Consider the following 95,172-nt stretch of genomic DNA (forward strand, 5'->3'; position numbering starts at 1 on the left):
TTTCGCCTCGATTCAGAAGCCGAAATTTTGCCTCTCGAATACATCTCGCCGACTCGATCAGACTTTTTAGACGCCCTTTTAGAGCAGACTTTCGAGCTCCTCCAAGTCACCTGAACGCACGAGGAAGTAAATCATGTCACCGTCAGACCAGGCAAGGACGACCATTTGTTCGAGGGTCACCGTCTGAGGCTGTGGTTTCGATGAAAAGTCGGGAAACAATCCTGAGCGGACGATGTAGACATCCACTTGCTCGTGATTCTGCATCCGCACGACAGAGACGATTTGCCCTCCCCATTGCATGATGGTGCAGCCGACTTCGGGGAGTGGGTCGATGTTTTCGGGCAGGTTGTGGCAAGTGGGCGCACCCTTTTGGCTCAAATACTCGTTGATGGCGCTGAGGTCGGTGGATTCCAAGCTCAGCGGTTGATTTGAGGCGTGATGCTGGCTGATGTCCTGGTAAAATTGGTCAAGGTCCTCAGCTTGTAACTCGGGGCTGTCAAACATCATGATGCCTACCACGAGCATGAGGACGACGGCCGCCGCGGCTGAGATGAAGCTCGGGTTTTGCCACCAGCGACGCTTCGTGGCGTCTGGGTTAAATGGGCAAGGGGCGCCTCCTTCGTTGGTGGGAATTTCCTGGGCAGCAGCTTCTTCGGTCGTCTCAGGTTTAAATTCGGTGATTTTTTCGTCGTCTGGCGTTTCTTCGAGCTTGGGTTCTTGGGCCACTGGCACATTGATGGGCAGGGCAGGGGCGTCTTCAGCCTGCTCACCGGTCGAGGTGGGCACTGGCGCTGTGTCGGTCGCAGACTGCGCTTGCTTCATGGCTTCCAGAATGCGCTCGTCGAGGCCTGCGGGCGGGGTAATTTCCTGGAGTTTAGCGGCAAAATTTTGATCAAATACCTGCTCTTGGGCAAACCACTCAGCGAGCTCGAGGTCTTCCTCCACGAGCATAAGCAGCTCTCCGATCTCGGGGTCTTCCGGATCGAGGTCCTCTGGGCGGAGGGCGGCCAGGCGTTCTTTGATCTTGTTGATGTCCATGTTGTCTGAGTTGAGAGCGATTTTTTAGGAGCTGAGTAGTGCCTTCTTCAATTGTACCTTACCACGTGAAAGCCGCGACATGACGGTTCCGATTGGGATGTCGAGCATCTTGGCGATTTCCTTGTAGCTGAGGTCCTTGAGGTAGAAGAGGATGAGCGGCTCGCGGTAGGCTTCATCCACTTTTTCAAGAGCCGCCACAGCGCTTCGTCCGTCGAGCTTACTGGTAATGCCCGGGTCCACCTGGGGGGCCTCAGCTTCGATGATTTCGGGTTCCTGGTAGGTGACGTTGGCTCCGCGACGGCGGATCCGCAAGAATTCCCGGTAAAGCGTGGTGAAGAGCCATGACTTGACCTTGCTGGCGTCCCGGAGGGAATCGCCTTTCTCGGCATAGACCACAAAGGTCTGCTGGGTGAGGTCGCATGCTTCATCTTCATTTTTCGACAGGCTATAGGCGAACCGATACAGCGGCTGATAATAGTCGGCCACTAGTTGGCGGAAGTCTATATCCGGGTTTTCAGACATGCGAGTCGGCTCAGTTTAAGTTTATTCCCTTTAAATCACTTCCTTGACGAAAAAGCCATGAATTAAGTAATGCTGATTGGCGATCGATGGGGCGTGCGTCACGCCCTGGGTCGGTCCCTCAAAGTAAAAGCATTGCGTCTCCATAGCTGTAAAAACGATATCGCAGGGAGATAGCCTCCAGATACAACTCCTTCAACCATTTAATTCCGTCAAGTTTCCCCGGGGTCAAAAATCCACTCACCAAACACAGCAACGTGGACCGCGGTAAATGGAAGTTCGTGATCAGCGAATCGACCAGTTGAAACTGAGCTGGCGGGTAGATGAAAATATCAGCCTCGGCGGCAAATGGGCCGGCAGCGTCGGGCATTTTGCGCGCGTAGTCTTCTACCGCACGCAGGGATGTGGTGCCGACGCAGAGGCGTGGGCCGCCCGTTTGAGCAGCAAGGGCCTGGCGGGTGGAATCGGCGATTTCGTAAAACTCACGGTGAATCTCGTGGTCCTCAATGCGATCCACGGCAATCGGGCGAAACGTGTCGAGGCCAACGTGCAGGGTTACGTCATGAAAGCTGGTGCCTGCTGCGATAAGCTGCGCAATGAGCTCTGGCGTGAAATGCAGGCCAGCGGTCGGGGCGGCGGCTGCGACTTTGCGTTCGGGGTCAGCGTAAACCGTCTGATAACGCTCGCGGTCGAATTCGGACCAATCCTTGGCGGCGTCGGCTTCGCGGCGGGCTTGCTCGATGTAAGGAGGCAGGGGGAGATTGCCCGCCATCTCGGCAATCGCGGTGACACTGTCCTGGCCGGCAAGCGGAGTGAAGCGCACGCGGTTTTCACCATCGGGACGTTTCTCAATGACTTCCGCCGAAAAAATGCCATCCACGCCAAACGTCGCTCCTTGCTGTAGACGGCGTCCTGGCTTGAGCAGACACCAGAATTCCCAGGGCTTCTCGGCCGGGTGGAGCAGCAGGCACTCCACAGCGCCGCCGGTTGGGCGCTTTGCGGGGAGCCGGGCGCGAAAGACACAGGCGTTGTTGCGGAAGATACGGCACGCGGGCAGGAAGTCGGGTAGGTCGTGGAAGTGGGCATGCTCGACGTTGCCCGTGGCGCGGTCGACAACCATGAGGCGCGAGTTGTCCCGCCGATCCGCAGGCGCTTGGGCTATGAGATCTTCTGGTAATGGGTAATCAAATTCGTCGGTTTGCATGATGTCGGGCGGTGTCTGAAGTCGCAGCCATTAGTGGTGTAAAAAAAATGTTTACTTCAGTTTTTTAGGTAGGTGGAAGAATCTAGCTGATAAATGGAATAGCCTAAATTGAGTTCATTGATCTGCCTTTAGGGGATCATGAAAGCTTCTTAGGTGAATTTTCTTACTTATTGAAACTGAAACTTCAAAAAGACACCCCTAAAGTATTGATCTTGGCGAAACAAAGCGCCAATTTCTCCTTCTCGTCAGCTTTGTTTTCTCAGACATTTTTCCATGCCAAACGACAGTAATACGCTTCTCATCGCCATCGTAGTTGGTGTAATCATCGCTGTTCTCGCGGTTGCGCTCTTTATTTTGATGCGCAAGCCTAAGCATCAAGGGCAGGCCCAACCCCTGGTCAACCGTAACCCGAATTATGGCCCTCGTTCTGAGGCTGATAAGACCAGTGCCGCCGCCACTGCTAAGCCAGTTGAGAAAAAGGCCGAACCAGCTCCGGCTAGTCCACTTAAACCCAAGCCTGTCGAGGAAAAGCCCGCTGCTAAGGTTGAGCCTGTTGAGGAAAAGCCTGTTGAAAAGGCCAAGCCTGCTGAGCCCGCCAAGCCGGTCGAAGCCGCTAAGGCGCCGGTGCCTGCACCTGCGGTGGAGGAAGACGAGTGGGGGGATGACGACGCTTGGGACATCGAAACCACCGCCGAAGCTGACATCGATTCTATTGGTGTAACCAGCGAGGAAGAAGAGTTTTCCGCGGGAGTTAAAGCCCAACAGGAAGAAAGCGCCGCCAAGCCCAAGAAAATCGTCGATCGGCGTTCTACTGAGGAAGACGACGACGACTGGGGTAATGAAGGCGATCAGGATGTAGAATTTGCTGATAACTGGACTGGTCCGGTCCTCCAGCGTGTGTCGTCTGAGATTAAAAAGGCCTTCAAAGATGGTAGCCTAAATCAGGAGTTTCACGTTTCCAAGCGCAAGGAAGCCGACGAACTCATCGTTAAGTGTGTTCAGGCATACCTGAAGGACAATGATAACGCAGAAGTGAAAGCTGCGAATGAGCGTATCTTTGCCCTTCACTGTAAAATACAGCTTTCTGACCTTCCCGAAATCGTTGAGTCCTTCGTGGATTCTGGCGATGATGGCAACCAGAAGCACTTCGCTGATTTCGAAGACATGTGCAATACGCATGAAGACTCCGTGCTCGTGCTCTTTGAACGCTTCAACACCACGTTGCCGATTAACCTGCGCAGTCGTCGCATTGCCGAAATCTCCAAGCCTCTGGCCGCTGTCGTCTACCTAGCACCTGAGTGGGAAGACGATGACTTTGATCGTCCAGACTTTGACGAACGCGATGAGGACATCGACGAGAATGTCGACTACCTCGAGGACTTCTACGATCAACTCGAAGACGACGAAGAAGAAGGTTCCGAAACCGACAAGAAGCAAGCCTAGGCCAGCCCTCCGGCTGGACTCGTAGGTTTGTTCCTGAGAAAAGCAAGGTAGCCAACTTTAAGGCCGACGCGAGAGCGTCGGCTTTTTCTGTTTTGTAGAGCGTTAAGTTCGCCAGTCTACCGCCGCTGACACAATCAGTTCTAATAACTAGAAAGATTTCTAATCTCACTATTGCCTGCCTGCGTGAAACCAGTTTACTGACAAGGCATTCTTCGCTGCAACCCTGCGTATGGAAACCTATAATCCCCCCCTTTATCTTGCTATCTAAACTATGAGTACTCCATCCCTCGATGTCCGTAAATTTGAACCCACGCCGGAATTTGTCGCGCAAGCGAACCTAAGCGGCGTCCAAGCCTACCAGGCCGTGCACGCGCGCAGCATTGAAGACCCCGAGGGTTTCTGGGGCGAAATCGCCTCCGAGCTCACTTGGATGAAGCCTTGGGATAAGGTGCTCGATGAGTCCAAGGCGCCGGTTTATGAGTGGTTTGTTGGTGGTAAGACCAATATCACCGTCAACTGCCTTGACCGCCATGTCGCTAATGGCCTTGCCGACAAGCCTGCTATTCTCTGGGAAGGTGAGCCAGCCGACGAGACGCGCGTGCTGACCTACGGCCAGCTTCTCGCGGAGGTTGAAAAGTTTGCCAATGTGCTCAAGGCGCTGGGTATCAAGAAAGGCGATGGCGTTTCTATTTACTTGCCGATGATTCCCGAGCTCGCGATCTCAGTGCTGGCCTGCGCTCGCATTGGCGCGGTTCACAGCGTGATCTTTGCCGGCTTCTCCGCTGAGTCGATTAAGGATCGTGTCCAGGACCAGAAGAGCAAGCTCGTCATCACTGCCGATGGCGGTTGGCGTCGCGGTAAGGCCCTTCTCTTGAAGGATATTGTCGACGAAGGCGTCGCCGATTGCCCATCGATCGAAAAGGTGCTCGTCGTGCAGCGCCATTTAGGGCAGGAGCCATTTTCTCACACCTGGAATGAGCGCGACGTGTGGTATCACGACATCGCGCCGACCGTGCCTGATTCTTGCCCGGCTGAGGAGATGGATGCCGAAGACATGCTCTTCCTGCTCTACACCAGTGGCTCCACCGGTAAGCCAAAGGGCATTATGCACACTACTGGCGGCTACATGGTCTATACTTACCTGACCAGCAAGCTGACCTTCGACCTCAAGCCAGACGACGTTTACTGGTGCACCGCCGACGTCGGCTGGATCACCGGCCACAGCTACATTGTCTATGGTATCCTGCAAAATGGAGTGTCCCAAGTCATGTATGAAGGTGCGCCGAATAGCCCTGACGAGTCACGCTTCTGGCAAATTGTTGAGAAGTATAAGGTGTCCATTTTCTACACCGCGCCGACCGCGATTCGTGCATTCATGAAGTGGGGCGACCAATTTGTCACGCCCTACGACCTTTCAAGCCTCCGAGTGCTGGGCACCGTCGGTGAGCCAATCAACCCGGAAGCCTGGATGTGGTATCACCGCATGATTGGCGCCGAGAAGTGCCCGATTATGGACACCTGGTGGCAGACGGAAACCGGGGGCCACATGCTCACGCCACTGCCGGGCGTCACCGCGACCAAGCCGGGGTCGGCCACGACGCCATTCCTTGGTATCGACGCCGCCGTCCTCGACGAAGATGGCAACGAATGCGAGCGCGGTATCTTGGCGATCCGTAAGCCTTGGCCATCCATGTTGCGTGGTGTTTGGGGCGACGAAGAACGCTTTAAGAACACCTACTGGTGTAAGTGGAATGGTCAGTATTACTTCCCCGGTGACGGTGCCATCAAGGATGAGGACGGCTATTTCTGGATCACGGGTCGCGTTGACGACGTGGTCAACGTATCCGGCCACCGCATCGGCACTGCCGAGCTTGAAAGCGTCTTCGTCGAGCACTCAGCAGTGGCGGAAAGCGCTGTGATCGGCGTGCCACACGAGATTAAAGGGCAGGGGCTTGTGGCCTTCGTTATTATCCGTACTGGAGCCGAGGGAGATGAAGAAACCTGGCGCAAGGAACTGACTGTGATGATCGACAAGAAGATCGGCAAATTTGCCCGTCCGGAAAAAATTGTCTTCTCTGGCGATCTGCCCAAGACCCGCTCAGGCAAGATAATGCGCCGCCTCCTGCGTGACATCGCCGAAGACCGCCCATTGGGCAATGTTACTACCTTGGCCGATCCGAGCGTGGTTGATTCGCTTAAGGAGAAGTTCCAAGCTTAGGCGGGCCAACTTTAATCTCAATAAAAGCAAGGCTTCGCGCCTTGCTTTTTTGATGTCTGTATCAGTCGTCCTCGTCTTCGTCGTAGGGGCGGTGCCCCAGCATTGAACCTTTCATGAAGCGCGCGTTCTTGAATTCCTTGTTTACGCGGCGGTTGGCCCAGACGTTATACATGAGCGCCACACCAGCAATAAAAAGGGCGACTCCGAGTATTCCTACGATTCCGAAGTCGCCCATTATTTAAATCTGTTTGCTGTTTAGTCGCACTCGCGTCCCAAATTTGCCTCTCAGCCTTTGCGCATTGCGGCAAACTCTCCGGTGCAGCGGGACGCTGCCTAGACGAGCATGAGGGCGGGCTTTTCGAGCGTTTCCTTGAGTGCCATGAGGAACTCTGCGCCGACAGCGCCATCGATGATGCGGTGGTCGCCGGCCATGCCGATGCTCATGCGCTGACCCACAACAATCTCGCCCTTGTCGTTGACGACGGGCTTCTTGATCGTGGCGCCCACGGAGAGAATCGCGGCGTTCGGCATGTTGATGATGCCGTAGAAGCCGGTCACGCCATACATGCCGAGGTTCGTCACGGTAAAGGTGGAGCCGGACATCTCGTCGGCACCGAGCTTCTTGCTGCGTGCCTTCTTGATGAGTGCCTTGGCTTCCGCAGAAATCGTGCGCAGGCTCTTGGACTCTGCATTGCGAATGACGGGCGTTACCAAGCCGTCTTCCAGCGCCACGCCGAAGGCGAGGTTCACGGAGCCGGACTGCTGGATTACATCACCCTGCCAGGATGCATTGACCTGCGGCACGCGACGGAGAGCCTCGGCGCTGGCCTTGAGGATGAAGTCATTCACGGTAAACTTGATGCCGCCTTGTTCGGCGGGCAGATCGGCCAAAGTGCCATTGAGCTCGGCGCGCATCTTGATGAGTGCTGCGGCGTCGACTTCGGTTTCCAGGTAGAAGTGGGGAACCTCGGTCTTCGACTGGAGCAAGCGCTTGGCAATGACCTTGCGCATCTGCGAAACCTTGATCGTCTTTTCTTCCAGACCGGGGGCCGGAGCGAGCAGGGCGGGGGCTGCGACAGCGGCAGGCGCTTCAGCCGCCGGAGCAGTGACGCCCTTTTCGGCGGCTTCTTCCACGTCCTTCTTGACGATGCGGCCACCGGGGCCACTGCCCTTGATCGTGCTCAGCGGAATGCCCTTGGACTCAGCCAGTTTGCGGGCGAGCGGGGAAATTTTGATGCGCTTGCCGTCGTTGCCAGTTTCCGGCTGTGCGGGGGCTTGCAGGGTTTCCTGCTTGCGGCCTTCTGCGTTGCCGGTGTCGGTGCTGACTTCCTTGTCTTCCTTCGGCTCCTTAACTTCGGTGTCGAAAGGCTTTTCGGCGGCGGCCGGCGCAGACGGTGCGTCGGGGGCTGCTTCGCCCTTTTCGCCAATGGCGCAGATCGGCGCGCCGACGGGAGTTTCGGTGCCAGGGCCGGCGTAGATTTTCAGGATCACGCCATCCGCCACGAGGTTTTCCAGGTCCATGGTTGCTTTGTCCGTTTCGACATCGCAGAGGATATCGCCGACGGAGACTTCGTCGCCTTCTTGCTTGCGCCAGGAGGAGATGGTGCCGACTTCCATGGTGTCGGACAGCTTGGGCATATTGATGATTTCAGCCATACTTCAGGTTTCTAAATAGTGTAAGCGGAATGGTGCAAAAACTTAGTTAACTTGGCGTCTCGCGCGGGCCTGTCAATGGCGCACTGGTCACTTTTGGTTCTGGGTCTCGCCTGAAGCCGCATTTTCCGACAAAAATTTCTGTACAAAGGCAACGCCACCAGCCTCGTCGTTGAAATCCCCGTCAAGCTGCGCCTCGAAGGCCGCCGCCAGGATTTCCTTAAACTGCACACCGGGCTTGAGTCCCAGCTCGATTAGATGGCGGCCCAAAATGAGCGGCTTGGGCGCACTGTCGCGGATCGCCAGCTCCTCGGCTTTCGTGCGAAGCCAATCGCCGGCGGGGAAATCTGCGGGCAGGGGGGGGCGTCCGCCCATATCGGCGGCGGAGACGCGAAGCAGGCGGTCGATACGCCCGACTTTCCCCGCGAGGCGGCGCACGGCGGCGTTGGACGCCTTGTTTCGGTAGAAGTCAGACGGACGCATGTGAGTTTCGATCAGCGGCAGCACCTGCTCGATCAGCTCGCGATGGTTGGTGAGGCGGCGGAGAAAGGTCTCCGCGATGGGCAGGCCTTCCACGTCGTGCGCGGGAGAGCGGATGCGGCCATTGTCGTCGGTGTAGGTGGTGACCGGCTTGCCAATGTCGTGCAGCAGCACGGCGAACCCGACAACCAAGTCTTCCCACGGATCGCCGATCTTCTCGCGGGCAAATGCGTCCAGGCAATGCAGCGTGTGGACCCATGCGTTGCCCTCTGGGTGCCACTTTGGATCCTGCGGGCAAGTCGTTAGCGCCACCAGCTCCGGGTAATAACGCAGCCAGCCGCACTCCTGCAAAAAATACAGCCCGAGCGACGGCTTCTCACCCTTGCGAATCAGCTTGGCCCACTCTTCGAACAGGCGCTCCTTGGGCAAATCTTCCGCTTCGATGGAGCGGCAAAGTTCCAGCGTTTCTGGCGCGATGGTCAGCTCAAATCGCGCGAGAAACTGCATCGCGCGCAGCACGCGCAGTGGGTCTTCGGCGAACTGATGTGACACGTGGCGGAGCACGCCGTTGGCGAGGTCCTGCTGGCCATTGGCGGGGTCGATCAGCTCATTCGTCAGCGGGTCCCACGAGATCGCATTGAGCGTGAAATCGCGCCGTGCGGCCGCCTCGGCAAAGGTCATATCGGGGTCGCCTTCGATGGCAAATGCCTTGTGTCCGACGCCGTCCTTCCGTTCGCGACGGGGGAGGGCCACGTCGATATCCAGCCCCTTGATGATGAACACCCCAAATGAGCGCCCAACCTGATCGATTCGAAACTTGGCCGATAGCAGTTGCTCCAGCTGACCGGCTGCCAAGCCGAAGACTTCCACGTCGAGATCCTTCGGGTTCGCGCCGAGTAAGGCATCGCGCACGGCACCGCCGACGACCACTGCGCGTCCACCTGCCGCCGTGACATCCTCCGCTATTTCGCGGATTGCTTGGCCGGCGTGGCTCTTCAAGTCGATCAAGTTTGGTCGTTGCGTGTTTTCCGCCATAAAATTGTGACTCCGTATTTGACTTTTTCGAGATCCTTATCTTTAGTATGTGACCTAATTTAGTAAGGAATAGATTGTGGAGAACAAGACCAGCATGTTAGCAGAACTCGAAGACTTGCAAGCGATTAACCAGCGCCTGGAAGGTGAGACCGCACACGCCCGGATCAAGTGGGCGTTCGAGACGCTTGGCGAGCAACTGGTGATGAGCACGAGCTTTGGTGTGCAGTCTGCCGCCCTGCTGCATCTGGCGAACTCTGTGGCACCAGGCATTCCTGTGATCTTCTGCGACACTGGCTACCTTTTTCCAGAAACCTATCGTTTTGCGGCTGAGCTGAGTGAGCGCCTCAAACTCAACCTCAAGGTCTATAATCCGCAGCGGACCGCCGCCTGGCAGGAGGCCATTCACGGCGAGCGTTGGGGCAAGGATCTGAAATCGCTGGAGGACTACAACTTTGAGAATAAAGTCGAGCCGATGAACCGCGCACTCACCGAGCACAACGCACTCGGTTGGATGAGTGGCCTCCGCCGCCAGCAGTCATCCACGCGCCAGCACCTGCGCCCGGTTGAGCGCCAGAACAAGATGTTCAAGATCCACCCGATCATTGATTGGTCCGACCGTGATATCTACATGTATCTGACGCAAAACAACCTCCCATATCATCCGTTGTGGGACGAGGGTTATGTGTCAGTGGGCGATGTCCACAGCACGAGCAAACTCGGCGAAGGCATGACGGCCGAGGAAACCCGCTTCAACGGCATGAAGCGCGAATGCGGCCTCCACGAAGTCAGCAATCGCGTCGACTTCCAAATCTAGGCAGCGTCCCGTTGGCAGCGTCCCGCTGCACCGTCGGATGCGTTGCATCCGGATTTGCCCATTGGGCAAATGGCTCGTCGGACTTGATGGTAGCGCGGATCGTCTCGATCCGCAGTTTCATCCTGTTGGCAAGGTAGGGCGCAGTCTCCAGACAAGCCGACTGCACTAGAGTGGTTTTAATCAATCACTTAAAGGCACATTGCCTAAAGCGGAATAAACCGCCGTTACGGCCTTGGCCATGCGGTCGTAGTCGAGGGTGTCGGGCGTGTCAGTTAGCTCATGGTAATGCGGGTTTCGATAGAATGCGGTGTCGGTGACCATGACTGCTGGTATGCCGAGGGGCCAGTAGTTGCGGTGGTCGGAGAAATCGATGCCTGGTATGGTGGGCGGCGCGGCGATGGACTCAATCGGCAGATCGGTCGCGCCTTTCATGCCAGTCTTCACTTGCTGGACGAAGTCGCGTTGTTCCCAGTTGCCGATGACGGCCAGGAAATTGCCGGTGTTAGGGTAGATTGCCGTAAGCATGGGCGAGGGATAATCCTGGCTGCCGAAATCGTCACGGTAGTAGCCAATCATTTCGAGCGCGATCATGCCGCGGACCGGGTGTTTGGCTTGGTCGAGACTCTCGGCGTGGCGCGCGCTGCCCATGTTGCTCGTGCTAAAAAACGGTGGCTCCTCCAGCGGCCAGGTGACGAGCTCTACGGCGTAGGAGGGCGGGTTAGAGCCGAGCATGCGGGCGAGCTCGAGCAGACCGGCCACGCCGCTGGCGTTGTCATCGGCGCCAGGGGTGTCTTCGCAACTGTCGTAATGCGCGCCGACAATCCAGCGGGCACCGGTCTTCGGGCCGAAAAACGCGCTGACATTGCGGTAGATGCGGCCGTTGACGTCTAAGGTCTGTTCGGTCACGCGGCCGCCGGCGTCTTTGAAGTGCTGAGCAATGTAATCGGCGCAGCGGTTCAGGTTGTCCATCTGCTCGTAGTTGCGCGGATGGAACTCCACAGCGAGTTTTTCGACATGAGCCCGAAGCTTGGCCGCGTCGGCGGTGACTGTCGCAGGCGACTGGCTGGCGAACGTGGGCTGCGACAGGATGAACCACACCGCGAGGATGAACAGGGCGACGGCCGAGCCGACTCGCACCACGAATTTCAGGCACTTGCGCCACCAGGATTGTTTCATGATTGATATTATCACTTCAGGCCTTAAATGGCTGGGTTTGTTGGTGAATATATGTAGGCATTAGCGAGCGCTCGTTTGCGGACTTCATTCTTGGATTCCGGTCTTTAACTTTTAATTTGTTCACTTTAATCTCCCCTGCCAATGATCACCCGCACCCAATTTAAATGGCAACTGCCACCCGCGATCGAAGCCCGTTTGGGTGACTCAACTTATGGTCGGCAGCGTACCATCTTCGAGGACGGTCACCTGCTGATTATATTGCACGAGCCGCCGGGTCCTGACGACGTCAACCGCGCGCACAAGGTCTTTTGGCGGAAGCCCATTGGGGAGATTCAGTGCAATGGGCACGACAATGGGGACCGCCAACTGCGGGCGTTCTTTGATCATTATGACACGAAGCTTAAGGCATTGGAAGTGATCTACGATGAGGCCAAAAACGCCGAGGATTACTTTAAGCTGATAGAGGAGCTGCTGCCGCTCCAGCGCGCCACGACTAATACCTATAGTACGCTCCAGCAGGCGCGTGAGCTCGTGCGCGAGGACCGTTTTCTGCTCGAAATGCGCGACCGAGCCTACACCATCAGTCGGAACTTCGAGCTGCTGCTCGGCGACGCTAAAATGGCGATGGACTTCCGTATTGCCCGGAAGGCTGAGGAGCAGGTGGCGCAGGCAAACATGGCGGTGGAGGCGCAACACCGCTTGAATATTTTGGCGGCGGTCTTCTTTCCGTTGACGGCCATAGCGACCATCTTTGGTATGAATTTGGCCCACGGCTTCGAGGGCGAATCACCGCTAGTGTTTTGGATCGTCTTCGTGGTTGGATTAGTCACTGGGTTGGCGCTTAAGGGCTGGGTGGTTAGCGGTCGAAAGTAGGTCAAAGCAACGACTCGCAGTCGTCTTTTAAAATTTTCTATTGACGCTCGACCCTACACGTGTTGGATATGTCGGTTTTCTTTGAGTGAATTCATCGTTCGCTCTTGTAAACGTCTCGTTTTAGTCCCCAAAACACACACGATCGTTGTCGAAAAATACCTCCAGCTCAGTAGGCACCACCGCGGCTTTGGCGCGGCACTTGGGGCTGTCCCGATGGACGGTTTCTCGCGTGCTGAATGGCCATCCGGGAGTGCTGCCTGAAACGGTCGAACGCGTGCATCAGGCAATGGCCGAAGTTGGCTTTCAGCCGAACACCTTGGCCCGTGGTTTACGTGGTGGGAGGACGGGCATTGTGGGCGTTTGCTTTCAGGAATTGGACTCGCCGATCCTGGCGCGCAAGGTTGCGCTCTTGCAGCAGTCGCTGCGGGAATTGGGCTACCACGCGCTGATCGAGTTGACCAATGTGGACCGCGATCTTGAGCGCGCTGCGCTGCGAAATTTTATGTCGATGCAGGCCGAGGGCATCGTGTTGATTGGCTCCCAGCTTTCGCCGGATGACGAAACGCTCACCGCTTGCCAGCGGCAGGGTAAGCCACTTATTTGGGTGGACCCGGAAAGCAAGGTCAATGGCGAGGAATTATCCATCGACCGCCCGTATTCGATGCGACTGGTGCTCGACCACCTTCATGGTTTGGGGCATCGCAACTTTGCGGTGATGGGGATCGATCCGGGCAACCCTTACGGGGCCTTTCGCTGGCCAGCATTTGAGAAGCATTGCCGCCGCCTGGAAATCAGCATTGGCGATTCTTCTCGCCAGTATTTTGTGCCGGGCCGCGAACGCCATGACTACGAATATGGCCGCGATTTGGCTGAGATGATGTTGGCCGATGCCAAGCCGATGCCAACGGCGATCATTGCACTGAATGACCGCGTGGCTATCGGCGCCATGAACCGCCTACGTGAAGCCGGCATCGAGACGCCGCGCGACGTTTCGGTTGTCGGCTATGACAACCTGGAAGTGGGGGGGCACATTCAACCGGCATTGACGACGATCGACCAATGCGCCGAAAAATTAATGACGCAAGCGGCCAAAAAAATGGTCGAACTGTTGGACGCTGGCACCACCGACGCCAAACAATCCCGCAGGCTCATTAAACCCAAATTGATCGTACGCGAATCGACTGCGACTCCGCCGAAATCCTGAATTTTGAATCCCGCGAATCCGACCCAAAGCCTTTTTATTTGACAAAACCCTACACGTGTTAGTTGATGCGTGTAGTTACCTTACTAACGACATGACCCGAATCCTCCTCACGACTACATCTTACCAGGATACGCCTGGTCCGCACCACGACCTCTTGGCCAGCACCGGCGCTGAAATCGTCCGCGAACGCGGCCCGCTTAGCGAAGCGCGCATGCTGGAATTGGCTGGCGATTTTGACGCCTTTCTTTGCGGTGACGACGCTATCACGCGCGCCGTTTTGGAGAAGGCCACACCGCGCCTGAAGATCATTGGCAAGTATGGCATTGGCGTGGACAAGATCGACGTCAAGGCCTGCACCGAAATGGGCATCCCCCTCGGCTTCACGCCTGGAGTCAACCACACCACTGTGGCCGAGCACACGTTCGCGTTGCTGCTGGCGCTGTTCCGCAGCCTTGTTGAGGAGGTGAACTACGTCTCCTCCGGCAACTGGAAGCGCCTGACCGGCCACGAGATCATGGGCAAGACGATCGGCATCGTGGGTCTCGGCCGCATCGGCCGCGAAGTCGCGATCCGCGCCAAGGCATTTGGCCTGAAGGTGATCGGCTACGACCTTTACTGGCCGGAAGAATTTGCGAAGGAGCACGGCATCGAGCGCGCCGGTGGTTTGACTCAGCTTTTCCACGAGTCGGACATCCTTAGCCTCCACTCGAATCTCACCGATGAGACCCGCGACATGATCAGCGCGAAGTCCATCCCGAACCTCAAAGACGGCGTGGTTATCATCAACTGCGCACGCGGCGAACTCGTTAACACCCAGGACATGGCCGCAGCGCTTGAGAGCGGTAAGGTCGCTGGCTACGGTGCCGACGTGCTCGACGAAGAACCACCCTCGCCGGACCACGTTCTCTTGAAGGCCAAGAACTGCATCATCACGCCACACATCGGCAGCCGTACTTACGAAAGCGTCGTCCGCCAAGCCACGATGGCCACGCAAAACATCGTCAACATGCTCAAGGGCGAAAAGCCGCTTGCGCAAGTCAATGACGCACCGATCCCCGCAGCAGTAATCAAGTAATTCAGTCTGCTCGATGAACCCCCAACACGACATTCCCGCCGTCTGTGCGATGCTGTTATTCAGCATGGGGTGTTGTGTTGGCGAGACATCACAGGAGTCCATCCAGCGCCGCGAACAGCTCAAGCAGTTGCCAGATAATCATCAGGGCGATGAGCCGCTGGTGTTGGATTTCGCTGACTTGGATGAGCCGCCGGCACTGTTGGATAAGTCGCCATTTCCGTTTCCACGGTGGCGTAACAACCCAAAGGACTCCGGCAAGTATTGGATCTATATCGAGCTGAACGAAGACGGCTGCGCCACGGTGGTTTGCGTCTTTGATGGCCCAAGCCAGCGTTTTCGAGATCTTATCGAAAAAGAACTTTGGGACCGTCAGTTTACGGCCCCAACACTCAACGGGCAGCCTGTGCGCGCCTATGCATTTTTACCCATACCCATTAAGATACAATGAGCGAAACTTTTTATGTTGTTCCCGAAAGCCAGCACAACGTGCTGGTGAAGCAAGCTTACCTGAGCCGTGGCTTTGATGACGCCGAAGGCGATGCCGCCGCGAAGTTCTCCGCTTATGCGAGCACGCATGGCATCCGCACGCACAACGCGCTGAAGGCGCTGCACCTCGACCACTTGTTTGGATCGGGCGCTGGCGGCTGCAAGCCGAGTGCCGTGATCGAAAAGAAGGAAGGCCGCTTTGCCGCGTCGCAGGTGTGGAACGCCAACCGCAAGCTCGGCCAAGCCACGGCTTACGAAGCGATCGAAACTGCCATCGAGCTCGCCGACAAATACGGCATTGGTCAAGTGTCCGTCGACAACGCCTTCCACTACCTGTGGGGCGGGGGTTACGTGATGGACGCCGCGCGCCGCGGTTACATCGCTTACACCAATTGCACCGCCGCGCTGGCGGAAGTCGTTCCCTTCAAGGGCAAGACGCCGACCCTCGGCACCAACCCGCATTCGTGGGGCTTCCCGACCGTTGACGCCGTCGGTTTCCCGATCGTGATCGACTGGGCAACGAGCGTCATCGCTATGGGCCGCGTGCAGCAGTTCCTCCGTGAAGGCCAGCCGCTGCCGGAAGGCGCCGCGGTCGATGCCAATGGCCAGCCGACCACCGACGCGAAGGCTGTTGCCGCGCTGACCACCTTTGGCGCGCACAAGGGCTATGGCCTCTCGTTGATCAACGAAATCATGGGTGCCTTCATCGGTGGCAGCTTGCCGACTTTGCGTTCGCGCTGGGATCAACAACCCGAAGAAAAGCACACGCCCGCATTCTATTTCCAAGTGATCCACCCGGACGCCGTTGCCGGCGATTTCGCACTGGGCCGCTCGTCCAAGGAAAATATCAAGGCCGTGCTCGACGATATCCTCGGCCACGGCAACGAGAGCTGCATCCTGCCTGGCCAGATCGAAGCCGGCGCCGCAGCCCGCACCGCCAAGAACGGTGGCCTGCTGTTCTCCGAAGCGGAAATTAATGGCTTTAATGAACTCGCCGACGAATGCGGCGCGGAACAATGGAAGGTTGCGGATTTCAAGGTAGCTGAATAAGCTAAGTCATGAACCGTTTCGCATCCATATTGTTTGTTGCCGTAGCCCTGCTGTCCGCAGGTTGCTCGAATATGTATTATGGCGCGCTCGAGCAGGTGGGCATCCACAAGCGCGAGCTGTTGGTTGACCGCGTGGAAGCCGCGCAGGAAAGCCAGGAGGAAGCCAAGGAAGAGTTTGAAGACGCGCTTGAGGCATTCCGCGCCACCGTGAAGGTGGATGGCGGTGAGCTGGAAAAGCGTTATGACAAACTCAAGGGGCAGTATGAGGATTGCGAAGACCGCGCCGAAGCAGTCCGTGATCGCATTGCCGCCGTGGAAGACGTGGCCGAATCGTTGTTCAAGGAATGGGAGAGCGAGCTCGACGACTATTCACGCGACGACCTCCGCCGTGCCAGCGAAACGCAGCTCCGCCAAACCCGCCGCGAATATTCGCGCCTGATCAACGCCATGACGCGTGCCGAGGCCAAGATGGATCCCGTGCTCACTGCCTTTGGCGATCAGGTGCTTTTCCTGAAGCATAATTTAAACGCCCGCGCCATCGCGTCACTCAAGAACGAGGTGACCACGGTCGAGCGTGACGTCGCAGCCCTCATCGACGAAATGAATACCGCGATTGAGGAAGCCGAGACGTTCATATCCCAAATGAAAAATTAACCCTCCAATATACCCACACACTAACTACCATGGCCATAGAACTACGTCCCGCCTCAGAATGCGTTTACGATGAAATTTCACTCGGCGAAGTGATGCTTCGCCTCGACCCGGGCGAAGGTCGCATCCACACCGCCCGCCAATTTACCGCTTGGGAAGGCGGCGGCGAATACAACGTGGCCCGCGGCCTGCGCCGTTGCTTTGGCTTGAAGACGGCCGTTGTGACGGCGTTTGCAGATAATCCCGTCGGTCGCCTGATCGAAGACTTCATTCTGCAGGGCGGCGTCGACACCGACTTCATCCAGTGGAAGGAATACGACGGCATTGGCCGCGAAGTGCGCAACGGCCTCAACTTCACCGAGCGCGGCTTCGGTATTCGTGGCGCGGTCGGTTGCCCGGACCGTGGCCTCACCGCCGCCAGTCAGATGAAGCCCGGCGACGTTGACTGGGATCACATTTTCGGCAAGCTCGGCGCACGCTGGTTCCACACCGGCGGCATCTATGCGGCCCTCAGCGACACCTGCCCGGAGACCGTGATCGAAGCCGTGAAGGCCGCGAAGAAATACGGCACCATCGTTTCTTACGACCTTAACTACCGTCCGTCCCTGTGGAAGGCGATCGGCGGCCACGCGCGTTGCCAGGAAGTGAACCGCGAAATCGCCAAGTATGTCGACGTGATGATCGGAAACGAAGAAGACTTCACGGCTTGCCTCGGTTTTGAAGTTGAAGGCGTGGACGAAAATATTTCTCACATCGAAATCGATGCGTTCAAGAACATGATCAAGACCGCGGTTAAGGAGTTCCCGAACTTCAAGGCCACGGCCACGACGCTGCGCGCAGTGAAGACCGCCACTATCAACGACTGGGGCGCGATTGCCTGGCACGACGGCGAGTTCTACGAATCGAAGCCCTACCCGGCGCTTGAAATCATGGACCGCGTAGGCGGCGGCGACAGCTTTGCCAGTGGCCTGATCTACGGCTTCCTCGACAGCGGATGCCCGCAGCAAGCCGTCGACTACGGCGCCGCGCATGGCGCGCTGGCGATGACCACTCCCGGCGACACCACTATGGCGAGCAAGAAGGAAGTGGCTAAGATCGTGGGCGGTGGCGGCGCACGCGTTGATCGCTAGTGAACCACGTTTGAAAGTGTGTAGGTGCGTATGTGCGAAAGTTTTTCGTGACGACCTACACACTTACTAACTTACACACTTACACACTTTATTATGTCAGAATACCTGAACGAACTATTCACTTTGCAGGGCAAAGTAGCTGTCGTCATTGGCGGCACGGGTGAACTCTGCGGCGCGATGGCCGAGGGCCTTGCCGGCGCTGGCGCAACCGTGGTGCTGGTTGGCCGCAACGAAGAAAAGGCGCAAGCTCGCCTCGACAAGATTCACGCTTTCCACGGTGTGAGCTACTTTGAAAAGTGCGACGTCGGTTCGAAGGACGCGCTCGAAGATTTGCTGGAGCGCGTGCTCAAGAAGAGCGGCCAAGTGGACATCGTCGTCAATGGCGCAGGTGTCAACAGCCCTACGCCGTTCCTTGAAATCCAAGAGGAAGAATACGACCGCATCATGGACGTGAATACGAAGGCAGTGTTCTTCGCCTGCCAGGTGTTTGGCCGTTACTTCGTGGAGCGCGGGCAGGGCGGCAGCATGATCAACGTCGGCTCGATGTCGGGCGTTAAGCCGCTTTCGCGCGTGTTCACTTACTCGGCTTCCAAGGCCGCCGTGCACAACCTTTCGCAGAACCTCGCCCGTGAATGGGCCCCGCAAAACATCCGTGTCAACACGCTGGTGCCGGGCTTCTTCCCTGCCGAGCAAAACAAGAAGGTGCTCACGGAAGAGCGCGTTGCGCAGATCATGGGCCACACGCCGATGAAGCGCTTCGGCGAAGCCAAGGAGTTGATTGGTGCCACGCTGCTACTCGCTTCAGACGCCGGTTCGTTTATCACCGGGCACGAGCTGCTCGTCGATGGTGGTTACGCAGCGATGACGATCTAACATTGGTTCGAATGTGTGTAGGTGCGTAAGCCGTAACTAACCTATACACTTACATACTTATTCACCTTCACACTTCTCATCATGAGCTTTATCCACGACGACTTTATCCTGCAAACCGATACCGCTAAGCGCTTGTATCACGAGGTCGCGAAAGACAACCCGATCATCGACTATCACTGCCACCTGCCGCCGGAAGACGTCGCGCAGGATCGCCGCTTCCGCAACATTGCGGACATTTGGCTCGGCGGTGACCACTACAAGTGGCGCGCACTCCGCACGAATGGCGTCGACGAAAAGCTGATCACCGGCGATGCCGATGACTACGACAAGTTCATGGCTTGGTGTAAGACGGTGCCCGCCACGCTGCGCAATCCGCTTTACCACTGGAGCCACCTGGAGCTCGTGCGTTACTTCGGCATCGATGACCTCATCAGCGAAAAGACCGCGCCTGCGATTTGGGAAAAAGCCAATACCTTACTCGCGCAGGATGATTTCTCCGCCAACGGCATCTTGAAGAAGTTCGACGTGAAGGTGGTCTGCACGACGGACGACCCGACCGACACGCTGGAGCACCACGTGGCCGCTGCGAAGGACCCGAACGTCACCACCGGCATGTATCCGACCTTCCGCCCCGACAAGGCGCTGAAGATCGCCGACACCGCAAACTTCAATACCTGGTGCGACAAGCTGGCGGAAGTTTCCGGCATCGATACCGGCAGCTTCTCGGGCCTCAAGGATGCGCTCAAGCAGCGTCATGATTTCTTCCACTCGCTGGGCGGCCGTTTGTCCGACCACGGTTTGGAAAAGTGCTTCTGCGACTTCGTGGATGATGCGACTGCCGCCTCGATCTTTGATGCCGCACGCAGTGGCAAGTCTGTGACCAGCGAGCAGGCGGATCAGTTTGCAAGCACGCTGATGGTTTACTTCGGCCAACTCGACTCCGAGAAGGGCTGGACCAAGCAGCTCCACGTGGGTGCGATGCGCAACAACAACACGCGCCTGTTTAATCAGATTGGGCCGGACACCGGTTTCGACTCCATCGGCGACTACCCGCAGGGCGTCGCGCTGAGCCGTTACCTCGATCGCCTCGACATGGACGACACGTTGCCCAAGGTGGTCATCTACAATCTGAACCCGTCGGACAATTACCTGATGGGCACGATGATCGGCAACTTCCAGGACGGCTCCATCGCGGGCAAGATTCAGTTCGGCAGCGGCTGGTGGTTCCTCGACCAGAAGGAAGCCATGGAGCTGCAGATGAACACGCTGTCCAACCTCGGCCTGCTGAGCAAATTCGTCGGCATGCTCACGGACTCGCGCAGCTTCCTCAGCTACCCGCGCCACGAGTATTTCCGCCGCATTCTGTGCAACCTCATCGGCAACGATGTGGAGCAGGGCCTGATCCCGAACGATTGGGACCTCTACGCACCAATGGTGAAAGACATCTGCTATAACAACGCAGCCAACTTCTTCGGCTTTGAAATTCCCTCATAACCTTACAGCGAAACCTAAGACCCTCAGTTAGTCATGAAAGAAGTCAAGATAGGCATTATCGGCCTTGGTAACATGGGCTCGGCCCATGCTAAAAACATCATCGAAGGCAAAGTCCCCGGCGCTAAGTTGGCCGCGGTTTGCGACAACGACGACAAGCGTCTTGAATCCTACAAGGATCAAAAGCATTTCTCGTGCGGCGAAGAGATGATTAAGAGCGGCGAAATAGATGCCGTGATCATTGCGACGCCTCACTACTCGCACACCACGCTGGGCATCATTGCGCTGGAAGCTGGTGTTCATACCTTGGTGGAAAAACCGATCTCCGTGCATAAGGCCGACTGCGAGCGCCTGATCGCCGCGCACACGAACAAAGACGTTGTCTTCGCAGCGATGTTCAACCAACGCACCGACCCGCGTTACATCAAGCTGCGCGAGCTGATCACTTCCGGTCAACTGGGTAAGATCAACCGCGTCAACTGGATCATCACTGATTGGTTCCGCACTGCGCAATACTATGCTTCCGGCGGCTGGCGTGCTACCTGGGGTGGTGAAGGCGGCGGTGTGCTGCTCAACCAGTGCCCGCACCAGCTGGACCTCTTGCAGTGGCTCTTTGGCATGCCCGTTGAAGTACGTTCCTACTGCCAGATTGGCCGCTTCCACGACATCGAAGTGGAAGACGATGTGACGACTTATCTGAAGTATGAAAATGGCGCCACCGGCGTCTTCATTACCACCACTGGTGAAGCTCCTGGCACTAACCGCCTGGAAGTTGCCGCCGAGCAAGGCAAGGTGATCATCGAAGGCGAAGGTATTAAGTGGACTCGCAACGAAAAGCAGAGCACCGAATTCTCGAATGAAACAGACCAAGGTTTCGCCAAGCCGTCGACATGGGAAATTTCCATTCCGACTCAGGGGTTTGGCGAGCAGCACATCGGCATCATGAAGAACTTCGTCGACGCGATCCTCAATGGTGCCGAGCTGATTGCTCCGGCCGCTGAAGGCATCAACTCCGTTGAGCTCGCCAACAGCATGCTCTACTCGAGCTTCACCGATACGACGCTCAAGCTGCCGCTCGATGGCGAAGCTTACGAAGCGCACTTGAAGAAGCTCATCGCTGAGTCGACTCACGTGAAAGAGGTGAAAGAGACTGGTCCGGCCAATCTCGCTGGCACCTACGGCAACTAACTTTGTATCGCAAAGCATCATGTCTAAAGACGGAATGAATTACGCGCCCACGGCGGCCAAGCCCAAGCCGGTCGTCGAAAAGGGCGAGTATGTCATCGCTGCGACGCACCTCGACCACGGTCACATCATGGGCGAGGTCAATGGCCTCACCGAGGCGGGCGCGGTGTTGAAATACATCTACGAACCAAATCCAGCAGTCAATCAGGACAAGATCGATGTCTTTCTCAAGGACCACCCGGAAGCCAAGGTCGTCGACTCGCTCGACGCGATTCTGGAAGATGACTCGGTCCATATGGTCGCCGCCGCTGCAATTCCGAACTTGCGTGGTCCGTTGGGCTGCAAGGTCATGGAAGCTGGCAAGGACTACCTGACGGACAAGTGCCCCTTCACCACGCTTGAGCAGCTCGCTACGGCTCGCGAAGTCGCCGCGCGCACCGGCCAGAAGTACATGGTTTACTACTCCGAGCGCGTGCACGTGGAGTCGGCTTGGTATGTTGACCAATTGATCCAAGACGGTGCCATCGGCGACATCGTCCACATGGAAATCTTCGGTCCGCACAGCCTCAACAAGCCGAGCCGTCCTGAGTGGTTCTTCGACAAGGAGCAATACGGCGGCATCCTGACGGACATCGCTTCGCACCAGTTCGACCAGTTCCTACACTACACACGCCAGAAGAGCGGCGAAGTCGTGCATGCCCGCGTGGATAACCTGCACAACCAGGACACACCGGGCTTGGAAGACATCGGTGAAGCCGTGCTCAAGCTCGACAACGGCGTTTCCTGCTTCTCACGCGTCAATTGGTTCTCGCCGAAGGGCGCGCGTGGTTGGGGCGACGGTCGCAGCTTCATCACCGGCACGAAGGGCACCATCGAAATTCGGAAGTATTTCGACAACGGTCGTTCGAACGAAGGCAACATCATCATCCTGTGTGACCAGGAAGGTGATCAGGAACTGCGCGTCACCGGTGAGGTTGGTTTCCCATTCTTCGGCCAGTTGATTCTCGATAGCCTGAACCGCACGGAAAACGCCATGACGCAGGAGCACGCGTTCCTTGCATCAGAGCTTTCTATGCGAGCGCAGAAGATTGCCGAAGCGAATCGCTAGGCTGCATCACAAAGTTTTTTCGAAGGGCGGCTCGTGTTGAGTCGCCCTTTTTATGCTTGTAGATCGGAGGCTGTCTTGCCGCTTTCGCGCAGGGCTTGTAGGCTAAGGCTCTCGCTGCGCTTGGCGAGGCGTTGGCCGCTCTCATCGCGCACGAGTGGGCAGTGGTAAAACGCTGGAGGCTTGGCACTCAGTGCGCGGTAGATGAGTAGTTGCCGGGCAGTCGAGCGGAGCAGGTCCGCGCCGCGCACGACCTCGGTGATGCCCATTGCGATGTCGTCCACGACGACGGCGAGCTCATAGGCGGGAACGCCGTCCCGGCGCCATACGAGGAAGTCGCCGAAGTCTTCGCCGGCCGTGAAGCTTTGCGTTGCAAAGTATCCGTCTTCGAAGGTGATGACCTCGCCGTCGGGCACGCGGAAACGCCAGTTGAAATCGCCGGGCTCAGTCGCGTCTTGGCCAATGCCTTTTTCCGGCCGCCAAGACTCAGGGAAAATTGCTTCACTGTCTTGCTCGTCTTCGTTGATGGGGGACTGCCGGGCGAAGCCGGACTCGGTCGCTTCTCGCAGTTGCTTGCGTGAATGCGTGCTTGGGTAAATCCAGCCTCCGTTTTTCAAGCGGTGCCACGCATCGAGGTAGCGCTCGGTACGCTGGCTTTGTTGGTAGGGCGCATTTGGTCCGCCGATGTCGGGTCCGGCATCCCAATTAAGACCCAGCCAGCGCAGGTCTTTCATTGCGCCCTGAGAGAACTCAGCTTTGCATCGCAAAGTATCGATGTCTTCGTCGCGGTAGATGAGGACGCCGTTGGCTTCACGGGCACGCTTCCAAGCAGTATGAAACGTGCGTGCGTGGCCCAGGTGTAAACGCCCGGTAGGGGTGGGTGCTAGGCGTCCGATGTAGTCGCCTACCATTAGCCAACTCCGTAAAGCGCGCCGTAGCGTTCTTGCAGATAGGCGATGAGTGGGGCGGGTGAGATTTCCTCGCCAATGGACTGGCGGATGAGTTCGCGTGTGCCAAAACGTTTGCCGTGGCGGTGGACCTTGTCGCGGAGCCAGTTTAGCAGCGCGCTGAAGTCGCCGGTGGCGAATTCGGTTTGCAGGTTGGGCAAGTCGGCATTGGCGGCGTTCCAAAGCTGCGCGGCGAGCACGTTGCCCAATGCATAGCTCGGGAAGTAGCCAAAGAAGCCTTCGGACCAGTGGACGTCTTGCAGGCAGCCTTGAGCGAAGGTTTCCGGCGTGAAGCCCAGCAGGTCTTGGCTGAGCTCGTTCCACGCGGCCGGGACGCCAGCTACATCGAGGTCGCCCGCAAAGAGCGCGCGCTCGATTTCGAAGCGCAGGATGACGTGCAAGTTATAAGTCACCTCATCGGCATCGACACGGATCGGCTGGCGCTGTACGGCGTTGATCGCCAGGCGGAGGTCTTCCGAGGAGACGTCCTTCAACTGCGCGGCAAAGACTTCGCGGTAGCGCGGCTCGTAGAAGGTCCAGAAGGCTTCGCTGCGCGCGACCTGGTTTTCCCACATGCGGCTTTGCGATTCGTGGACGCCCATGCCGATGGCTTCGCTGAGCGGCAGGCCGAAGCAGCCCGGGTTGCCGATGCGGAGCCCTTGCTCATACATTCCGTGGCCGGCTTCGTGGATGGCGCTGAACAGCGAGTCGAGCGGGTTGTCCGGGAAGAAGCGCGTGGTTAGGCGGGTGTCCCAGCTGCTGCCACCGCAGAACGGGTGGATGGCTGTATCGAGGCGGCCGTGGTTGAAGTCGAAGCCGATGCGCTCAAGGACTTCGCGCAGGAAGGTTTCCTGTTGATCGACGGGGAAGCCTTTGAAAATCGAAACGTCGGCCTGGCGCGGGGCGGCGAGGACGGCCTCGGCTAAGTCGCGCAGCGGCGTGCGCATCTCATTGAAAAGATCGGTGAACACCGCCGAGGTCATACCGGGGTCGAAACGGTCGATCCAGTAGTCGTAGGCATTGTCAGCGCAGCCCAGGTAACCAGCCTCCTCGCGGGCGAGGTCCAGCTGTTTTTGGAGCATGGGAGCGAACTGGGAGAAATCGCTGTTTTTGCGAGCCTCGGTCCAGGCGTGGTAGCCAGCGCTGGCGGCTTCAGTTTTGCGGCGGACAAAGTCGGCGGGGAGCTTGGCGGCGCGGTCGTACTCGCGGCGGGTTTCGCGGACTACGCAGGCGGCGTCGGGATCGAGCTCCGCGCCTTCCAGTTCGGTGAGCCATTGGGCGATTTCCGGGCGGGTAAACTCGCGGTGGATGACCTCAGCTAGCGCGGCGTTTTGCTGTGCGCGGAGCTCGGCGGCGCCGGGCGGGAGATTGACCTGCTCATCCCAGCCGAGAATGCCAGATGTGGCGTCGAGCAGGGCGGTGTTTTTTAGGGCGGCGGTGAGCTTGGCGTAGGTTTCCATGGTGATCAATTAATCCAGGTAGTCCTCGATTTCGTAAACAGTCTCGTCTTTGCGGGGGCCTTTCAAGCGCTGGAGCAACTTTTTGCCCCTGCCGTCAACGACGCTCATCGGGTCGGCGTCGAGGTCGTCGCCGTATTCTTCCTCCAGCTTGTCGGGGTCTTCGCCGCGTTCGAGGCGGGCCGCCATTTCGCGCAGTGCTGGGGGCAGGGCTTCACCGGTGACTTCGCCCACCTTGCGCATGAGGTGGCCGAGCTGCTCCGGGCTGACGTTATTCTCATCCATGCTCTGAAATTCGCGCTCCAGCTCGTTGATGGCCTGTTCGTAGCGCGGGTCGTCGTATTTGGAGTCATCGAGCGCGGGGTCGCCCTCCACGCCGAATGCTTTGACGAATGAAAATTGCGAAACCTGCTTCTGCATGGGCCACTCGGGGTTGTCCGGGCAGCGGGGCGTCTTGCCCGCGTGTTTGAGGCTACGGGCGTAAAAAGTGTATTGGGTGTGGTTTTCCGGGCAGTAAAACTCGTAAAAAGGCATGGTGGGATTGATTAATGGACCGTGTTCGCGGTTGCGAGCGGCAAAAATATCTACAATGTATTGGTGGACATTCTTTCAAGCTGAATCGTTCACCGCCGCCATGATCCTACGAGACTGCATCGACATCGAGCTGCCCCCAGAGCCGGTTTGGGAGATGCTGCGCTATGCCGAGTACATGGAGCTGTGGAACCCGAAATGCGTGAGCTGCCCCAGCTTGGGGCGTGAGCTGCGGCAAGGAGACCGCTTTGTGGCGACGTTTAAAATGAGCCGCGAGCAGGTGACGGATGTTGAGGTGCGCGCGCTGGAGCCGTTTCAACGTTTGGCGCTGCGGCACTTTCCGCGGGAAATGGGCGGGCACGTGGATGAAATTTACACGCTGGAAGTCCGAAAAAACGGGCGGGCTACGCGGGTGCGCCAGGTGGTGGATATGCGGCAGGCGGGTTTTCCGAAGTGGGTTGTCCCGATTATCTGGTTGATCAACGTACTGGGCCGCAAAAAAGGAATTGGCCCGCTGGAGGGCCTGCGCGATGCGGCGATTGCCCAGGCCAAGTTGGGCGACGCGTAGTTTTCCTGAATAAAAAAGGCCCGCCGGTATAACGACGGGCCATGAATTCGCTGGGAATAGTTGCGTAGGTCAGGCGACTTCCACTTTTGGAAGGTCGGCAGGGATCTCGACGCCGTGCTTGTTCTTGCGCTTCACCTTCATGAGGCGTGCGCGGCGGCGCAGCTTGCGGTCGAGTTTGTTGATCATGCCGTCGATCGACTTATAGAGATCGTCGCTGGAGTCGGAAACGACCATGGGAGGGCCGTTGATTTCGATGTGTCCTTTCGCAATGAATTCATCCTGGTTGCCCTTGTGACTGTTGGTCTCGAGCTCCACGCGAAGTCGAATAATGCGCTCTTCGTGGATAAAGAGTTTCTCAGCCTTTTCCTTCACAATTCGCTTCAGCGAATCCGTGAGATCGAGGTGAACGCCGCTTATGATGACTTCTTTGGTATTCATTGGCATTTTCCGTTTGTGGTTCTTTGGTTTTCGCTCCAGTAAAGGAGCACTGATAAAATTACTCTACGCAATCAGGCTGTGTCTGAACTCTTAGACTAGGCCTAGAACGCAAGGTTCCCTGCATGAACAACGATAGCTTATCCCGTGCCGTACAAAAATATACCGCCGTCATTGTGACGGGCGGTTCTTCTGGAATTGGTCGTGGTCTCATTGATGCGATTGCAAAATTAAACCCGTCCGCCAAGATATGCAACATTTCTCGGTCGGAACCGGAAAATAATTTCGCTGAAGGCGTACTCACCCACGTGGCCGCCGACCTCTCTCAGCCTTCCGCCGTGGCTGACGCTGGGGTGAAGGTTTTGGAGTGGCTCAAGCTCAACGCCGGGGCCGGCCAAGTGCTGCTCGTAAATAACAGCGGGGTAGGCGCTTATGGACTTGCGCAGGATATCCCGGTGGACAAGCAGCTCATGGTGGTCGACCTCAATGTCCGCGCAGTGGTCCACCTGACACAGCTGCTCTTGCCGCAGCTTTTGGAGCGCGGCGGCACGGTCATGACGATTGCTTCCACGGCGGCTTTTCAGCCCACGCCGGTGCTGTCGGTTTATGGCGCTACGAAGAGCTTTGTCTTCAACTGGAGCCAGGCCTTGGGTAATGACCTCAAGGATACTAAGGTGAATACGATTGTCGTTTGTCCGGGGCCGACGGAGACCAATTTCTTCAAGGCTGCGGGCTTTGGCGACAACCCTCCGGGCATGACGAGCACGCAACTCGTTGTCGATACGTGCCTTGCCGCGATCGAGAAGCAACAGAAGCACGTGATTGCCGGATTCATGAACAAATTGATGTGCTTTTTCTCCCAGCACCTGCCGCGCACCTTCCTGACGAACGAGGCGGGCAAATTAATGCGCAAAATACGCAATCCCGATGGGTAATTCCGTGCAGAATGCCTAATTTTACCCAGACGATCACACTGCGGACCAGTGGGCGCCGCACTTACGAAATTTCCAGCGACATAGCAGCCGCCCTGCGCCAATCCGGCCTGCAGGCGGGCACGGTGACGGTTTTCTGTCAGCACACCAGCTGTAGCCTCGTGATCATGGAGAACGCCGACCCGTCAGCGCGTGCGGACCTGCATTACTTCATGGACAAACTCGTCCCCGAGGACGACCCAAACTATACGCACACGCTCGAAGGCCCGGACGACATGACGAGCCACATCAAAATGGCCCTCACGCGTACGTCCGAGGTGATTCCGTTTGTTGACGGCCGGTTGTGCCTTGGCACGTGGCAAGGCGTCTTCCTCTGGGAGCATCGCGACATGCAGCATTCCCGGCGGATCGTGCTCTCGTTTAACGGGGAGTAGCAAGTAGCACAGGCGGGAAACCTGCGCTACTTCGTTTTATGTTGGTCGAGTTATGGAGTGCGCCAGCCCTCTGGCGCTTTAGAATTTTGCGGGAGCTCAAATAGAATCCACACAGCTACGTTTTGCTCCAGATACCAACCGGGTTGAAAATGCTGAAAGCGCCAGAGGGCTGGCGCACTCCATAAAGCAGACTGTGCTTTAGGTTAAACTCTCTCTCTTATTCCACCCGTACGATGTGGCCGCGCTCGACGCCGTTGTCATCTTGGAGGATGGCAATAGTCAGGCGTTCGTCCTGGCGGAGGATGTGGGCTGTGCCGAGGAAGACTTCTTCCTGGCCGAGGGATTCGCCGGTGTCGGGGTCAGTCATTTCTTCGCCGACCGCGTAAATGCTCATGGTCTTCCCATCATGATTAAATCCGTGGGCCGAGCCCTTGTTGATGGTGATCTGCTTGCCGGTCTTGGCGACGACTTTGGCGGGGAAAAGATCGGCTGTAATTTGGACGGCGATGTCGGCGGCCACGACTTGGGCGACCTCGTTGAAGAGGACGTTGTTCAAGCTGCCTTCGCGCAGGCCGTAGGAGAAATAATTATCCGTGCGGGAGCTGTCGACGGTAGTGCTGCTGCTGGCGGTGAGGGCTCCAGTGCTGGAATCGTAGAGCTTAGCGTCGGCGGTTAGGTAAACGATGTTGCGGGTCTGGTCGCGGCCGATGGCGCTGAAGTGCGCCTTCTCCTGCACGGCGGTGAAATTGGTCACGTTGACCACGAGCACGTATTGCGCGCCTGCGATTTTACCTTGGGCAGCGGCGGTGTCGGGGTCTAGGTTGCCAGACTGGCCGAGGGTCTGCTCATCGATGAGGGACTTCATGTCCGTGCGGCTGATGACGGCGAATTTACCCGTCTCGCCAAAGGCACTGCCGAGGCTGGACTGGAGCGAGGCGACAAACTGTGGCAGCGCGGCGCGGTCGGCGGAGCTCTCGCTCTGCAGGGCGGTGTTTACCTGCACCGGCGGGATCGCCAACGTGGGCTTGGCGGCGTGGGAAAGGGCAGCGGACGCCACGAGGGCGAGTAGGGCAAAGATCGGTTTCATAGTCGGTTTAACGACGCCAAGCCGGCGTTTATTCGAAAGAATTTTTATTGGGGCGCGATTTGTTTGGGGCGTTTGAAAACGTAGGAGTAGGACACGTTTTGGTTGCGGTCCTGATTCGTGGAAAACCCAACCAACTCCCAGCCTTGCTTGCCGAAATCATTGAGCCGTTTTTCACTGAGCTGCTGGTAATACTCGGTCTTGTATTCCCACTGGATTCTGGTCGGTATCGCGTTGACCGAGCCCGTGACGGGCACGACGGCTGGCGCGGACTCGCCATCTTTTATCGTCACCTTAGCGGGAAGCGAGGGTGCCAGCACGGTGGCGGTCATCAGGCAAATGAATGGAATCAGCTTTTTCATGTTGTTCAAACGATTCGAAAGCACGTTTTATTCGACAACTTCGAGGGGGACCGGGAAGGGGTTGCCCCACAAGCTGTTTTGGTAAATGAAGCTCGGTGCCTGGTTCGTGTCCACACGGAAACCGCTCTGGCGCAGCGCCTCGGCTTTGCCGCGAATTTCCTCCGCTTCGGCGTCGGTCAATTGGCGGTCATTTTGCAGGGCTTGCAGGAATTCACTCATCTCCTGCCACTGCTGGAGGCCGTCGGCGGAGAAGTTCAGCTGCGCCACGAGCACAAAGCCGTCGTAGAGATTCACGTTGCGCTCCCAGGAGCTGAAGCCGTCGCGGGTGAGGCGCAGTTGGTGGAGCCCCGGGCGGGCTTGGAAGGTGCCCGGCGCGCTGCCGAGGACGACGCCATCGAGCTCGACATTGACGCCAATTGCCTCGATGGGAAATTTCTCCGCAGACAGCGTCACGACGTTGTCCTCGTCGATGATCACGTTGGGCACCGCGATGTCCTGCAGGCGCGGCGTGATCGCAAATCCGACCGGTGCGGCGGGTTCCGGGGCGACTGGAATGTTGCCCAGACCAGCTTCTTCCTTGGCGTTCTCCGCGATGAGCGCGGCGGCATCGGTGATCAGGCCGTTGAGCAAATCTGTGTCGACAATCTCGATGTTTTCATCGTCGCGGAGTGTTTCGGAAACGGAAATTTCCTCGCCGACGAGGCCCGCGCCGCCACTGGCTTCCAGCAGGCCGTAGGAGACGCGCAGAGTGTAGGTGGTGTTGGCCGTGGCGATGTCGTAGCCACGGTATTTCACGTTGCGTTGGCCGTAGGAGACGATGTTGGCGACCAGCAGGTAATCCGCGCCCAAGGTCTGCGCCAGGCGAAGGGCCGAGGAGCTTGTGGCCAGCGCGCGACCGAGGTCTTCCACGCTCGGATCTTGCGCGAGGGAATTCGCCACCTCTTGCCGACTGATGACATTGAAGCCCTGACCATTGAGGTTGGCCGCGAGGAGTGACTCCAGGGCGTTGGCTTTGCTGGCGAGCTCGACGCCTGCCAGATTGTTGACGAAAACCGCGGTTTTACGCCCTTCGGTTTGCCCCCAAACAGAGCTGGTAGCGAGTAACGCGATGAGGACCCAGAAACGAAAGATCGGATTGGACATGAATCACAGCGTATTGATCTTCACGCCGGACGCAAGGATAGGGAGTTTAAACTTTTACTGCTGAATTTGCCGTGGCTTTCTCTTCGCGCAGGTAAAGGAGGAAGGCGATCAGGTAGAATGTCAGCACTAACAGGTAGAGCGCCTTGAAGCCGGTGAGCATGTTGATGTATTCGAGCAGTCCTCCGCAGAGAGCGCCGATAACATTCCAGCCGAGGCCGGAAGCAACATCTGTGCGCCCTTTGAAGACCGCCGCAAAGCAGGCGCCAGCAAAGAAAAATGGCGCGCCAATGAAGACGATGGATCCCGCAAGCTTGAGCCCGGTGGAGACGCCCAGCAAGGCGCTGAGCGGTGCCAGGTAAAGCGCGGCCAGAGTGAGGAACAGTAAGATGAAGCAGGCCTTTTCGTTGAATGGCTTGTAGGCGAATACCAGCGTGCTGATCAGCAAGAGTAGCAGAATCGAGGCAAAGGCGATGGAATTCGTCATCCAGGTATTACCCCATAGCAGGCCAATTTCAGTGACGGATTTCGTGTTGAGCAGCAGGAAGGCCGCGCCAAAGAGGAACATGGGCGCATCGAAGGTTCGTAGGAGGCCTTTTTGTCCGGGCTCACGTGGCGTGGCGATTACGAAGAGCACGATGGAAATGAAGAGCACAACGGCGATCATCTTCAGGTAAAACGGGCTGATCCCGCGTTCCGTTACGTAGAGGTAAGGCCAGTCGTCGGTGGGGATGTCGAGCTTGGTGTTGGTGGTGAGATCGAGGTATTGTTGGGTCTGCTGTTTGCGCATCTCGGGCGCCACGTGGGCAAAGGCCGGGCCAGCCATAAAGGACTGGTTAAAGAGTCGGAATTCGCCCGCATTGATAACGGGAAACTCTCCAAAGGTCTCTGTGATCATCGCGATGATTTTGCTGCTGATGTGGGCATCAGAGACCATGAAGTGTAAGATCAAGCCGCCGTCATCTGCGAGGAGTCGCTTGGCGGATTCGATGGATTCACGGGTGTAAACAAAGTTGTCCAGGCGCACATTGGAGAGCGCGGACAGGCGGGTCATCGAGTCGAGGGTGCCGAAGATGATAACGTCATATTTTTCCTGACTGTGGTTGAGGAAAGAGCGGGCGTCTTCGGTGTGTGGCGTCACGCGCGGGTCGCTGTATGGTTGGTCCGGGTGGAGCTCCCTACCATAAGCGAGAATCTGCGGATCTATTTCCACGGCGTCAATGTGATCGACCCCGAGCATGAGCAGCATGGATACGTCGTTACCAGTGCCAGCACCTAGGACTAGCGCGCGCTTCGGCTTTTGCTTCAGCAAGCTGTAAGGATACTGGAATCCAGCGAATGCCTTGTCAGCATACGCGGAGCTGACGCCCTCTGTGCGCTGTAGGGGGAGCATTACTTGGTGTAGTGAGCCGTTGGTGAGCACCGGACGCCCGAGCACCTGCCCGTTGTCTGCGTTTTGCTCATAAGTTTGCAGAGCATAGTAGGGGCTGTAGGCATCTGCGGTTTCAGCCTTTATAACCACCAGCACGATCACCGCAACCAGCGCCGCGTAGATGCCTTGCTTCGCATACTGGCGGTGTAGGAGCAGTGCGACCGGTGTCATGGCCAGTGTGAACCAAAGCCAAGGAAACGTCTGCCAAAGCGAGAGCAGGGTAAACAGGACCACGCCGATCAGTGAGCCCCCAAGGTCGAACGCATAGCCAATAAGCGTCTGGTTGGCTTTCTGGCACTCATCGAGAATTTTGCCCACGGCCTGACCCAACGGCATAAAGACGATGGCAACGAGTAGGAAAATGATACCAAGTGGCGCCAGGATGTTGTTGATGACGGGGGCGTCCTCGGGGAGGTTGTAATATAGCAGCCAAAAGTGCTCGCTGCTGCCCTTGGCGGTGAAGGCTATGTGGCTGCCCAGGCTCACGAGAACGGTCAGCAGCAGCAGGCCGACGGGGAACAACCAAAACAGCGAACGCTTCGACTGGCGCAGGCAGCCCAAGCCCATGCCGAAAAAGGCGGCAATGAGCACCAGGTTGGGAAAATAGGCGGCTATGCGAATTTGCGCTGCGATCCAACGGATTAGCGTAAGTTCGAGCATGAGCACCGAAAACGTAAGTAATAGCAGGGTGAGCTGGCGTTGCTTCATTGTAAAGTGATGACGTTCAATTTAATGAAGGGGTCAACGTCTATGCTCAATTGACCGATTGGTCTAACTGAATTTTGACAGCCTTTGACATATCTTCGACTGCTCCAATCAAATGCCTGCAAGGAGGAATTTGCCTTCTCGGGCTACGGCTGTCTGCCAAAAGGTTTGCCGTGCAAAAATCTGCCGGTCCAGCGGAATGCTGGCTAGCTTTTGCCGCCGCGGATGAGGCGGGAGACGGCCTTGGAGCCAGCTTCCTTGCGGGCTTGGTCAAGGGCCTTGCGCAGGTGTTTGGGATCGCGTTTTTCAGCGGGGCCGATGTCATCCAGGCTGGTGGGTAAATCTTCGTCTGGCTCGCCGTAGTCGTGCTCGTCGGGCTCCTCGATCACAGGTGCTTTTTGAATGCGGAAAGGGGGCTTGCTCTTGGGCTTGGATGGTGCGGATTCAGCAATCGGCTCGGGATCTTCAGGGGACACGCCGGAAGTCGTTGGCTGGGAGGGGCCGCGACCCACGAGGGCAGCACCGGTCGGCCCGAATTTCAATGCTTGTGGCTTGGTTTCTTCGATCGGCGTTTCGGCCTTGGGCTGCTTGGTGACTGTGCCTACGCCGAGATCATCTTCGTCTTCGGTAAAACGCGAGTAGCGACTCTGGGCGATGCGGGCAGATTCAGGCGCGCCACCGCCATTGAGCTCCAGTTCGGCGAGGCGGAATTCCAGCTTGAGGACTTTGTTGCGGACTTCGGCGTAATCGCCGCTCCCGCCACCTTTGGCGTTGACGACAAACTCCACGACGAAAGGAGCACAGGCTAGCACCGCGCCACTGACAATGGAAATTACGACCCAGGCCATCGCCAAGGGCGATAGCGGAGCGCCTTGCGAGAAGGCCAGCGCAATGCCGGTTCCGACGAGGAGTACATCGCCTAACCAGAACGGCCACTTCGGAATGTGGCGTTTTGGTGTCGGCAGGAAAGAGTCACTGGGCATGCAGGTTGAATAAGTCCTCCACTTCACACATGGCAATGATTTTCCCAACCTGCGTCCCGCTGGACAGACACTTTTAGGCAACGTGCAGTTGCATCCATTGGTTTGTGATTGGGGTAAATGCTGGAGAGGCATTTCTGCTGAAGACGAATTTCTATATGCAAAAATCACCAGTGGCAGCATGCCCACTGGTGATCTGGTGCAACGAGATGTGAGAAAAGTTTATTTGCGGCGGCGGATGTAAAGCAGGCCGAGCGTCGCGGTGCCGAGCAGCATGGCATAGTGGCCGGGCTCGGGAACCGTAGCTGGCGTGACATCGGCCCAGCTCGTGCCCACACGAATTTCGTCCACGTTAAAGCCGGGTGTTGCCGAGTATTGTTTGTCCAGCAGAAGGGTCGCAATGTCTGCGGCGTAGCCACCGGCATCTGAGAGGGTTACCGTTGGCGCGGTTTCTGTGCCGAAGCTGGAGCTGTCCGGGTTCACCCAGAGGCTGCCAGAGCCGCTTAGTCCACCCTCGGGGGTGTAGGCGACGACTATGAAGTAGGTCGTGTTGGCCAGATACTCGGTGGTGTCGACCACGGCTCCGCCGCCGATGCCTTTATTGGAGGCATCAAAGCCAATATTAAAGGCGCTGGAATTGTCGGCGTCCAGGGCAACGCTGAATGCGCCCACTTGCTTGGTGGTCCCGGTGCTCAGTGTTAATATCGGGCCGTTGGTGCTGGATGTCGCAAGGCTGGACAGGTCGGTAAGTTCGAACAGGAACGAATAATAGACGGTGTCGCCAGTTGAGCTGCCGGTGGGGGTGAAGCTGAGCCCGTAGGTTACATTACCACCCGCCGTGAGGCTGAACTTGTTGTCTTGAGATGGCTCTAAGCCGCTGGGGGAGGTTAACGAGCCACTGGTCACTGCATCAGTGCTGGAGGAGCCCGCGAGGATTGGCATGTTGCTGGGAACCGTAGTGCCAGCAATGTCGTCAAAGGGTTCGTAGGCGAGGAGCACACCGTGGCTCTGTGATGCGCCGAAAGCGAGGAGTGAAAGGATACTGATGTAGGTTTTCATGATGCTGGTGTTAGGGGTGAACTAGGGCTGGCAAGCCTTTGATTTCTGTGTCTACGTATTTTTCAGTTTAGCCTATCCGTTCCCTGTTGGTGGACAAATCTATAGAGATTCACTGCTCATGGCAACGCATACACTTTTCTGTGTGCACGTATGTTTAGGGCACTTTCATCTAACTTGGCCGATTAGGGCGCAGTGATTTTTCAGAAACTGTTTAGCTTTTCAACTGTCATAAATTCTATAGCCTTACCCCTTTGGCGCATTCGCGCATCCGTATCGAATTTCCCATAAACCATGAATCCTTTAGCCTTGTTTGCCAAGAAGCGTGCGCAGTCCCGGCAATCCCGCTTGGCGATCCACACCATTTCGCTCGATGTGAAAGGGGTGGAGAATAAGTTGCGTGCAATTTCTGAAGCTGGTTTTGCTGGTGTCTCCTTGTGGCGTCAGGATGTGATGGAGAAGGGGCCGACTGAGATTCGTAAATTGCTCAAGGAATACAATCTCGCACCGGCGTCCTATTGTCGGGGTGGCTTCTTTGCCGCCGAGGATCCTAATGAGCGTCGCTCGGCGATTTATGACACCGAGCGTTGCATTGACGAGGCGGAGGCCATCGGCGCCTCCGCTGTGTTGATCATCCCGGGCGCCGATCCACATCAGTCCTTGGAGGTTAGTCGCCAGCAGGTGTGTGAAGCGCTGGAAAAACTCATCCCGTATGCCGAGAAGAAGCATGTGCGCTTGGCGCTCGAAGCCCAGCACCCAATGCAGGCGGATGAACGCGGCTGCATCAACACCCTGCGCGAAGCCAATGACCTCGTGGAGCAACTGGGGTCGACTTATCTTGGTGTTTGTGTGGACGCCTACCAGCAGTGGTGGGACTCCACGCTTGGCGATGAAATTGCCCGCGCTGGGGAGAATGATAAACTTTTTTGCTACCACGTGGCTGATTGGAAAACGCCGACGGTGGACTTCCTCAACGACCGTGGCATTCCGGGCGAGGGCTGCATCGAGCTGCGCCGCATCACGCAGCAGATGGAAGACGCTGGCTACGATGGCCTGATCGAGGTCGAAGTCTTTTCCAATCGTTGGTCGCAGGACAATCCCGGCCATTTCCTCAACGAGGTAAAGTTCGCCTGCCGCGACTACCTGGAGTCACCGGCGCAGCAGTAGTCTCGTTGCCGAATTTTTAGAGATAACAGAAAGATCGGGAAGACCGGAACGTTGTATGGGCGAGGCCCATGCTTCCCGTTCTTCCTGTTTCATAACGCCCCCCCAAGCGCGCACAAAAAAGCCCGGTCCTTGGTGAACCGGGCTTTTCGTTGAAATGGTTTTCGGAACCTTTAGGTGAGGTTTTGAATGATGGAGATAATCGGCAGGAACAGCGCGATAACGATGGTGCCGACGATGACCGCGAGGAAGATAATCATGATTGGCTCGATGATGGAGGTGATCGAGTTCACGGCGTTGTCCACGTCTTCGTCGTAGTTGTCCGCAATGCGGTTAAGCATTTCGGCGAGCTCACCAGTTTCTTCACCGACGTCGATCATACTGGTGACCATGGTTGGGAAGATCTTCTGCTGCTCGAGCGGGGTGGCGAGGCTTTCACCGTCACGCACGCGGTCGTGCACCTTGTTGAGCGCCGCGGCGATGCGGCTGTTGCCGATGACGTCGCGGGTAATATTCAAGGATTGCAGGATCGGCACACCGGAAGAGAGCAGGGTGCCGAAGGTGCGGGTAAAGCGGGAGATCGCGGCCTTGCTGACGAGCTCACCCACCTTTGGAGTGTTGAGCGCGAGCCAGTCTTTGGCTTTTTGCCCGGGACCGGTGCCGATCAGGAAGCGGAAGACAAAGAAGAGGACGACGAACGCGCCGAACTTGATAAGGCCGTCCACGAAGCCCGTGGGCTTCACCAGGTTACCTGCGCCAATAACGAATTCCGTCAACGCTGGCATAGATTTGCCCTTGAGCATCGTTTCGAAAATTTCCTGGAACTTCGGCACGATGAACATGAGCAGACCCATCACAATGATGAACGCGACCGAGATAATAACGATCGGGTAAATCATGGCGGACTTGATCTTCTTGCGGGTCTTCAGGTCCTTTTCCATGAATTTCGCCAAACGGGTCAGCACGACGTCAAGCACGCCACCAGCCTCACCGGCCTTGATCATGTTGACGAAGAGTGGCTTGAAAATCTTGGGGTGCTGGGCGAGGCCGTCCGAGAAGTTGTTACCAGAGCGGACGTTGTCGGCAATTTGCACGAGCACGTCCTTAAAGCGCGGATTCTTCTCCTGTCGAATCATCACCTCAAGGCTACGCAGCAGTGGCAGGCCTGCTTGGAGCAGGGTGGCCATCTGGCGGGTGAAGATTGTGAGCTCTTCCTGATTGATCACAGCGCCGAAGCTAAAGCCGCCCCCCTTCTTTCCACTGCTTTGGGAGGCGCTGGTGGCTCGACGGGACTTTTTTCCTGAGTCGGCTTGCTTGGAAATGTTGCTGACCATCAGCCCCATACCCGAAAGCTTGCTCTGTGCATCATCTTCAGAGGCTGCGTCGATAGAGCCAGTTTTTTGTTTTCCGGATGGATCGATTGCGGTGTAGCTGAATTTGGCCATGGGGTCTTAAGCAGGTGTCAGATATTAGAAAGCGTTTAAATTGCGGTTCAGGTGAAGAAGAGACAATGCAAATTTACGCGTTTGAGGCGCGTAAATTTGGAAAATGCGGCATTTCGGGCCGTTAGGTATACTTTAACACTTCCTCGATGGTGGTTGCGCCGTCAAAAATTGCACGTAGCCCATCATCGCGCAAAGTGCGCATCCCTTGTTCTAGGGCTTTTTGCTTCAGCACGAGTGTTGGCGCCTTCTCAGTGATGAGGTCGCGGATGCTGTCAGTGATCATCATCATCTCAAAGAGACCTTGACGACCGCGGTAACCGGTTTGGCTACACTCGGCGCAACCCTTGCCGTAGTAGAATTGCTTGTCGGCGATTTCAAGCGGGTCGATGCCGAGGACGTCGATCAGCTCGGCGTCGGGCTCGTAGGCGGTGCGGCAGCTAGGGCAGATGCGGCGCACGAGGCGCTGGCCAAGGACGCCTTCGAGCGAGGCGGAAATGAGGAACGGCTCGAGGCCCATGTCGATCATACGGGTCACGGCGCCGGGGGCGTCGTTGGTGTGGAGCGTGGAGAGCACCACGTGACCAGTGAGCGATGCCTGCACCGCGATCTGGGCGGTTTCGAGGTCACGAATCTCACCGACCATGATCTTGTCCGGGTCTTGACGCAGGAAGGAGCGCAGCGTGGCGGCGAAGTTGAGGCCCACTGCGTGGTTAATGGCCACCTGCATGATGCCGTCGATCTCGTACTCCACGGGGTCTTCGGCGGTGAGGATCTTGGTGTCGACCTTGTTCACTTCGCGCAGCGCGGAGTAAAGCGTGGTCGTCTTGCCAGAACCGGTCGGGCCAGTGACAATGAAAATGCCGTTCGGGCGGGCCACCAAGCCACGGATCGACTGCATGATGTCGTCCGGCATGGAGAGATTTTCCAGGTCGAGGTTGACCACGGACTTGTCCAGAACGCGCAAAACCACCGATTCGCCGAACTGCGTGGGCAGGGTCGATACGCGAAGGTCAACCGGGCGGCCGGCGATGGTCATTTTAATACGACCGTCCTGCGGGATACGGCGCTCCGCGATATTCAGGCTGGAAAGCACCTTGATACGGGAAATGACCGGGATCGCCAGGTTGGAGGGCGGGGGGGCCATTTCATACAGCGCGCCGTCAATACGGTAACGGATGCGGAACTGCGTTTCGAAGGGCTCAAAGTGGATGTCGGACGCCTTGTCGCGGATGGCCTGCTGGAGCACGAGGTTCACGAAACGAATAATCGGCGTTTCGTTGGCCATGTTGGTTAGCTCGCTGGCGGAGATTTCGCCGCTGGTGTCGATCTCCGCTTCGGAGGAGCGGATTTCGTCGAGCAGGTCGTCGATGGAGGAGTCTTCGCTGCCGTAGTGCTGGACAATGAGGTTATCCAGGCTATCGGGATCGGTGACGACGAGGTTGACGTCCTTGCTGAGTGAGAACGTGAGGTCGTCAATGATGCTATTGTTAAAGGGGTCTTTGGCGAGGAGGTCGATGGAGTGGTCGTCCACGCGCAGCGGGAGCACGGCATACATGCGGGCCACGGACGGCTTCACGGACTCCACGATGTCCTGTTCGATGCGCTCGGGGAGCGTGTCCAGGTATTCGTATTGCAGGTAGTCGGCGACGAGCTGGAGCAACTCTTCGCGCTGGATGAGCTCGGAGTCGATGGCTTCCTCGGCGAGGGCCTTGCCAGTGTTGATGTGCGCCTGGTTCAGGTCGTCCAGTTGGGGGGCGTCGATCAGGTCGCTCTCCTGCAGGATCTCGTAAATGGTGTCGTTGTGGTCTTCAAACATGGGTAAGCAACAAAAGAGGCGATGTTAACGTTGCTGCGCGGCCATTGAGGCGACTTTCTGGCGCATTTCGTCGGGCAATTGAGATTTTTCGATGCAGGTTTCGCCCGTAATGAACCCGCGGTTGAAAAGGCTGAGGAGGTGGGCGTCGAGGGAGATCATTCCCAGGTTGGCCCCCGTTTGGATGTCGGAATTGATGCGGTAGGTCTTGTTTTCGCGGATGAGCGCGGAAATCGAGTCCGTGGTGACCATGATTTCGTAGCTGGCGATGCGGCCACCGCCAATTTTTCGGCAGAGCACCTGCGAAATGACCGAAACGATGGACGAGGCTAACTGCGTGCGGATCTGGTCCTTGGTTTCGGCCGGGAAGGCGTCGACAATACGGTCAACCGTGCGCGCGGCCCCGGTGGTGTGCAGGGTGCCGAAGACGAGGTGACCAGTTTCCGCCGCGGAGACCGCCGCTTCAATGGTCTCCAGGTCGCGCATTTCCCCGACGAGAATGATGTCCGGGTCTTGGCGAAGTGCGCCGCGGATGGCGTCGGCAAAACTGGGCACGTCCACGCCGACTTCGCGCTGGGTGACGATGCAGCGTTTGTGGTCGTGGTAGTATTCGATCGGGTCTTCGATCGTGATAATGTGGCCGTCGATGTTCTCGTTGATCCAGTTGATCATCGAGGCCAGCGTGGTGGACTTACCGGAGCCGGTCGGGCCGGTCACGAGGATGAGTCCGCGCGGGCGGGTGAGGAGGTCTTTTACTTTGTCGGGCAGGCCAATCTCACGCAGGCCGAACAGCTTGTTCGGAATTTGGCGGAGCACCATGCCGTAGTTGCCCTTGGCTTTCATGACCGACACGCGGAAGCGCGCCTTGTCCATAAAGGCAAAACCGAAGTCGGCGCCACCAATGGTTTTGAGCTTTTGCTGGTGGGCGTCCGAAGTGATGGCCTCCATGAGCGCCTCGGTGTCTTGAGGCTCCAGGTCGGGGCCATCGACGGGCACCATCGAGCCGCCAGTGCGCAGGGTGGGGGGCTGGCCGACTTGAATGTGGAGGTCCGATGCGCCTTCGTCGCACATCAGATTGAGCAATTCATTCATTTCGTAGCTCATGGGCGTCCTTTGGAATTCAAAATTATAAATGCAAAATGCAAAAAATTAACCGTAGCCATTCTGGCGCCTGTTCTGTTTTTGAATTTTGAATTCTGCATTTTGCATTTCTTTAGCTCATGTCGCCCACGGTCACGTGGAGGACTTCCTCAATGGTGGTCATGCCCGCGGCGACCTTGCGGAAGCCGTCCTCGCGCATGGAACGCATGCCTGCTTCGCGCGCTTTGGTGCGCAGCTCCACGAGGTTGCGGCCTTCGTAAATCATCTGCTGAACTTCCTCGGTGACGACGAAGAACTCGAAGATGCCCATACGGCCCTTGCAGCCAGTGTGGTTACACTTCGGGCAACCTTCGCCGTGGAAGAACTCAATCTCGCTGAGCTGCTGCTCGGGGATGCCCATGGCGTTGACTTCATGGACTTCCGGCAGATATGGCTTCTTGCAGTTCAGGCAAATGCGGCGCACGAGGCGCTGGGCCAATGCACCGCGCAGAGCGGCTGAAATCAGGAACGGCTTCACGCCAATATTCTGCAAGCGGGTCACGGCGCTCGGCGCATCGTTGGTGTGCAGGGTGGAGAATACCATGTGGCCGGTCAGCGACGCGTTAATCGCGATTTCCGCCGTTTCCAAGTCACGAATTTCCCCGACCATGATGATATTCGGCGCTTGGCGGAGCATTGAGCGCAGCGCTGCGGCGAAGGTCATGCCCACGTCCTTGCGGACTTGCACCTGGTTGATGCCCGTCATCTGATACTCAACCGGGTCTTCCACCGTGATGATCTTGCGGTCCGGGTGGTTGACGTAATTCAGTGCGGAATAAAGCGTGGTCGACTTACCCGAACCGGTTGGCCCGGTGACCAGGAACACGCCGTCTGGCATCGCGATGATCTTCTCGAAATTGGCTTGGTCGTCCGAGAAGAAACCTAGCTGCGGCAAGCCGAGGTTCAGGCCTTCCTTGTCAAGAATACGCATGACGATGGACTCGCCGTAAACCGTGGGCAGCACGGACACGCGAAGGTCGATTTCCTTGCCCGAGGCGCGCATTTGAATACGACCATCCTGCGGGATGCGTTTTTCGGCGATGGACACGTTGGCCATCAGCTTGATGCGGGAAATAATGGCAGGCTGTAGGCGCTTGGGCGGGTTTTCCACCTCCACCAGACGCCCGTCAATGCGGTAGCGGACGCGGAAACGCTTTTCCAGCGGCTCCATATGGATGTCCGACCCGCGACGCTTGATGGCCTCCGTGATGATCATGTGCACATAGCGGATGATCGGCGCGGCCTCTTCGTCGGTGTTGTCCTCATCGCCGGTGGGCAGCTCGACGTTTACATCGTCGTCGCCCAGCACGTCTTTGTAGAGGCTGTCCATGCCTTCGAGGCCAGATGCTTCGGGCGAATCGTAATAATTCTCGATCGCCTTGGAGATTTGCTCCGGGGTCGTCAGGCGCGTGTTGACGCTCATTTTCAGCACGTGGCTGAGGGAGTCGATCGAGTCAACGTCGAGCGGGTCGCAGGTGGCGAGCTCCAGCGTGTTACCATCGACTTCAATCGGGAACACATGGTAGCGGGCTGCCATTTCGCGGCTGACCAGCTCCAGCGCTTCATGGGAAACGCGGATGTCGTTCAAGTCGATGGTCTCCATGTTGAATTCCTCGGCGAGGGCTTCAACAATTTGTTGGTGAGAGCAGGTGCCGCTGGCCACGATCATCTCAATGGCTTCGCCATCAAGGTTTTCGGGTGGCTCTTCTTGGGCGCCAGCTTCGGCCAACGCCTGGTCGACGGTGTCCGCGTCCACGAGGCCGCGGTCCTGCATGAGTTGGAGAACAAAATCGTCAGCGGAAGTCACAAGGTATAAGAGATTAAAGTCGTTGAAATGTTGGGCAAGCCCCGAAGTTTCTCCTTTACGGGCTTGGTGTAAAGGAGGAAATGCCCCGAAGTCCTTATCACTTGGCAGTTTCTAGCGCACGGGCAAAGTTGATATCAAGCTTCTACCCTAGATTTAAGCAGTGATCGGGATTAGGCGGAAGTCGGAGGACGGAGGTCGGATATCGGAAGTCAGCAATCGGTAGTTTGAAATTCAGATCAGATCGCCGATCTCCGACTTCCGACCTCAGATTACAGACCTCCGCCCTCCGTCTTCTCACGCTCCCTTCAAAACCGCCGCTAAGCGATCAACCAGCGGCCATTGAGATTCCTTAAGCCGGCGCTTGGCCTCGGCGACGGGGACCATTTCCGCACGGTCCACCTCCGGAATCAGCATCCTTTTGCCGGATTTGGGCGGCCATTCGATGGCGATTTCGTTGCTGACGGGCACACGGCCCTCGGCCCAATCCCCGCGAAACGCCCAGGCGTGCACCACCTTGCCGCCTTTTTGCGTAATGGTGTCCAGCGGCCAGAAAATGACGTTACAGTCACTCGCTGCCGGTGGTTCGAGCCCGGTTTCTTCGAAAAACTCCCGTCGAGCGACTTCAAGCAGGTCGGTTTCGTCCTTTTCGGGCTCCCCCTTGGGGATCGACCAATGGCCGGCGTCTTTCTTTTGAAAATACGGCCCACCAGGGTGCGCCACGAGCACGCGCAGCTCGTCGCCCGAGTCGTCATACATGAGTAGTCCCGCAGAAATGCGCTTTTTCGCCATTACTCCGCACGTTCAAACGTCCGCGGCTCCAGGTCAAAGCGAATGTGATAGGTCGGCTCTTCTTGGTATCGCTCGGCGATGAATTTGGATTTGGCTTGGCTGTCTGGATCGTCGAGGCGCGATGGATATGAATTGCCGCCGTTGTCGATGAAATCGATGCCCACAGAATACAGAACCGCCCGTTCTGCATCGTAACGGATGGGCTGGCCATCAAACGGGTCCGCCGGGATGCTTGGAATGTATGCGGGGACGAGGTCACTCAGTTTTGTTGGCAGGCTTTGATGGTCCATTTGGTAGAGGCGCAGCGCGGCGAGCAGGTAAGTGACGCGGGATACCAGTTCGATTTTGTAGAGGTTCCTGGTGGCGCCATCCAGTGTGGGGATGCAGAGGAGCAGCGCGATGTGTCCGGTGATGTTGGAATCGAGATATTTCGTCAGCGTGTCTTGTGACTTTTTATCGGCGAGTTGCTGTAGGCGCTCCATTGCTGGATACTCATGGTCCTTGAGGGGAAGGCTTAGCTGTTGCTGGTGCTCGAGGAAGATCTGGTAAGCCCAATTGATGGTGGCGTTGGGTTTATATAGAGCTGATGCGAGGGGCTTTAACGCCGTTTTCTCGCTGGATGCGGTGTCATAGATCGATGCTGGGTCTTGAGTGAGATCCGTGAAAGCGCCTTTCGCTAGTTGAAACTCGTAAGTTGCGCTATTGGCTGCGGCGGCAAGGAGTCGTCCATGTTCGGGATAATTTTTCAGGAACTCCGATAGGCTCTCACGCGAGAGCGGGTAGTTGCTGATTAAGTATTGGATCTCCTGCGAGGTAAAGTTGAGCATTCCAGCTGAGATGATCGTATTAAAAATGCCGCCCCCGGCTTGAGATAGCCTTTCGATTTTCGCCAATTGGTCTTGTAGTGTTTTCAACGCGGCGTCCGGATCGCCATCGATTGCTTGCTGGCGACTCTTGAGACAGACCGCAAAGTTATACAGCGTCATTGTCTTCGTCTCGGTGAAGACCGTCTGAAGGTTTACCTTCTGATCGTAGAGGAAGAGTTCACGACCGAAGGCATCATCTATCAACTGAATGGTCGGCTCGTATTCTTGGAGCCGCGCAGCGAGCTCTACCTGGGGAAGGGCAGGATAGGCGACAAACGGGTTGACGTTGAGTCCGCTTATCGCGCTGAAATCGTATTCGTCAGCAATCTCCTGTAGCCGCGTATATCCGTTGATCGACGCGTCCTTCGGGCCGATTTCGATGTCCATGCTGGAGTAGTCCAGTGGTGCTTCGTCGTGGGTTGCCCAGATGACAACGCCCGAGATGAGCATTAGCGCGCAGATGCCGAGAATGATGAGGGTGGAGCGAAGCTTCATGGTTGTTGTTCGGTCGGGGCTGGCTCGACGGGCGCACGTTCAAACGTCCGCGGCTCCAGGTCAAAGCGAATGTGGTAGGTGGGCTCTTCTTCGTCTTCCTCGGCTATTTCTTCATAGTCAATGGACTGCTCGTAATCGGGATGGGCGTAATCCAGGCGAGAGAGGTAGGCGCTACCGCCGTCGTCCACGCCATCCTCGCCAACTGAGTAAATGATCGCGCGCTTGGCGTCGTAGCGTAGCGGCTGGTCATCGTAGGGATCGAGCGGCACGGCGTCGATGTAATCCGGGACGAGTGCGTCCAGCGTGGGCGGCAGGGCGCCGTGTTCCATCTCGTAAAGCCTTATCGCGAGCATGAGGTAGACGTATTCGGACTCAATATCGCAATGGAGCAGGCGATATGGCATCTTGTCTATGATGGGCAAGAGCATGCCGGCTGACATTTCGCCCACCACGTTGCCGCCGATTATCATCCGGGGGATGGAGCGTCTTTCAGGAAAGGCTTCAACGCGCTCATCAACCGGTAGAGTGGTGTTTTTCAGTAACTGGTTGGAGTAAGCAAAAAAGATGTTTTTGGTGGTGTTCGGCTTGTAGACCAAAGAGATGAGTGCGTTTGGCAAGTATTCCAATTCGTCGATACAGTATTTCAGTCCTTGGGGATCATTCTCCAGCTGATCAAGCGAACTCATGGCTAATTGAAATTCCCATTTTATCGCGGCAGGTAAGCCATGGGTCAGTTGGCCGCGCAGCGGATAGTTTTGTAGTGCGTTTTTGAGGGCTGCCTTTGAGGGTTGGCTGTGAGATAGCAGGTAGGTGAGCTCCTCGTTCGTTAATCGTGCGCCGGCTGTGGCGGATAGCAAAATCACCAGACCGCCATGAGAATTGGCGAGGCGCTTGATTTCCTGGTCTAGTTGGAGAAGAGTTTCCAGGGCGCCATCGGGATCGCCGTTTATAGTCAGGAGTCGGGCTTTCAAGCAGTTGACTCTAACGTAGCTCAAGTATTCCCCGACGCCCTTGATGTTGAAGTTGATATCGGGCGCTTCGTCGCTTTGAAAATGCTCAAGCGCGAATGCTTCTCGGATCGGTTCGTTATTACTTAGGTTGATGTCGACGAGCGTTTGCTGGTCGTCTTGATTCAATAGATAGGGCTCAAAGGCGAACGGCGAAAGCTCGGGAGGGCTGCCATCCTCCAAGCGTTCTTTTAGTTTGCTCATGTCAAACTCCAGCGAATCGCCAATCTCCTGCAGCCGCGTATACCCGTTAACGGACGCGTCCTTCGGGCCGATCTCGATGGCCATGCTGGAGTAGTCCAGCGGCGCTTCGTCGTGGGTTGCCCAGATGACGATGCCCACGATGAGCATCAGCACGCAGATGCCGAGAATGATGAGGGTGGAGCGGAGCTTCATGGGAGAGTGGTGTCAGGTGATGCGCAGTTGCTTAGCTGGCGGGAACTGGCGTTGCTGCATGGCGGCTTGCCGGGCGCAGAACTAGATACGCCTGCGCTAGCGCAATGAGCGCAATCGGCAGGCATTGAGTCGCTGCTGTAGAATCAATTCCGCTGCCAGATTCTCCGAAGGCCTGTCTGGTCATGATGAAGGCATAGAAGATGATCAACCAGCAGAAGATGGCCACGGCGATTTTGGAGCGGAGGATCATGCGATAGGGGATCAACAGAAAAACGCCCAAGGCAAAGATTTGCACGGCCTCTAGTAGGTAGGTTATCTTATAGCTGAAATCGGACTCGATCTCGAGAAAGTTCTGGTGCATGCGCCAGCGCATCCAAGTTCCGACGACGACGAGCATTACTCCGAGCAACGCACCCAAAGCACGAACGATGTCGCGCAGGGTTGGGAGGCGCAGGTTTTGATAATATTCAGCCATGGAAATGCCGATCAACGTGCGCAGTGTCGGTTGGATTGTCAAAGTGTATTATTTTGAGTGGCGTAAGTTGTTGACTCCCAGTGCGAGTTAATAGTGAGAGCTGCTCACTAATAAAATGCTCAAGCGTGCACTTTTTGTTTGGCGGACAGAGGTATATAATTTAGTGTTTAATTGATCACTTAAACTGCCTCTTCGAAGTAGCATAGGCGTCTCGCCTGTGCCCTAATCCATCTAGCCGCGCACAGGCGAGACGCCTATGCTACTTGAACGCGCCACTCTTACGCAGCACTCGCTGAAGCTTCGCGCTCCTACCACTCCAACTCTCAACTCATCCCTCGTAGCTCCCAAACCTATTCACTTTCCCAACCTATACACCATGAACTTCTCTATCCACCATCATCCACCTTAGCAAGCGCCGCCAAGGTATCCCAGTCGACGCCATGCGGGGGCTTTCGAGTCGCCGTCGTGAGAGTGTTGCGACAGCGGGCCCATTCGCCGCCGGGTAGGTGTAAAATGCCTGGCGCCCGACGCCCAATGCTGCCGCAAACGAGCTCCACGTCGGACCCTCTATGCCAGTCTGCCCAGCGCAGCGTCGACGTGTGAGTCTTGTCGGTTTACGCTCTTGCTTGATTTGCCAGCAATGCGTCATGCCGACAGGCTCCTTTGCGGGCCGCCCCTGAGTCGCCTGCGATTCTCCTGCGCCTCACTCCGGCGAGCGGGCAGGGATATTATTGTTCTTTGAAATATATAGCTGGACGACTGTCCCCCCCCCTCCCTCCATGCGAGTGTGGCCCCAAAGGGGAGGTTAATCGAAGTGCCTTGATTTAATGAATATGAGTAAGTTGGGGAGTCGTTCCGATGGTGCTGAGTTGGGTGGAAGGGTCTGCCGCTACGCGTTGTTGTCAGATTCATGGAGCATACTTGAATATAGCGTAACATGGCTAGGGCTAGGGCCTTATAGAGGTAGGTAGGTACGGGCAATCCTGATAGACGTTTACCTCAGATTGGCTGATTACAGCTTAACGGTAGTTGCTATTTGTCGTATAGAGATTTGTCTGTTTTACGAGGCGTGTTATCCATCGAAAAGACAAGCTACTAACCAGCCATCTTCCGTGACCAATCAAACTGACCAACCATTGGTGCGACCGTCGCCGACAGCCGAAATCTGGGGGAGCATTTTGGACTCAATTGCCAAGTGTGAGGAAGGTGAGTCTACGGAGGCTCGTTTGGCCCGAACGCAGTGCGCTTTCACGCTGTTGGGCATCGTGTTTGGCTTGGGATACGTGGGCTTATTTGTGGCGATTGATTTTTGGTTTGCCGTGGTGACGATCCTGGTGGCGCTGCTTGCAATTGGTATGGCGATCCCAATGATTCGGGCTGGCCTGTCTTTATCTTTCACTGGTAACTGGCTTACGGGCGTATTCGTCCTGGGTTTCACCGTGATGATTTATGGCGAGGGGGGCGTTTCGGCGCACGCGGCGGCTTGGCTCGCGGCGGCTCCTCTTTGCGGCCTGATGATGATCAGCGCGCGGGCTGCCTGGGGCTGGGCTTTTGTCACGGTAGGCATTTTGACGGTTTACTTTGTGGTCGAAATGATGGGCGTGCACTTTAGCCCGCTCTACGATCCACAGTGGCGCACGCTTGTTACCGGGCTTGGTTTTCTGGGGCTCGGCCCCTTCTTGTTCACCATTGCGCTGACCTTTGAACTGACCCGTGAACGCGCGGTAACAGCCAAGGTGCTGGCGATGAGTAATCTGGCCATCGCCAATCGCAAACTACATTTTGCCAATCAGGACAAAGATCACTTCCTGGGCATTGTCGCCCATGATTTACGCAATCCACTGGGCCTCGTAGACGCTTATTCTCAGATGCTCGCGCTACGTGATGATATGCCGCCGGAGGCTCTGGAGCAGATCGGGACGATTATTAAGTCCAGCAAACGCATGGCTGGTATTTTGGACGATTTGCTCAATCTGAACGCCATCGAACAGGGGGACTATCCATTGACAAATGGCATCTTCGAGCTGGGTGGCATTGCCAAAGAATGCGTGGAAAGCGCACGCTTCAAAGCCAATGATAAAGGCACCAGGGTTCGTATAGATATCGAGCACCCACTCAACCGTGCTCAGGTTGATGAGCGTGCGCTTGGGCAAGTGCTGGACAACTTAATTTCAAATGCCGTTAAGTATTCGCCTGCGGGGTCGCAGGTCAGTGTGGTGAGTCGGCAGGACAATGATTGCGCGATTCTCGAAGTCATTGACCAAGGACCTGGTTTTACTGAAGATGACCGCGCCAAACTCTTTCAACGTTTCTCCAGGCTAAGCGCTCGCCCGACAGGTGGTGAGTCCTCAACCGGGCTTGGTTTATCGATCGTAAAACGCATCACCGAGGCCATGCACGGACAGGTGGAATGCCTGCCTGGAAAGGTCTGCGGCACGTGTTTCCGGCTGAGTTTTCCAGCGGTGGAGCCTGAGGCAGCCGATGGTCCTAAGGCCGCCCAGAAGCACTTGGCCCAGTCATTGCCAGTAGCGATCAAGCAGACTAATGAGCCCTCGCACCTGGAGGTTTTGCCCGAGGCCGAGCCGATGGTTGCTGAGCCCCAGATGGTCCGCTTTCAAGGTAAGAAAAAGCTGGGATTGCGGCGCTCCGGTTAGGTTCTTTGTTGTGGCATGGTTCGCCACGTAACTGATGTTATGCTTTTCGGCGTCGCCAGTAAATGGACCCCACAAAGGCGATGCCTGCCATGCCCAAGGCGATGGTTGAAGGCTCGGGGATGGCGGAAATTTCCGCAACGCCGAGGTAGATGAAGTCGTTACTGTTGGCGTTGGTGGCTCCGGGGGTGACGGTTAAGGTGATGATGCCGCCTGCGGTTGGCGCAATGTCGGAAATCAATACCGTGTTGGTCACATTGTCGGAGGGATTCAACGTGTCCGAGCCGGAATTCGCGCCTTGCAGGGTGTAGAGAGTGGAGCGGTCTTCTGAGGTGATACGCGAAGCATAGAGGGTAAAGCTGTAAGTCTTGTTCACGTCCAAGCCAGAGAATTCCAGCACGCCCATGGCATCACCCGGGTTTGTCCATTGGTCATTGGCATCGTAGAAAGAGGTGCCCGTTGCCGTTGACGGATAGGGGGCGGAAGCACTGGTGGTACCGCTCGAATTAACGCCCGCAAACGCGTTGGTCGTTTCCATGCTAATGCCGGTCAGAGATCCGTTGATATCAACCAAGTTAGCGATGCTGGAGCCCTGCGGGGTGCCGGTGTAGTTGTTCCAGGTTTCCGGCTGGCCAGTTACGGTATTTGAGGAGTTCGTGTAATTGATCAGAATGGTTTGCGCCATTACGAGCGACGGCATGGCGAGGGATGCTATAATTGAAAGCTTAATTTTCATGGGGTGAGGGTATTATTAAGATTACACATCGTCTTTAACAATATAGGCTTAAGTTTTCGATAGAAAAATCTGCCTTTTGCCCCGGGGACCAGCCGGTCTGGTCATCTATTGAGTCGTCGCGACTTCGCTTTCGGATTCCACTGTCGACTTTTGGGGTGTTGTTTCATCGCGCAGGAGGACGAACTTTACTTCGAAGGGACGTTGTGGGTCTTGTAAGAGCAACACGAGTAGTCGCATTTGCTGGTGGAGCGGGAAAATGGTGGATTTGACCGGACGCCAGGAATTGTCGTCTTCGATTTTGCGAACGAGGCGAAACGGTGCCAGAAACTTTGGCGGCTTCAACGACTGTGGGCTAACTACGGCTTCCGCGCGCGGTGTAAGTTGAAAGGTTTCCTTGCTCAGTTGCCCGGCAAAAGTGTGGTTAGTGAAGTTGATGAGGCGCACGGACTGCGGCGGGAATTGTTCGTAGCTGTCGTCGATGACGAGCGTGCGGTAGGGTAAACCGGAATTTTCCGGACCAGGAATGATGATGAGCAGCTGTTGTGGACTGCCGGGAATGAGCGATACGTCGGTCATCGGAATTGCTGGGCCGATGGCTTCGCCGTCCAACGATTTGGCTCCGCTGAAAACGAAGTTTGCCGGCCCCTCATACTGCATGCGTTGCGAGCGCATTTTCATCGGGGCAACGATGGGCTTGTCGCCTTCGTAGCCGGGGTAGGACAGCTGCATTTCGGCGTCCCAGCAGATGATGCTCAACTGGGTGTTGACCCACGGCACTTTCTCTGGTTCGGCGCGTAGGGCAAGGCACGCGCAACTGGCGGCAAGGAGGCTCAGGCAAAGTTTGAGGAGCGGTTTCATATTTCGTTATTGGCGAGCCAGCGGAAAGAGGTGATGACAAAGCGGCGGCCAAATTCTGTGCTGGGGGAATTGGCGGGCAGATCGGCCAAGGCGGTTTCGGCGGGCTCGCGGCCAACGTAGTCAGGCAGGCGCTGCACGTAGGCTTCGCACCAGGCGCGGGCTTGGACTTCGCCAGTGAGCGGGTTGCGCGAGTCGCCATAAGCGCGGATGACAAAAGTGTCTGAGCGTGCGCTCATCGCCGGAGCCAGTGGCGTGATCAAATCACTTTGCATGAGAAAGCCCGGGGCCCCGGTGGCGCGGAGTTTGCCGCGGGCGGCATCAGCGTTGTCGGCGTTGACGAAGGTTTCTTCCACCACAAGCGCGTTGTTTACGGAGTTGGCGGCGATGACGCCGGGCAGGTCGTCGAGCACCTTCTTACCAGGGCTGTCGATGGTCGGGTCGTCCTGGTTGACCACGTAGTCAATCGCCGCTTGGACGATGCCTTTCTGGTTACGTGGGTCGGTGGCAGCTTGATTCAGATCGCGGTTGAAGAACTCCGCCAAACTGCGCGACGGACGTCCGCGCTCTTGAATGCCAATGACGATCTGCTCGGCGATTTGGTAAAGCTCGTCATTGCTCAGCGTGCGGTAGCCGGACCATTCATACAGCTGGCCTTGGTCGGCGCGGGGGTCGGCCGAGTGGACGCGGCGGAGGCGCAGGTAGGGGCGCACGTCGTCATCAGTTTGCGCGGTGCCGCTGGGGTTGTCGTAGCCGTAGTCAGTTTGCGGCACGCCGGCGAGGAAGGCAGCCCAGGCCTCGACCGAGGTCGAGTTGACGTTGAAGGCGCCGTTGATCATCAGGTTCGCGGCTGCTTTTTCATAGCCGCCCATGCCGGTGAGGCTGGTCAGACTCGTAGTCGTGTCACCGTCGTAGATCGCGAGCCGCGTGTTAGGCAAGTCAATGTCTTCGCCGTTAACGATGGCCTCGGGCAGGCTGGAGAAGAAGAAGCGATCCCAGAGCGCCTCGTTGAGCGCATAGGAAAAATCGCGGGCGTTGTGTTCATAAAAAATGGAGGCGTAGCTGTTACCGAGCGGGTAGGCGGGATGCTTGCCGCCGGTCCCCCAATTGACATGCGCGAGCTGCCCGAATGAAACGAGCACATCGTTCTTACGCAGCACATCGAAAAGGATGACTTCGCTGGAGCCGTTGCCATCGTCTTCGATGCTACCTCCCCAGAAGGCGTGTTCAAAGTCTGCTGCGACAGGAATTTGGTAATCTGCTTCGCGATAGCTATCAAAGTGGAAAAGCGGGCTGTTGTCCCAACCGCCGAGGCGTTGAGCCATCGGGGCGCGTGGATTGGCATCGATGAGCGAGCGCATGCCTGCTGTTTTCTCGTTGTAGGTGCCGCCATTTGAGTTGCGGGCAGGGTGGCCATCGGGAATCAGATGATTGCTGTCGCCGGGTTGGTTGCCGTTACTCAGGTAGTCATTGGACGGCGTGGTCATGGAAAAACGGAAACTGATCAAAGTCAGGGATGCGGTCGGCGGGCTCGGAGGATCCGTCGGATTAGCACCCTCGAAGTAAGCCATCCTCGCGTAGGGTTTGGAGCTATATTTATCACCAGTGTTCTTGTTGAATTTGATGTCCATGCGGCTCGACTCGGTTTCGGTGTAGTGGAGCACCTGAGTGGGCGTGGGAAAATAATTCGGACTGGCGTGACCGCCGGCCAGCGTGATTGCGGGGTGTTGCTGTGGAATTTCCTGTAGCTCAATTTTCGCAGTGGAGTCTACGGCGATGAGGAGTGGGTCAATCGCGATGCCGGTATCGATTAGGATATTGGCGGTGGTATAATTATTTTCCAAATCGATGACACCGCCAGCGCTGCTATCCATGAGCGTATCGACGGGCAGTGTATAGATCTTCACTTCGCCCGGCTCGAACGAATCCGTGATGTTGAAGGCTAGTTCCAAGCTTCCGAGTTGGCTATCGAACTGGAGGGGGCCGACGGTGGTTTTCGGCGAGCTGTTATCCATGAACGCCTGAAATACGACTCCGGGAGGCGCTGGATTCTTTTTACTGTTGGCCCGTGGCTTGAACATCACGCAGTAGTCTGCAGAATTGAGCTTCACGTTGTAGGGATTGCATAAAACGATGGCGGGCTGAAGCACCAGTCGGTAATTCGCGCCGGACAAATCCACACCGAAACGTAAATCTAGGAGGGTGAGAATCGGCATGATTGCATGCGTGGTGGATGGCTCCACTCTGTATCGCTCAAGGTTGTTGAACGGCGCGAAGACGGGGTCCATTGCGCCACTGGAACTTGCGCGGTTCTCTACGAAGGAACGAACCAAGTCCCAGGTCGGGGCGGCGGGCTCTTTGCGTGCGGTGTAAGTGTTTTGCCATGAAATTTGTCCCACTGGGCCGGGGTCCGGTAAAATGCGCTCGCCGGCGTCGTTGTAGTTGCCGAAGTCGATGGCGAGATCGTCGCCTATTTCCGATTGCGCGGGCTCGGTCGTGATGGGTAGATCGGTGCTCAAGCCGCGGGTGAGGTCGCGTCGCAAGCCGCCGCGAAGGGTGTCTGCGAGGACGCCGAGACTGCTGTGCACGCTGACATCGCCTTGCAGGTCGGCGACGCTTTGCGCGGTGACGTCGGCATCGTCCGAACTAAGGAGAAGGAGCTCTTCGTAGTTAGAGAGACGCGCGATTTTTTCGCGGAATTCCGTTTGTGCTGCGGACTCGTTTTCCGATTGCTTTTGATAAACTGCGGAGAGCGAGGTGAGTAGCTCGCCGCCAAATTCCGAGGCCAGCGTTAGTTTGCGAACTTGCTCATCGGAGCCTGAGGCGGCGGTTGGCGATTCATCCACCACGGGCAACGAAGCGAGGATGCCGACATCACCTACCCAATAAGCGTAGCGACCGTTGGAGTCTTCATCGATGATTTCACTCGACTGAAGTTTGACTTGGCGCTCTGCGGAGAGATCGGCGCCGAGCACGGATCTGACGAGCCAGACATTTTGATTGTCATTGGCGGGGTCGACCACGGGGGCGTTGACGGGAGAAAGGGTAGCGGCGTCGCCATTCACGAGCCAGGTCATCGGCTGGTTATCAGCGGGCGCAGCGGCGTGGGTGGGGTTGTTTTGATCGGCTGGGCGCGCATCCCAAACACCGGTCCAGGTTGGGTTACCGGTGTTGGCGGCATTGATGTCCGCGCGGGCAGTTACGCGTTGGTCAGGGCCGGCGTAGCGTTGCAATTGCCCCAGCGCTTCAAGCAGTCCAAACTTGGCGTTTTCCTGTGCTTCGATTTGGTGGACCGCATGTGTGGTGGACGCAGTTTCAATCAAGGTGAGCGAAGAGAGAGAGAGGATCAACGACACCAGCAGCGCCATTAGCATCAGCGCAATGACGAGCGCAAAACCTTTCTTCTTTTGGTTAAGCATCTTGGGGCGAGTGATCGTTTTTCTCAACTGGGGTATTGGGCCAACAGGCTGCATGGGTATCATTATCGACGCTAGTCGCTTAAAATCAAATTGGCGAAATGTTTACGCGTAAACATTTCGATGCGTTTACAATTTGCAGTTTCCGGCGAATTCATTAGGCATGAAACAAACCCCACTTGTCCGCAACGTGACTCGTAAACTTGCATTGTTAACCAGCCTTTTGATCGGCCTTGCCTCCAGCTCTCCAGCTGTCGCGCAAAACCTGATCGAGAATCCGTCGTTCGCCAATACAGGCGCCAATGGCTTGCCTACTGGTTGGGAAGCCTATCCCGGCGGCCCCGGCTTAAAGGTGCTGCCGGATGGTGGCTTGCAGGTAAACGACGATAGCAAATCTAAAGGCCTTGGCGCGATCCAATGGCTGCCCGCACAGGCTGGCGCAACCTACACACTCACGGCCGACTTCACGGGCGAGGGCGGTCTGTTTGTTTACCTGACCTTCACCTCAAGCAAGCCCGCGAAGGCTTCAAACGTGGGCAGCGTCACACTCGGAGAAAAGCGCCAGTGGTTTAAGCAAGTGCCGGCTGGCGGCAGCCCGATTAGCTTCAGCGCTAAGGCACCTGCAGGCACTAAGAAGCTGCGCGTTTGGATTTACAGCCCCAGCTCGGGAACCACGAACCTCGTCGCGAAAAGCATCACGCTGACTTCCGATGGCGCTGGCGCGGCTGCTGCTTCCACCGAAGCCGCTGTGGCTACCTCGACGAGCTCTGATTTGAGCGCGAAAATGGATTTCTCCACCACAGGCTGGGCAGCGAACGAGCTGATCAACGGTTGGGAAGTATCCGGGACGGCACCCTCGCCAGCGAGCTACGCAAAAGTCGGCGCAGACGAAGTGATGATTCGCGACGTGAGCGAAAAGGGCACCGTTTGCGTGAGCCGCTGGTTCCCGGTCGAGCCTGGCCAACGTTGCAGCGCCAAGGCCTTGCTCGAAGGCCGCAATGGGCTGTCAGCTTACTTCCGCTTTTATCGCCAGCGCCCCACGTCGGATGCCGATGCGCAAGCGCAGGAGCTGACGCATAAAAGCCGCTGGCTGAAGGCTGGGCAACAAGCCGAAATGACCGCGATTGCCCCGGGCGAATCTACTTGGATGAAGTTCGAAATCTATAGCCCGTCTGCAAGCACTTGCGAGCTGGCCGTGAAGGAGCTGAAAATTCAGCGTGAGGATGATCCGGTAGCGGCAACTGCCATCCGCGAAGGCCTCTATGACTGGATGAACTTTGAGGGCGGTGACTTCTCGGAGTCCGCTAATTTGGAAGGCGAGCGACGGGAAGTTTTCTCCAAGGATAAGTGGCCGGTGCGCGAAGGCGACTATGCCTACGAAGCGCAACTGAGCCGCAAGCGCGAGCGCACGGAAGTCGTTGGCCAGCGTTCGCCCGCCTACGGTGTTGCCCGCTATGGCTGGAGCATATTTGTGCCGGAAGATTTTGATTCGCAGACGATGTTTAGCATCGTCACGCAGTGGCATGACTGGGGCTCTGGCCAGGAATATCCTCAAGACGGTGGTGCGCCGACGCACCTGTATATTTCGAACGGTCAGTGGCGCATGAAGCTGCGTCACCAGGGCGAAGGCCACACGACCACGAACCAGCAATTCGTCCTTGGTTCCATGGAAGAAGACCGCGGCAAATGGGTTGATTGGGTCTTGGAAATCAATCTTCAGGCACCTGGCGACGGCGGCTGGATGAAGCTCTACAAAAACGACGAGCTCGTTGCCGATTACGAAGGCACGACTTGGTATGAGGGCAAAAACAAGGGCCCGTTTTTCAAGATGGGCATCTATAAAGGCTCCAATAAATGGAAGGGGGACGAAGCCGGGGCACACCTGCGTTTCGACGCCTACCGCATGGCGATTGGTGAAAATTCGACCTATGAGCAAGTCGCGCCGTCGGCTCATTCTCCGCGTTCTTAGCAGCCTGAGTGAGCAGCCCGACAGCTGATTTACGCGTAAACAATCGACTATCTTGTGCTAACACAGCCATTTTTCCAATGTAACATATATATCCCAATGCTGGCTTCAGTCGAAGCGACCTTGGCCTCAACAACTTCAAACATTCACCCCTAATATCACTAAGTATGAAGACTCCTCTCGCAATTGCCTCTGGCATCCTCCTCACTAGCTCGACTTTCGCTGCCTCCGCCCTCTGGGATGGCTATGCATACGGCGAAAGCTGGACTTACACTGGTGCCGGCGTCGGCTGGGTGGATGGCGGATCAAACACCACCGTTCCCAACGGTGTGGACGACGTTGCCCAGTTTGATAACAACTCCTTCTATGGCAGCGGCGGTAATGTTTACCTTGCTACGGATGCCGGTGGCGCTGGCTCAGTCTTTAACGTGACCTTGGGTCGCATTGAGCTTACCGCGACTACTTCGGGACGCGGTTTTGATCTGCGCTCGCCGACGGCCGGGACTCCGACGCTAACCTTTGACGTCTCCTCGGGCAACGCTTCGATCGATATCAGTGCGCCTGCGACTGCCAATGAGGGCATTGTTTTCGACGTGAATGTGCAGCTAAATGATTCGTTGGATGTCAGCATGAGCAATCTGTCATCGGGCACGCGCGATGGCGTTAACTTTAATGAAATCGTTTCGGGCACAGGCGCCATTAATAAGAGTGGCTTTGGCCTGATGCGCTTTGCGGGGACGGCGGGTTACAATACCTTCAGCGGTGGCGTGAACATCAGCAATGGCATTGTCTATGCAGCGAAGGATGGCGCATTGGGCACGGGCACAGTCACGGTTGCTCAATCGGCCGTCGATTCCACAGCGACTCTGGAAATTATTACCGGCGTGACGGATGCCATCGACGACTCTGCGTCACTTTACCTCGGCAGCTTCAGCGGCAACTTCTCGACGATCACGCTGGGCGATGGCGTTAATGAAACCGTGGCCGGGCTCTTCTTCGATTCCGTTGGTCAAAGCGCCGGCACTTGGGGCGCCACTGGCAGCGGCGCTACGAACATCAACGACGATTGGTTCACTGGAACGGGCATGCTGACGGTGATTCCCGAGCCGTCGACTTATGCCTTCGGCGTTGCGGCGCTGGCGCTCATCGTGGCAATGATTCGGCGCCGGCAGTAAGCTTTTTTCTACACAGCAAACTCGTTGCGAAGTCGCCTCTGGAGTAGGGGCGGCTTTTCTTTTTTGCGTATTTGGCCTCCTTGCATTTACGCGTAAAACACCACCTCGATTGCGAGCGATGTGCGCATTGCGCATGCTGCATAACGAACCCCTTCGGGCGTGCGTCTTGGTGATGCGATGCTTGAATCACACAAACCCCAACGAAGAAACTCGTTATGTTTGATCTACCCTTGGCGGCCCGCCAATGCTGTGCGGCGCTGTTGCTCTTGTCTGGCGCTCAACTGTGCGCGACAACTTACTATGTGAAAAACGGAGGCGATGATGCGCTGTCCGGCCTCGATGACGCCAATGCCTGGGCGTCCATCACGCGGGTCAATGCGGCCAGCTTGTCGCCCGGCGATACTGTGCTCTTCAACTCTGGTGATGTGTTTGCGGACGCGACGCTCTTGCCTGACTCAGGCAACGCTAGCAACCCCGTAACCTACAGTGCTTATGGCTCTGGCGTGAAGCCGGTGCTCACGACCGCGATTGAATTGCCTATATCTGGTTGGACGGATTTGGGTGGTGATGTTTACCAAATCGCGCTGCCTGATGAGACCTGCATGGTCGTGGGTGACGGTGTGTATTTCCCGCCTGCCAACTCGGTGGCGACCTTGGCAGACGGCACATACTACTGGGACTCCGCTGGCTATCTCTACGTGCAGGATTCCGCTGGAAGCCCTAACATCTCGGGCAAGGTTTTCCGAGTCGGTCAGCGCGACAACGTCATCAAATTTCAAGGTGAAGACTTCGTGGTGATCGAAGGCCTGCGCCTGGAAATCGCCAATAATTCACTGTGCATTTTCAACTCCGGGAGCTCGGATAACACGATTTCGAATTGTGAATTTTACTATGCGAGCTCGGATAATGTGACGGCTGGCTCGGGCGTTCACGCTTGCAGCGCACCGCGCCTGAAAGTCTACGATAGTCGCTTCAGTTACCTGGAAGGCGATGGTATTTACATGCAGCGCGCGGACGGCTATGAGGCGATTGGCAACGAGATCGATTATCTCTTCGATGTTGGCGGAGACCCGGGCGGCGACGGTATTCAAATCTCTGGCAAGGCGGGCTATGAGAGCAATGACTTCCGCATTAAAAACAACATCGTGCGGCGCGAAACCAAAGTGACGAACAAAGGCTGCATCATCGTCGAGCAAGGTTCCGGTGGTGTGGTCTCCGGCAACTACGTTTACCAAGGGCGCTTTGGCATCGCGTGCTATTCGAGCAATGTCGTGATTGAATACAATTACTGCGAAGATATCGGCCAATACGGTGGCATTCGCTTGTGGGAGAATAAAGGCCAGCACGACATCACTATCCGCTACAACATTATCGACCATGCGGACAATGCCGGCATTACGATTGGCAACACGGCAAACCCGTCCACGGATATGGCGAACATCATCATCCGCAACAACGTGGTTTATAACTCCTACTATGGCGTCGGGATTTCGGTGCCTGTATCGGGCGAGTTTAAGAACAACATCGTGTGGGCTCCGCGCTACAACAAACCGAAGTTCCGGTTGAAGGTTACCGGCATCATCGCCGGAGAAACCTTCGAGGCGGACAACAATATCTTAGAAGACTCCAACGTGGATGGCACGGAGATCATCGCGAGCTGGCTGGGCACGGATTATACGGACCTCGCATCGTATCGATCTGGCTCCGGGCAGGGAGCGAATTCCTCGTCCGATGATCCTTTGTGGGTAGACCCGGATAACAATGACTTTGCATTGCAAAGTAACTCGCCGGCCATCGATGCTGGTGAAGATCCCGCTACCGCCACGTTGGACTTTTATGGCAACAGCGCGCCGGTTGGCGACGCGATTGACGTCGGCGCCGCGGAGGCTGGCGGGCTCTTCACCTACGAGGGGTTTGACTACTCAACTGGCACGATCACCACGGCCACGGGTGGCTTTGGCTGGAGCGGTGGTTGGACCTTTGTCGGCGGCGCAGGAGTCACAATGATTCGCACCAGCACGGATTGGCCACATGCGTTGACCTACACTGATCTGCCGATGGCGGGCAACCGCTTCAACATCTACGACACCGATGGCGTGCACCAGACAGCGGAACGTTCGCTCGCGCAGACACTCGGCTCCACGACAGGCACGTATTGGTTTTCGGTTCTGGTGCGCAAGCACTCCTCGGGCCGATCGTTCACCATGGATTTAGATGGCCTGAGCCTGTATTGTGCAGCGGGCGATTGGCAGGTGAAAACGCCCAATGGTAGCTACCAAACATTGACCGGAGCTAGCTATAGCGCGGAGCATTTCTTCGTCATTCGCGTCGATCCGGGCGCGAGTGTGGACACAGTTTACGTGTGGGTGGATCCGGTCTTATCGGCTGGTGAGCCCTCCACTGCGAGCGCTGATCTCACTCTGACGGATACGCCGTTTACGATCGACAGCATCTTGCTGAAGCAGGGCCCCTGGGGTAACGGGTTTCAAAGCACCTCAATCGACGAGCTGCATTTCTCTAACACCTTTGCCGGTGTGATTCAGGTGCCTTAGCTTTTGGCGGTAGTCGCTTTCTTTCGAGCCTGTCGCTTTGTTTTGGCGGCGGGCTTTTTCTTGTCCGCTTTGGGGGCGTTGGAGCGAATGGATTGCCCGTCGGTCCAATTACCTTCGGTAAGGACGATTTTAGGTGTGGTGGGGAGGCCTTTTTCGTTGCGTTGTAATTGGCCAACAATCAAGTCCACCACTGCAGCGCCAACGGCCTCATCCTGTTGGTTGATGCCAGCGATGGCAGTTCCGTTATCTCCCTTGCTGAGCGAAATGAAGCCGATGTCTTCCGGCACACGTTTGTCGAAAAGCTCCGGCAGCCAGTCGTAAACCTCGCGGTAAGGGCTGATGACAACGTCGGGCTTATGCTTGGTCAACCAGGCTCCGAGGTCGCGCTCGATGGGTGTGTTTTTCGGCACGTAATGAATCGGCACGACATGCTTTTTCGCAATGAAGTGCTGCCATGCCAGATAGGCGGCCATCCAGGAGTGATTCACACGGGAGTCCGTCTCGGCATTGATCACAAAGCCAATGCGCTGGTAGTCGGCCTGCTCGCATTTTTGCAACGCAGTCGCCATGGCGTCGGGCAGATTGGCTGCGGTGCGATGCAGCTTGGGCTGGGTGAAACTGTAGCCAATGGTAGCTGTGGCAAATTCTTCCCAGCGCAAGTCGAGCTCGGTGTCGGTGTTGGGGGTAGGGGGGATGATGACGCCATTGATACCGCGAGCCTGAAGTACGTCGCTGAGGCGTGCGCCGCCCATACCTTGGGAAAATGCCCACATTGGCTCGATGCGGTAGCCCAGCTCTTTGCCGCGGAGCAAGGCGCCCTTGAAGTAGGCGACGGAGACTGGGTGCTCTTCCCAGCCGTGCTCGGTTTCGAAGGTGGTGATCCAGGAAATGACGGAATGCATTTCCACTGGGCGGGTGGCGCGCAGGTTGGCCATGAGCGTTTGCACCTGCGGGTTGGGGCGGTAGTGCATGGCCTCGGCGATTTCGAGGATCATTTTGCGCTTGGCTTCGGATACACGTGGGCTGCCGCGCAAGGCCAGCGAAACCGCCATCTTGGAAACGCCGGCTTTGGCGGCTACCTCAGCCATTGTTGGGGTCTTGGCGGCACTTTCCATCAGCGCCTTCACATTGAGTCTCTGGTGGTTGGCTGTCAACTGGTCTTACGAGGGTGAAGCATGAGCGCTCAGCAGTTGTTGGCCGAGGTCGCGTTGGCCTCCTTGAGCTGAGCGCCATCCGTTGCGTTGGCGGGTTTGATCGCTTTGGATTTGCGCACATAGCCAACCAACAATGCAGCACCGATGATGGCCATAAATGCGGCCAGGGCTAGAATCTGCATCCGTGCGGCGAACTCATTGGGCACGAAAAGCAGCAGGCATACAAAGCCGCTCATTGCCAGGGAGGAGACTCCGAGTAGCTTCAGCTGGACGGCGTCGTTTTCTTCACCGATCTCCTTGGCGAAATCGACTGGGCGATGCATACGCTTGAAGAATTCATTAATGCGCGTGCGCTCCGATTGCTTGGCGAAGCGCCACATTGGGTAGCCGATGATGAAGCCAATGACGCCAAAGGCGTAGAGCCAGATCATGCGGTCTTGAATCGACCAACTGGCACCGTTGACGGATGAATCATAGGTGAAGTAAACCGAGGGTAGCAGGGCAACGCCGATGATGACAAAGTAGCTGCCCCAGTAAATGCGCTTGATCCACAGGCCGAGCAAAACCGGTAAGCCCAGCGGGACGCCAATGACGGCGCTGATCATCAGGAACGCGTCGAAGAGCTCCAGCTTATCCTGGCTGGCGAAGACACACGCCACCGCTATGATTGCGGCACCGAGCGCCAAGGTGGCAAATTGACACCAGCGCACGCCTTGCTTTGAGGTCAGTTCGGTCATGCCCATTTTCGAGCGCGCCCACGGCATAATGTTTTTCACGATGACGCCGGTCATGCCGTTGAGGCTGCTGTCGAGGCTGCTCATGGTTGCCGCAAACATCGCGGCGAGCATCAGGCCCATGAGGCCGTTGGGCAGTAGGCTCTGTGCGATGTAGGAATAGCTGGCGGTCGCGGGCTCTTTAACGCCGAGCGCGTTTACGTCTGCTTCAAACAGGAAGCGTGCGACCATCGGCGGGACAAACCAGATCACGCTGCCGACAAACATCAGCACGGCGGCAAGCAAGGATGCCTTGCGTGCTGAGGGGCCGTCTTTCACGGAGAGGAAACGCCCGGCCGTGCCGAGGTTGATGTAGCCCGAGACCTGCATGAAGAAGATCACGATGATCCATTTCAGGCTATACTTGCCCTGATGAAACTCACCGGCGTCTTTGACGAATTTAAAGTCGTTGGCGAAACGCGGATCCGAGAAGTAGCCAATGAATTTTTCCCAGCCGCCGACAGCTTTAAGCGACAGGTAAAACACGAGCAAGGTCATCGCGAACATCAGCACGCCTTGAATGAAGTCCGTCGCCATCACGCCCCAGCGCCCGCCCATGGTGGAGTAGGTGATGGCGATGCCGCCGAGGATGAAGATGAGCAGCACGACCGGCAGATCGAGCGCCGAGGCCGCGAAGACTGCCAGCGCGTAAAGCTGAATACCTGCGGCCAACGGTGACATGATGACGCCGATGATCGCAGAAAACTGCTCCACCGGCACCCCATAGCGATCATGTAAAACGTCGGCCCACGTCTCGGCGCGCGTTTGGCGAAACCACGGCCCCAGAATCATGCAGAGCAGGAAGCCGACTGTGTTGGCTGCGTAAATGACCAGAAAGGTTGGGCCGGCGCTGAAGGCCGCTGAGGCGTTACCCGTAAACGTAAAGGCGCTGATGCCGCCGACAAACATACTTGAGCCGACGATCCACCAAGTCCCTTTGGCACCACCGCGCACGTAGTCATCGACGGTAGAGTTCATCTTGGCGACGATGAAGCCGAGGCTGACGAGAAAGATAAAGTAAACGAGGATGGTGATGTATTCGATAGACATGTGGTTTTTGGGGGGTGCTGGCCAGTAGACTGCGCGGTGAAGCGGCGCGAAAGCGGTTTACATATGTCCGATGGTTGTTTACTGTAAAACAATCAGCAAGTGGCTCGCGAGTTTACCCGTAAACGAATGCTTCAGGCGTAAGACATGTCCTATAGTCTACGTGTGAGGTAAAACGGATTTTTTATTGCAATGGAATTGCAGTATTGGATTGTTCAAACCTGCACTACGGCTTGAGATGTCAGGACCATAATAGTGAATGGATATTCTCTTGACGGAAGGATTTGATCAGTAACCATTGCAGAGGTATTTTACTCGAAAAGAGTCGAGCATGTCTGAATTATTGAGCAAGAGCGCTATCACCCGTCGCCGATTTCTCGCGTTGGCTTGCAGTGCTGGGGCTTGTATCGCTGCTCCAACGTTATGGGGTGCGCCTGCTTCTCCATTGAAATACGAAATCAAATCTGGAGATACGCTTAGCGAAATTGCGCAAAACTATGGGGTCACGGTGAGTCAATTGAAGCGCGCCAACCGTTTGACCAGTGACCGTATCTTTGCCGGACAGACTTTGACTATTCCAGGCGCGGTTTCCAGCAATGTGCTGGCGCCTGTGATTCAGGCTACGCGTAATCTGAAGATTAACCGCTCCCGCTGGCGCTACATTGTTGCCCATCATAGTGCAATTGAGCAAGGTAATGCTGCGATCTACGGTGCTGCTCACAAGCGCCGTGGCATGGAGAATGGATTAGCCTACCATTTTGTTATTGGTAATGGAATCGATTCAGGAGATGGCGAAATCGAAGTCGGACCACGTTGGCGCCAACAGCTTCGTGGAGGGCATGTGAGGGATTCACGGGTGAACGATGTTGGCATTGGCATTTGCTTGGTTGGCAACTTCGAGAACCACGCACCGACGGCACGGCAGCGCGCTTCCTTAATTCAGTTGGTCAATTACCTGCGGGATAACTGTGTTGATCCCAGATTCACATTTACGGTGCACAAGTGGGTGGATGGCGCCAACCACACGGTTTGTCCAGGGAAGCACTTCCCTTATCGGGAAATGTCCGCGCTTTATCGTGCTTGAGCCTGACCTGTAGGTCTGCACTGGGGGAGGTCACTGCGCATCGATCTCTTATTGATCAGCCTGCGCGCCATCATTATCGGGATTACGGTTTTGAAAGCTCATTTTTAATGCTTGGCGTCCGTTTGTTGAAACTCAATTTCGCCGGTAATTTGTAACACGCTTCCTGGCGTGGCTCGCGTCAAGGGATTCGATCGGGCGATTGGTTTTATTTTGGGCGCACTTGCTTGTAATCTGAGGGGCAGCCTGTCCGATGTCTCGACGAATAGGGTAGCGGCGAGCGTTTTTTGAGCGTGTGCAACCAGTTACCCTACACGTGTAAGCATTTGGGGTTGCACCATGGATCCAAGGATCATTTAATGCACGGCTTTTTAGTGTCACCTTCATTTAACCTCATTCAATGAAACTCAGCCAAGTTGCCGTCCAACTTTACACGCTGCGTGACTTCTGCAAAACTCCAGAAGACATCGCCAAGACCTTGAAAAAAGTCGCTGAAATCGGTTATCAAGCCGTTCAAGTCAGTGGCTTTGGCCCGATCGAAAATAGTGAAATCGTTCGCCTCTGCAAGGAGAACAACCTCGTGCTTTGCTCGACTCACGAGCCGAGCGACATGATCCGCGAAGAGCCGCAAAAGGTCTGCGACCGCCTGAAGGAGCTCGGTTGCAAATACACTGCTTATCCGTTCCCGCGCGACGTGGACTTCGAGAGCGAAGAGTCCGTCAATGCACTCATCGCTGACTTGAAAAACGCTGTGAAGGTCTTTGAAGAAAACGATCTCGTGCTGACCTACCACAACCACGATGTGGAGTTCATGCGCATGGGTGACAAAACCGTCCTCGAAAAAATTTACGACGAGTGCCCGATCCAGGCCGAACTCGACACCTATTGGGTGGCTGCCGGTGGTTGTGATCCCGAGCGTTGGGTCAACAAGGTCGCTGGTCGCACGCCGCTCCTCCACATGAAGGACTATAAGGTCGCTGCCTCCAATCAGCGCATGTTCTGCGAAATTGGCCAGGGCAACCTCGACTTCAAGGGCATCATTGCGGCTGCCGATAAGGCTGGCTGCCTGTGGTACATGGTCGAGCAGGACGTCTGCCCGGGCGACCCCTTCGATTCGCTTAAGATGAGCTTCGATTACATCAAGGCCAACTTGGTCGAAGACTAGGCTTTTAAGCCATTGACTTCCGGAATCGTCGTCCCATGCGGAGCGGCGATTTTTTATCGCCTCGCCCAGGGCAATGCCGTGGATCGGATTCTTGCTGCAGCCCCAACGAGTTGAGCAATCCTCATTATGCGTAGCCACTCCGGCTTGCTGCTTGCCTGCGAGTCAGGCATTTGCTCAATGTTCTGCCAGTATTTCGCAATGCGAGATCTAAAGCGAGTGCGCTGAATACCGTCTATGAACGGGCAAAGAGACGGGTGAGGCCTTTACGTTTTTTCGGGGGTTCGGCATCGGTTGCACCTGGGGGAGGGGGCATGCCGTCAGGGCGATCACTGGCTGAGGTCAGCGCAGGTGCAACTGGTTCTGATGCCGGTTCTGTGTCATCGCTTTCAATGCCGAGCAGGCCGACCTTTTTGTTGGTGGGCGCAGGAGTAATCATGGGTTGCTGAACTTTCTTACGCCGCTTATCGGGGCTCAAGAAGGGGCGCACAACTTGGTCGAGGAGGATGGGTTTTTTCAGCACCTCAATGCCGCACATTTGTAGCTGATTGTATTCCGAGCGCAAGATTGCCGGGGTTAGCACCACGACGTGCAGTTCGGGGTCAGTCGCTTTTGCTCCCATGATGAAGTTCATGCCATCGCTCTCGTCTGCCTTGTGGTCGGCAATAAACAAGTCGATGGGTTCTTCCTTGTTTTCAAGGGCTAATTTGCACTCCTCGATAGAGCGAGCAGTGACTGTTTTATGACACAGTTTGTTGAGCTTTTTAGTTACATTCTCAAGAACCGCATCTGAATCATCCCAATAAAGAATCCTCACAATAAGTAAACCTTAGCACCTTCTCGCCCTAAATCAAGAGGCCTTTTGCCTCTTGTATGCTTTTACAACCTCCTTACAAGGTATTTACCTGGTGTGCTCTGGGGCTTATGGCTCAGGGGTTGCTGGCTTTTAGTAGAGCCAGTACTTTCGACTCTGCTGTTGGAATTCAATAGCCTGACGTTTCCAGTCCTGAAGAAACAGATCCACGCGTGCATTTGCGCCGCGGGTTTGAAGCTCTTCCAGCCAGCGTGGATCGCCCAGGTGCTTCAGGAAAATCGTTTTTTGGTTACCAATGTGGACGAAAGGATTCTGCGGACTCCATTGGCAGGCCAGACGCATCATGTAGGCGCTGATGGCGCAGGGATCGAGTCGGTCCCAATCGGTAACGAGCAGATAAACGCCCGGAAAGTCTGTGCCTTTGGCGTTTTTGCTGGAAGTCACCTGATAACCCAAGCCGGGTATGCGGTAAGTTTCCAGCGTGCGCTTAATCGCCTCCGGGGAGTGTCCCGGGTAGTAAATCATGCGAAAATTATACTCTGTGCCGACTCCGTGGCCCCACTTGCCAATGTAGGCACCAAGGCCGGTCATCGGGTAGCCCATCGCGGCAGAGAGATCGGGGATCGCGGGCGAGGTGGGCGTCCATTTCAGGCCGGTTTGCGGCCAAAGCATGTCGCGACGCCAGCCCTTCATGGGGACAACGAGCAGGCGGCCGTTTTTGCGCGCTTGTTCACTGATATCCAGCACGCCGGGTTGCTTTTTGGACATCACAGCGACTTCGCCAATGGTCATCCCGTAAACATAGGGAACCTGAAAGGCACCGACGTAGGACATGTATTCCTTGACCATTGGTGGCCCATCGACTTTCAGCCCGCCGAGTGGATTTGGGCGATCGAGCACCATGACTTCCACATTGCGCTCAAAACAGGCCTCCATGACGTACTTCATACAGCTGATGTAAGTGTAGCTGCGGACGCCCAAGTCCTGCAAATCGATCACCAGAATATCGATCTTGGCGAGCATTTCGGCAGTTGGCTTTCGGTGCCCTCCGTAGAGCGAGTAGGCGGGCAGGCCAGTTGGGGCGTGGGTGGCGTGGTCGACTTTTTCGTCGGCCTTGTATTTGCCGTCGATTCCGTGCTCAGGCCCAAAGAGCGCAACGAGATTAACTTGTGGTGCCTGGGCAAGCACCTGCCAGCTGGGGTGCCCGTATTTATCAACGCCTGCCGGATGGCTAAGCAAGCCAACGCGTTTCCCCTTTAGGTGCTCAAAGCCGTTTTCGCGCAGGGTATCGATGCCGAGATCGATCTTCGGCGCCGCGTGGGCGAGGTTGAGCATGGTGAGCAGGAGAAGCAGCAACAGCGGACGCAGGCGCATAAAAAGAAATCAGGGATTATTCGGTTGGATATTTTTCAGTTTTTTCGCCGTCTTGAGCGCCTCGCTTTCGCGCAAGCGCACCTTGTGGTATTGGGTACGCAGATCGAACATCTTGGCGCTGGCGCGACGAGCCGTGAATTGATAGATCAAGCTCAGGAAGAAGCCAATGAAATAACCAATGATTGTGCCGCCGATGAAGGTCGCCTTGAAGCCCAGGCCTACTAACTCTGCCAGCGACATGCCTGTTTCGGTCGACAGCGCCTCCATTGATCCGCGCATGGTGCTGGGCCCGACGATGCTCAGGAACGCATCCTTGAGGTTGTGGGTAATCAGCATCGCAAAGTCGTAAACTGAATCGCCGGGAATGTCCGCCCCCAGCATTTGGAAAAACAGCAAACCCACGTAGCACCCCGCTAGATAGAGGGGGCCTGCGGTGATGGGGTTGGTAATGAATTGTGTCGCCACCATTACCATGAGGTTGCAGCGGAAAACGATGGCTAGCAAAAACCCGGTGGCCACCTGAATGCCATAGATCGGGAGCAGCGAAAGGATGCAGCCAATGTAAATTGCCGGTACCACATCTTCCCGGCGGAAGGACCACAAATACGATCGCTTGCGGGCGGCGCCGGCGAACCAGCCCAATACAGGGTAGCGATGAAGGGTGGCGCGACGTGGCAGGGGACGCAGCCAACGCTTGGCGCGTCGGATGCGCTTAAAATACTCGTGCCTATGTTTTTCGTCTGCCGTCACTGGGTTTTTGGTAAGGGAACAGTTTGAAGTGGTTCCCTTAGATTTGACAACTATATCCGAAAGTTATGAGTGATAAAATCGCCAAAAGAAGAGCTGGAACAGCACTCCACATATCCGCCCGGTTCTGTCGAGTCGTCTATGAAAATGGGGTGGGTTTATCTGCATATTTGGGCAAAGTGGCTTGCAATTCTAGGTCTAGAAGTTAATATCAAACATTGTATTAAATTTCTTTTATCCAGTTCTTTCCCCCCATGAAAATAAATATCCTTAGCACACTTGTGCTCACTTTTTCAGTTCCGACCTTCTCGCTTCACGCCGTACCTTTTACTTGGGAAGGCGATGATGCCACCAATCCAACTTGGTTCGGTGTTAATGCCAACTGGCTTGAAGGAACCGCCCCAAACTTTAATAACTACTTTGTGCTGCCTTCGGGGGCTGCCTCCAAAACAATTGACATGGTCAATAGCTCCGGCGTCAGCCTGTTTCGAACGGGAGTTCAGGGCGTCAACTTCGAGGATGCCGGTTGGGTAATTCAAGACACTGTGGGAGATGGCAGCGGTGGTTGGCGTTATGACTTCAACGGCTCTGCCGCGTCCATTGGCAGCCAGCCTTTTGGCATCAATTCATCAGGCGTTGGTGTGAATGAGATTAAGGCAAGATTTCAATTCACTTCAACTAACGTGCCAGACACCGGACAGCCGAATCGTCCGATTACGGTCAATACCGGCAATACCCTCCTCTTTTCCGGCATTTATCAGGATGGTCAAGCTTGGACCCTCCAAGGCGAAGGTACGATGGTGGTTAACAATACCAATGATAATCGCAATAATTCGTTCAATGCCGGTTTGACGATGAACGACAATACCACCCTGCTCAATCGCGGGAACATGCAGATTGCCCAAAGTAATCTTGCGCTGAATAATGGAGTGATTGGTGGTGACGGCACGTGGTATGGCCGCAACAGCTCTACGGTTACATTTGAAGGGACGACCTTGGCCCCAGGTGGAGACGGCTCCGCAGTTGGCGGTGCCGAAGTGGGCGACCTCACCTGGATGTCTGGGTCTGCCGGTTCGCTAACGCGCCTGGCGATTGGCGCTACTGGTATCTTTGAAGCCTACATCGGTTCTGGTGGCGCTGGAGACAATGCGCGCCTCTTGCTCGATTTGGATGGTGGCACATTCAACATCGAGAGTGGTGCCACTCTGAACATTGCTGGTTCCACCATCCAAGACGGCACGTATACGATTATTCTAGATACAGACGACACGGCAGACTTTACTGGAACATTCAGCTCGGTTCTCTTCAACGGAGTTGCCGCCGATCCTGAAAACTTCACCGTTAATTACGGCGTGGACGCAATTACGGTCGATGTTACGGGCCAGGTGCCTGAACCGCAGACCTACGCAATGCTTGCAGGGTTGGGCTGCCTGCTCTTTGCCATCGCGCGCCGCCGTTGCTAATTTCTTTCTGCGACTGCTTAACTCGGCCCCGGCAGGATTACTGCCGGGGTTTGTTGGTTACGCAGAGCATTGATCACACCGCCATCGTGCCTTCGAAGCGTGTGCGCTGGGCAGGTGTCAGTGGGGGTAATTCGGCGAGGCGAATGATACCGAAGTGGCTCAAAACATATTGGCGGGCGAGCTCCTTGAATTCCATCCAGCGGTCCCAGTAAAAGTCCGGTGCGAAAGCGATGTGGTTCAGGATGCTGCGCCATTCCAGGTTGGCGCGTTCGATGTCGCCGGGGCGCAGCTCGTCGCCGAGGAAACGGTGGGCCGCGTCGGGCGTCTCGCGCAACGTCGCAATGACCTCTGATGCGCCATTGCCGTAGCCGGGGGGCAGACCGCCATCGAGGTAGCCGGAGGCCGTGAGGCCGCGGTAGGTTAGGCGGCAAAGGTTGCCGAGGCGGCTGCTGGTGTTGTCAAAATGCTCGAAGCGGTGACCGGCGCGGAGGTTGGCGACGTCGAAAAGCAGGTCTGCCAAGTCGTAAGTTTCATCCTCCAAAGCCGCGGCAATTGCGAGGCCTTCACCGTGATTGAAAAAACTGAAAACGACGCCGCGTCGGGTGGGGCGCTTGTAGTCGTCGATCAGGCCAAGCTGCAGCCAGATTTCGGCTGCGGTGCGCTTGGCGTTGTCCGGGTGGCCGCCACTGGCGATCTGGGCAAAGGTCGGGAAGGCGGGTGGGACAACTTCGCGTTGTGGCGGGTTGATTAGCGCGCTGCCGTTGGAGTCGACGCGGGCAAAGACCATGGCGCGACCGTAGTCGAGGCGCGCAGTGATGGTGTCTCCCTGGTAAACCATGTCGACCATGCGCCCGCCTTGGCTGAGATACGGCAGCAGCGGCGCATAAACTTCCTCCAGTCGCTGCAGCGTGCAAAGGCGGACCGGAGGGCGGTCGTCGGGCAGGTTCTTTAAAAAGTAATCTTTCAGCGCGCGGTGGAACCACTTGACCAGTGATACGCGGCCCTTGCGCTCCTCGGTGGGGAAGGTGGCCAGCGGCACTTGGCGGCCATAGCGTTTGCGCTTCTTGCCCTTGAGGCGGCAGAGGTTGCCCACCTGCACGCCAGCCAGCGACTCGGGGGTTTCCAGCGCACACCGCCACTCGCCGTCGACGTAGAGTAGGGCTTCTTCGAGCGGGATCTTGGTAGGCGCGCGGAGGCGCTCCCACTCGCCGAGCTCGTTGCGCATTTCCTTGATTTTCTTGGTCTGCGGCTCGCGGAAATTAAACTCGCCGAAGCCGTTCTCGAAGACCTCGCCGGACTTGGTTTTGGCCAACTCGTCGGAGGGAATCGGGCGTCGCTGCGGCATGGCTTGGGCCACGGTTTTGGCCTTCTTGCCGGGGGGCGGAAGCCGTCGGAGGCCGAGGCGCAGGCGGTTCTCGGTAAAAAGGCGCTCGGACAGCTCGTCTGCTGCTTTGACCGGGTCCACACCGGTCTTGTCCGCCTCATGCATGACGGCGAGGAAGCTTGGCCAGTCAACCGTCGACGCGCGCTTGAGGCTGAGTGGGCGGGCCTCGGCCATACGAGGCTTGCCCGGGGCAACGAGCACGAAGCCCTTGTCGTCGAGGCCACGGCGGCCAGCGCGGCCAAACATCTGGAGTAGCTCATCTGGGCGCACTTGGAATGTGCGGCTGCTGTGCTTGTATTCGCGCTCCGTCACGAGCACGCTGCGCATGGAGAAATTAATGCCGGCGGCGAGGCCGGTGGTCGCCACGATCACGCGGAGTTGGCCGGCCTTGGCCAGCGGTTCAATGAGGCCTGCACGTTGACGGTAGTTCAGGCCGCTGTGGTGAAAAGCAATGCGGTTGCGCAGCAGCTTGGCCAAATCGTCGCCCGCGATCTCACGTTGCTCGTGGGTGAGCTCCAGCCACTCGGGCAGGGGGAGGGCGGCGCTGAGCTTGGCGGCCAGGTTTTCCGCTTCGCGGCGCTGCGGCGCAAACACGAGGATCGGGCCAAAGTCTTCCGCGAGAGCGCGGGCGATCATGCGCGGCCAGAAACCACGGACGTGGTTGGGCGCCGAGTCGGGCAGGCTTTGCAGCTGAATTTCGTCCTGCGGCACGGGGCGCTGCTTGTGCTCGACGAGCACGGCGTCTCGGCCGATGGATTGCAGCCAGTTGACGAGCTTTTCCGGGTTGGCGACGCTGCCGGAGAGCAGTAGCAGCTGGGTGCCGGGGGGGGCGAGGGCGATGGCGAGCTCGTAGTTGATGCCGCGTCGGGCGTCGGCGAGCATCTGGTATTCGTCGATGACGAGGAGGCCCGGGCCCTTGCCCTGGAGAAATTTTGCCTTCTGCGTTTCCAGCGTGGCGACGACGAGTGGAGCGTCGAGTTTGTCGGCGACGTCGCCCGTACACAGGCCGACATTCCACCCTTTGGCTCGCCATTCGTATAGCTTGTCGTTCGCCAGCGCGCGGGTGGGCACCGTATAGATTGCCTGACTTCGCAGCCCGCGCTCCACGAGGAGCTCAAAGATGTAGGTTTTACCGGCGCCGGTGGGGGCGTTGACCACGACATCTCGCCCGGCGAGGAGGTGGTTTACTGCATCTTGCTGCCAAATATCTGGAATCCGAAGATTATTAGGGAGACCTTCCACTCTGCATCCAAGTAAAACGGCTTCACCGAGCAAAAGCAAACCCAAGTTGCTGACAAGTGTTGGATGGACCGTAAGTTCTTTAATGACAAGCAGTTTAGCTGTTTGATTCTGCAAGATTCGGAATTCTCGGCTTTAAGCCGATTTCGGTTCGCAGTATATCCATTTCAATTGTGAAATTCAGATCCACTTCGCCCAGTATTTCGGTCGGTGGGATTAGCTTATCCAAGCGATCGATGCGACTGCGTGCTAAGTCCACGTTAGGGGACTCGGTTTGCAGTCGGTAAATCTGTGTCAGGATTTCATTTCTATTGCGGACATCGAACCCTGGTCCGCCACAATAGTGACCGCCATACCAGAGGGAAGAAACGTAGTCAGGTGAGCGAACGAATGTTTTCCCATCCTGAGCCTTTTAGCGATGTATATCTTCAAAGGCTTGTGGGTAGGCCGGGTGTCTGGACTTCTGAAACCAAAACACTGGAACCGCCCAAAGCCACCAGCGTAATCATACATAACCGTGTAATTTTCTCTGCGATATCCAACGAGAAGCACCGCGACGAACGCGAATGAGAGCAGTGTTTTTATCCAGGGCTTTCGCATGTGGTAGTCCGTTTACAGCAGCTTTCTCAAGCGCTGACTGCTTTCGTGGAGACCGCCGATACGACTGCGGCGAATCCAGAGCTTTTCAAATTGGCCGATGAGCTGGGTAAGGTCAGCACGGAGGCCAGAGCTGAGGCTGAACTCGCTGGCCGCGCCAGCATGCGCCTTGACTGCCAGGCAACGCTGGGCCGCAAAGCGCGTCAGGTCGATGGCGAGGTCGAGCTCGCCACGAAGCCAGGCGGAGTCTTCGGCGTGGATCGTCGTTTTATTGAGGACCGATTCCCATTCCCACGTTTGGTTGACCACGCTTTCCAGCGCGGCTTCCGGGCAGTTGGCTAGCTTGGCCTGTAGCTCTTCGATCGGTAAACGCAGGCTGGTGAAGAGGAAGCTTTGGTTGGCAATCTTGATCGGCAAAAGCTGGTCGACATCGCCGAGCTCCAGCAGTACTTCCGCCGCGGTGCGGTCTTCGCCTTTGAAGAAGAGGCGGTTGAGCTGCACCGTGAGGTCGAGGTTGCTCTCGGCATCTCCATACCAGGAGAACACAGCGCCGGCAACGAGGCCGGGCAGCGCGGTGGGCCAGGTTTGCGGGTGGCCGTTGTCGCCCCAGTGGGTCACGAGGAAACCGCTGGCCTGATTGATGAGCCCGTGGCGCGCGGCGGAACGGATGTTTTCCAGCATGTTGCGTACGCGGCCGGTAAAGCTGTTCCAGGTCGAGTCGCCCGGTGCCACGTAAAACGGGCGGTCGGTGCTGGCGAGGACTTCGCATTGTTGGTCGAAGGGGTGGTTGGCCTCGTAGCCCCACAGGATCGGCGTGACGTTGTCCGGCAGCTCGTCGATGAAGGCAGGGTTTTCGAGCAGGATATCCGCCCAGCACATGGGCTCCGCATTGCGGCTGTCGGCCAGCTCGCAAATGCGCTTGAGGAAGCGGGCGTAAACGGCGTGCTTGCCCTCGGCTTCGACCTGCGGCTTGCTCCAGCCTTGGCCGAGTTCCCAAGGCTCGTCGCCGCCGATGTTAAACTTTGAGCTCGAAAAGTGCGGCAGGAGCTCTTGGTAAAGTTCGTTGAGGAAGCCGAGGCTTTCCTCGTTGGGACGCAGGGTGCCGCCACAGGGGCGCGGGCCTGTAACGGGGTGGGTGAAGCCGTCGGGGCACTCCGCGAGGTTTTGATAATCTTCATGCTGGAGCCAGCGCTCGAAGTGGCCGAAGGAATTTTGATTGGGCACGAGCTCGATCTGGCGGTCGGCGCAGTAGGCGTCGAGGGCTTCGATCTCGTCGGGCGTCATCGGGGAGGCGGCGCCCCACACGGTCTCGTGGCCAGCGTAGGCGAAGGTGTGTTCGGTGTAGAGCTGGAGCTGGTTATAGCGCAGGGAGGCGAGGGCGTCGACCAGGCGAAAAAGGTGGTCCATCGTCGGCACGCGGTCGCGGGAAATATCGAGCATGTAGCCGCGCACGGGAAAGTCCGGCCAGTCCTCAATGCGCAAGCAGGGGAGGCCGACGTCTTTGGATTGCTCGGTGATTTGCTGCAGGGTCTGCTCGGCGTAGTAGGCGCCCGCGGCGTCGGCGGCCTTAATCGAAATCTTGTTAGGGCTGATCGTTAAAACGTAGCCCTGCGGGGCAATGCCTTTTTCGCCAATACTCAGGCTGGACGGGGTGTCCGTGGAGCAGGAACCTTCATTGATCTTCAGTTTTCGTGGTTCTGGAATGAGCAGCATGGTGCAAAGATTGTCCGGTGTTTTGGTTGGGGCGTCAATTGGGATTTATACCGTAACACTTATTTAATAGAAGCTTATGATTACGGCTGCTTCAGCGCGGCGAGGGTCTTGAGCACGATGGGCTCGTCAGGCGCGAGGGTTGCGCGCTGGTGGTAAAGCTCGCGGCAGATTGTTGCATATTCGGCGCATTCGCCGTTAGCTTTGCGTTGCAAAGTTTGAATGTAGCGGATGGCGCGGTCGATCAGTTTGTTGTTGCTGGGCTTCACATAGGTCATCAAATTGCCCTCGTAGCGGCCGATGCAACCCATGACGAGCGTCGAGTGCGCGTTGAGCAGCATCTTGAGCAGCGTTTGCGCATCGAGCAGCGGCAGGCCGACGGGAATGGGTTGCGCGGCAAGTTTGCCCAGCGACCAGATGATGGCGCCGTCCACGCGGTCGATGTCGAACACATGGTGCCGCGCCTCGCCGCAGGACAGCGCACGGTTGTGCGCGGCGCGGGCACCGATGTCGTAACCCATGAGTCGCTCGTGCCGGGTGACGGGTAACTCGTCCGGCCACGTGAGGCAACGTGGGTCGCGCCGCAAGAGTTGCCGCCACGCCAATGTGACGCTTGGCTGGCTGGCGATGGTCAGGTAGGTGAGGCTGAGCGGTTCGTTGGTTTGGCCTGCGGTGTAGTTTTCAAAGACGGGTAGGGAAAACGTCGGTGAGCGCTCGGTGGTGTCGGTGAGGACGGTTACCCCGAAGTCCTCGGTGACGTAAAGCGTGCGGTCGCCCTGCTGGTAGATTTCAGTTTCGCGCGCAATGAACTCGGCGAGGAAATTCCAGTCGAGCGCATCCACGGTTTGGGCAAACTGCGCCAAGCGGTCGGCGATACTTTGCGATGCAAAGTCTTCCTTGGCGGCGAGCTCCAGCGCTAGGCCAACGCCGTATTGCAGAACGGTGCTCGACTGCATGCGCGTGCTGCCGGCAATGCCCATTGGGCCAACGGCGAGGTTCCACTTGCGGATGCCATCGTTTTCAATGACGCGGCGCGAGCGCTCGACGAGTTGGCAGAGGAGTTCGTCGGGGTTGCAGTAGCAGAACCAAGGCGCGCGTTCGCTGATGCGGGCAGCCTCCTCGGCGGCGCCGATGACCCACGGCGTTTCCCCGCCTTCGGTCGAAGCGATGAGTAAGTCTTGCGCACCAAATCCGAGCTCGCGCAACTGGCGCTCGCCGTAGCTGGGGAAGTCTTCAAAGCCTTCGATGGAGCGAATAAGCGCGGCGTCGCCGCCGGCCATGAAGCCGATTACTTTGTCTTGCAAAGCTTCCGGCACGAGGCCTTCGCGGCAGAAAGTTTCCAAGGCGATGGAAAGGCGTCCTGTGGCTCCGCAACCGGCGAGGAAGATGCGGCCACCGTTCGCCCAAGTCGCATGGATATCGCGCACGAGGTCAGTGGCGGGAGCAAGCCGCTCGGCCATCGTGGCGAGCGCCTGTTGGTCGACGGCCTTGAGGGCGGCGACGGCGGCCGGTAGGTCGTCCTTGCATTGGGCGGAAAGATTTTGCGTGAGCGGGTGGGGCTGCTCGGTGTCGAGCTGGCCGAGTTGAAAGTCGGCGGCGCAGGCCAGGAATTCGTCAGCGGTATCGGCGGTTTTCACTAGGGATCATTGTGGAGAAATCTTTACGTTGAAGCGACGGAAAACTGCCGATCATGTTTGCCCGCATGAGAATTTTTGTTATGACTGGCTTCATGAAATCTTGGTTGCTGGCTGGTGGGATGTTGATGGTTTGTGGCGTGCTCAGTGCGGCGAAAGTCGAAGAGCTTTATGCGCAACATTGCAAAATTTGCCACGGCGAGAAGCTGGAAGGCGGCCTCGGCAAACCACTGGTCGACGGCGTGTGGCGGGGCGATGGTAGCCCGGAGTCGATTGGCGAGATTATCCGCAATGGTCAGTTGGAACTCGGTATGCCAGCGTTTAGTGATGTCCTGTCCAAGGAGGAAATCCGTGCTCTCGTAATCTTCATTAAAGGGAAGGAAAAATACGCGCTGGAAAACCCGCCCAAGCCCGAGCCCGGCACGACGAATGTTTATAAAGTAGCAGGCGAGCGCTTTAAGCTGGAAACTGTCGCCAGCGGACTCAAGACGCCGTGGTCCGTAGCGTTTCTGCCGGAGGGACGCTTCCTCGTTACGGAAAAACCCGGGCGCTTGCGCATCATCGAAGCCGATGGTAAGCTCGGTGCGCCGATTCAGGGCATCCCCGAAGTTCGCGACAGCGGGCAGGGCGGTTTGCTCGAAGTGGCGCTGCACCCGGATTACGCGAATAACGGCTGGGTGTATCTTTCGTTTGCCGATCCGAAAGGCGATGAGCAGATGACGAAACTGGTGCGCGGCAAAATCAAGAATGGCAAGTGGGTTGACCAGGAAACGATTTTTGAGGCACCGGCAGACACCTACTCCGGCCGTGGCCATCACTTCGGCAACCGCATTGTCTTCGACCAAGACAACTATCTGTTTTTCAGCATTGGCGACCGTGGGCGGCAAAATCAGGCGCAGGATACCAAACTGCCCAACGGCAAAATCCACCGCGTGCACGACGATGGCTCCATCCCCGAGGATAATCCATTTGTCAAAGGCGGTTTCCCGACGCTCTGGAGCTACGGCAACCGCAATCCGCAGGGCCTGGCCTTCCACCCCGAGACGGGCGCTTTGTGGGAGTCCGAGCATGGCCCGCGCGGCGGTGACGAGATCAACGTGATTAAGAAGGGCGTCAACTACGGCTGGCCGGTCATCACCTATGGCATGAATTACAACGGGACGCCCATCACCAGCGAAACCTCCGCCCCGGGCATGGCGCAGCCGATTCATTATTGGACGCCGTCCATCGCCGTGTGCGGGATCGCTTTCTACGAAGGCGACGCCTTCCCGAGCTGGAAAAACAAGCTGCTCGTGACCTCACTGCGCCAGCAGGAACTGCACTTGATCACGCTCGATGGCGAAACGATGGTCCGCGACGAAATCATCCTCGAAGACCGCGGCCGCCTGCGCGACGTGGGCAGTGGCCCCGATGGCGCGGTGTATCTGGTGTTCAACGGCCCGGACGTGCTCGCGCGTTTGGTGCCGGTGGAGTAGCCAGCCCAGCGTCCCGCTGGACCGATAGATTTGCACGTGGTGCAAATGCGGGCTCCAACGTAGAAGATAGCAGGATGCTGGCTCCCACAAAAAAAAGCGCCGGTCCTTGGTGGAACCGACGCTTTGGGTTGGAAACTTTGGCTGCGAGTTAAACGCCGACCGGCTCTTCCACTTGGTGGAACAACTCGCGGGCGTCGGTGACTTCGCCGGTGATGGCGGCGGCGGCGACCATGACCGGGCTCATGAGGAGCGTGCGGCCGGTCGGGCTGCCCTGGCGGCCCTTGAAGTTGCGGTTCGAGGAGCTGGCGCAAAGTTGGTTGCCGATGAGCTTGTCCGGGTTCATGGCCAGGCACATGGAGCAACCGGCACCGCGCCACTCAAAGCCGGCTTCGGTAAAGATCTTGTCGAGGCCCTTTTCGATGGCGATCGCGGCAACGACCTGTGAGCCGGGGACGACGATGGCCTTCACGTGGTCGGCTACCTTCTTGCCCTTCACGTATTGGGCGACTTCCTCGAAGTCACTCAGGCGGCCGTTGGTGCAGGAGCCGATGAACGCGACGTCGATCTTTTGGCCCTTGATCGGGGCGCCTTCGGTGAGGCTCATGTATTCGTAGGCTTCCTCGGCAGTGGCGCGGTCGTGCGTGCTGAGGGAGTCGAGCGTCGGCATGTTTTCGTCGACGAAAATTGCCTGGGCCGGATTGATGCCCCAGGTGACGGTCGGTTTGATGTCGGCGGCGTCGATGTTGAAGACGTCGTCGTATTCGGCGTCGTCGTCGGAGGCGTAGGCCTTCCACTTGGCGACGGCGGCATCCCACTCCGCGCCCTTGGGCGAGTAGGGGCGGCCTTTGAGATATTCGAAGGTGGTTTCGTCCGGGTTGACGTAGCCGCAGCGTGCGCCGCCTTCGATGGACATGTTGCACACGGTCATGCGCTCTTCCATCGTGAAGTTGTCGAAGACTTCGCCGCCGTATTCGTAGGCGTAGCCGAGGCCGCCGTTTACGCCGAGGCAGCGGATGATGTGCAGGATGACGTCCTTGGCGTAAACGCCGGGGCCGAGCTTGCCGCTTACGTTGATGCGGCGGACCTTCAGTGCGTTGAGCGCGAGGGTCTGGGTGGCGAGCACGTCGCGGACCTGGCTGGTGCCGATGCCGAAGGCGATTGCGCCGAACGCGCCGTGGGTGGCGGTATGGCTGTCACCACAGGCAATGGTGGTGCCGGGCTGGGTGATGCCCTGCTCGGGGCCGACGATGTGGACGACGCCCTGCTTGCCGGTGTTGGTGTCGAAGAAAGTGATGCCGTTGTCCGCGCAGTTCTTGCGGAGCTCTTCGATCATGGCCTGAGCCAGCGGGTCGCTGTAAGGCTCGATGGCTTCGTTGGTCGGCACGATGTGGTCGACGGTGGCGAAGGTGCGCTGGGGATACTTGACGCTGAGGCCGAGGTCGCGGAGCATGCCAAAGGCTTGCGGCGAGGTCACCTCGTGGATGAGGTGGGTGCCGATTAACAGCTGCGTTTGCCCGTTCGGCAGTTTGCGAACGGCGTGGTCTTCCCAGACTTTATGAAAAAGCGTTTTGCCCATGATCGATCTAATTAGAAACGTTCCAAATTAGACCGCCATTTTGCGGGGCGTCAACGGGAAAGGGGGAATGATTTTTGCCCGTAACAGTTCTGCATTTGCTCAGAAAAAAGCCAAGGCTTCCGATGGGGAAGCCTTGGCTGGTAAGCGATGTGGTGTGGGGTTACGCGGATTGCTTGCTTTTGCGTATCCGGCGCACCCAGAGAATTCCGGCCAGGCTGCAAAAGCCGATCATCGTAATAATCTGCGCGGGTTCCGGCACTGGGGCGACGGGAGGCGCTGTCCCAATCAAGACATTAACCGAGTCAGCGCCCCAAATCCAGCTGTAGGTCCCCGGGGTGGCCATGAGGCTGGCAATGCTTTGCCCGGCATAGACTTTGCTAAAATTCAGCACGTAGGGGGCCGCGTTGTAGCCTGCCGGCACGCCCACGTAGGGCGTAAAACCACCGCCATCATCTCCTTGAACAAAGAAGGTGTCTCCCACGGCTCCGAGGCCTGATACTGAGCCGCCGCCAGCACCGAAGTTTGCCGGGTAGGAAATGAAGTTGCTGTAGAAATCAAAGTTAGCTCCGGGGGCAATGTTGACCACATTTGGGCCACCGGTGGCGATGAAGTCGCCGCTGTAGCTGTTTAAAGTGCCCCCAAAGGTCAGGCCTGTTAAGTCGAGCTGACCGGTCGCGGTAACGCCCAAGTTTGGCCCTGTGTCATAAACGTAGATCGTTAAGGCTGCTTGAGCCGTTGAAACGAGGGATAGTAGTATAATTGGAATAATATGCTTTTTCATGAGGTGAGTTCTGTTTCTAGTATATTCACCTGATAGTCAAACCTAATGGTTATGGCCTACATTAGTGGTGGTTGTTGCCCTGGTTTGCGTAATCGTCTCTTGTGTCGTATGCGTCTTATTGACGGTGCTGGCTTTCTGTCTTTTCGACTTCTTGAACTTCGATTTTGCACACTCAAGCTTGCCCCGGCGCCCGATGTGCTAAAAAAGTGGCGCGATGGATGAATCTTTTAGCGAGCAGGAAGCGAATCACACCCGGGTGGAGTCTTTGTTTTTGCGCGGGCGCAACATCTTGCTGACGCGGGCGGATTTCGCGCCGCTGATGGAGCAATGGCGTACTCATCAGCTTGAACACCATCTGGATGCGCCGGTGGAGCTGCAGAATTTGTTTCAGCGCACGCTGGCGTGTTTTGCGCTGCATTGCGTGTCGCGTCCGCGTCGGCAGACGTTGTCCTGGACCATTAATTTCCAGGAGCCGCTGACGAATCTCTTCGTCGTGGGCGACACCGATGACGACACGGTTGCGGGCCGGATTTTTACCGAAAACGTCGCTCAGGCCGAATACAACAGCTTTTATCAGGAGGTCGGCAAGCGCGGGCAGGAGCCTTACCGCAGCTACATTGATTTCGAGGGCCGCGACCCGCTCCATGCCGCGCAGGAATACTACCAGCGTAGCGAGCAGCGACCGGCGCGCTTTTTCCAGCTTTCGGAGACGGAGTTTGCGCTGTTGTCGGCGCACCCGGACTGGCATCGCGACTGGTTTTACCGCGTGCAAAAATCGGACATCGGTCAGTTTGACGAAACCGAAGACCTGCACCACATCGAGACGCGTTTCCTGAAGTGGGACTGCGGCTGCAACGAACAGCGGATCTTTGCTGCGCTGGAAAACGTGTTTCGCGTGCAGGCCGATGAGCTCTTTGCCGGCGACGAGGTGATTACGGTCAATTGCCCGCGTTGCGCCGCGAAATACGGTGTGACCCGTGAGGCGCTCGAAGGCTGGGTGGCGCAGAAGGAAGCTTAGCCGATTGGCCTATTCGCTGACTTGGCCGTAGCGAATGATCAGCCGGGCGAAGAACGGATTCACCTTAGTGAAAGTGTAGATGACGCTGTCGTAGGGATCGCCGCTGGTGACGAGTGGGGATCCGGCATAAGCCGTGAAGGGCGGCTCAAGCGTGGTTGAGGTTTCCGCGGCAAAGCTAAGGAGCGGGCTGTCCGAGCGGAATTGAAAAGACAGCAAATAGTTCGCGCTGCCGTTTTGCAGCACTGGCGGCGTGGTCGGCGTCAGCGGATTTCCATTGAGGGCGAATTCCTGGAGGTTGGTCAGGGCGTCGCCATCGGGGTTTGCATTGGCGGCGGTGAAGCTGAGGTCACTGAGCTGCTCAGGGCTCAGGTAGCCCGCGAGCCAGTCGGTGTAAGCACTGGGGCCGGTGGTAAATTCAAGAGTCGTAAAGAATTCATCGCCGTTGATGAACTCGACGTCTTCGTAGGAATCGGTTTCGACGACGACATCGCGCTGGAAGAATAAATGGACGCTGTAGGCCGTCTCGGGGTCGAGCACGCCACCGGGGATTTCTCCGCTGAGTCCGTCGGCAGCGATGTTTTGCAGGGGAATGCTTTGTGCCGGAGCGCCGGTGATGTAGGCCTCGACGCGCATGTCATCGGCTGATGCGTCAAAGCCGGTCCAGCTGATTGGAATTGGCAGGCTGGGGTCGGGGCTGGCGTCCAGGGCGCTGGTGTCGACGGAGATGCTCGGTGCGCTGACGGCGGGCGTGGTGAAGGGGGCTTGGCGCGTGTAGAGAATACTTTCTTTCCACGTCTGAAACCAGTAGGTGGCGTCGGGGTAGGCATTGGCCATCGCGGTAGCGTCATCGAGTAAGACCTGCTGCCAAACATCGGCGTCGAGCGAGGTTTGTTCGAGCACAAACAAGCGCGTGGTGATCGGGCGGTTGACCTTGGCGTCTTCCAGGCCGTCACCGTTAATTTGGTGGATGATGAAGCGCATCGAGGCGTCGTTGGAGGGCGTCACGCCGGTGCCGTTATCGAAGTAAGTCCCGCGGTAAATGCCAGCCGTCGCGACTCCCGGCCATAGGCTGTCAGATGTCATGATGTCGAACTCAATCGTGTGCGCGTTTTGGGCGTCGATGTTGGCATGGGTGGTTCCGTCGCCCGCAATGGTGAGCGTTGCTTGGTAGGTCGTGGTGTCGGTCAGTGTATTGGCGGGAATGACGAAGGCGTATTGCGAATTGGAGGCGGTTAAATCGCTTTCAATCGTGGCGACAACTTCGTCCTCGCTGTCGGTGATGACGAGTGTGCCCGTGGCGGAGTTTGGCAGGTCGTCTGGTTGTTGAATGAGGATCGAAAAATCCAGGCCAACGGGCAAAGCCTGGCAGGCATCCCAGTTGGCAATGAGCGGTGCGGTGGTGGAGATCGCGCAGTCCCAGTTATCGATTTCGAGCTGGGTATTGCCGCTGGTGTAACGCCAGCCCAGGGAGATGACGCCGTTGATGAAATGGTCAAAATCATCGCCCGTCAGCTTGAGCTCGAAGTCGTGGGTGCCTTCGTCGGTTGGTGTGTCAAACTCGTAGCTCTTACGCACGTCGAGTTGGGCGAGGGTGAGAGCGCTGAGGTTGGCGGCTGTGGGCTGGTCGACGTAGCCGAACAAGTAGTCTTTATCTGTGTCTGCGGTGATGGTGGTGGCGTCGGTTTGCATCCAATGAGCGTAACGCGTGAGGCTTGGGGAAAGTGATTGGCGGACGCCGGTGGTGCTCAGGCGAAACCAGGTTTCATTGGTGTATTGCGTGAGGACTGCGTAGGGGTTGACTGCGCTGACAGTGGTTAATGTGGACGGACTGATGAATTGAATGCGCGCCAAGTAGTCGCGGTTGGAATTGAGGGTATTGGCAGGGATGCTCAGCGCGATCGAGGTGTTGCTGTATACTTCGTTGAAGCTCGTGGTGATCGTGACCGGGTCAATCAGTGTCATCTGAATGTAGTTGACGTAGCCAATGCCAGCGGAGCCAAATGCGGATTGCTCCAGTTGAACGTTGAAGGAAGAGCTTGGATTGACCGCGCTGGTATTGAAGTAGTTGGTTACCAGAGGTTGCGCGAAAGGAAACGACGCTGAGGAAATGAAGTTTGTCTGTGCGGTTTTGGCAAACTCGCCTTCCAATTGGGTGGTGAAGGCGTAATTGTAAGCGTCGTTGTAGCTGCTGCTGAGCTCGGCTTGAGTGGCGAAAGCAACGAACCCGCGCCACTGAAGGTCGTCTTGAAACTGAATGGGGAGATCGACTAAATTGACTGCGAAGCTGGCGCCCTGTAAGGCAGGTAAGCCACTGATTTCAAAGTAGTAGTCCAAGAAGGCGCCGTTGCTGGGGGTGCTCAGGCTATAGTTCTCGACCTGGTAATTAAAAACACGCTTTTCGACAACAATGTTTAGTAAATCTCCTCGTGCGTTTACGCAGACCATGACGCATAGCAGAAAGAAGCAGTTTTGTAGTCGTTTCATCATTTTTTTGTGAACGATGGCTTGGTAAGAGTCAACTTCAGGGTATTTCATCCGTGAAATGTTGCCAATATTGGCTCTGCTTCGAGGTTGCCAAAATAGCATGTTGGCGATTCTCTATGAGCATGCCCGAATTCGTGACGCAGCGTGGTTTGATTGTTTGGGCGGAATCTCCAGAGGCGGTGTCCGCGATTGAGCAATTTGAAGTCAATCTGCTGGGCCTCACGCCACGCGCGGCGGACATCTTAACGCAGGCCAATGAATTCACGGAAACGCCCCTGGTGCAGGCCTACGCGGCCTTGGCCATGCTTTACTCGCAATCGCAAAACGGGCATGCGGGTGCTGAGGGCTACCTGCGGGCGGCGCGTCGATGCCTGCCGGGTGCGAGCAAACGGGAGGCGCTGTTTGTCGAGGCGATTGAGCACTTTCAACGCAATGCTTTCCACGAGGCGCTTGACCGACTGGAGCGGTTAACCGTCGATGAGCCGCGTGACCTTGTGGCGGCTAAAGCCTGCGAGTTTCTATACTACACCTGCGGGCAGCATTTCAACGGCGAGCGCTTCCTGTGGCACATGATGCGTCTGCGCGCGGCCAATGGCGCGCATGCGGGCTTTTTGTCGATGCTGTCCTTTGCTTACGAGCTGACGGGGCGCTATGGGCAGGCGCGCGCCGCCGCCGAGCAATCTCTGGCGCTGGAGCCCGGTCAACCGTGGTCGCACCACACGCTCGCGCATTTGCTAATCCGGACCGGGCAGGTGGAGGAGGGCGTGCGAGAGATGGAGCGCTTTGCACCATATTGGTCGGCGTGCGACCGCGGCATCCACGCACACAATGCCTGGCATCGCTCGCTCTTTTATTTGGAAAAAACGGATTGGGCGCAGACCAACCGCGTGCTGCGAGAGGATATCTGGGAGCTGTCGCCAGAATTGGTTGGTGAGCAGATTGACGCCATTGCGTTGCTCTGGCGGATGGACATGGCGGGGCAGGCGCAGGACGATGTTTGGGTGGACGTTTTAGCCAAGGCGGGCCCGCATGCTGGTGAATGCCTGATCCCGTTTCTTGACGGGCAATTTACCTACGCGCTCGCCCGTTGTGGGCAAACGGATGCAGCGGACGAGGCTGTGGCTCGCGCCCGCGAACGAGCCGCACGAAAGGACCGCGAGGCGCGAGAAATCTGGCAGCCGGTGGGCGTAAACTTTGTCGCGGCATGTGCGGCGTGGGGGCAGGGGGATGCTGCGCGGGCCGCCGCGTTGATCGATCCCATTGTCGAGCGCCTGCCGATGGTGGGCGGCAGCGATGCGCAGGACGATCTCTTTCGCCTGGCCTACTTCAACGCGCTGGCCGAGTCCGGGCGCAAGGCGGACGCGCGCCGCTACTACGACCTCATTGCACCCGCCAAAACTCAGCGTACTCCGCTGGATGAGCTCATGCTCGCCAAGTGCAATTAAGCCGCGCTGCAATGAGCGTTGGGCTCGGCGGCGAAAAGAAATTTTAATGCCCGCGTTGCTTTTACCTTTAATCTTTGGCCGTTAAGCTTAAACCTCCGCTCCATGGACTATCGTTTTTACTTGGTTATGCATTTTGCGGGCATCTTGCTCGTTTTCTTGGCGTTTGGCAGCATGATTGCGCGTTCTGCGTTGCAGCCGGACAACGTTTCGTGGCGTAAGTTTGGCAGCATCACCAGTGGCGTTGGGCTGCTTTTTCTGCTCGTCGGCGGCTTTGGTTTGCTGGCTAAATTCAATTACGGATTCCCCGGTTGGGCGATGGTTAAGTTTGTAATCTGGTTGGCTCTCGGTGCTTTGACTGCGATTATCAACAAGAAGCCACACGCTGCCAAGGGGCTATGGTGGACGGTTTTTGTCCTCGGCTTTGCTGCGGTTTTGACGGTTACATTTAAGCCGCTCAGCGGCGTTGGCATCAAGCCACACCGCCCTGAGCCAGTGGGGCAAGTTGAGGAGGCGGTTAATTCGTCTAAAGATGCTATGGAAAATGCCGCGCAATAGGGCGTGTATTGCCGAATTCAGTTGGATGATGATACGGCACCTCTCATTTGACTGCTCTTGTTTGACAAGTTTGCATGTGCTTTAAACAAGTGAGGCAGGGGGAGTATCCCCCTGCCTCACAGCTAGACGTTAATTGGGCGTTCTCTTTTTATTGATTACTGTGCTTCGAGTGTTGGGCCATTTCCGCTTTCGTGAGAGGAGAACTCGATCATTCGATCGGTATTTGAAGGCTGCACGAGTATGAAGCTAGCGGTGCCATCTCCAGAGGCTTCAGTCGTGACGTAGCTGGTGACATCAAGAGAGACTTCATTGCCAATGTCGGCACTTTCGACACTGAAGGATTGGATGAGTGATCCAGCGCTGGGCTGATTATTCCAGTTGATGCCGCCTTCAGTCCAGCTGTCATCGGACAATGTGCGAAGCTCGACATTGAAGTTATCCGTGCCTTCCGTTCCCAGAGCAGCCAGGTGTAAAACGAGATCTACGCTGGTGCTGCCCGCCAGGGACGACACGGGGAACTGGATAAAGCTATGTCGGGTATAGCCGGTTACGTTGACGGATTTGACAACCAGCCCATTTGATTGGCCGTAGTTTGTCGCGGCGTAGGTGCCGTTGCGCGTGTAGGAATCCGCAGTGGACTCAACGACAACGAGGCCAGTGTCTTCGTATAGGCGGATGTCTTTGTAAACAACGTTTGTGCTGCCGTTTGCATCATCATCGGCAGTCAGCACCAGCCAGTTCATTGCGCCCGTATAGAAGGTGCCGACCTCGATAACGTAGGTGGCGTCTCCTGAGCCATTAACGTATGTGGGGCTGATCGGCCAACCGTCCGGCCAGTTTTGGCTGCCGCCGACTTGGAATACGCGCTTATCGTTGAGCATGACGTTATCTTCATCCAAGCCCATGCCGATGATTTCTCCGGAGTCCGTCGCACTCACGGTGAATTCCAGAACGGTATCGGGGGTTACCGTGTAGCTGACCGGAAATTTCTTCCAGTTATTGCCAGTCAAGGTAATCCAGTAACCGCTGCTTTCAATGCTGGTCGTTCCGCTCAGATCCTGATCAGCATAGCTTTCGTAATCGGTTTCTCCGAGCGTGACATAGCCATCACCGTCAATGCTGGTGACTGCGGGGACATCGGTGTCCTCATAGACGCGTATGTTACTAAACACGACATCGGTTGTGGCGTTGGCGTCATCATCAGCTGCCAGCACCAGCCAAAGCATGGAGCCGGTATAGTAAGAGCCGACGGCGATGCTGTAGGTTGCCTGTCCCGAACCATTGACATAGCTCGGTGTAATCGCCCAACCGTCCGGCCAGTTTTGGCTACCGCCAACCTGGAAAACGCGCTGGGCATTGAGCATGTCGTCATCTTCGTCCAGACCGACGCCAATGATCTCACCAGAGTCCGTCGCCTCGACCGTAAACTCAAGAATCGTATTGGCCGTTACCGTATAATTAAGCGGGAATTTCTTCCAGTTATTGCCGGTGAGTGAAATGGACGCACCACCGGCCGCAACTGTCGTTGTGCCAGAGATGTCCTGATTATCATAGCCAGAGTAATCACTGTCGCCCATTGACACATTGCCATTGCCGTCAATCGAAGTCGTGGTGGAGCCTCCACCTCCTGTGACCGAAATGGTAATGGAGTTCTCGGTCGTTGCGCCATCGTCATCAGTGGCCACGGCTTTCAATGTGTAACTACCGCTGCCAAGCCCTAAAAGAGCGCTGTCGGTTTCTGGGCTGGCCGTACCCCATTCGTAAGGAGCAATGGTTTCCGTGCGCACTAAAACGTTGTCAAGATACAGCGCCACACTGGTAACGGTTCCGTCGGTATCGCTGGCGTTGACTACTGGACCGAGGTCTGCGGGGGCGGTGATAGATGCGCCGTTACTCGGGCTGGCGAAGCTAACTACTGGTGCCTGATTCGTTGGCCCACCAGTCACGGTGATGGAGATTGACTCTTCAGTGGTTGCGCCATCGTCATCAGTGGCTACGGCTTTCAATGTGTAACTGCCGCTGCCAAGCCCTAATAGCGCGCTATCGGTTTCTGGGCTGGCCGTACCCCATTCGTAAGGAGCAATGGTTTCCGTGCGCACCAAAACGTCGTCAAGATAAAGCGCCACACTGGTAACGGTTCCGTCGGTATCGCTGGCGTTGACTACTGGACCGAGGTCTGCGGGGGCGGCGATAGATGCGCCGTTAATCGGGCTGGCGAAGCTAACTACTGGTGCCTGATTCGTTGGCCCACCAGTTACGGTGATGGAGATTGACTCTTCAGTGGTTGCGCCATCGTCATCAGTCGCCACAGCTTTCAATGTGTAACTGCCGCTGGCTAAGCCCAGAAGCGCTGCATCCGTTTCGAGCGAATTGGCCGTGCCCCATTCATACGGCGAGACGTTTTCCGTGCGCACCAAAACGTCGTCAAGATACAGCGATACATTGGCAATGGTTCCATCTGAATCAGTTGCAGTCACCACAGGGCCGAGGTCCGCGGGAGCGGCAAAAGAGGCACCGTTGCTGGGGGTGCTGAAGGCAACAGAAGGTGCCTGGTTGCTGGGACCACCGCCGCCTCCGGCGACACTCAGCATTGCGCTCTGTCCTGCATACTGACCGGTGGGTAGGTTAAAGGTCAGGGTTTCATTGATGTCGCCGGAAAGCGTAATTGTCGCAGTGTTATCCGTTTGTTCGGGATTAGAGCACCATACTTTCACCGGGTTCGAAGATTCGTCGATCATTACGATCATCTTGGAATCACACTGGACGCTTAGTCCGGTACGAACCTGAATCGTGCCCGCTTGGTAAAACACTACCCCCGAAACCCCGAGGCCGTTGTGGCGCACGGCCTGCTGGTTTCCATTATTGGCAATGATGGTTATTGGCAGATTATTCGAATAGCTTTGCGTTTCCGATTTCGACATTCCGGGAGTCAAGATATACTCGTAACTGCCGGCAGCGGGTCGCACGCCGTGGTCAAACCAAAGGCTAAAGACATCCTTGCTAATCGTTGCACTGGATTCCGTATTCTTAATTTCGTACCAAGAACCACTCTGTGTGTTGTTCCGCAGAGTTACATTTGAATTACTGGGAAAGACATACCCGACGTTGTCGTGGTGCACCCACTTCGGATTGGAAAGTGTGGTAGCGCCCGTGGAACCCGTATAAGTTCCAGACCCAGTTCCATACTCCACATAGACCGAGCCGTCAGTGAGGCATTGGTTGATTGAAGTGTAGAGTGGAGCGCTTGAGATGCTAGTTATGTTGTTGCCTAGGCAAACGACTTCGTCATCAAAGCAGAACCAGGCTTTTTTGCCTTCGGTGTAATCCCAGTTCATGTTGTATGCGGCAACACCGTACTCACCATCAGATACACCACCTACAAAGTCTGTCGTGCCGGGGTTATACATCCAATCGTTAGGCTTGGGGGCGGGATCCAAATGTCTTGAGGTAGTGCCTGGAATTCGGCCCCAGTCCCAGACCGGATAGATCTCATCATACTCGAGTCCGCTTTGAGTGATCCAGGTCATGCCTTGGGACAAGTATTTCCCCTGAAGGTTTTCACCATTGCCCGCCTCATGCGAAAAAGTCCGACGCGACACTAGTTTGATGCCAACCATGTAGTCGCTGCGGCGGTGTGAATGGTAATCTCCTCTCCAAAAATGCTTATTGCCCACCAGCGAATCATCGTCATTGCCGTTGAGGTGATTCTTAAACGCCTGAAATTCTGCCGCACGGGGATAGCCTCCAGCGATCATGCGGTCACATACTTTAATCATCCTTGCGGCGCTACTTTTGGGATCTCCGGGGCGTCCAAGAGCACGGCCAGCAGAGGCATTGTCAAACACACCATTGCGAATCATCCACTGCGTTCCATCTAGGAACAAGCTGGAAAACAGCGTGGACTTTGCGGGATCTATGCCAAAAGACAAACCTCCGCTAGCGCCAAGCCAAAAGCTGACGTCCTCCTGGAAGCCAGTGCCGTAACCCCAGTTCTGTAGCATTCGGCCGTGTTGGAAGAACGAGAAGTCCTCGATGATGCCATCCTGAAGAACGCCACCGGTATCGCCATTTCCTTGTCGCGCCAGGTATTCCGTATTGTCATTAAATTTGATTTCATTGCCAATGGCAGTGAACGCCTGACTAAGCGCAGTAGGATTCTCATAAGCCTCTAGGCTGCTAATGCAGACATGTATCCCAGCCAACCACATGAGATTCTGTCCAGTAGCTGGACTGCTATGGTAGTAATAACCAGAGGCAGAAATGCTGTCATAGCCGGTTTCCCATTCGCCATAACAGTAATCATAGCCCTGGCTCAATTGGCTGCTCGTAATCTCGCCCTCAACCAGGACAAGGATATGTGCCATGATTTCGGGACCACCAATCACATTGTTCCAGCTGTTCAGATTGTTTACCGGGTGGGCTGAATACCAGTAATCGAGTCCATCACGAATCGCATTACGCATAGTCGTGCTATTGGTGTAGCCAGACCCGCTTTTTCGATAGGCAACAGCCATTTGCCTGAGGCGCGCCAGGTGATCACTTGGTTCCCAAGCCGTCTGAGCCTGATGGTTGTAATCGATATCAGACCAACTGCCATTGATATTCTGTGAATTAAGGTAACTTCCAGCGCCAGCATAATCTGTGTTATCTCTTAGCTCATTGAATATACGACCGCGTAGCGTATCGACTTCATCTGCCTGCAACGATTGGGCGATAGAAAGGAGAAGAAAACAAGTTAAGGTGCGGTAAAGACACTGTCGGAGGTGGATGGGTATCTTAGCTAATGTAATATTTATTGTGTTCATGGGTAGTGCTATTCTGTTTTTGTGAATCGTTTCGGGGAGCTCGTGCTTCGGCGGCTTCTTTCTGGACTTTCAGTGCCCAGTCGGCACCTAGCGCGACGAACTGAAATTGGGGAAGTAAGGGGATGAGTTAATTTTGGAGGTAGCCTTCCAGATTAGCGGGACTGCCTGTCGCCAATCAATGTACATGGCTTGTTAGTCATAACATCATGCATCATTCTGATAGAAAAACTGGCCGTCTCTTATCGAGACGGCCAGTTGGTGAGGAGCGACGAGATATTGGCGGCAGGCGCCGTATCCAGATTTAAATTCGGCTCCGGCGCAGGAGGAGGACACAAGTTCCAAGCAGACCAATCAACAGCGCATACGATCTTGGTTCGGGTATTGTTGTGGGATTGGTCAAATTTTGGCCGGTGGTGTCGATGTAAATGTCATCAATGTAATCATTACCACCGCCGTGGGCGTTTACCACGAGCAGAGTCACCAATCCGCTGGTAGTGCCATTGCGGAAGGCGCCGCTTCCGATAGCCGAGGTGGCGTCATCGCTGCCCGTGGTAACATAAAGCGTCGTGGTGTCGTTGGTGTTGTCTAGCTCTAGCCATACGTTATACCAAGTATCGGCGGCACCATTCTCAAGGTCTCCGGTGAATCCGCCTCCATCTCGCAGTTGGAATCCGTAGTCTGCGTCTGCAATGCGGCCATAGCCTTCATAGTCGCCAAATGAATTGAAATTTCCAGTAACGTTAGGGGAAGCCACATCCGAAGAGCCCCACACAAAATTGGGTGCCGCCGCGTCGCTACGTATCCGGAAAAACAGCGTGCCTGTGGTGTTGTTATCGATGCTCGTGATACTATGGAAGGCTGCAGTGACGTTGCCGGAACTGACGGGCGATGTGTCGATTAAGTATACGTTATTGGAGGCGTTGGTCGGATCTGCGACAATAGAGCCCTGAGAGCCGGCGCCCCAGTTGTTCCCGTTTTCCATGTCATCCACCAGCACGAAGGCGCCTTGGCACAAGCAGGTGGACAGGGATAGAGTTAAGATGAGTGGAGGTATCTTCATGGTTGTTTTGGAGTTATGGGTGAGATGGCAATGTATATTCTTGAGTGATCGGCACTCAATTTCCCTGAAATGTTAGACATAACACCGTGGCGCTTTATGATCGGCTACCGCTATGATTTCTCTGCGTAAAGCGGATTGTTGCGTAGGCTTTCAATCGTTCATGCGCTCGGTGTGCGGGCTTGCGAACAAAGATAAAAAACTGGGTGCTGCGATTAATTCTCGTATGGGACGAGATTGCTCAACTATTGAAAGGCATGTGGCATAACCCCTTCAAGGCGAGGCGCTTTGGAGAGGTAACTTAAAGTGTCTTACGAGAGAGGCACTTTTCACAGGTGAATGTAGTTTCGAGATTTTTGGGTTGCATCGTTAGGAGGGGAGGCAGAGATTCGCGCTGTGTTAGGCATAACACGAATGCCCCGATGGTTAGTTATAAAGACATTGCTCGCGAAGCTGGTGTTTCGGAGATGACGGTTTCTCGTGTTTTCCGCAACGAGGCAAAAGTAAGATCTGAAACTCGTCAGAAGGTTATGGCTGCGGCTGAGAAGCTCGGTTATCGGCGCAACCCCCTGGTGGATACACTCATGAGGCAGGTCAGAAATAAGCGTGTCCTCACGGACGTTCACCATCTTGCATGGGTTTATCCTGAGCCCGGAAATACCTCTCGAACAGTCTTCGCGCAATATCTGACGGGAGCCCAGCAACGCGCCAAAGAACTTGGCTTTAGCATTGATGTTTTTACCCTCGGTGAGATGCCGCCGAAAAGGCTGAGAGATATATTACTTGCGCGGGGGATATCAGGTATCCTTCTGGGGCCAACTTATAATGATGTAATTGATTTGGGTTTTGATTTTACGGGATTTGCAGCAGTGACATTTGGCTATTCTATACGCTCACCGAATCTGAACAGAATTACTTCACATCATACGAAAAATCAGTTCATGCTTTTGAACCGATTGCGTGATATGGGGTTCCGTGACATTATCTATGCGTCGCCATATTGGCATGAAGAACGCATCAATTTTGGTTGGTTGGCATCGACTCTGGCCTTTGCTAAAAAGCATGAGCGTGACATGCGCGTACGTTGTATGATTCTAGATGAGCTAAAGGATTTGCTCGCCTGTACGCCTAAGGCTCACCTACCCCAAGTCGTGATCTGTGATCGCTTGAAAATCGATGAGTTGACCGTACCGTATGGCTTACGTGTTCCTGATGACTTCAGTTATGTCACGCCGACCGTGGAATTGACGACGAAGCTGGGAGTTGAGGTCGCCGGCATTGATCAATGTTCAAAAAAAATTGGTGCCCGTGCAGTAGAATTTTTGACCGAATTGCTAGCGATGAATCGTTTTGGAGTGCCAGAGAATCCTTCAGCAATTTTAGTTGAAGGAACTTGGCGAGAAGGTGAGACGCTTAGGTTGCGCTAAATCTCATCGATAGCGTTCGGGTAAATCCCTTTTGTTACCTAGCAGGGATGTTATGTTTAACATTTTGAATGCTTTGCCCAACGCGCTCATTCATACTAGATCATTGTTGTTTTATGAGCGATCAATGAATGTGATTATTAAATATGCAATAACTGCTTTCATAGTAGTTTTAGTTTCAGAAATTGCCAAGCGTGCAGATCGTATTGGTGCGTTAATAGCATCCCTACCTATCGTAACTATCCTGACGATGATATGGCTGCATTTAGAGAATCAGCACACCGACAAAATTGCCAATCACGCCTATTACACCTTTTGGTATGTGCTGCCAACTTTGCCAATGTTTTTACTGATTCCCTGGCTTTTAAAAAACGGGATACGATTTGAGATATCTATAGGTCTAAGTGCAGTTTTTACTGCTTTTGTGTTTTTAGTAACATCATTGATGTTAAAGCGAATCGGTGTGGATTTATTACCATAGTGAATCTCAGTAACAAAACGATTTGGTCGTAACTTTAATTTTGAAGCATGCTATCATTTACTACTTCTCCCACTGGTACATGGGAAGCTAATCGTGTAAAAGAGGTTCCTGCCAAGAAAAGCCTTCAGTTGAATGTATCCAAGCAGTCAGCGCATCCGGTTCTTGGATTTGGTGGCTGTTTCAATGAGCTTGGTGCACGTGGATTATTCGCCCTCTCTGAAGAGAAAAAAAACGAAGCTCTTCAGGCGATATTCGGTGACGACGGTTGCCGATTTTCTTTTTGTCGCGTCCCAATTGGTGCAAGCGATTATAGCATAGAATGGTATAGTCACAATGACACTTTTGGCGATTATGAAATGAAGCATTTCTCTATCGCTCATGACTACCGTTTTCTGATTCCATATATTAGGGAAGCCTTGAGCATACGACCTGACCTGAAGTTATTTGCTTCCCCATGGAGTCCACCGATTTGGCTAAAGGAAAAATGTCGATATAATGGAAGCCGCTTACGCCAAGAGTCTCGTGTATTCGAAGCATTAGCTGAGTATTTTCTGCGGTTTGTGACTGCTTACCGGCAAGAGGGTATCGAAATAAATCAGGTTCATGTTCAAAATGAACCTCGATCTAGCCAGAATTTTCCTTCATGTATTTGGACGGGAATCGAGATGCGAAATTTTATTCGCGACTATTTGGGGCCTAGATTTGAAGCCGCGCGTGAAACTTGCGAAATTTGGGCTGGTACGATTGAGAAAGGTATTTTGCTCGGGTGGGCTCCGGAGGATTTCAAGAACCAGACTTATCATGAATGGGCGCATGTAATACTCAGTGATCCGCATGCTCGGAAATATATACACGGCATCGGCTATCAGTGGTGTGGTAAAGGTGCGCTTCAGCAAACGAGAGCCAATTGGCCTGAGGTCCCTATCATTCAAACAGAGAATGAATGTGGTGATGGAAAGAACACTTGGGACTATGCATTTTATACCTTCGACCTAATGTGGCACTACTTTGCAAATTTTGCGTCTGCATATGTCTACTGGAATATGCTACTGCCGCCAGGTGGTGAAAGTACTTGGGGCTGGCCGCAAAATACGTTAATCACCATTGATGAGAAAAGAGATGTGATTATCTACAATCCTGAGTATTGGATTATGAAGCACGTCAGTCACTTCGTTGAGCCTGGCGCTACAGTCTACTCGCTAACCGGAGATGGAGCTGCACTGAGTCTGCTGTTTAAGAATTCAAATGGTCAATGGGTTTTTATCCTTTCCAATCCACTTTACGAGCGCGTCGAAATATCTCTAGCCCTGGATAATGACTTGAAAGGATTGTGTTTTCCACCTCGTTCTATCTCTACGCTAGTCATCTGACTACGCTGTATAGACTAGTTCAGCTCCAGTGGTATGAGCGCCTGAATTCATAGAAACAGAAGTAAGTGCCTATGCCTATCAACGAAAATTACCAACCCGCAATTGAGCGATTTACGGGTTTTGAAAAAACATATGATAACGCGCGTCCATCTCCACCAGATGAATTGGCGAATATGCTCTGCTCTATTTGCCGAAGCCCTGTACCTGAACTCGTAGTGGACTTGGGATGCGGAACTGGTTTATCGACTCGCTATTGGAGTGATCGTGCAAGTTGCGTTATCGGTGTTGAGCCAACAGAATCGATGAGGCGCCAAGCGGAGGCTGCGTGTCAGGACTCCAAATTGCGTTACCTTGATCGCTTCGCTCATGACACGGGTTTAGTGGGTGAGAGTGCAGACATCGTCGTAGCTGTGCAGGCCATGCATTGGTTGGAGCCAGTTTCGACTTTGGCTGAAGTGGCCCGCATTCTACGGCCCGGTGGTGTTTTTGCTGTTGTGGACTATAGTTGGCCACCTACAACGCCATTCTGGGAGGTGGATTTGGCATATTTGAAATGTCACCAAAAGAGCTCTAGATTGGAACAACTCTATGGCGTATCTAGTCGGCTAATGCGCTGGAACAAAGATGGGCATCTCCAGCGAATTCGTGAATCTGGGCTATTTCGTTTTTCCAAAGAGTGCCATTTACATCATGTCGAGCTCGGTGGAGCAGAAAGGATCGTTAACCTGCTGCGAAGTCAGGGGCATATACAATCACTGCTCAAATACGGATTGAGCGAATCGGATCTGGGCATCCTCGAATTAAGTTCTGTGGCTAATAGTGCTTTTGGAAATGATGTTTTACCGTGGCACTGGAGTGCTCAAGTGTATTGGGGCGTTAAGTGATCGGTGAAAAATCCCTGACTGTAAAACCAGAGGTACTTGAGTTAGTAGGTAAGCGTCCGGGCTGCGTCCACCTTTCCTGATTGGCTTTGATCTGTTATACATCTGGGATGGATGTTGAGATCGTT

74 protein-coding genes are annotated in these 95,172 nt (G+C 56.2%); 33 read left to right on the plus strand and 41 right to left on the minus strand.

Annotation, left to right across the window (positions count from 1 at the left end):
• Positions 1 to 78 precede the first annotated feature (78 nt).
• The 3 genes from RBB62_RS14415 to queA all read right to left on the minus strand — a co-directional run bounded on the left by RBB62_RS14415 (position 79) and on the right by queA (position 2,761).
• Positions 79 to 1,038 (minus strand): hypothetical protein, encoded by a 960-nt coding sequence (locus RBB62_RS14415; protein WP_309399674.1) that lies wholly within the window; start codon positions 1,036 to 1,038, stop codon positions 79 to 81.
• Between the two features lie 24 nt (positions 1,039 to 1,062).
• Positions 1,063 to 1,560 (minus strand): RNA polymerase sigma factor, encoded by a 498-nt coding sequence (locus RBB62_RS14420; protein ID WP_309399675.1) that lies wholly within the window; start codon positions 1,558 to 1,560, stop codon positions 1,063 to 1,065.
• Between the two features lie 118 nt (positions 1,561 to 1,678).
• On the minus strand, positions 1,679 to 2,761 hold the full coding sequence (gene queA / locus RBB62_RS14425; protein ID WP_309399676.1) for a tRNA preQ1(34) S-adenosylmethionine ribosyltransferase-isomerase QueA: 1,083 nt from the start codon (positions 2,759 to 2,761) through the stop codon (positions 1,679 to 1,681).
• Between the two features lie 273 nt (positions 2,762 to 3,034).
• On the opposite strand from queA, the gene RBB62_RS14430 reads away from it, so the two are divergent.
• Complete coding sequence (locus tag RBB62_RS14430) at positions 3,035 to 4,204, plus strand: hypothetical protein (protein ID WP_309399677.1); 1,170 nt, start codon at positions 3,035 to 3,037, stop codon at positions 4,202 to 4,204.
• Positions 4,205 to 4,475: 271 nt separating this feature from the next.
• The gene (gene acs, locus RBB62_RS14435; RefSeq protein ID WP_309399678.1) at positions 4,476 to 6,422 is read left to right on the plus strand and encodes an acetate--CoA ligase; all 1,947 of its coding nucleotides are present in this window, start codon (positions 4,476 to 4,478) and stop codon (positions 6,420 to 6,422) included.
• A gap of 61 nt (positions 6,423 to 6,483) precedes the next feature.
• On the opposite strand, the gene RBB62_RS14440 is transcribed toward acs, so the two are convergent.
• The 3 genes from RBB62_RS14440 to RBB62_RS14450 form a co-directional block, all read right to left on the minus strand.
• Positions 6,484 to 6,657: a hypothetical protein gene (locus RBB62_RS14440; RefSeq protein WP_309399679.1), complete on the minus strand. Its 174-nt coding sequence runs from the start codon at positions 6,655 to 6,657 to the stop codon at positions 6,484 to 6,486.
• Positions 6,658 to 6,755: 98 nt separating this feature from the next.
• Entirely contained in the window at positions 6,756 to 8,078 is a 1,323-nt protein-coding gene (locus tag RBB62_RS14445; RefSeq protein WP_309399680.1) for a dihydrolipoamide acetyltransferase family protein, read from the minus strand.
• An 87-nt stretch (positions 8,079 to 8,165) separates the two neighbouring features.
• Complete coding sequence (locus RBB62_RS14450; protein WP_309399681.1) at positions 8,166 to 9,590, minus strand: CCA tRNA nucleotidyltransferase; 1,425 nt, start codon at positions 9,588 to 9,590, stop codon at positions 8,166 to 8,168.
• Between the two features lie 94 nt (positions 9,591 to 9,684).
• Here RBB62_RS14450 and RBB62_RS14455 point away from each other — a divergent pair, with 94 nt between their 5' ends.
• On the plus strand, positions 9,685 to 10,404 hold the full coding sequence (locus RBB62_RS14455; RefSeq protein WP_309399682.1) for a phosphoadenylyl-sulfate reductase: 720 nt from the start codon (positions 9,685 to 9,687) through the stop codon (positions 10,402 to 10,404).
• A gap of 180 nt (positions 10,405 to 10,584) precedes the next feature.
• Here the strand turns inward: RBB62_RS14455 and RBB62_RS14460 are convergent, their stop codons facing one another.
• The gene (locus RBB62_RS14460; protein ID WP_309399683.1) at positions 10,585 to 11,580 is read right to left on the minus strand and encodes a M28 family peptidase; all 996 of its coding nucleotides are present in this window, start codon (positions 11,578 to 11,580) and stop codon (positions 10,585 to 10,587) included.
• Positions 11,581 to 11,721: 141 nt separating this feature from the next.
• Between RBB62_RS14460 and RBB62_RS14465 the strand changes: the two genes are divergently transcribed.
• From RBB62_RS14465 to RBB62_RS14515, 11 genes are all read left to right on the plus strand, one after another.
• On the plus strand, positions 11,722 to 12,453 hold the full coding sequence (locus RBB62_RS14465; RefSeq protein ID WP_309399684.1) for a CorA family divalent cation transporter: 732 nt from the start codon (positions 11,722 to 11,724) through the stop codon (positions 12,451 to 12,453).
• 145 nt (positions 12,454 to 12,598) lie between these two features.
• The gene (locus RBB62_RS14470) at positions 12,599 to 13,657 is read left to right on the plus strand and encodes a LacI family DNA-binding transcriptional regulator (protein ID WP_309399685.1); all 1,059 of its coding nucleotides are present in this window, start codon (positions 12,599 to 12,601) and stop codon (positions 13,655 to 13,657) included.
• 91 nt (positions 13,658 to 13,748) lie between these two features.
• Entirely contained in the window at positions 13,749 to 14,732 is a 984-nt protein-coding gene (locus RBB62_RS14475; protein WP_309399686.1) for a phosphoglycerate dehydrogenase, read from the plus strand.
• A 13-nt stretch (positions 14,733 to 14,745) separates the two neighbouring features.
• Positions 14,746 to 15,180 carry a hypothetical protein gene (locus RBB62_RS14480; RefSeq protein ID WP_309399687.1) on the plus strand — a complete coding sequence of 145 codons (435 nt, stop codon included), beginning with the start codon at positions 14,746 to 14,748 and terminating at the stop codon, positions 15,178 to 15,180.
• Positions 15,177 to 16,268: an Ldh family oxidoreductase gene (locus RBB62_RS14485; RefSeq protein WP_309399688.1), complete on the plus strand. Its 1,092-nt coding sequence runs from the start codon at positions 15,177 to 15,179 to the stop codon at positions 16,266 to 16,268. Before RBB62_RS14480 ends, RBB62_RS14485 begins: the two co-directional genes overlap by 4 nt.
• Positions 16,269 to 16,276: 8 nt before the next feature.
• Positions 16,277 to 16,921, plus strand: a complete 645-nt coding sequence (locus tag RBB62_RS14490) for a DUF2959 domain-containing protein (RefSeq protein ID WP_309399689.1) — start codon at positions 16,277 to 16,279, stop codon at positions 16,919 to 16,921.
• A gap of 29 nt (positions 16,922 to 16,950) precedes the next feature.
• Complete coding sequence (locus RBB62_RS14495; protein ID WP_309399691.1) at positions 16,951 to 18,048, plus strand: sugar kinase; 1,098 nt, start codon at positions 16,951 to 16,953, stop codon at positions 18,046 to 18,048.
• A 93-nt stretch (positions 18,049 to 18,141) separates the two neighbouring features.
• Positions 18,142 to 18,921, plus strand: a complete 780-nt coding sequence (locus RBB62_RS14500; protein WP_309399692.1) for an SDR family NAD(P)-dependent oxidoreductase — start codon at positions 18,142 to 18,144, stop codon at positions 18,919 to 18,921.
• Positions 18,922 to 19,002: 81 nt separating this feature from the next.
• Positions 19,003 to 20,415, plus strand: coding sequence for a glucuronate isomerase (uxaC, locus tag RBB62_RS14505; protein ID WP_309399693.1), 1,413 nt, complete (start codon positions 19,003 to 19,005; stop codon positions 20,413 to 20,415).
• A gap of 33 nt (positions 20,416 to 20,448) precedes the next feature.
• Positions 20,449 to 21,600, plus strand: coding sequence for a Gfo/Idh/MocA family protein (locus tag RBB62_RS14510; RefSeq protein ID WP_309399694.1), 1,152 nt, complete (start codon positions 20,449 to 20,451; stop codon positions 21,598 to 21,600).
• Positions 21,601 to 21,619: 19 nt separating this feature from the next.
• Positions 21,620 to 22,705 carry a Gfo/Idh/MocA family protein gene (locus tag RBB62_RS14515; RefSeq protein ID WP_309399695.1) on the plus strand — a complete coding sequence of 362 codons (1,086 nt, stop codon included), beginning with the start codon at positions 21,620 to 21,622 and terminating at the stop codon, positions 22,703 to 22,705.
• A 50-nt stretch (positions 22,706 to 22,755) separates the two neighbouring features.
• On the opposite strand, the gene RBB62_RS14520 is transcribed toward RBB62_RS14515, so the two are convergent.
• Genes RBB62_RS14520 through RBB62_RS14530 form a run of 3 tightly spaced genes read right to left on the minus strand, consistent with a single transcriptional unit; the run spans position 22,756 to position 25,640 of the window.
• Positions 22,756 to 23,613: a glutamate--tRNA ligase family protein gene (locus RBB62_RS14520; protein ID WP_309399697.1), complete on the minus strand. Its 858-nt coding sequence runs from the start codon at positions 23,611 to 23,613 to the stop codon at positions 22,756 to 22,758.
• Positions 23,613 to 25,109 (minus strand): carboxypeptidase M32, encoded by a 1,497-nt coding sequence (locus tag RBB62_RS14525; RefSeq protein ID WP_309399698.1) that lies wholly within the window; start codon positions 25,107 to 25,109, stop codon positions 23,613 to 23,615. The genes RBB62_RS14520 and RBB62_RS14525 overlap by 1 nt, the downstream gene beginning before the upstream one ends.
• Before the next feature lie 9 nt (positions 25,110 to 25,118).
• Positions 25,119 to 25,640: a hypothetical protein gene (locus tag RBB62_RS14530; RefSeq protein WP_309399699.1), complete on the minus strand. Its 522-nt coding sequence runs from the start codon at positions 25,638 to 25,640 to the stop codon at positions 25,119 to 25,121.
• Positions 25,641 to 25,695: 55 nt separating this feature from the next.
• Here RBB62_RS14530 and RBB62_RS14535 point away from each other — a divergent pair, with 55 nt between their 5' ends.
• Entirely contained in the window at positions 25,696 to 26,205 is a 510-nt protein-coding gene (locus RBB62_RS14535; RefSeq protein ID WP_309399700.1) for an SRPBCC domain-containing protein, read from the plus strand.
• 69 nt (positions 26,206 to 26,274) lie between these two features.
• On the opposite strand, the gene hpf is transcribed toward RBB62_RS14535, so the two are convergent.
• A complete protein-coding gene (gene hpf / locus RBB62_RS14540; RefSeq protein WP_309399701.1) occupies positions 26,275 to 26,643 on the minus strand; it encodes a ribosome hibernation-promoting factor, HPF/YfiA family in 369 nt (122 codons plus the stop codon).
• 122 nt (positions 26,644 to 26,765) lie between these two features.
• Here hpf and RBB62_RS14545 point away from each other — a divergent pair, with 122 nt between their 5' ends.
• Together RBB62_RS14545 and RBB62_RS14550 are read left to right on the plus strand one after the other, a co-directional pair.
• Complete coding sequence (locus RBB62_RS14545) at positions 26,766 to 27,575, plus strand: SDR family NAD(P)-dependent oxidoreductase (protein WP_309399703.1); 810 nt, start codon at positions 26,766 to 26,768, stop codon at positions 27,573 to 27,575.
• An 11-nt stretch (positions 27,576 to 27,586) separates the two neighbouring features.
• Positions 27,587 to 28,006: a secondary thiamine-phosphate synthase enzyme YjbQ gene (locus RBB62_RS14550; protein WP_309399704.1), complete on the plus strand. Its 420-nt coding sequence runs from the start codon at positions 27,587 to 27,589 to the stop codon at positions 28,004 to 28,006.
• 217 nt (positions 28,007 to 28,223) lie between these two features.
• Here the strand turns inward: RBB62_RS14550 and RBB62_RS14555 are convergent, their stop codons facing one another.
• The 6 genes from RBB62_RS14555 to RBB62_RS14580 form a co-directional block, all read right to left on the minus strand.
• Positions 28,224 to 29,093: a CsgG/HfaB family protein gene (locus tag RBB62_RS14555; protein WP_309399705.1), complete on the minus strand. Its 870-nt coding sequence runs from the start codon at positions 29,091 to 29,093 to the stop codon at positions 28,224 to 28,226.
• A gap of 44 nt (positions 29,094 to 29,137) precedes the next feature.
• On the minus strand, positions 29,138 to 29,452 hold the full coding sequence (locus tag RBB62_RS14560) for a DUF4177 domain-containing protein (RefSeq protein WP_309399706.1): 315 nt from the start codon (positions 29,450 to 29,452) through the stop codon (positions 29,138 to 29,140).
• 27 nt (positions 29,453 to 29,479) lie between these two features.
• The gene (locus tag RBB62_RS14565) at positions 29,480 to 30,595 is read right to left on the minus strand and encodes a PEGA domain-containing protein (protein ID WP_309399707.1); all 1,116 of its coding nucleotides are present in this window, start codon (positions 30,593 to 30,595) and stop codon (positions 29,480 to 29,482) included.
• A gap of 46 nt (positions 30,596 to 30,641) precedes the next feature.
• On the minus strand, positions 30,642 to 32,732 hold the full coding sequence (locus RBB62_RS14570) for a spermine/spermidine synthase domain-containing protein (RefSeq protein WP_309399708.1): 2,091 nt from the start codon (positions 32,730 to 32,732) through the stop codon (positions 30,642 to 30,644).
• Positions 32,733 to 32,935: 203 nt separating this feature from the next.
• Positions 32,936 to 33,712, minus strand: coding sequence for a hypothetical protein (locus RBB62_RS14575; protein ID WP_309399709.1), 777 nt, complete (start codon positions 33,710 to 33,712; stop codon positions 32,936 to 32,938).
• 219 nt (positions 33,713 to 33,931) lie between these two features.
• Positions 33,932 to 34,768 carry a PEP-CTERM sorting domain-containing protein gene (locus tag RBB62_RS14580; RefSeq protein WP_309399710.1) on the minus strand — a complete coding sequence of 279 codons (837 nt, stop codon included), beginning with the start codon at positions 34,766 to 34,768 and terminating at the stop codon, positions 33,932 to 33,934.
• A 291-nt stretch (positions 34,769 to 35,059) separates the two neighbouring features.
• Between RBB62_RS14580 and RBB62_RS14585 the strand changes: the two genes are divergently transcribed.
• On the plus strand, positions 35,060 to 35,932 hold the full coding sequence (locus RBB62_RS14585) for a sugar phosphate isomerase/epimerase family protein (protein ID WP_309399712.1): 873 nt from the start codon (positions 35,060 to 35,062) through the stop codon (positions 35,930 to 35,932).
• 170 nt (positions 35,933 to 36,102) lie between these two features.
• Here the strand turns inward: RBB62_RS14585 and RBB62_RS14590 are convergent, their stop codons facing one another.
• The 8 genes from RBB62_RS14590 to RBB62_RS14625 all read right to left on the minus strand — a co-directional run bounded on the left by RBB62_RS14590 (position 36,103) and on the right by RBB62_RS14625 (position 46,162).
• Positions 36,103 to 37,374, minus strand: coding sequence for a type II secretion system F family protein (locus tag RBB62_RS14590; RefSeq protein WP_309399713.1), 1,272 nt, complete (start codon positions 37,372 to 37,374; stop codon positions 36,103 to 36,105).
• A 121-nt stretch (positions 37,375 to 37,495) separates the two neighbouring features.
• Positions 37,496 to 39,190, minus strand: coding sequence for a GspE/PulE family protein (locus RBB62_RS14595; RefSeq protein WP_309399714.1), 1,695 nt, complete (start codon positions 39,188 to 39,190; stop codon positions 37,496 to 37,498).
• 24 nt (positions 39,191 to 39,214) lie between these two features.
• Positions 39,215 to 40,291, minus strand: coding sequence for a type IV pilus twitching motility protein PilT (locus RBB62_RS14600; RefSeq protein WP_309399715.1), 1,077 nt, complete (start codon positions 40,289 to 40,291; stop codon positions 39,215 to 39,217).
• A gap of 109 nt (positions 40,292 to 40,400) precedes the next feature.
• The gene (locus RBB62_RS14605) at positions 40,401 to 42,134 is read right to left on the minus strand and encodes a GspE/PulE family protein (RefSeq protein WP_309399716.1); all 1,734 of its coding nucleotides are present in this window, start codon (positions 42,132 to 42,134) and stop codon (positions 40,401 to 40,403) included.
• 294 nt (positions 42,135 to 42,428) lie between these two features.
• Positions 42,429 to 42,923 carry an NUDIX domain-containing protein gene (locus tag RBB62_RS14610; RefSeq protein ID WP_309399717.1) on the minus strand — a complete coding sequence of 165 codons (495 nt, stop codon included), beginning with the start codon at positions 42,921 to 42,923 and terminating at the stop codon, positions 42,429 to 42,431.
• Positions 42,923 to 44,284, minus strand: a complete 1,362-nt coding sequence (locus RBB62_RS14615; protein WP_309399718.1) for a hypothetical protein — start codon at positions 44,282 to 44,284, stop codon at positions 42,923 to 42,925. Before RBB62_RS14615 ends, RBB62_RS14610 begins: the two co-directional genes overlap by 1 nt.
• Entirely contained in the window at positions 44,281 to 45,687 is a 1,407-nt protein-coding gene (locus tag RBB62_RS14620) for a hypothetical protein (RefSeq protein ID WP_309399719.1), read from the minus strand. Before RBB62_RS14620 ends, RBB62_RS14615 begins: the two co-directional genes overlap by 4 nt.
• Before the next feature lie 31 nt (positions 45,688 to 45,718).
• Positions 45,719 to 46,162 carry a hypothetical protein gene (locus RBB62_RS14625; RefSeq protein ID WP_309399720.1) on the minus strand — a complete coding sequence of 148 codons (444 nt, stop codon included), beginning with the start codon at positions 46,160 to 46,162 and terminating at the stop codon, positions 45,719 to 45,721.
• A 1,112-nt stretch (positions 46,163 to 47,274) separates the two neighbouring features.
• Between RBB62_RS14625 and RBB62_RS14630 the strand changes: the two genes are divergently transcribed.
• Complete coding sequence (locus tag RBB62_RS14630; RefSeq protein WP_309399722.1) at positions 47,275 to 48,816, plus strand: sensor histidine kinase; 1,542 nt, start codon at positions 47,275 to 47,277, stop codon at positions 48,814 to 48,816.
• Between the two features lie 37 nt (positions 48,817 to 48,853).
• Here the strand turns inward: RBB62_RS14630 and RBB62_RS14635 are convergent, their stop codons facing one another.
• From RBB62_RS14635 to RBB62_RS14645, 3 genes are all read right to left on the minus strand, one after another.
• Positions 48,854 to 49,549, minus strand: a complete 696-nt coding sequence (locus RBB62_RS14635) for a PEP-CTERM sorting domain-containing protein (protein ID WP_309399723.1) — start codon at positions 49,547 to 49,549, stop codon at positions 48,854 to 48,856.
• A 105-nt stretch (positions 49,550 to 49,654) separates the two neighbouring features.
• A complete protein-coding gene (locus RBB62_RS14640; protein ID WP_309399725.1) occupies positions 49,655 to 50,407 on the minus strand; it encodes a hypothetical protein in 753 nt (250 codons plus the stop codon).
• On the minus strand, positions 50,404 to 53,823 hold the full coding sequence (locus RBB62_RS14645; protein ID WP_309399726.1) for a hypothetical protein: 3,420 nt from the start codon (positions 53,821 to 53,823) through the stop codon (positions 50,404 to 50,406). The genes RBB62_RS14640 and RBB62_RS14645 overlap by 4 nt, the downstream gene beginning before the upstream one ends.
• A 160-nt stretch (positions 53,824 to 53,983) precedes the next feature.
• On the opposite strand from RBB62_RS14645, the gene RBB62_RS14650 reads away from it, so the two are divergent.
• The 3 genes from RBB62_RS14650 (at position 53,984) to RBB62_RS14660 (ending at position 59,513) form a co-directional block, all read left to right on the plus strand.
• Positions 53,984 to 55,789 carry a polysaccharide lyase family 20 protein gene (locus tag RBB62_RS14650; RefSeq protein ID WP_309399727.1) on the plus strand — a complete coding sequence of 602 codons (1,806 nt, stop codon included), beginning with the start codon at positions 53,984 to 53,986 and terminating at the stop codon, positions 55,787 to 55,789.
• Positions 55,790 to 55,953: 164 nt separating this feature from the next.
• Entirely contained in the window at positions 55,954 to 56,961 is a 1,008-nt protein-coding gene (locus RBB62_RS14655; protein WP_309399728.1) for a PEP-CTERM sorting domain-containing protein, read from the plus strand.
• Positions 56,962 to 57,176: 215 nt separating this feature from the next.
• Positions 57,177 to 59,513 (plus strand): right-handed parallel beta-helix repeat-containing protein, encoded by a 2,337-nt coding sequence (locus RBB62_RS14660; protein ID WP_309399729.1) that lies wholly within the window; start codon positions 57,177 to 57,179, stop codon positions 59,511 to 59,513.
• Here RBB62_RS14660 and RBB62_RS14665 read toward each other — a convergent pair.
• Together RBB62_RS14665 and RBB62_RS14670 are read right to left on the minus strand one after the other, a co-directional pair.
• Positions 59,510 to 60,667 (minus strand): LacI family DNA-binding transcriptional regulator, encoded by a 1,158-nt coding sequence (locus tag RBB62_RS14665; RefSeq protein WP_309399730.1) that lies wholly within the window; start codon positions 60,665 to 60,667, stop codon positions 59,510 to 59,512. The genes RBB62_RS14660 and RBB62_RS14665 overlap by 4 nt on opposite strands.
• Positions 60,668 to 60,696: 29 nt before the next feature.
• Positions 60,697 to 62,490, minus strand: coding sequence for a sodium:solute symporter family protein (locus RBB62_RS14670; RefSeq protein ID WP_309399731.1), 1,794 nt, complete (start codon positions 62,488 to 62,490; stop codon positions 60,697 to 60,699).
• 328 nt (positions 62,491 to 62,818) lie between these two features.
• On the opposite strand from RBB62_RS14670, the gene RBB62_RS14675 reads away from it, so the two are divergent.
• The gene (locus RBB62_RS14675; protein WP_309399732.1) at positions 62,819 to 63,571 is read left to right on the plus strand and encodes a LysM peptidoglycan-binding domain-containing protein; all 753 of its coding nucleotides are present in this window, start codon (positions 62,819 to 62,821) and stop codon (positions 63,569 to 63,571) included.
• Between the two features lie 397 nt (positions 63,572 to 63,968).
• A complete protein-coding gene (locus RBB62_RS14680) occupies positions 63,969 to 64,733 on the plus strand; it encodes a sugar phosphate isomerase/epimerase family protein (protein WP_309399733.1) in 765 nt (254 codons plus the stop codon).
• Positions 64,734 to 64,965: 232 nt separating this feature from the next.
• Here the strand turns inward: RBB62_RS14680 and RBB62_RS14685 are convergent, their stop codons facing one another.
• The 3 genes from RBB62_RS14685 to RBB62_RS14695 all read right to left on the minus strand — a co-directional run bounded on the left by RBB62_RS14685 (position 64,966) and on the right by RBB62_RS14695 (position 67,668).
• Positions 64,966 to 65,547: a response regulator gene (locus RBB62_RS14685; protein WP_309399734.1), complete on the minus strand. Its 582-nt coding sequence runs from the start codon at positions 65,545 to 65,547 to the stop codon at positions 64,966 to 64,968.
• A gap of 129 nt (positions 65,548 to 65,676) precedes the next feature.
• Positions 65,677 to 66,918: a DUF1343 domain-containing protein gene (locus RBB62_RS14690; RefSeq protein WP_309399735.1), complete on the minus strand. Its 1,242-nt coding sequence runs from the start codon at positions 66,916 to 66,918 to the stop codon at positions 65,677 to 65,679.
• Positions 66,919 to 66,927: 9 nt separating this feature from the next.
• On the minus strand, positions 66,928 to 67,668 hold the full coding sequence (locus RBB62_RS14695; RefSeq protein WP_309399736.1) for a DUF2062 domain-containing protein: 741 nt from the start codon (positions 67,666 to 67,668) through the stop codon (positions 66,928 to 66,930).
• A 251-nt stretch (positions 67,669 to 67,919) separates the two neighbouring features.
• Between RBB62_RS14695 and RBB62_RS14700 the strand changes: the two genes are divergently transcribed.
• Complete coding sequence (locus tag RBB62_RS14700; protein ID WP_309399737.1) at positions 67,920 to 69,128, plus strand: PEP-CTERM sorting domain-containing protein; 1,209 nt, start codon at positions 67,920 to 67,922, stop codon at positions 69,126 to 69,128.
• 73 nt (positions 69,129 to 69,201) lie between these two features.
• Here RBB62_RS14700 and RBB62_RS14705 read toward each other — a convergent pair whose 3' ends face one another.
• From RBB62_RS14705 to RBB62_RS14715, 3 genes are all read right to left on the minus strand, one after another.
• Entirely contained in the window at positions 69,202 to 71,754 is a 2,553-nt protein-coding gene (locus RBB62_RS14705; protein ID WP_309399738.1) for a DEAD/DEAH box helicase, read from the minus strand.
• A gap of 609 nt (positions 71,755 to 72,363) precedes the next feature.
• The gene (locus RBB62_RS14710; protein ID WP_309399739.1) at positions 72,364 to 74,061 is read right to left on the minus strand and encodes a beta-N-acetylhexosaminidase; all 1,698 of its coding nucleotides are present in this window, start codon (positions 74,059 to 74,061) and stop codon (positions 72,364 to 72,366) included.
• Positions 74,062 to 74,141: 80 nt separating this feature from the next.
• Positions 74,142 to 75,695: an SIS domain-containing protein gene (locus RBB62_RS14715; protein ID WP_309399740.1), complete on the minus strand. Its 1,554-nt coding sequence runs from the start codon at positions 75,693 to 75,695 to the stop codon at positions 74,142 to 74,144.
• A gap of 92 nt (positions 75,696 to 75,787) precedes the next feature.
• Between RBB62_RS14715 and RBB62_RS14720 the strand changes: the two genes are divergently transcribed.
• A complete protein-coding gene (locus RBB62_RS14720) occupies positions 75,788 to 77,167 on the plus strand; it encodes a PQQ-dependent sugar dehydrogenase (protein ID WP_309399741.1) in 1,380 nt (459 codons plus the stop codon).
• A 148-nt stretch (positions 77,168 to 77,315) separates the two neighbouring features.
• Here RBB62_RS14720 and leuC read toward each other — a convergent pair whose 3' ends face one another.
• Both leuC and RBB62_RS14730 read right to left on the minus strand, forming a co-directional pair.
• Positions 77,316 to 78,743, minus strand: coding sequence for a 3-isopropylmalate dehydratase large subunit (leuC, locus tag RBB62_RS14725; protein WP_309399742.1), 1,428 nt, complete (start codon positions 78,741 to 78,743; stop codon positions 77,316 to 77,318).
• Positions 78,744 to 78,903: 160 nt separating this feature from the next.
• Entirely contained in the window at positions 78,904 to 79,524 is a 621-nt protein-coding gene (locus RBB62_RS14730) for a hypothetical protein (protein WP_309399743.1), read from the minus strand.
• A 214-nt stretch (positions 79,525 to 79,738) separates the two neighbouring features.
• Between RBB62_RS14730 and RBB62_RS14735 the strand changes: the two genes are divergently transcribed.
• Positions 79,739 to 80,542, plus strand: coding sequence for an Hsp33 family molecular chaperone HslO (locus RBB62_RS14735; RefSeq protein WP_309399744.1), 804 nt, complete (start codon positions 79,739 to 79,741; stop codon positions 80,540 to 80,542).
• 9 nt (positions 80,543 to 80,551) lie between these two features.
• Here the strand turns inward: RBB62_RS14735 and RBB62_RS14740 are convergent, their stop codons facing one another.
• Positions 80,552 to 83,077, minus strand: a complete 2,526-nt coding sequence (locus RBB62_RS14740) for a hypothetical protein (protein WP_309399746.1) — start codon at positions 83,075 to 83,077, stop codon at positions 80,552 to 80,554.
• 71 nt (positions 83,078 to 83,148) lie between these two features.
• Here RBB62_RS14740 and RBB62_RS14745 point away from each other — a divergent pair, with 71 nt between their 5' ends.
• On the plus strand, positions 83,149 to 84,471 hold the full coding sequence (locus RBB62_RS14745; protein ID WP_309399747.1) for a tetratricopeptide repeat protein: 1,323 nt from the start codon (positions 83,149 to 83,151) through the stop codon (positions 84,469 to 84,471).
• Between the two features lie 102 nt (positions 84,472 to 84,573).
• Positions 84,574 to 85,026 carry a hypothetical protein gene (locus RBB62_RS14750; RefSeq protein ID WP_309399748.1) on the plus strand — a complete coding sequence of 151 codons (453 nt, stop codon included), beginning with the start codon at positions 84,574 to 84,576 and terminating at the stop codon, positions 85,024 to 85,026.
• Between the two features lie 155 nt (positions 85,027 to 85,181).
• Here RBB62_RS14750 and RBB62_RS14755 read toward each other — a convergent pair whose 3' ends face one another.
• Positions 85,182 to 89,831 carry a polysaccharide lyase family 8 super-sandwich domain-containing protein gene (locus tag RBB62_RS14755; protein WP_309399749.1) on the minus strand — a complete coding sequence of 1,550 codons (4,650 nt, stop codon included), beginning with the start codon at positions 89,829 to 89,831 and terminating at the stop codon, positions 85,182 to 85,184.
• A gap of 301 nt (positions 89,832 to 90,132) precedes the next feature.
• Positions 90,133 to 90,891: a hypothetical protein gene (locus tag RBB62_RS14760; protein ID WP_309399750.1), complete on the minus strand. Its 759-nt coding sequence runs from the start codon at positions 90,889 to 90,891 to the stop codon at positions 90,133 to 90,135.
• A 419-nt stretch (positions 90,892 to 91,310) separates the two neighbouring features.
• On the opposite strand from RBB62_RS14760, the gene RBB62_RS14765 reads away from it, so the two are divergent.
• The 4 genes from RBB62_RS14765 (at position 91,311) to RBB62_RS14780 (ending at position 95,047) form a co-directional block, all read left to right on the plus strand.
• Positions 91,311 to 92,315 carry a LacI family DNA-binding transcriptional regulator gene (locus RBB62_RS14765; protein WP_309399751.1) on the plus strand — a complete coding sequence of 335 codons (1,005 nt, stop codon included), beginning with the start codon at positions 91,311 to 91,313 and terminating at the stop codon, positions 92,313 to 92,315.
• A 124-nt stretch (positions 92,316 to 92,439) separates the two neighbouring features.
• Entirely contained in the window at positions 92,440 to 92,793 is a 354-nt protein-coding gene (locus tag RBB62_RS14770; RefSeq protein ID WP_425499898.1) for a DUF3147 family protein, read from the plus strand.
• A 47-nt stretch (positions 92,794 to 92,840) separates the two neighbouring features.
• Entirely contained in the window at positions 92,841 to 94,163 is a 1,323-nt protein-coding gene (locus tag RBB62_RS14775; RefSeq protein WP_309399753.1) for a glycoside hydrolase family 30 protein, read from the plus strand.
• A gap of 71 nt (positions 94,164 to 94,234) precedes the next feature.
• Positions 94,235 to 95,047, plus strand: a complete 813-nt coding sequence (locus tag RBB62_RS14780) for a class I SAM-dependent methyltransferase (RefSeq protein WP_309399754.1) — start codon at positions 94,235 to 94,237, stop codon at positions 95,045 to 95,047.
• Positions 95,048 to 95,172 lie beyond the last annotated feature (125 nt).

Origin of the sequence: Cerasicoccus maritimus (genome assembly GCA_031296935.1) — a bacterium.
GTDB lineage: Bacteria > Verrucomicrobiota > Verrucomicrobiia > Opitutales > Cerasicoccaceae > Cerasicoccus > Cerasicoccus maritimus.

Coding starts and splice junctions, on each gene's coding strand:
- RBB62_RS14620 (WP_309399719.1), bottom strand. CDS start 45,687: ATGAAGCTCCGCTCCACCCTCATCATTCTCGGCATCTGCGTGCTGATG.
- RBB62_RS14490 (WP_309399689.1), top strand. CDS start 16,277: ATGAACCGTTTCGCATCCATATTGTTTGTTGCCGTAGCCCTGCTGTCC.
- RBB62_RS14510 (WP_309399694.1), top strand. CDS start 20,449: ATGAAAGAAGTCAAGATAGGCATTATCGGCCTTGGTAACATGGGCTCG.
- RBB62_RS14480 (WP_309399687.1), top strand. CDS start 14,746: ATGAACCCCCAACACGACATTCCCGCCGTCTGTGCGATGCTGTTATTC.
- RBB62_RS14585 (WP_309399712.1), top strand. CDS start 35,060: ATGAATCCTTTAGCCTTGTTTGCCAAGAAGCGTGCGCAGTCCCGGCAA.
- RBB62_RS14690 (WP_309399735.1), bottom strand. CDS start 66,918: ATGCGCCTGCGTCCGCTGTTGCTGCTTCTCCTGCTCACCATGCTCAAC.
- RBB62_RS14535 (WP_309399700.1), top strand. CDS start 25,696: ATGTATTGGTGGACATTCTTTCAAGCTGAATCGTTCACCGCCGCCATG.
- RBB62_RS14550 (WP_309399704.1), top strand. CDS start 27,587: ATGCCTAATTTTACCCAGACGATCACACTGCGGACCAGTGGGCGCCGC.
- RBB62_RS14530 (WP_309399699.1), bottom strand. CDS start 25,640: ATGCCTTTTTACGAGTTTTACTGCCCGGAAAACCACACCCAATACACT.
- RBB62_RS14710 (WP_309399739.1), bottom strand. CDS start 74,061: ATGCTGCTCATTCCAGAACCACGAAAACTGAAGATCAATGAAGGTTCC.
- RBB62_RS14475 (WP_309399686.1), top strand. CDS start 13,749: ATGACCCGAATCCTCCTCACGACTACATCTTACCAGGATACGCCTGGT.
- RBB62_RS14750 (WP_309399748.1), top strand. CDS start 84,574: ATGGACTATCGTTTTTACTTGGTTATGCATTTTGCGGGCATCTTGCTC.
- acs (WP_309399678.1), top strand. CDS start 4,476: ATGAGTACTCCATCCCTCGATGTCCGTAAATTTGAACCCACGCCGGAA.
- RBB62_RS14560 (WP_309399706.1), bottom strand. CDS start 29,452: ATGAAAAAGCTGATTCCATTCATTTGCCTGATGACCGCCACCGTGCTG.
- RBB62_RS14515 (WP_309399695.1), top strand. CDS start 21,620: ATGTCTAAAGACGGAATGAATTACGCGCCCACGGCGGCCAAGCCCAAG.
- RBB62_RS14745 (WP_309399747.1), top strand. CDS start 83,149: ATGCCCGAATTCGTGACGCAGCGTGGTTTGATTGTTTGGGCGGAATCT.
- RBB62_RS14760 (WP_309399750.1), bottom strand. CDS start 90,891: ATGAAGATACCTCCACTCATCTTAACTCTATCCCTGTCCACCTGCTTG.
- RBB62_RS14720 (WP_309399741.1), top strand. CDS start 75,788: ATGAAATCTTGGTTGCTGGCTGGTGGGATGTTGATGGTTTGTGGCGTG.
- RBB62_RS14525 (WP_309399698.1), bottom strand. CDS start 25,109: ATGGAAACCTACGCCAAGCTCACCGCCGCCCTAAAAAACACCGCCCTG.
- RBB62_RS14465 (WP_309399684.1), top strand. CDS start 11,722: ATGATCACCCGCACCCAATTTAAATGGCAACTGCCACCCGCGATCGAA.
- RBB62_RS14740 (WP_309399746.1), bottom strand. CDS start 83,077: ATGAAATACCCTGAAGTTGACTCTTACCAAGCCATCGTTCACAAAAAA.
- RBB62_RS14640 (WP_309399725.1), bottom strand. CDS start 50,407: ATGAAACCGCTCCTCAAACTTTGCCTGAGCCTCCTTGCCGCCAGTTGC.
- RBB62_RS14655 (WP_309399728.1), top strand. CDS start 55,954: ATGAAGACTCCTCTCGCAATTGCCTCTGGCATCCTCCTCACTAGCTCG.
- RBB62_RS14580 (WP_309399710.1), bottom strand. CDS start 34,768: ATGAAAACCTACATCAGTATCCTTTCACTCCTCGCTTTCGGCGCATCA.
- RBB62_RS14575 (WP_309399709.1), bottom strand. CDS start 33,712: ATGCCCAGTGACTCTTTCCTGCCGACACCAAAACGCCACATTCCGAAG.
- RBB62_RS14625 (WP_309399720.1), bottom strand. CDS start 46,162: ATGGCTGAATATTATCAAAACCTGCGCCTCCCAACCCTGCGCGACATC.
- RBB62_RS14460 (WP_309399683.1), bottom strand. CDS start 11,580: ATGAAACAATCCTGGTGGCGCAAGTGCCTGAAATTCGTGGTGCGAGTC.
- RBB62_RS14615 (WP_309399718.1), bottom strand. CDS start 44,284: ATGAAGCTTCGCTCCACCCTCATCATTCTCGGCATCTGCGCGCTAATG.
- RBB62_RS14735 (WP_309399744.1), top strand. CDS start 79,739: ATGGATGAATCTTTTAGCGAGCAGGAAGCGAATCACACCCGGGTGGAG.
- RBB62_RS14565 (WP_309399707.1), bottom strand. CDS start 30,595: ATGTCCAATCCGATCTTTCGTTTCTGGGTCCTCATCGCGTTACTCGCT.
- RBB62_RS14680 (WP_309399733.1), top strand. CDS start 63,969: ATGAAACTCAGCCAAGTTGCCGTCCAACTTTACACGCTGCGTGACTTC.
- uxaC (WP_309399693.1), top strand. CDS start 19,003: ATGAGCTTTATCCACGACGACTTTATCCTGCAAACCGATACCGCTAAG.
- RBB62_RS14600 (WP_309399715.1), bottom strand. CDS start 40,291: ATGAGCTACGAAATGAATGAATTGCTCAATCTGATGTGCGACGAAGGC.
- RBB62_RS14765 (WP_309399751.1), top strand. CDS start 91,311: ATGGTTAGTTATAAAGACATTGCTCGCGAAGCTGGTGTTTCGGAGATG.
- RBB62_RS14635 (WP_309399723.1), bottom strand. CDS start 49,549: ATGAAAATTAAGCTTTCAATTATAGCATCCCTCGCCATGCCGTCGCTC.
- queA (WP_309399676.1), bottom strand. CDS start 2,761: ATGCAAACCGACGAATTTGATTACCCATTACCAGAAGATCTCATAGCC.
- RBB62_RS14645 (WP_309399726.1), bottom strand. CDS start 53,823: ATGCTTAACCAAAAGAAGAAAGGTTTTGCGCTCGTCATTGCGCTGATG.
- RBB62_RS14610 (WP_309399717.1), bottom strand. CDS start 42,923: ATGGCGAAAAAGCGCATTTCTGCGGGACTACTCATGTATGACGACTCG.
- RBB62_RS14500 (WP_309399692.1), top strand. CDS start 18,142: ATGTCAGAATACCTGAACGAACTATTCACTTTGCAGGGCAAAGTAGCT.
- RBB62_RS14755 (WP_309399749.1), bottom strand. CDS start 89,831: ATGAACACAATAAATATTACATTAGCTAAGATACCCATCCACCTCCGA.
- hpf (WP_309399701.1), bottom strand. CDS start 26,643: ATGAATACCAAAGAAGTCATCATAAGCGGCGTTCACCTCGATCTCACG.
- RBB62_RS14595 (WP_309399714.1), bottom strand. CDS start 39,190: ATGTTTGAAGACCACAACGACACCATTTACGAGATCCTGCAGGAGAGC.
- RBB62_RS14780 (WP_309399754.1), top strand. CDS start 94,235: ATGCCTATCAACGAAAATTACCAACCCGCAATTGAGCGATTTACGGGT.
- RBB62_RS14660 (WP_309399729.1), top strand. CDS start 57,177: ATGTTTGATCTACCCTTGGCGGCCCGCCAATGCTGTGCGGCGCTGTTG.
- RBB62_RS14545 (WP_309399703.1), top strand. CDS start 26,766: ATGAACAACGATAGCTTATCCCGTGCCGTACAAAAATATACCGCCGTC.
- RBB62_RS14450 (WP_309399681.1), bottom strand. CDS start 9,590: ATGGCGGAAAACACGCAACGACCAAACTTGATCGACTTGAAGAGCCAC.
- RBB62_RS14520 (WP_309399697.1), bottom strand. CDS start 23,613: ATGGTAGGCGACTACATCGGACGCCTAGCACCCACCCCTACCGGGCGT.
- RBB62_RS14650 (WP_309399727.1), top strand. CDS start 53,984: ATGAAACAAACCCCACTTGTCCGCAACGTGACTCGTAAACTTGCATTG.
- RBB62_RS14555 (WP_309399705.1), bottom strand. CDS start 29,093: ATGAAACCGATCTTTGCCCTACTCGCCCTCGTGGCGTCCGCTGCCCTT.
- RBB62_RS14675 (WP_309399732.1), top strand. CDS start 62,819: ATGTCTGAATTATTGAGCAAGAGCGCTATCACCCGTCGCCGATTTCTC.
- RBB62_RS14455 (WP_309399682.1), top strand. CDS start 9,685: ATGTTAGCAGAACTCGAAGACTTGCAAGCGATTAACCAGCGCCTGGAA.
- RBB62_RS14730 (WP_309399743.1), bottom strand. CDS start 79,524: ATGAAAAAGCATATTATTCCAATTATACTACTATCCCTCGTTTCAACG.
- RBB62_RS14485 (WP_309399688.1), top strand. CDS start 15,177: ATGAGCGAAACTTTTTATGTTGTTCCCGAAAGCCAGCACAACGTGCTG.
- RBB62_RS14700 (WP_309399737.1), top strand. CDS start 67,920: ATGAAAATAAATATCCTTAGCACACTTGTGCTCACTTTTTCAGTTCCG.
- RBB62_RS14775 (WP_309399753.1), top strand. CDS start 92,841: ATGCTATCATTTACTACTTCTCCCACTGGTACATGGGAAGCTAATCGT.
- RBB62_RS14590 (WP_309399713.1), bottom strand. CDS start 37,374: ATGGCCAAATTCAGCTACACCGCAATCGATCCATCCGGAAAACAAAAA.
- RBB62_RS14670 (WP_309399731.1), bottom strand. CDS start 62,490: ATGTCTATCGAATACATCACCATCCTCGTTTACTTTATCTTTCTCGTC.
- RBB62_RS14570 (WP_309399708.1), bottom strand. CDS start 32,732: ATGAAGCAACGCCAGCTCACCCTGCTATTACTTACGTTTTCGGTGCTC.
- RBB62_RS14415 (WP_309399674.1), bottom strand. CDS start 1,038: ATGGACATCAACAAGATCAAAGAACGCCTGGCCGCCCTCCGCCCAGAG.
- RBB62_RS14430 (WP_309399677.1), top strand. CDS start 3,035: ATGCCAAACGACAGTAATACGCTTCTCATCGCCATCGTAGTTGGTGTA.
- RBB62_RS14495 (WP_309399691.1), top strand. CDS start 16,951: ATGGCCATAGAACTACGTCCCGCCTCAGAATGCGTTTACGATGAAATT.
- RBB62_RS14420 (WP_309399675.1), bottom strand. CDS start 1,560: ATGTCTGAAAACCCGGATATAGACTTCCGCCAACTAGTGGCCGACTAT.
- RBB62_RS14445 (WP_309399680.1), bottom strand. CDS start 8,078: ATGGCTGAAATCATCAATATGCCCAAGCTGTCCGACACCATGGAAGTC.
- RBB62_RS14770 (WP_425499898.1), top strand. CDS start 92,440: ATGAATGTGATTATTAAATATGCAATAACTGCTTTCATAGTAGTTTTA.
- leuC (WP_309399742.1), bottom strand. CDS start 78,743: ATGGGCAAAACGCTTTTTCATAAAGTCTGGGAAGACCACGCCGTTCGC.
- RBB62_RS14440 (WP_309399679.1), bottom strand. CDS start 6,657: ATGGGCGACTTCGGAATCGTAGGAATACTCGGAGTCGCCCTTTTTATT.